The organism is Streptomyces sp. NPDC006691, from assembly GCF_042869955.1.
GTDB lineage: Bacteria > Actinomycetota > Actinomycetes > Streptomycetales > Streptomycetaceae > Streptomyces.
The window spans coordinates 112,387-227,729 of the sequence record NZ_JBIAGW010000001.1; the positions used below are offsets into that span (position 1 = coordinate 112,387).

The 115,343-nt window shown below is 68.8% G+C and carries 90 protein-coding genes, 2 tRNA genes and 6 pseudogenes (2 of these 98 only partly in view); 48 read left to right on the forward strand and 50 right to left on the reverse strand.

All coding sequences use genetic code 11. The features are described 5' to 3' along the window. The 13 genes and pseudogenes from ACFYNP_RS00530 to ACFYNP_RS00590 form a co-directional block, all read right to left on the reverse strand. On the reverse strand, positions 1-378 hold the 5' portion of the coding sequence (locus tag ACFYNP_RS00530) for a restriction endonuclease fold toxin-2 domain-containing protein (RefSeq protein ID WP_388781236.1). Its footprint begins 1,239 nt before the window's first position; 378 of the gene's 1,617 nt are visible here — the first part of the coding sequence; its start codon is at positions 376-378; the stop codon falls past the left edge of the window. 245 nt (positions 379-623) lie between these two features. Beyond that, positions 624-1,143: pseudogene (locus ACFYNP_RS00535) on the reverse strand (mobilization protein); the annotation flags it as partial. A 316-nt stretch (positions 1,144-1,459) separates the two neighbouring features. After that, positions 1,460-1,533, reverse strand: a tRNA-Thr gene (locus ACFYNP_RS00540). Positions 1,534-1,628: 95 nt separating this feature from the next. Continuing rightward, positions 1,629-3,188: an alpha/beta hydrolase gene (locus ACFYNP_RS00545; protein ID WP_388781239.1), complete on the reverse strand. Its 1,560-nt coding sequence runs from the start codon at positions 3,186-3,188 to the stop codon at positions 1,629-1,631. A 178-nt stretch (positions 3,189-3,366) separates the two neighbouring features. Beyond that, on the reverse strand, positions 3,367-4,572 hold the full coding sequence (locus ACFYNP_RS00550) for a DNA polymerase III subunit delta' (RefSeq protein WP_100573869.1): 1,206 nt from the start codon (positions 4,570-4,572) through the stop codon (positions 3,367-3,369). Between the two features lie 425 nt (positions 4,573-4,997). After that, a complete protein-coding gene (tmk, locus tag ACFYNP_RS00555) occupies positions 4,998-8,522 on the reverse strand; it encodes a dTMP kinase (RefSeq protein WP_388781241.1) in 3,525 nt (1,174 codons plus the stop codon). Between the two features lie 251 nt (positions 8,523-8,773). Continuing rightward, positions 8,774-11,608 (reverse strand): type I DNA topoisomerase, encoded by a 2,835-nt coding sequence (topA, locus tag ACFYNP_RS00560; RefSeq protein WP_388781244.1) that lies wholly within the window; start codon positions 11,606-11,608, stop codon positions 8,774-8,776. Between the two features lie 188 nt (positions 11,609-11,796). After that, positions 11,797-12,012 carry a hypothetical protein gene (locus ACFYNP_RS00565; RefSeq protein ID WP_388781246.1) on the reverse strand — a complete coding sequence of 72 codons (216 nt, stop codon included), beginning with the start codon at positions 12,010-12,012 and terminating at the stop codon, positions 11,797-11,799. Positions 12,013-12,512: 500 nt separating this feature from the next. Continuing rightward, complete coding sequence (locus ACFYNP_RS00570; RefSeq protein WP_388781249.1) at positions 12,513-14,012, reverse strand: methyltransferase; 1,500 nt, start codon at positions 14,010-14,012, stop codon at positions 12,513-12,515. Positions 14,013-14,108: 96 nt separating this feature from the next. After that, positions 14,109-14,780, reverse strand: coding sequence for a small secreted protein (locus tag ACFYNP_RS00575; protein WP_388781251.1), 672 nt, complete (start codon positions 14,778-14,780; stop codon positions 14,109-14,111). A 167-nt stretch (positions 14,781-14,947) separates the two neighbouring features. Then, a complete protein-coding gene (locus ACFYNP_RS00580) occupies positions 14,948-17,341 on the reverse strand; it encodes a sodium-translocating pyrophosphatase (RefSeq protein WP_388414724.1) in 2,394 nt (797 codons plus the stop codon). A gap of 282 nt (positions 17,342-17,623) precedes the next feature. After that, positions 17,624-18,067 carry an ATP-binding protein gene (locus tag ACFYNP_RS00585; protein ID WP_100573862.1) on the reverse strand — a complete coding sequence of 148 codons (444 nt, stop codon included), beginning with the start codon at positions 18,065-18,067 and terminating at the stop codon, positions 17,624-17,626. A gap of 104 nt (positions 18,068-18,171) precedes the next feature. Beyond that, a complete protein-coding gene (locus ACFYNP_RS00590; protein WP_053728100.1) occupies positions 18,172-18,525 on the reverse strand; it encodes an STAS domain-containing protein in 354 nt (117 codons plus the stop codon). Between the two features lie 79 nt (positions 18,526-18,604). Between ACFYNP_RS00590 and ACFYNP_RS00595 the strand changes: the two genes are divergently transcribed. Beyond that, on the forward strand, positions 18,605-21,094 hold the full coding sequence (locus ACFYNP_RS00595; RefSeq protein ID WP_388781254.1) for a DEAD/DEAH box helicase: 2,490 nt from the start codon (positions 18,605-18,607) through the stop codon (positions 21,092-21,094). On the opposite strand, the gene ACFYNP_RS00600 is transcribed toward ACFYNP_RS00595, so the two are convergent. The 7 genes from ACFYNP_RS00600 to ssd all read right to left on the reverse strand — a co-directional run bounded on the left by ACFYNP_RS00600 (position 21,024) and on the right by ssd (position 26,647). Further along, positions 21,024-21,812 carry an Rv3654c family TadE-like protein gene (locus ACFYNP_RS00600; protein ID WP_388781256.1) on the reverse strand — a complete coding sequence of 263 codons (789 nt, stop codon included), beginning with the start codon at positions 21,810-21,812 and terminating at the stop codon, positions 21,024-21,026. The two genes, ACFYNP_RS00595 and ACFYNP_RS00600, sit on opposite strands and share 71 nt — an antisense overlap. Beyond that, complete coding sequence (locus tag ACFYNP_RS00605; RefSeq protein WP_388782195.1) at positions 21,704-22,033, reverse strand: TadE family type IV pilus minor pilin; 330 nt, start codon at positions 22,031-22,033, stop codon at positions 21,704-21,706. Before ACFYNP_RS00605 ends, ACFYNP_RS00600 begins: the two co-directional genes overlap by 109 nt. A gap of 46 nt (positions 22,034-22,079) precedes the next feature. After that, positions 22,080-22,313: a DUF4244 domain-containing protein gene (locus tag ACFYNP_RS00610; RefSeq protein ID WP_388781259.1), complete on the reverse strand. Its 234-nt coding sequence runs from the start codon at positions 22,311-22,313 to the stop codon at positions 22,080-22,082. A gap of 161 nt (positions 22,314-22,474) precedes the next feature. After that, on the reverse strand, positions 22,475-23,227 hold the full coding sequence (locus ACFYNP_RS00615; protein WP_388781262.1) for a type II secretion system F family protein: 753 nt from the start codon (positions 23,225-23,227) through the stop codon (positions 22,475-22,477). Positions 23,228-23,379: 152 nt separating this feature from the next. Further along, positions 23,380-24,240 carry a type II secretion system F family protein gene (locus ACFYNP_RS00620; RefSeq protein ID WP_388782198.1) on the reverse strand — a complete coding sequence of 287 codons (861 nt, stop codon included), beginning with the start codon at positions 24,238-24,240 and terminating at the stop codon, positions 23,380-23,382. Between the two features lie 65 nt (positions 24,241-24,305). Beyond that, positions 24,306-25,463 (reverse strand): TadA family conjugal transfer-associated ATPase, encoded by a 1,158-nt coding sequence (locus ACFYNP_RS00625; protein WP_388782201.1) that lies wholly within the window; start codon positions 25,461-25,463, stop codon positions 24,306-24,308. A 68-nt stretch (positions 25,464-25,531) separates the two neighbouring features. Continuing rightward, positions 25,532-26,647, reverse strand: coding sequence for a septum site-determining protein Ssd (gene ssd / locus ACFYNP_RS00630; RefSeq protein ID WP_388414741.1), 1,116 nt, complete (start codon positions 26,645-26,647; stop codon positions 25,532-25,534). Positions 26,648-27,102: 455 nt separating this feature from the next. Between ssd and ACFYNP_RS00635 the strand changes: the two genes are divergently transcribed. Then, positions 27,103-27,936 carry an HAD family hydrolase gene (locus tag ACFYNP_RS00635; RefSeq protein ID WP_388781265.1) on the forward strand — a complete coding sequence of 278 codons (834 nt, stop codon included), beginning with the start codon at positions 27,103-27,105 and terminating at the stop codon, positions 27,934-27,936. 402 nt (positions 27,937-28,338) lie between these two features. Here the strand turns inward: ACFYNP_RS00635 and ACFYNP_RS00640 are convergent, their stop codons facing one another. Beyond that, on the reverse strand, positions 28,339-29,157 hold the full coding sequence (locus ACFYNP_RS00640) for an oxidoreductase (protein ID WP_388781267.1): 819 nt from the start codon (positions 29,155-29,157) through the stop codon (positions 28,339-28,341). Positions 29,158-29,259: 102 nt separating this feature from the next. Here ACFYNP_RS00640 and ACFYNP_RS00645 point away from each other — a divergent pair, with 102 nt between their 5' ends. Further along, positions 29,260-30,258 carry an ATP-binding protein gene (locus ACFYNP_RS00645; protein WP_100573852.1) on the forward strand — a complete coding sequence of 333 codons (999 nt, stop codon included), beginning with the start codon at positions 29,260-29,262 and terminating at the stop codon, positions 30,256-30,258. Here ACFYNP_RS00645 and ACFYNP_RS00650 read toward each other — a convergent pair. Continuing rightward, positions 30,236-31,531, reverse strand: a complete 1,296-nt coding sequence (locus ACFYNP_RS00650; protein ID WP_388414749.1) for a hypothetical protein — start codon at positions 31,529-31,531, stop codon at positions 30,236-30,238. The genes ACFYNP_RS00645 and ACFYNP_RS00650 overlap by 23 nt on opposite strands. A gap of 282 nt (positions 31,532-31,813) precedes the next feature. Between ACFYNP_RS00650 and ACFYNP_RS00655 the strand changes: the two genes are divergently transcribed. The 6 genes from ACFYNP_RS00655 (at position 31,814) to ACFYNP_RS00680 (ending at position 39,845) form a co-directional block, all read left to right on the forward strand. Then, positions 31,814-34,141, forward strand: a complete 2,328-nt coding sequence (locus ACFYNP_RS00655; RefSeq protein ID WP_388781270.1) for a SulP family inorganic anion transporter — start codon at positions 31,814-31,816, stop codon at positions 34,139-34,141. A gap of 137 nt (positions 34,142-34,278) precedes the next feature. Further along, positions 34,279-36,294: an acetate--CoA ligase gene (acs, locus tag ACFYNP_RS00660; RefSeq protein ID WP_388781273.1), complete on the forward strand. Its 2,016-nt coding sequence runs from the start codon at positions 34,279-34,281 to the stop codon at positions 36,292-36,294. Between the two features lie 345 nt (positions 36,295-36,639). Further along, positions 36,640-38,034 carry a Na+/H+ antiporter NhaA gene (nhaA, locus tag ACFYNP_RS00665; RefSeq protein WP_388414756.1) on the forward strand — a complete coding sequence of 465 codons (1,395 nt, stop codon included), beginning with the start codon at positions 36,640-36,642 and terminating at the stop codon, positions 38,032-38,034. A 76-nt stretch (positions 38,035-38,110) separates the two neighbouring features. Next, positions 38,111-38,587, forward strand: a complete 477-nt coding sequence (locus ACFYNP_RS00670; RefSeq protein WP_388781276.1) for a phage holin family protein — start codon at positions 38,111-38,113, stop codon at positions 38,585-38,587. Next, positions 38,584-39,531, forward strand: a complete 948-nt coding sequence (locus ACFYNP_RS00675; protein WP_388414759.1) for an alpha/beta fold hydrolase — start codon at positions 38,584-38,586, stop codon at positions 39,529-39,531. The genes ACFYNP_RS00670 and ACFYNP_RS00675 overlap by 4 nt, the downstream gene beginning before the upstream one ends. Positions 39,532-39,647: 116 nt before the next feature. Next, positions 39,648-39,845: a hypothetical protein gene (locus ACFYNP_RS00680; RefSeq protein WP_388781278.1), complete on the forward strand. Its 198-nt coding sequence runs from the start codon at positions 39,648-39,650 to the stop codon at positions 39,843-39,845. 12 nt (positions 39,846-39,857) lie between these two features. On the opposite strand, the gene ACFYNP_RS00685 is transcribed toward ACFYNP_RS00680, so the two are convergent. The 4 genes from ACFYNP_RS00685 to nth all read right to left on the reverse strand — a co-directional run bounded on the left by ACFYNP_RS00685 (position 39,858) and on the right by nth (position 44,758). Further along, positions 39,858-41,210 (reverse strand): 6-phospho-beta-glucosidase, encoded by a 1,353-nt coding sequence (locus ACFYNP_RS00685; protein ID WP_388414763.1) that lies wholly within the window; start codon positions 41,208-41,210, stop codon positions 39,858-39,860. Between the two features lie 39 nt (positions 41,211-41,249). Further along, complete coding sequence (locus ACFYNP_RS00690) at positions 41,250-42,449, reverse strand: MarP family serine protease (RefSeq protein ID WP_388781281.1); 1,200 nt, start codon at positions 42,447-42,449, stop codon at positions 41,250-41,252. 13 nt (positions 42,450-42,462) lie between these two features. After that, positions 42,463-43,140, reverse strand: coding sequence for an NUDIX hydrolase (locus tag ACFYNP_RS00695; RefSeq protein WP_388782204.1), 678 nt, complete (start codon positions 43,138-43,140; stop codon positions 42,463-42,465). A gap of 553 nt (positions 43,141-43,693) precedes the next feature. Next, on the reverse strand, positions 43,694-44,758 hold the full coding sequence (gene nth, locus ACFYNP_RS00700; RefSeq protein WP_388782207.1) for an endonuclease III: 1,065 nt from the start codon (positions 44,756-44,758) through the stop codon (positions 43,694-43,696). 393 nt (positions 44,759-45,151) lie between these two features. Between nth and ACFYNP_RS00705 the strand changes: the two genes are divergently transcribed. Next, entirely contained in the window at positions 45,152-45,826 is a 675-nt protein-coding gene (locus ACFYNP_RS00705; protein ID WP_017947815.1) for a Crp/Fnr family transcriptional regulator, read from the forward strand. A 319-nt stretch (positions 45,827-46,145) separates the two neighbouring features. Then, positions 46,146-46,924 (forward strand): annotated as a pseudogene (locus tag ACFYNP_RS00710) (nucleotidyltransferase). Positions 46,925-47,108: 184 nt separating this feature from the next. Here ACFYNP_RS00710 and ACFYNP_RS00715 read toward each other — a convergent pair. From ACFYNP_RS00715 to ACFYNP_RS00735, 5 genes are all read right to left on the reverse strand, one after another. After that, on the reverse strand, positions 47,109-47,939 hold the full coding sequence (locus ACFYNP_RS00715) for an MBL fold metallo-hydrolase (protein ID WP_388414769.1): 831 nt from the start codon (positions 47,937-47,939) through the stop codon (positions 47,109-47,111). Continuing rightward, the gene (locus tag ACFYNP_RS00720; RefSeq protein WP_388781285.1) at positions 47,936-48,298 is read right to left on the reverse strand and encodes a hypothetical protein; all 363 of its coding nucleotides are present in this window, start codon (positions 48,296-48,298) and stop codon (positions 47,936-47,938) included. Before ACFYNP_RS00720 ends, ACFYNP_RS00715 begins: the two co-directional genes overlap by 4 nt. Positions 48,299-48,348: 50 nt before the next feature. Next, positions 48,349-49,233, reverse strand: coding sequence for an NUDIX hydrolase (locus tag ACFYNP_RS00725; protein ID WP_388781288.1), 885 nt, complete (start codon positions 49,231-49,233; stop codon positions 48,349-48,351). A gap of 380 nt (positions 49,234-49,613) precedes the next feature. After that, entirely contained in the window at positions 49,614-50,081 is a 468-nt protein-coding gene (locus tag ACFYNP_RS00730) for a RidA family protein (protein ID WP_345259830.1), read from the reverse strand. Further along, entirely contained in the window at positions 50,078-50,239 is a 162-nt protein-coding gene (locus ACFYNP_RS00735) for a DUF4177 domain-containing protein (RefSeq protein ID WP_003975360.1), read from the reverse strand. Before ACFYNP_RS00735 ends, ACFYNP_RS00730 begins: the two co-directional genes overlap by 4 nt. Positions 50,240-50,407: 168 nt before the next feature. On the opposite strand from ACFYNP_RS00735, the gene ACFYNP_RS00740 reads away from it, so the two are divergent. Together ACFYNP_RS00740 and ACFYNP_RS00745 are read left to right on the forward strand one after the other, a co-directional pair. After that, positions 50,408-51,370 (forward strand): ArsA family ATPase, encoded by a 963-nt coding sequence (locus ACFYNP_RS00740; protein ID WP_388414778.1) that lies wholly within the window; start codon positions 50,408-50,410, stop codon positions 51,368-51,370. Beyond that, positions 51,367-52,776, forward strand: a complete 1,410-nt coding sequence (locus ACFYNP_RS00745; RefSeq protein ID WP_388781291.1) for an ArsA family ATPase — start codon at positions 51,367-51,369, stop codon at positions 52,774-52,776. The genes ACFYNP_RS00740 and ACFYNP_RS00745 overlap by 4 nt, the downstream gene beginning before the upstream one ends. 297 nt (positions 52,777-53,073) lie before the next feature. On the opposite strand, the gene ACFYNP_RS00750 is transcribed toward ACFYNP_RS00745, so the two are convergent. Beyond that, complete coding sequence (locus tag ACFYNP_RS00750; RefSeq protein WP_199846351.1) at positions 53,074-53,442, reverse strand: WhiB family transcriptional regulator; 369 nt, start codon at positions 53,440-53,442, stop codon at positions 53,074-53,076. A 416-nt stretch (positions 53,443-53,858) separates the two neighbouring features. Between ACFYNP_RS00750 and ACFYNP_RS00755 the strand changes: the two genes are divergently transcribed. Then, on the forward strand, positions 53,859-56,135 hold the full coding sequence (locus ACFYNP_RS00755; RefSeq protein ID WP_388414784.1) for a transglycosylase domain-containing protein: 2,277 nt from the start codon (positions 53,859-53,861) through the stop codon (positions 56,133-56,135). Positions 56,136-56,245: 110 nt separating this feature from the next. On the opposite strand, the gene ACFYNP_RS00760 is transcribed toward ACFYNP_RS00755, so the two are convergent. After that, positions 56,246-56,710 (reverse strand): GatB/YqeY domain-containing protein, encoded by a 465-nt coding sequence (locus ACFYNP_RS00760; RefSeq protein ID WP_100573834.1) that lies wholly within the window; start codon positions 56,708-56,710, stop codon positions 56,246-56,248. Between the two features lie 78 nt (positions 56,711-56,788). On the opposite strand from ACFYNP_RS00760, the gene ACFYNP_RS00765 reads away from it, so the two are divergent. The 6 genes from ACFYNP_RS00765 (at position 56,789) to ACFYNP_RS00790 (ending at position 62,587) form a co-directional block, all read left to right on the forward strand. Then, a complete protein-coding gene (locus ACFYNP_RS00765; protein WP_388781294.1) occupies positions 56,789-57,715 on the forward strand; it encodes a metallophosphoesterase in 927 nt (308 codons plus the stop codon). Positions 57,716-58,026: 311 nt separating this feature from the next. Continuing rightward, positions 58,027-58,833, forward strand: coding sequence for a Pr6Pr family membrane protein (locus ACFYNP_RS00770; protein ID WP_388781297.1), 807 nt, complete (start codon positions 58,027-58,029; stop codon positions 58,831-58,833). Positions 58,834-58,867: 34 nt separating this feature from the next. Beyond that, positions 58,868-58,941, forward strand: a tRNA-Pro gene (locus tag ACFYNP_RS00775). Between the two features lie 311 nt (positions 58,942-59,252). Beyond that, positions 59,253-60,842, forward strand: coding sequence for an endonuclease NucS domain-containing protein (locus ACFYNP_RS00780; protein ID WP_388781300.1), 1,590 nt, complete (start codon positions 59,253-59,255; stop codon positions 60,840-60,842). A gap of 91 nt (positions 60,843-60,933) precedes the next feature. Next, positions 60,934-61,236: a hypothetical protein gene (locus ACFYNP_RS00785; protein WP_388781302.1), complete on the forward strand. Its 303-nt coding sequence runs from the start codon at positions 60,934-60,936 to the stop codon at positions 61,234-61,236. A gap of 514 nt (positions 61,237-61,750) precedes the next feature. Then, complete coding sequence (locus ACFYNP_RS00790) at positions 61,751-62,587, forward strand: IS5 family transposase (RefSeq protein ID WP_388781305.1); 837 nt, start codon at positions 61,751-61,753, stop codon at positions 62,585-62,587. 73 nt (positions 62,588-62,660) lie between these two features. Here ACFYNP_RS00790 and ACFYNP_RS00795 read toward each other — a convergent pair whose 3' ends face one another. Further along, positions 62,661-62,882, reverse strand: a complete 222-nt coding sequence (locus ACFYNP_RS00795; protein WP_388781308.1) for a helix-turn-helix domain-containing protein — start codon at positions 62,880-62,882, stop codon at positions 62,661-62,663. Between the two features lie 518 nt (positions 62,883-63,400). Here ACFYNP_RS00795 and ACFYNP_RS00800 point away from each other — a divergent pair. The 6 genes and pseudogenes from ACFYNP_RS00800 (at position 63,401) to ACFYNP_RS00825 (ending at position 67,729) form a co-directional block, all read left to right on the forward strand. Next, a pseudogene (locus ACFYNP_RS00800) lies at positions 63,401-64,320 on the forward strand (hypothetical protein). Further along, positions 64,317-65,025 (forward strand): annotated as a pseudogene (locus ACFYNP_RS00805) (ATP-binding protein). The pseudogenes ACFYNP_RS00800 and ACFYNP_RS00805 overlap by 4 nt, the downstream one beginning before the upstream one ends. A 351-nt stretch (positions 65,026-65,376) precedes the next feature. Then, complete coding sequence (locus ACFYNP_RS00810; RefSeq protein WP_388781310.1) at positions 65,377-65,883, forward strand: hypothetical protein; 507 nt, start codon at positions 65,377-65,379, stop codon at positions 65,881-65,883. Positions 65,884-65,943: 60 nt separating this feature from the next. Then, entirely contained in the window at positions 65,944-66,747 is an 804-nt protein-coding gene (locus ACFYNP_RS00815; protein WP_388781313.1) for a hypothetical protein, read from the forward strand. A 91-nt stretch (positions 66,748-66,838) separates the two neighbouring features. Next, positions 66,839-67,288, forward strand: a complete 450-nt coding sequence (locus tag ACFYNP_RS00820) for a hypothetical protein (RefSeq protein WP_388781315.1) — start codon at positions 66,839-66,841, stop codon at positions 67,286-67,288. Positions 67,289-67,582: 294 nt separating this feature from the next. Continuing rightward, the gene (locus ACFYNP_RS00825) at positions 67,583-67,729 is read left to right on the forward strand and encodes a hypothetical protein (RefSeq protein ID WP_388781318.1); all 147 of its coding nucleotides are present in this window, start codon (positions 67,583-67,585) and stop codon (positions 67,727-67,729) included. 285 nt (positions 67,730-68,014) lie between these two features. On the opposite strand, the gene ACFYNP_RS00830 is transcribed toward ACFYNP_RS00825, so the two are convergent. Together ACFYNP_RS00830 and ACFYNP_RS00835 are read right to left on the reverse strand one after the other, a co-directional pair. Continuing rightward, on the reverse strand, positions 68,015-68,314 hold the full coding sequence (locus tag ACFYNP_RS00830; RefSeq protein WP_388781321.1) for a hypothetical protein: 300 nt from the start codon (positions 68,312-68,314) through the stop codon (positions 68,015-68,017). Between the two features lie 248 nt (positions 68,315-68,562). Beyond that, on the reverse strand, positions 68,563-69,249 hold the full coding sequence (locus ACFYNP_RS00835) for a DUF317 domain-containing protein (RefSeq protein WP_388781324.1): 687 nt from the start codon (positions 69,247-69,249) through the stop codon (positions 68,563-68,565). 838 nt (positions 69,250-70,087) lie between these two features. Here ACFYNP_RS00835 and ACFYNP_RS00840 point away from each other — a divergent pair. Then, the gene (locus ACFYNP_RS00840; protein WP_388781327.1) at positions 70,088-71,890 is read left to right on the forward strand and encodes an Hsp70 family protein; all 1,803 of its coding nucleotides are present in this window, start codon (positions 70,088-70,090) and stop codon (positions 71,888-71,890) included. 12 nt (positions 71,891-71,902) lie between these two features. Continuing rightward, positions 71,903-72,625, forward strand: a complete 723-nt coding sequence (locus ACFYNP_RS00845; RefSeq protein ID WP_388781330.1) for a hypothetical protein — start codon at positions 71,903-71,905, stop codon at positions 72,623-72,625. A 140-nt stretch (positions 72,626-72,765) separates the two neighbouring features. Here the strand turns inward: ACFYNP_RS00845 and ACFYNP_RS00850 are convergent, their stop codons facing one another. Genes ACFYNP_RS00850 through serS form a run of 3 tightly spaced genes read right to left on the reverse strand, consistent with a single transcriptional unit; the run spans position 72,766 to position 76,071 of the window. Then, the gene (locus ACFYNP_RS00850; RefSeq protein ID WP_388781333.1) at positions 72,766-73,761 is read right to left on the reverse strand and encodes a hypothetical protein; all 996 of its coding nucleotides are present in this window, start codon (positions 73,759-73,761) and stop codon (positions 72,766-72,768) included. Beyond that, the gene (locus tag ACFYNP_RS00855; protein ID WP_388781335.1) at positions 73,755-74,777 is read right to left on the reverse strand and encodes a glycosyltransferase; all 1,023 of its coding nucleotides are present in this window, start codon (positions 74,775-74,777) and stop codon (positions 73,755-73,757) included. Before ACFYNP_RS00855 ends, ACFYNP_RS00850 begins: the two co-directional genes overlap by 7 nt. Before the next feature lies 1 nt (position 74,778). Next, positions 74,779-76,071 carry a serine--tRNA ligase gene (gene serS / locus ACFYNP_RS00860; RefSeq protein ID WP_388781337.1) on the reverse strand — a complete coding sequence of 431 codons (1,293 nt, stop codon included), beginning with the start codon at positions 76,069-76,071 and terminating at the stop codon, positions 74,779-74,781. On the opposite strand from serS, the gene ACFYNP_RS00865 reads away from it, so the two are divergent. Continuing rightward, the gene (locus ACFYNP_RS00865) at positions 76,070-76,303 is read left to right on the forward strand and encodes a hypothetical protein (RefSeq protein WP_388782243.1); all 234 of its coding nucleotides are present in this window, start codon (positions 76,070-76,072) and stop codon (positions 76,301-76,303) included. The genes serS and ACFYNP_RS00865 overlap by 2 nt on opposite strands. Here ACFYNP_RS00865 and ACFYNP_RS00870 read toward each other — a convergent pair. The 5 genes and pseudogenes from ACFYNP_RS00870 to ACFYNP_RS00890 form a co-directional block, all read right to left on the reverse strand. Further along, complete coding sequence (locus ACFYNP_RS00870; RefSeq protein WP_388782210.1) at positions 76,207-76,521, reverse strand: histidine phosphatase family protein; 315 nt, start codon at positions 76,519-76,521, stop codon at positions 76,207-76,209. The two genes, ACFYNP_RS00865 and ACFYNP_RS00870, sit on opposite strands and share 97 nt — an antisense overlap. Beyond that, positions 76,518-76,691, reverse strand: a pseudogene (locus ACFYNP_RS00875) (histidine phosphatase family protein); the annotation flags it as partial. The pseudogene ACFYNP_RS00875 and the gene ACFYNP_RS00870, both read right to left, overlap by 4 nt. A gap of 65 nt (positions 76,692-76,756) precedes the next feature. Further along, positions 76,757-77,683, reverse strand: a complete 927-nt coding sequence (locus ACFYNP_RS00880; RefSeq protein WP_388781340.1) for an aminoglycoside phosphotransferase family protein — start codon at positions 77,681-77,683, stop codon at positions 76,757-76,759. After that, a complete protein-coding gene (locus ACFYNP_RS00885; RefSeq protein WP_388781343.1) occupies positions 77,683-78,933 on the reverse strand; it encodes a methionine adenosyltransferase in 1,251 nt (416 codons plus the stop codon). Before ACFYNP_RS00885 ends, ACFYNP_RS00880 begins: the two co-directional genes overlap by 1 nt. An 81-nt stretch (positions 78,934-79,014) precedes the next feature. Beyond that, the gene (locus ACFYNP_RS00890) at positions 79,015-79,908 is read right to left on the reverse strand and encodes an aminoglycoside phosphotransferase family protein (protein WP_388781345.1); all 894 of its coding nucleotides are present in this window, start codon (positions 79,906-79,908) and stop codon (positions 79,015-79,017) included. Positions 79,909-80,123: 215 nt separating this feature from the next. Here ACFYNP_RS00890 and ACFYNP_RS00895 point away from each other — a divergent pair, with 215 nt between their 5' ends. The 5 genes from ACFYNP_RS00895 (at position 80,124) to ACFYNP_RS00915 (ending at position 87,203) form a co-directional block, all read left to right on the forward strand. After that, on the forward strand, positions 80,124-81,344 hold the full coding sequence (locus ACFYNP_RS00895) for a helix-turn-helix domain-containing protein (RefSeq protein ID WP_388781348.1): 1,221 nt from the start codon (positions 80,124-80,126) through the stop codon (positions 81,342-81,344). Between the two features lie 10 nt (positions 81,345-81,354). Then, complete coding sequence (locus ACFYNP_RS00900; RefSeq protein ID WP_388781351.1) at positions 81,355-81,837, forward strand: NUDIX domain-containing protein; 483 nt, start codon at positions 81,355-81,357, stop codon at positions 81,835-81,837. Between the two features lie 251 nt (positions 81,838-82,088). Beyond that, entirely contained in the window at positions 82,089-83,519 is a 1,431-nt protein-coding gene (locus tag ACFYNP_RS00905; RefSeq protein ID WP_388781353.1) for an ATP-binding protein, read from the forward strand. Continuing rightward, complete coding sequence (locus ACFYNP_RS00910; protein ID WP_388781355.1) at positions 83,503-86,223, forward strand: Z1 domain-containing protein; 2,721 nt, start codon at positions 83,503-83,505, stop codon at positions 86,221-86,223. The genes ACFYNP_RS00905 and ACFYNP_RS00910 overlap by 17 nt, the downstream gene beginning before the upstream one ends. Then, positions 86,220-87,203 carry a PD-(D/E)XK motif protein gene (locus ACFYNP_RS00915; protein WP_388781358.1) on the forward strand — a complete coding sequence of 328 codons (984 nt, stop codon included), beginning with the start codon at positions 86,220-86,222 and terminating at the stop codon, positions 87,201-87,203. Before ACFYNP_RS00910 ends, ACFYNP_RS00915 begins: the two co-directional genes overlap by 4 nt. A gap of 1 nt (position 87,204) precedes the next feature. On the opposite strand, the pseudogene ACFYNP_RS00920 reads toward ACFYNP_RS00915, so the two are convergent. Then, positions 87,205-87,336, reverse strand: a pseudogene (locus tag ACFYNP_RS00920) (LacI family transcriptional regulator); the annotation flags it as partial. A 589-nt stretch (positions 87,337-87,925) separates the two neighbouring features. On the opposite strand from ACFYNP_RS00920, the gene ACFYNP_RS00925 reads away from it, so the two are divergent. The 5 genes from ACFYNP_RS00925 (at position 87,926) to ACFYNP_RS00945 (ending at position 95,987) form a co-directional block, all read left to right on the forward strand. Beyond that, positions 87,926-89,401 carry an ATP-binding protein gene (locus tag ACFYNP_RS00925; RefSeq protein WP_388781360.1) on the forward strand — a complete coding sequence of 492 codons (1,476 nt, stop codon included), beginning with the start codon at positions 87,926-87,928 and terminating at the stop codon, positions 89,399-89,401. 69 nt (positions 89,402-89,470) lie between these two features. Then, entirely contained in the window at positions 89,471-92,242 is a 2,772-nt protein-coding gene (locus ACFYNP_RS00930; RefSeq protein ID WP_388781363.1) for a Z1 domain-containing protein, read from the forward strand. Next, complete coding sequence (locus ACFYNP_RS00935; protein ID WP_388781366.1) at positions 92,239-93,249, forward strand: PD-(D/E)XK motif protein; 1,011 nt, start codon at positions 92,239-92,241, stop codon at positions 93,247-93,249. Before ACFYNP_RS00930 ends, ACFYNP_RS00935 begins: the two co-directional genes overlap by 4 nt. After that, positions 93,242-95,251, forward strand: a complete 2,010-nt coding sequence (locus ACFYNP_RS00940) for an AIPR family protein (protein ID WP_388781368.1) — start codon at positions 93,242-93,244, stop codon at positions 95,249-95,251. The genes ACFYNP_RS00935 and ACFYNP_RS00940 overlap by 8 nt, the downstream gene beginning before the upstream one ends. 286 nt (positions 95,252-95,537) lie before the next feature. Further along, positions 95,538-95,987 carry a very short patch repair endonuclease gene (locus ACFYNP_RS00945; protein ID WP_388781371.1) on the forward strand — a complete coding sequence of 150 codons (450 nt, stop codon included), beginning with the start codon at positions 95,538-95,540 and terminating at the stop codon, positions 95,985-95,987. Positions 95,988-95,999: 12 nt separating this feature from the next. On the opposite strand, the gene ACFYNP_RS00950 is transcribed toward ACFYNP_RS00945, so the two are convergent. Next, positions 96,000-97,937 carry a DNA cytosine methyltransferase gene (locus ACFYNP_RS00950; protein ID WP_388781373.1) on the reverse strand — a complete coding sequence of 646 codons (1,938 nt, stop codon included), beginning with the start codon at positions 97,935-97,937 and terminating at the stop codon, positions 96,000-96,002. 429 nt (positions 97,938-98,366) lie between these two features. Further along, positions 98,367-100,409: a hypothetical protein gene (locus tag ACFYNP_RS00955; RefSeq protein ID WP_388781376.1), complete on the reverse strand. Its 2,043-nt coding sequence runs from the start codon at positions 100,407-100,409 to the stop codon at positions 98,367-98,369. 191 nt (positions 100,410-100,600) lie between these two features. On the opposite strand from ACFYNP_RS00955, the gene ACFYNP_RS00960 reads away from it, so the two are divergent. The 3 genes from ACFYNP_RS00960 (at position 100,601) to ACFYNP_RS00970 (ending at position 103,324) form a co-directional block, all read left to right on the forward strand. Further along, positions 100,601-101,755, forward strand: a complete 1,155-nt coding sequence (locus tag ACFYNP_RS00960) for a DNA-binding protein (protein ID WP_388781378.1) — start codon at positions 100,601-100,603, stop codon at positions 101,753-101,755. Between the two features lie 331 nt (positions 101,756-102,086). Continuing rightward, positions 102,087-102,647 carry a hypothetical protein gene (locus ACFYNP_RS00965; RefSeq protein WP_388781381.1) on the forward strand — a complete coding sequence of 187 codons (561 nt, stop codon included), beginning with the start codon at positions 102,087-102,089 and terminating at the stop codon, positions 102,645-102,647. Next, on the forward strand, positions 102,644-103,324 hold the full coding sequence (locus ACFYNP_RS00970; protein ID WP_388781383.1) for a hypothetical protein: 681 nt from the start codon (positions 102,644-102,646) through the stop codon (positions 103,322-103,324). Before ACFYNP_RS00965 ends, ACFYNP_RS00970 begins: the two co-directional genes overlap by 4 nt. Before the next feature lie 109 nt (positions 103,325-103,433). Here the strand turns inward: ACFYNP_RS00970 and ACFYNP_RS00975 are convergent, their stop codons facing one another. Then, positions 103,434-104,897 (reverse strand): hypothetical protein, encoded by a 1,464-nt coding sequence (locus tag ACFYNP_RS00975; protein WP_388781386.1) that lies wholly within the window; start codon positions 104,895-104,897, stop codon positions 103,434-103,436. A 223-nt stretch (positions 104,898-105,120) separates the two neighbouring features. On the opposite strand from ACFYNP_RS00975, the gene ACFYNP_RS00980 reads away from it, so the two are divergent. The 3 genes from ACFYNP_RS00980 to ACFYNP_RS00990 all read left to right on the forward strand — a co-directional run bounded on the left by ACFYNP_RS00980 (position 105,121) and on the right by ACFYNP_RS00990 (position 107,900). Next, a complete protein-coding gene (locus tag ACFYNP_RS00980; RefSeq protein WP_388781389.1) occupies positions 105,121-106,239 on the forward strand; it encodes a hypothetical protein in 1,119 nt (372 codons plus the stop codon). Between the two features lie 49 nt (positions 106,240-106,288). Then, on the forward strand, positions 106,289-106,978 hold the full coding sequence (locus ACFYNP_RS00985; RefSeq protein WP_388781392.1) for a DUF488 family protein: 690 nt from the start codon (positions 106,289-106,291) through the stop codon (positions 106,976-106,978). A gap of 130 nt (positions 106,979-107,108) precedes the next feature. Then, positions 107,109-107,900, forward strand: a complete 792-nt coding sequence (locus tag ACFYNP_RS00990; RefSeq protein WP_388781395.1) for a hypothetical protein — start codon at positions 107,109-107,111, stop codon at positions 107,898-107,900. A gap of 187 nt (positions 107,901-108,087) precedes the next feature. Here the strand turns inward: ACFYNP_RS00990 and ACFYNP_RS00995 are convergent, their stop codons facing one another. Beyond that, positions 108,088-109,005: a LysR family transcriptional regulator gene (locus tag ACFYNP_RS00995; RefSeq protein ID WP_388781398.1), complete on the reverse strand. Its 918-nt coding sequence runs from the start codon at positions 109,003-109,005 to the stop codon at positions 108,088-108,090. A gap of 220 nt (positions 109,006-109,225) precedes the next feature. Here ACFYNP_RS00995 and ACFYNP_RS01000 point away from each other — a divergent pair, with 220 nt between their 5' ends. Together ACFYNP_RS01000 and ACFYNP_RS01005 are read left to right on the forward strand one after the other, a co-directional pair. After that, on the forward strand, positions 109,226-109,852 hold the full coding sequence (locus ACFYNP_RS01000; RefSeq protein WP_388781401.1) for a hypothetical protein: 627 nt from the start codon (positions 109,226-109,228) through the stop codon (positions 109,850-109,852). Positions 109,853-110,408: 556 nt separating this feature from the next. Then, positions 110,409-110,633, forward strand: coding sequence for a hypothetical protein (locus ACFYNP_RS01005; protein WP_388781404.1), 225 nt, complete (start codon positions 110,409-110,411; stop codon positions 110,631-110,633). Positions 110,634-110,786: 153 nt separating this feature from the next. Here ACFYNP_RS01005 and ACFYNP_RS01010 read toward each other — a convergent pair whose 3' ends face one another. Next, positions 110,787-111,014 carry a hypothetical protein gene (locus ACFYNP_RS01010; RefSeq protein ID WP_388781407.1) on the reverse strand — a complete coding sequence of 76 codons (228 nt, stop codon included), beginning with the start codon at positions 111,012-111,014 and terminating at the stop codon, positions 110,787-110,789. 744 nt (positions 111,015-111,758) lie between these two features. Here ACFYNP_RS01010 and ACFYNP_RS01015 point away from each other — a divergent pair. Further along, positions 111,759-115,343: the 5' portion of an AAA family ATPase gene (locus ACFYNP_RS01015; protein ID WP_388781410.1), read on the forward strand. It continues 570 nt past the right edge of the window; only the first 3,585 of its 4,155 coding nucleotides appear in the window; it begins with the start codon at positions 111,759-111,761; its stop codon lies off the right edge, out of view.

The window sequence follows — 115,343 nt, forward strand, 5'->3', positions numbered from 1 at the left end:
ACGCCCGAGGAAGCTCTCCTTGCAGTCCTCGTACGGGTCGCCCATGCTGTCGGTCATGTCAACCTGCTGACCCAGGATCTGCGAGGCAATGTGGCTCTCCCTGGCCATGAACTCGCGTGCCGTGTGCATCAGGCCGCGGCCGGTCTCGCTCATGACCAGAGCGCTGAAACCCATCTTGTCGAGGGTCGTGGAGGCTGCGGACTCGTAAACCTTCGCGAACTCGTGGCCGACGTCGTCGTCTCCCGCCATGCCCTTCTGTCGGTCCAGGTCGTGGAAGAGCGCGATGGTGGTGTCACGGGCGCCCGGCATCACCGCCTTCACCATCTCCATGGCCGCGCCGATCATGCCCTTGGTGATCATGCCGAGATCGGCAGGCATCCCCATCAGCTTCGCCTCCCCGTTGACGAGTCTCGTGCGCCACCACGTAGCAGAACCGTTCTACCTCAGATGGGGTTTGCTCATGCAAGCGGACCTCAGATGAGACGCACCCCACCTGACCCGCAACCTCCATAGCCCTCCGAAGCGATACCGCCGAGGACCGTTGCCCTGCAACGGAGCCGCAGAAGGACTGATCGGCGGCGCCTCCTGCGGTGCCCCGTTGGGATTCCAGGCCTTGGTCGAGCCTCGGCCGGAGGCTTCGGCGAGGCAGCTGGGCACGGGGTTACGGCCGGTGTGCTGGATGCGGGTGATCAGGACACGGGCGGGTTGGTGGGCGGTGGCCAACTCGCGTTGTGCGGCGGGCTCCTTGAGGAGCTGGTGGGGTTGGTGGCCGCGGGCTTCGGCGCCGGCGATGACGGTGGCGAACGCGAGCCAGGCCGGGTCGGCGAGGTTCCGTTCAGCGTGGTCGGGGACGGCCGCCCGGACGTCGTTCGCGAGAACACGGCGGGATCGATCCCTGGGCGGTCGGGCCGCGAGTTCGGCGAGCGTCGGGGCAAGGGCTCGGTCGGCGGCTGTCTGGAGGTGCTGGACTGCTAGGCGGGCGGCGTCGGCCTGGTGGGCGCGGTCCTTCGCTTCGTGCCAGCGCCGGGCGACGATGGCGGCCCAGACGAGGGCTGCGAGTAGGGCGGCGAGCGCGCTGCCGTCGGGGCCGGTGGCGGTGTGGACGATGTCGCGTGCCGCGCTGCGCAGGGCGTGGGCGGCCCTCAATATTCCATGTGCCCAGTTTCGCACTCGAACGCGGCTCCATGACCACGTAGCGACCGTATCGGACGACCGATCGCCGACATGACGACGGCGGTGCCATATCGGGAAGCGTCATTCCCCACGCGGGCAAGCACACCGCCGCGGCAAGCGCGGCCCTGCCCAGTCGGCGCCGGAAGCGAAGAGGAAGGCTCCGCTCACGCATCGCTCACGCAAGCCCCTTCACGGCATCCCAGCCGTGCGCCTCGCCATGCCCTGAACGGACCCGAAAAAAGCAAAAGCCCCAGGTCACGGCGAGTGAGTCCTGGGGCTTCCACAGAGCCGCCTTCGGGATTCGAACCCGAGACCTACGCATTACGAGTGCGTTGCTCTGGCCAACTGAGCTAAGGCGGCACCGCTCTGCGCACCATGGTGCGAGCAGCAGCGTCGCCAAGTCTACACAGTTTCTGGAGTGGTCCCGACCAGGGTCGGGGCGGGCCGCTGCGGGGCTATGAGCAGCGCTTTCCCTTCGGCGGCGGGGTGCCGTCGAGGAGGTAGGTGTTGATCGCGGTGTCGATGCAGTCGCTGCCGCGGCCGTAGGCGGTGTGGCCGTCGCCCTCGTAGGTGAGGAGGGTGCCGGAGGAGAGCTGGGAGGCGAGGGACTCGGCCCACTTGTAGGGGGTGGCGGGGTCGCGGGTGGTGCCGACCACCAGGATCGGGGCGGCACCCTTCGCCTCGATGCGATGGGGGGCGCCAGTGGCCTTGACCGGCCAGTACGTGCAGTTCAGGCCGGACCAGGCGAAGCCGTCGCCGAACACCGGGGAGGCCTGTTCGAAGGAGGGCAGGGCCGCGCTCACCTCGGCGGGGCCGGTGAAGGACGGGGGCAGGTCGAGGCAGTTCACGGCGACGTTGGCGAACATCAGGTTCGCGTACTTGCCGCTCGCGTCGCGCTCGTAGTACGAGTCGGCCAGGGCCAGCAGGCCCGCGCCGTCGCCGCTCATGGCGCGGGTCAGGGCGGTGCGCAGCTCGGGCCAGGCGGCCTGGTCGTACATCGCGGCGATCACACCCGTGGTGGCGAGGGACTCGCCGAGTGCGCGGCTCTGACCGGTGGGGATCGGCTTGGCGTCGGTGTCCTTGAAGAACTTCCGCAGCCGGTCGGAGGCGTCCGAGACGGACTGGGTGCCCAGCGGGCAGTCCTTCTGCTTGACGCAGTCCGCGGCGAACGACTTGAAGGCGGTCTCGAAGCCCGCCGTCTGGTCGCGGTTCATGTCCAGGGAGGAGAGCGAGGGGTCCATCGCGCCGTCGAGGACGAGCCGGCCGGTGCGGGACGGGAACAGTTCGGCGTATGTCGCGCCGAGGAACGTGCCGTACGAGGCGCCGACGTAGTGCAGCTTCTGATCGCCGAGCGCCCCTCTCAGGACGTCCATGTCACGGGCCGCCTCGACCGTGGAGACATGCGGCAGGATCTTGCCGGACTTGGCCTCGCATCCGTTCGCGAAGTCCTTGAACGCCTTGGCCAGGGCGTTCTGTTCGGCCGGGTCGTCGGGGGTCTGGTCGACCTCCGTGTACGCGTCCATCTGCTTGCCCGTCAGGCATTCGACGGGCTCGCTGCGGGCCACTCCGCGCGGGTCGACGGCCACCATGTCGTAGCGGGCCCGCACCGGGGCGGGGTAGCCGATACCGGCGTACGACTGGAGGTAGCCGACCGCCGAGCCGCCCGGCCCGCCCGGATTGACCAGGAGCGAGCCGATCCGTTTGCCGGGGCCGGTCGCCTTCACCCTGGCGACCGCCAGGTTGATCGAGGGGCCGGCGGGCTTCGCGTAGTCGAGCGGCGCCTTCATCGTGGCGCATTCGAACTTGCCGACACCGCAGGCCCGCCAGCTCAGCTTCTGTGTGTAGTACGGGGCGAGGGCCTGCTCCGTGGCGGCGTCGCTCGGACCCGCCTTGCCCGCGTTGTGCGGTGAGGCGTTCGCGGACGTGGACGAACTGCCCGACGAGCAGCCGGAGATGAGCAGCCCTGCCGTCACGGCGGCGATGGCTGAGGTACGGAGCAGGCGCCTAGGGTCCATCTGCGGAGCGTATCCGCCCGGTGACGTGATGTACGCGGCGCGCGGCGGTGCGGCTCGTACGGGTGATCCCGTCAACCTCGCCCGCCCGGGCGTCCTCCCACATCCGCATGACCCGATCCCCTTCCTTTTCTTACTAGGCCTTGTTCCGGCTCAGGGCTTTCTTAGGCCCTGGGCCGGCTCAGCCCGCTCGCAGGGCGAGCGTCATCGACTCCATCGCCAGGAGCGGGGCCACATTGCGGTCCAGCGCCTCGCGGCAGGCCAGGATCGACTCGATGCGGCGCAGGGTGCGCTCGGGGCCGGACGCGCGGGCGATCCGGTCCACCGCGTCCCGTACGTCCTCGTTGGCGATGGCCACCCGGGTGCCCATTTGCAGCGTGAGGACATCGCGGTAGAAGCCCGTCAGCTCGGTCAGCGCCAGGTCCAGGCTGTCGCGCTGGGTGCGGGTCTTGCGGCGCTTCTGCTTGTCCTCCAGCTCCTTCATCACCCCGGCGGTGCCGCGCGGCATCCGGCCTCCCGCGACGCCGCCCATCGCCGCCTTGAGGTCCTCGGTCTCCTTGACGTCGACCTCGTCGGCCTGCTGCTTGGCGTCCTCCGCCGCGGTGTCGACCAGCTCCTGCGCCGCCTTGAGGCAGCCGCCCACGTCGTCCACGCGCAGCGGCACCTTCAGGACCGCGGCCCTTCGGGCCCGGGCCGCGGCATCGGTGGCCAGGCGTCGGGCCCGGCCGATGTGGCCCTGGGTGGCGCGGGCCGCCGCGTACGCGGCTTCGGGCTCGATGCCGTCGCGCCGGATCAGCACATCGGCGACCGCCTCGACGGGCGGAGTGCGCAGAGTGAGGTGACGGCAGCGGGACTTGATCGTGGGGAGCACGTCCTCCAAGGAGGGCGCGCACAGCAGCCACACCGTGCGGGGAGCGGGCTCCTCCACCGCCTTGAGGACGGCGTTGGCCGCCTGCTCGGTGAACCGGTCGGCGTCCTCGATGATGATCACCTGCCAGCGGCCGCCGGACGGCGACATCTGGGCGCCGCGCACCAGCTCGCGGGTCTGCTTCACGCCGATGGTGAGGCCCTCGGTGGTGATGACCGTGACATCGGCGTGCGTACCGATCAGTGCCGTATGGCAGCCGTCGCAGAAGCCGCAGCCCGGTTCACCGCCCAACGCCCGGTCCGGGCTGACGCACTGAAGGGCAGCCGCGAACGCGCGGGCGGCGGTGGGACCGCCCGAACCGGGCGGGCCGGTGAACAGCCAGGCGTGCGTCATCTTCGACGCTTCGGGGCGCGGCTCGCCGGAACGCTCGGCGGTGACCTGCGCATCGGCATCCCGGGCGGCGGCACCCAGCTGCTCCTGCAATTGGTCCTGGCCCACCAGGTCGTCCCAAACGGCCATCTACTGCCCCTCCGTACCCTCCGGTCGCTGCTGCGCCCATTGTGCGCCACCCCACTGACAACGGACGCCAGGGGGCAAAACCCCGCAGGTCAGAGCGGGAGGTGACAGATGCGCTCCCGACCGAGCGCCAGTCCGTACCCTCGGTCCGCGCCGGTCAGCCGGCCGGGATCGGCGCCCGTCCTGCGACGCCTCGCTCCTGGCCTACGGAGCACTACTCCTAGCCTGCGGAGCACTGCTCCTGGCCCGTCCGGCGGCACCGCGGGGGCTGCCCCCGTGTACCTGTCCTGCGGCTGCCGCGGGGGCTGCCCCGCGACACTGCAACTCTAGAAAATCCCGGGTCCGCAAACGATCGTGCTGGCACGCAACTTGCTCTGCGTGCCAGCACGAATGCCGGGGCTACGGGCAGCCCCGGGGTCCCGCCCGGGTCAGCGCTTGCGGCGGCCGCCCCGCGGGTTGTCGTCCTCGTCGTCGCGCGGGCCGAGCAGTTCGTCGGCCAGCGTCGGCAGGTCGTCGAGCGGGGTCTCCTCCGCCCAGTCGGAGCGCCTGCGCTGGCGCTCCCGGCCCGTGTCGGGGTCGATCTGGGGCAGTTCGCGCGTGCGCTCGTTGCCTCCCTCGGCCGGGTTCCCGGCCGCGCGCTCGTCCCGGAACAGGCCCGGCGGCACACGGTCGGCGGGGGCGTCGCCGCGCACCGGCGGCAGCACCGCCGTGTCGTCGGCGGCCCGGGCGTCGCGACCCGCGTCCCGACCGGTGTCGCGACCCGCGCGCGGCACCGCCGGCAGAACGGTCGTCTCCTCGGCATCCGAGGCATGACCCGACCTGCCCGCACCCGTCGCGTCCGCCGGGCGATCCGTATGACCCGCACGACCCGCACGACCCGTGCGACCCGTGCGATCCGAACGGTCCGCGTCAGGCTTGGGCACCGGGACGGGCTGGGTGATCTCGTTGGGCTCGGCCACCGGGACCTGCTGGGTCACCTCGTTGGGGTTGATCACCGGGGTCTCGACGGTGACCTCCGACTCCGAGACCTCCGTCGAACCGGCAGCCCGGCCGAACCGATCCGAGCGACCCGAGCGATCAGACCGAACGGAGTCATTGCCGGTGCTGTTGCCGGTGCCGCTGCCGCTGCCGCTGCCGCTGCCGCTGCCGTTGCCGTTGCCGTTGCCGTTGCCGTTGCCAGCCGCAGCACCGGTGGAGGAGCCACCGGAGCGCTCCGGGCGACCGGAGCCGGCGCCTGCGCCTGCGCCTGCGGCAGCGCTCCCGGAGCCCACGGCCCCCGACGCGTTCGCGGCCGAGGCCGCGTCCGCCCTGCGCTGCTTCGCGGCAGCCTCCTCGGCTGCGGCGACGGCGGCGGCCTCCGCCAGGCGGCGGGCCTCCTCCGCGCGCAGCAGCGCCTCCTCGGCCTTGCGCTGCTTCTCCAGGCGACGGGCCTCCGCCTCGGCGCGCAGCCTGGCCTCTTCCTCCGCCTGCTTGCGCAGGCGTTCCTGTTCGGCCGCGCGCGCCTTCTCCTCGGCCTCGCGCCGGACCCGCTCCTCCTCGGCGAGCCGCCGGGCCTCCTCGGCCCGTTGCCGGGCCTCCTCCGCCTGGCGCTCCTCCTCGCGGCGGCGCGCCTCTTCCAGCTCGCGCCGCTTGCGCTCCTCCTCCTCGGCGCGGAGCTTGGCGAGCTGCTCCTGGCGCTCGCGCTCCAGGCGCTCTTCCTCTGCCTTGCGCGCGGCTTCTTCCTCGGCGCGCTTGCGGGCCTCCTCCTCGGCCTTACGACGCGCCTCCTCCTGGGCCCGTACCTCGGCCTCGGAGAGCGGCAGCATCCGGTCGAGCCGGTGGCGCACGACCGTGGTGACGGCCTCCGGTTCCTGGCCGGCGTCGACCACCAGGTAGCGGGAGGGGTCGGCGGCGGCCAGGGTGAGGAACCCGGACCTGACCCGGCCGTGGAACTCCGGCGGCTCCGACTCAAGACGGTCCGGCGCCTCAGTGAAGCGTTCGCGGGCCGTTTCGGGCGCAACGTCGAGCAGAACGGTCAGATTCGGTACGAGTCCGCCAGTTGCCCACCGGTTGATTCGAGCGATTTCGGTCGGAGACAGATCACGACCGGCCCCCTGGTAGGCCACGGACGAGTCGATGTAGCGGTCCGAGATGACGATCGCGCCGCGCTCCAGGGCGGGCTTGACCAGCGAGTCGACGTGCTCGGCCCGGTCGGCCGCGTACAGCAGCGCCTCGGCGCGGTTGGACAGGCCCGCCGACGACACGTCGAGCAGGATCGACCGCAGTCGCTTGCCCACCGGCGTGGCGCCGGGTTCGCGCGTGATCACGACCTCGTGGCCCTTGGCCCGGATCCACTCGGCGAGTGCCTCGGCCTGGGTGGACTTGCCGGCCCCGTCGCCACCCTCCAGGGCGATGAAGAAACCGGTCGCGGCCGGCGCCTGCACCGGGTCGGCGCCGCGCATCGCGTCGGCCAGATCGCGCCGCAGCGGCACGCCCTGGCGGTCGTCGGCCTTGGCGAGCACCACGGCGGCCAGGGGCAGCAGCAGCGCGCCGACCAGCATCAGCGTGAATCCGGCGCCGCCGTGCGCGAAGACGAACGAGCCGGACTCGACGCGGTGGCTGCCGATGGCCGCCGCGAGCAGCGGCGCCACGATGGCACCCAGCCCGATCGAGACCCGTACGACCGCCTGGAGGTGTTCGGCGGTGCGGGACCTGCGGTACTCCTCGGTCTCCTGGTCGATCAGTACGTGCCCGGTGTTGGCCGCGACACCGGCGGTGACGCCCGCGACCAGCGCGATGAACAGCACCGTCGCGAGGTCCGGTACGAGGCCCATGGCGAGCAGGGCGATGCCGGTGACGGCGATCGCCAGGGCGAGCAGCCGACGCCGGGAGAGCACCGGAAGGATCTTGGCGGCGGTACGGATGCCGAGCACCGTGCCACCCGTGAGGGCGAGGACCAGGAGTGCGAACGCGGCCGGGCCGCCGCCCAGGTCCATGGCGTGCAGCACGGCGACCGAGGTGGCCGCGGCGATGGCGGCGGCGACCGAGGCGCCGGCGAGCACGAGCAGCGGGACGGCTCCGGTGCGGCCCTTGTCGGGGCCGTTTCCGGTGCTGGGCCTGCGCAGCCCCTCCAGCGGGGAGCGGGGGCGCGGCGTCTGGGTGGCGGGCAGTTCGAGCAGCGCGACCACCGAGATGGACGCGGCGAAGAGGCCGGCCGCCAGGTACGAACCGAGCGCGGCTTGGTGGAGCGTGAACCAGTCGATGCCGGACCCGAGCAGATTGCTGACGAGGGCGGCGACGAGCAGGGCCGCAGCGCCCAGCGGGATCGCGACGAAGGCCGTCCGCAGCGAGAGCCTGCGCAGCGCGTCGAGGTGGTCGGGCAGCGGCCGGACGGCGGCGCCCTCCAGGGGCGGCGGGGGCAGCAGTGCGGGGGCGGCGCTCTCCTTGGCGACCGTCCAGAACCGCTCGGCCACGCCCGCCACGAACGCGGTGACAAGAACAAGGAGCAGCGCGTGACGCGGCGTCCAGTCGATCCACAGGGGCGCGACGATCAGCAGCGCGGCCCGTACGCCGTCGGCGCCGACCATCGTCCAGCGCCGGTCGAGCGGCCCGCCCGGCGCGGTGAGCGCGGAGACGGGGCCGAGCAGCACGGCGCCGAAGAGCACCGTCGCGAACACCCGGGCGCCGAGCACCGCGGCGACCGCGAAGGCGGCGCCCCGGTATCCGCCGCCGAAGGACTCCTGTTCCAGGGCGGCCTGCAACGCCAGGAGCAGCATGACGAGTACGGCGAGGGTGTCGCCGATCCCGCCGACGAGCTGGGCGCTCCACAATCGTCGCAGGGGGGGGATGCGCAGCAAGGCGCGTACGGCGCGCTCGCGTGAGTCTGCGGCTAGGCCGTCGGTGATGGGGCTCACGACCGTGGGTGTCGCCCCGGCTCCTTCAGAGCTTGGGGGTTGCTCGGCTCCTCGCGTCATCCGCCCAGCCTATCCGGAGCGTGCGGGTCCCGGCGGGGGTGCCCGAACATACGGGCGGACGAAGCGATTCGGGGTCCGGCGGGCTCAACCGCGGCCGGCCCCTCGACAGACGTCGAGCGGGGGCCGGGGACGTGTGCCCCGGCCCCCGCTCTCGGGCGGTCCCGCTCTTCGTCGGTCCCGCTCTTCGTCGGTCTCGCGCTCGGTCGGTCCCGCGCCCGGTCGGTCCCGCGCTCGGTCGGTCCCGCTCGGTCCTACTCCGAGGCCGCCGTCTTCTTGGCGGCCGTCTTCTTCGCCGGGGCCTTCTTGGCCGCCGTCGTCTTGGCCGCCGTGGTCTTGGCCGCCGCCGTCTTCTTGGCGGGCGCCTTCTTGGCGGTGGTCTTCTTGGCCGTCGCCTTCTTCGCGGGGGCCTTCTTCGCCGTCTTCTTGGCCGGGCCCTTGGCGCGCTTCTCGGCGAGCAGCTCGTAGCCGCGCTCCGGCGTGATCTCCTCGACGCTGTCGGCGGTCCTGAGCGTCGCGTTGGTCTCGCCGTCGGTGACGTACGGGCCGAAGCGGCCGTCCTTCACCACGACCGGCTTCTCGCTGACCGGGTCGACGCCGAGTTCCTTGAGCGGCGGCTTGGCCGCGGCGCGGCCCCGCTGCTTGGGCTGGGCGTAGATCGCGAGGGCCTCGTCGAGCGTGATGGAGAAGAGCTGGTCCTCGGTCTCCAGGGAGCGCGAGTCGGTGCCCTTCTTCAGGTACGGCCCGTAGCGCCCGTTCTGCGCGGTGATCTCCACGCCCTCGGCGTCGGTACCGACCACGCGCGGCAGCGACATCAGCTTGAGGGCGTCGTCGAGCGTGACGGTGTCCAGGGACATCGACTTGAAGAGCGAGGCGGTCCGCGGCTTGACCGCGTTCTTGCCGGTCTTCGGCGTGCCCTCGGGCAGGATCTCGGTGACGTAAGGGCCGTAACGCCCGTCCTTGGCGACGATCTGATGCCCGCTCACCGGGTCAGCGCCCAGCTCGAAGTCGCCGCTCGGCTTGGCGAGCAGTTCCTCCGCGTACTCGACCGTCAGCTCGTCGGGCGCCAGGTCCTCGGGGACGTCGGCGCGCTGGTGGCCCTCGGAATCCTTCTCGCCGCGCTCGACGTACGGGCCGTAGCGGCCGACGCGGAGCACAATGCCGTCACCGACGGGGAACGAGGAGATCTCGCGGGCGTCGATGGCACCGAGGTCGGTGACGAGCTCCTTGAGCCCGCCGAGGTGGTCGCCGTCGCCGTTGCCTGCCGAGGAGGCCGCACCGGCCGTCGCCGCGTCGCCCTCGCCGAAGTAGAAACGCTTCAGCCACGGCACCGCCTGGGCCTCGCCCCGCGCGATGCGGTCGAGGTCGTCCTCCATCTTGGCGGTGAAGTCGTAGTCGACGAGCCGGCCGAAGTGCTTCTCCAGGAGGTTGACCACGGCAAAGCTCAGGAACGACGGGACGAGCGCCGTGCCCTTCTTGAACACATAGCCGCGGTCCAGGATCGTGCCGATGATCGAGGCGTACGTCGAAGGACGCCCGATCTCGCGCTCTTCCAGCTCCTTGACCAGCGAGGCCTCGGTGTAGCGGGCCGGCGGCTTGGTCGCGTGGCCGTCCACCGAGATCTCCTCGGACGACAGGGCGTCGCCCTCGGCCACCTGCGGCAGCCGGCGCTCGCGGTCGTCGAGCTCCGCGTTGGGGTCGTCGGCGCCTTCGACGTACGCCTTCATGAAGCCGTGGAAGGTGATCGTCTTGCCGGACGCGGTGAACTCGGCCGTCCGGCCGTCGCTCGCCCGGCCCGCGATCTTCACGGTCACCGAGTTGCCGACCGCGTCCTTCATCTGGGAGGCGACGGTGCGCTTCCAGATCAGCTCGTAGAGCCGGAACTGGTCACCGGTCAGACCGGTCTCGGCCGGGGTGCGGAAACGATCACCCGAAGGACGGATCGCCTCGTGCGCCTCCTGCGCGTTCTTGACCTTTCCGGCGTAGGTGCGCGGCTTGTCCGGCAGGTAGTCGGCGCCGTACAGCTGCGTCACCTGGGCCCGGGCGGCGGTGATGGCCGTGTCGGACAGCGTCGTGGAGTCCGTACGCATATAGGTGATGAAGCCGTTCTCGTACAGCTTCTGGGCGACCTGCATGGTCGCCTTCGCACCGAAGCCCAGCTTGCGCGAGGCCTCCTGCTGGAGCGTCGTCGTACGGAACGGGGCGTACGGCGAGCGGCGGTAGGGCTTGGACTCCACCGAGCGCACGGCGAAGGAGGAATCGGCGAGGGCGGCGGCCAGGGCCCGCGCGTTCGCCTCGTCCAGGTGCAGGACGTCGCTCTTGAGTTGTCCGTCGGGGCCGAAGTCGCGGCCCTGCGCGATGCGCCGGCCGTCGACCGTGTTGAGCCGTGCCACCAGCGTGGACGGGTCGGAGGCGTCGCCCGCCCGGCCGGTGGAGAACGTCCCGGTCAGGTCCCAGTACTCAGCAGAACGAAAAGCGATGCGCTCGCGTTCCCGCTCCACGACGAGCCGGGTGGCCACCGACTGGACGCGCCCGGCGGACAGCCTCGGCATGACCTTCTTCCACAGGACCGGCGAGACCTCGTAGCCGTAGAGGCGGTCGAGGATGCGGCGGGTTTCCTGGGCGTCGACCATGCGCTGGTTGAGCTCGCGCGGGTTGGCGACGGCGTCCCTGATGGCGTCCTTGGTGATCTCGTGGAAGACCATCCGGTGGACGGGGACCTTGGGCTTCAGGACTTCCTGAAGGTGCCACGCGATGGCTTCGCCCTCGCGGTCCTCATCGGTGGCGAGGAACAGTTCGTCTGACTCGGCGAGGAGCTCTTTGAGCTTCCTGACCTGGGCCTTCTTGTCGGCGTTGACGACGTAGATCGGCTGGAAGTCGTGTTCGACGTCCACACCGAGCCGGCGCACCTCGCCGGTGTACTTCTCGGGCACCTCGGCGGCGCCGTTCGGCAGGTCGCGGATGTGCCCGACGCTCGCCTCGACGACATAACCGGGGCCGAGATAGCCCTTGATCGTCTTCGCCTTGGCAGGAGACTCGACGATGACGAGTCGGCGGCCGCCCTTTGCGGTCTCGCTGGTCGGGGACAACTTCGCTCTTCTCTCCGGTCGGCACTCGGGTGTCAGTACGTGACGCTGCGGAGTGTGACGGTACAACCCGCCCCCGTGTCAAACAGCAAAAGCCCGCAGCGGCCACTCGAACGGTAACCCGACTTACCGCGATCCTGCCGCCCGGACCGTCCCGAAGCCTTCCGAAAAGCGTTTCATCCCCTTTCGGGCTAGATGTGAGCGAAGCACCACACGCCGAGCAGCAGGAACGCGGCACCGGAGACGCTCGCGAGCACCGCGGCGGCTACGGGAGGAGCGCCGTACGCGACCGGTGTCCGGCGGCGCACACAGGACGCCGTCCACAGCAGCAAGGCGCCCCCGAACAGCACGAACACCGCCCCCGCGAACACCGCCGGCCCCGTCTCGGTCCCACCCATCGCATGCATGGGCGCGATCCTGGCCAGGGCGGCCCACTCCCGGGCAGAGCCGGGGCCGCATCCCGGAGAACGCCGGGTGAACGGTCACCCGATCATGCACATTTCAGCCAGATCCCCCTCGGCGCGGGGCGCGCCGAGCCCACCCGGAGGGTGCTTCCAGGCGTCGTGCGTCACATCGGCGCCACACACCGCATCCCATCGGGCGTGGCCCCGGCGATCGACCCCGCCCGTGCGCGTCCCTCGGTCCTCGGTCCGCCGTCCTCGGCCCGCTGTCCTCGGCCCGCCGTCCTCGGCCCGCTGTCCTCGGCCCGCTGTCCTCGGTACCCGCCGGGCCGCGTCCGCCACATGCGTCGGCGGCCCTACGTCACCCGCCGTACGAGCCTCGCCCGAGGGCCCCGCCGGGCCGCCCGTCCCGCACGGCCGCGGCGGTTCGGCTCATCGGCGCCGGGCGGTCCGAGCGCCACTCCGGGCGCGAACCTCCGCGCCCCGAGCGGCAGTTCGGCCGGCCCTCACTCCCCCACGGGCTCCAGGAAGCCCTGCTCCACCAGGAGGCGGATCGCTTCCGGCGTACGGTCCCGCAGCAGCACCGGGTCCTCGTCGATCAGCTGGGCGATGGCGTCCAGGATCCGTCCCGCGGGCAGCTGCCCGTCGCAGACACCGGCGAACCCGGCGCCCACCGTGTCCACCTTGGTGGCCCGGCGCATGCCGCGGTTCTGGCGCAGCACCACATGCTCCGGGTCCTCGGCGCCCGGCAGGCCCACCTGCTCCTGCACCACCTCGTCGGCCAGCCGGAACCGGTCGGCGAGCAGGGCCGCGTCGTCGTGGCGGCGCAGATAGTCCTGCCGCTCGAAGTGGCCGCGCACCGCGTCGCCCAGCGGCTGCTCGACCGGGTGCGGCCACTCCTCGGCGACGATGGACGGCCGGTCGCTGTCGGTGCGGCGCAGGGTGATCCAGCCGAAGCCGACCGCCTTCGTCTTCTGTGCCTCGAACTCGTCCAGCCACGCCTCGTAGCGCTCCGCGTAGAGCGCCGGGTCGCTGTGGTGGTCCCCGGCGTCGCGCAGCCACAACTCGGCGTACTGGGTGATGTCCTGGACCTCGCGCTGGACGATCCAGGCGTCGCAGCCGCGCGGGATCCAGGAGCGCAGCCGGTCCTGCCACTCCTCGCCCTCGACGTGCTGCCAGTTGGCCAGGAACTGGGCGTATCCGCCGGGGTTGAGCCGCTCCCCCGCCTGCTGAACGAGCGTGCGGCACAGATCGTCCCCGCCCATGCCGCCGTCCCGGTAGGTGAGCCGGGCTCCGGGCGAGATCACGAAGGGCGGGTTGGACACGATGAGGTCGAACGTCTCCTCGCCGACCGGCTCGTACAGCGTCCCCGTGCGCAACTCGGCCTCCGGCGCGCCCGACAGGGCGAGGGTGAGCCGGGTGAAGTCGAGGGCTCGCGGGTTCAGATCCGTGGCGGTGACGCGGGTGGCGTGCTGTGCGGCGTGCAGCGCCTGGATGCCGGAGCCGGTGCCGAGGTCGAGGGCGGAGCCCGCGGGACGGCGGACCGTGATGCCCGCGAGGGTGGTGGAGGCGCCCCCGACGCCGAGCACCATGGCCTCGTCGCGCCCGCTCGCCCCGCCGGCGCCGCCGACCGCGCAGCCGAGGTCGGACACGATGAACCAGTCCTGCCCGTCGGGGCCGCCGTAGGGGCGCACGTCCACCGTGGCGCGCACCTCGTCGCCCGCGCGCACCACCCAGCCGCCCTCGATGGCCTCCGCCAGCGGCAGGGCCGCGCGGGCGCTCTCGTACCCGGCGGGCTGCTGGAGCAGGAAGAGCCGCACGAGCGTGTCGAGCGGCTCCTGTCCTCGGGTGGCCCGCAGGGCGGGGACGGTCTCGCCGCGGGCCAGCGCGGCGTACGCGGGCGCGCCAAGCAAATCGAGCAGGCCGTCGGCGGTGAAGGCGGCGGCTAGCAGGGCGTCGCGCAGGCGGGCTGCGTGACCGGGCGCGGGAAGACGGGTCGTACTCACCCCGCCATTGTGGCCGCTGCCTCTGACAATCACCCCATCACGCCCGTGGCCCGGCTCCACGAGGGGGCCGGGCCACGGGCGAGGGGCGACTGCGGGCTACGACTTGGGGCTTTCCGACGCGGAGGGCGACGCGGAACCCGACGGTGAGGCTGAGCCCGAGGGCGAGGCCGACGGCGAGGCCGAGTTGTCGGCCTGAGCACCCGCGCCCGAGGCGGGGGCGGACGGCGTCTGCTTCTGGCAGCCGGGCTGCTTCTGCATGGCCTTGCCGACGTCGCCGGCCTCCAGCTTCTTCAGCGAGGCGTCACCCGTCGAGCTGATCTTGCCGAGCTCGGTCGCGATGTCCTCCAGGCCCTTGGCGAACGCCGCCTGGTCGCCCGCGTTGAGCGCGTCGACCTTCTTCTTCAGATTCGCGTACGCCACGGAGGAGGCGTTCAGCTCCTTGACGGCCTCCTGCTGGGTGGTGGCGCCGTCCTTGACCGGCGGGGCGCCGGCCTGGTCGACGGCCGAGCCCAGCGCCTTGTAGGCGTCCGAAATCTGCTGGAAGGCGTTCGAGTCGGTCTTCTGCACATCGGCCGGCTTGCTGTCGTCACGCGTCTGCGCCTGGATCGCGGCGTTGGCGTCGGTGATCTTCTTGAACTGGGGCTGGGCCGAGTTGCAGAAGGTCTTCGCCCAGTCGTCGACCTTCTTGCTGGAGTCGTCGCTACAGCCCGACAGCGTCAGGATCAGTACCGCACCGCCGGACAGTGCGGCTGCAAGCTTCTTGTTCACCGGTTTGGTCCCTTCCAAGGCTCTCGGCCCCGGAACATACACGCCAAGTGGGCGACAATCGCTTGCCGTCCGTGTGATGTGCCCCCTATTGCAGCCATTTGCACCAAGCAGAACGGGCGGACGGTGTGTCAAACCCCACCGCCCGCCCGCCCTTTGCCGCTCGTGGCCTAGGAGACCACCGCCGGGTCCGCGGGCTTCGCCACCCGCTCGTTGTTGCCGTCGTCGCCCACGGCCACGCTGCGCCGCTTCGACACGTATACCGCGCCGATGATGACGAGGATGGCGAGCGCCGCCACGATGCCCCGGACGGCCGGGTTCGCGTCGTCGCCGTAGCTGAACTTGACGATGGCCGGTGCGATCAGGAGCGCCACCAGGTTCATGACCTTGAGCAGCGGGTTGATCGCGGGGCCCGCGGTGTCCTTGAACGGGTCGCCGACGGTGTCGCCGATGACGGTGGCGGCGTGGGCCTCGCTGCCCTTGCCGCCGAAGTGGCCGTCCTCGACCAGCTTCTTGGCGTTGTCCCAGGCGCCGCCCGAGTTGGCTAGGAAGACCGCCATCAGGGTGCCGGTGCCGATCGCGCCCGCCAGATAGGAGCCGAGCGCGCCGACGCCGAGGGTGAAGCCGACGGCGATGGGCGCGAGCACCGCGAGCAGGCCGGGGGTGGCCAGTTCGCGCAGCGCGTCCTTCGTGCAGATGTCGACGACCCGTCCGTACTCCGGCTGTTCGGTGTAGTCCATGATCCCGGGGTGCTCGCGGAACTGCCGCCGCACCTCGAAGACCACGGCACCCGCCGACCGGGAGACGGCGTTGATCGCGAGCCCCGAGAAGAGGAAGACGACCGCCGCGCCCAGCATCAGCCCGACCAGGTTGTTGGGCTGTGAGATGTCCATGCTCAAGGTCAGCTCGTTCGCCTTGGCGTGGACGTCGTTGACGGCCGTGCCGATGGCGTCCTTGAACGAGCCGTAGAGCGCCGCGGCCGCGAGGACGGCCGTCGCGATAGCGATGCCCTTGGTGATGGCCTTGGTGGTGTTGCCCACGGCGTCCAGGTCGGTGAGCACCTGGGCGCCCGCCCCCTGGACGTCGCCGGACATCTCCGCGATGCCCTGGGCGTTGTCGGATACCGGACCGAAGGTGTCCATGGCGACGATCACACCGACCGTGGTGAGCAGGCCGGTGCCGGCCAGCGCCACCGCGAACAGCGCGAGCATGACCGAGGTGCCGCCGAGCAGGAAGGCCCCGTACACGCCGAGGCCGATCAACAGGGCGGTGTAGACGGCCGATTCGAGCCCGATGGAGATGCCCGCGAGCACCACGGTGGCGGGCCCGGTGAGCGAGGACTTGCCGATGTCCCTGACGGGACGCCGGGTGGTCTCGGTGAAGTACCCCGTCAACTGCTGGATCAGCGCCGCCAGGACGATGCCGATGGCTACCGCGACCAGGGCGAGGATCCGCGGGTCGCCGCCGTGCGTCTTGATGACCTCGTCCGTGACGCCGTTCAACTTGGCGTACGAGGACGGCAGATAGACGAAGACCGCGACGGCCACCAGGGCGAGCGAGATCACCGCGGAGATGAAGAAACCGCGGTTGATGGCCGACATCCCGCTGCGGTCGGCGCGCCGCGGGGCGACCGCGAAGATGCCGATCATCGCGGTGACCACGCCGATCGCCGGGACGATCAGCGGGAAGGCGAGGCCCGAGTCGCCGAACGCCGCCTTTCCGAGGATCAGCGCCGCGACCAGGGTCACGGCGTACGACTCGAAGAGGTCGGCCGCCATGCCGGCGCAGTCGCCGACGTTGTCGCCCACGTTGTCCGCGATGGTCGCGGCGTTGCGCGGGTCGTCCTCGGGGATGCCCTGCTCGACCTTGCCGACCAGGTCGGCGCCGACGTCGGCGGCCTTGGTGAAGATGCCGCCGCCGACCCGCATGAACATCGCGATCAGCGCGGCGCCCAGGCCGAAGCCCTCCAGGACCTTGGGCGCGTCGGCGGCGTACACGAGCACGACGACCGAGGCACCGAGCAGGCCGAGGCCCACCGTGAACATGCCGACGACGCCGCCCGTACGAAAGGCGATCTTCATGGCCTTGTGGGAGACCGCGGTGAGATCCCTTTCGGGTTCGCCCTCGGCGGGAGTCGCCTCTCGGGCGGCCGCCGCCACGCGCACATTCGCGCGCACGGCGAGACGCATCCCGATGTATCCCGTCGCCGCCGAGAACACGGCGCCGATCAGGAAGAACACGGAACGCCCTACGCGCTGCGACCAGTTGTCGGACGGCAGCAGGAACAGCAGGAAGAACACCACGACGGCGAAGATGCCGAGGGTGCGCAACTGCCGGGTCAGATAGGCATTCGCGCCTTCCTGGACGGCCGCCGCGATCTTCTTCATCGAATCGGTGCCCTCGCCGGCGGCGAGAACCTGGCGGACCAGCAGTTGGGCGACGATCAGGGCCGCCAGCGCGACAGCCGCGATGACGATCACGATCGTCCGGTTGCCGTCGGTCAGTACCGCGGCAGCCAGGGATGTGGGGTGGTCGAGTTCCGTTGGGTTGAAGAGCCCCGCCATTCGTCCTCCTTGACGCTCAGAGCTCAAGATGTGGACGGATTGTAGGTAGCGGGACACGATCAAAACAGGGCGCCGCAAATGGAATTGACCTTCATCCGCTCACCAGAGAGAGATCCGGTCACGAAAATGCCCCCGAAAGCGGTAATGGGGCAAAAGCATTGACGCTTGATCAGCGATCTAGGAACGGCCGGGAATGATCCGCGACCGGCGGCCCGAATCCGGCTCGGAAAATGAAAAAGGCCCTGCTCAGCAGGGCCCCTCTCAATATCGAAAAAAAGTGGATCAGGGAAGCACCGTGGCCGGTGTGGTCGGCCAGCTCATCCGGATGACGCCCCCGGACTCGCCGGAGGTGACCTCCACATCGTCCACAAGACCGCTGATGACGGCGAGGCCCATTTCGTCCTCCGCACCGTCGTCGCCGTCGTCGGCCCCCGAGGCGCGCACGCCCGGCACCGCCGACGCACCGCCGCCCGATCCCGGCACCTCGTCGCCGACCTCGATGGAGAAGAGCTTCTCCTCCTCGGTCAGGACGACGTGGACGGGGGCGTCGATGCCGTGCGAGCGGTGCAGCCCGACAGCACGGCTGCACGCCTCGCCGACGGCCAGCCTGACCTCGTCGAGCACTGCCTCATCGACCCCGGCCCGGCGCGCCACGGCGGCCGCCACCAGACGGGCCGTCCTGACGTGTTCGGGCTGGGCACTGAAACGGAGTTCAACGGTGGCCATGGGCGATCCCCCTCGAACGTACGGGCGTACATCTCAGGGGCCCCGGGCCACAGTGCCGCCCGGCGCCCCTGTCCTTCCTCCGGAGCCGTCGAAGGACGGCCCCGTCAGTCGGTCGCGTTGACGGCCTCGTCGACCGAGCCGTGGATCGGGAACACCTTGGTGAGCCCCGTGATCCGGAAGATCTTCAAAATGCGCTCCTGGTTGCAGACCAGGCGCAGCGAGCCCTCGTGCGCGCGCACGCGCTTGAGCCCACCGACGAGCACGCCCAGGCCGGTGGAGTCGAGGAAGTCCACGCCTTCCATGTCGACGACCAGGTGGTAACTGCCGTCGTTCACCAACTCGACCAACTGCTCGCGCAGCTTGGGCGCGGTATACACATCAATCTCGCCACCGACCTCGACGACCGTACGGTCGCCACCAGGCCCGGACACATTGCGAGTCGACAGGGACAGGTCCACGGATCCTCCAGCACCTTGCTATCGAGCGGCCGCCCCCTGAGACTCCCCGGCGGAGCCAGAGAACGGATCGCCAGCCGCGATGGCATTCAATCACTTACCAGCAGCCATGCACGACGCCTTGGGACCATTGTCCGCTACGCCAGTGACACACTCGGTGCCGATGGCCAGGAATCACCGCCCCAGAACACCCGCCGACAGCACGGGTGAACGACCCGACCCCGGCACGGTCCTCGACCGGCTCACCACAGGGGCGGGCCGGGCTGCGCGCATCACTCATACGGAGCACTTGCCCCCGCGCGCTGGCCGTCATGCAGTCTGGCCGCACCTCATCCGCCCGGAAGTGATCAACGCCATTCAGGCGGCCGGCGTCGAGCATCCCTGGGCCCATCAGGCCACCGCTGCCGAGCACGCCCTGAACGGCGAGTCGGTCGTGATCGCCACCGGGACCGCCTCCGGCAAGTCGCTGGCCTATCTGGCGCCCGTCCTCAGCACCCTCCTGGACGGCTCCGAGGCCCCGAACGGCCGGGGCGCCACCGCCCTCTACCTCGCCCCCACCAAGGCCCTGGCGGCCGACCAGCGCCGCTCGGTGAAGGCGCTGGCGGCCCCGCTGGGCAACGCGATCCGGCCCGCCGTGTACGACGGCGACACCCCGGTCGAGGAACGCGAATGGGTACGCCAGTACGCCAACTACGTCCTCACCAATCCGGACATGCTGCACCTGGGCATCCTGCCCTCCCACCCCAGGTGGTCCTCCTTCCTGCGCTCCCTGCGCTATGTCGTCATCGACGAGTGCCACACCTACCGCGGAGTCTTCGGCTCCCACGTCGCCCAGGTCATTCGCCGGCTGCGCCGCCTGTGCGCCCGCTACGGCGCCGACCCGGTCTTCCTGCTCGCCTCGGCCACCGCCGCCGAGCCCGCCCTCGCCGCGGGCCGCCTGACCGGCCTGCCCGTCGTCGAGGTCGCCGACGACGCCTCCCCGCGCGGCGAGCTGGTCTTCGCCCTGTGGGAGCCCCCGCTCACCGAGCTCCCCGGCGAGAAGGGCGCGCCGGTGCGCCGCACCGCCATCGCCGAGACCGCCGACCTCCTCACCGACCTGGCCGTGCAGGGTGTCCGCACGGTCGCCTTCGTCCGCTCCCGGCGCGGCGCCGAGCTGATCTCCGTCATCGCCCAGGAGCGCCTCTACGAGGTCGACCGGACGCTGGCCCGGCGTGTCGCCGCCTACCGAGGCGGCTACCTCCCCGAGGAGCGCCGCGCCCTGGAGCAGGCCCTGCACTCCGGCGAGCTCCTGGGCCTGGCCGCCACCACCGCCCTGGAACTCGGCATCGACGTGTCGGGCCTCGACGCCGTCCTCATCGCGGGCTACCCCGGCACCCGGGCCTCGCTGTGGCAGCAGGCCGGCCGGGCCGGACGTTCGGGCCAGGGCGCCCTGGCCGTCCTGATCGCCCGCGACGACCCGCTGGACACCTACCTCGTCCACCACCCCGAGGCCCTGTTCCAGCAGCCCGTCGAGTCCACGGTGCTCGACCCGGACAACCCGTACGTCCTCGCCCCGCACCTGTGCGCGGCGGCCGCCGAGATGCCGCTCACCGACGCCGACCTGGAGCTGTTCGGGCCCGCGAGCCCCGAGCTCATGCCGCAGCTGGAGCGGGCCGGGCTGCTGCGACGTCGCAGCAGCGGATGGTTCTGGACCCGCCGCGAGCGGGCCGCCGACCTCACCGACATCCGGGGCGGTGGCGGCCGCCCGGTCCAGGTCGTCGAGGCCTCGACGGGACGGCTGCTCGGCACGGTCGACGCGTCCGCCGCCCACACCGCCGTCCACGACGGCGCCGTCCACCTCCACCAGGGCCGTACGTACCTGGTGAAGCACCTGGACCTGGAGGACTCCGCCGCCCTCGTCGAGGAGGCGAGCCCGCCCTATTCGACCGTCGCCAGGGACACCACCTCCATCTCCGTCCTGACCACCGACACCGAGATCCCGTGGGGAGCCGGCCGCCTCTGCTACGGCTCCGTCGAGGTCACCAACCAGGTCGTCTCCTTCCTTCGTCGCCGACTGATCACCGGCGAGGTGCTGGGCGAGACCAAGCTCGACCTGCCGCCCCGCACCCTGCGCACCCGGGCCGTGTGGTGGACGGTCACCGAGGACCAGCTCGATGCCGCCCGGATCAACCCGGAGATCCTCGGCGGCGCCCTGCACGCCGCCGAGCACGCCTCCATCGGGATGCTGCCGCTCTTCGCCACCTGCGACCGCTGGGACATCGGCGGCGTCTCCGTCCCGCTGCACCCGGACACCCTGCTGCCGACGGTCTTCGTGTACGACGGCAACCCCGGCGGCGCCGGATTCGCCGAGCGCGCCTTCCACACCGCCGCGAGCTGGCTGACCGCGACCCGCGAGGCGATCGCGTCCTGCGAGTGCGAGACGGGCTGCCCCTCCTGCATCCAGTCGCCCAAGTGCGGCAACGGCAACGATCCCCTCCACAAGCGCGGTGCCGTCCGCCTCCTCACGGAACTGCTGCGGGGAGCCCCGGGGACGGCCCCGCAAGAGCCAGGGACGGCCCCGCCCGGGCCCTGACACTCGGCGCGTACGGGCCGAACCGGGCCCTCGCCCGTACGTCCGCGATCTCTCCCGTCACCGTGCAGCGGACCAGCTCCGCGCCTTGGGCCCGGGCCACCTCAAGCGCCTTGGCGCAGGCGTCCGGCGCGCCCCACAGAGCCCGGTCGGCCGCGGCGAGCGCGGCCAGATCGGCGGCCCCGCCGGCCCGGTGCCGGGCGGCGATGGCCTGACCGAGGCACAGGACGGCGGCGAACACCGCGCACAGGGTGGCGGCGGTCAGCGCCACCCATACGGTGGCGGAACCCCGGTCGCCACAGCTTCCGCCCGCGCGGCGAACGCCAAACCCTCCGCCCGCGGCACGGGGACCATCACGGCTCTCTTCCGCGGTGCGGCGGCCATCACAACTCCCCTCCGCGGTGTGGCGTCCGGCACAACTCCCGTCCGCGATGTGGCGTCCAGCACAACTCCCATCGCCAATAAGGCGGTTGATACGCCTCCCGAGCACCGCGAGCCCGTCACCAGGCCCCCCGGGCACCGCCGTACGACCGATCCGCCTCCCGATCCACGCCGGCCAGTCGGCACGGGCCCGTATCCGTCGCCGTCCCGAAGTGCTCCACGGCCGCCCGTTCACAGCGCCTCCCCGACCGTGTCCTCGGCCAGGGCGGCCGCCTCCGCACTCAGCGTCAGGGCCAGGTGGTGCGGTCCCGGCGTCGCGGACTCCACCCGGACCCGCCACAGCTCCCCGGTCCGCCGCACGGTGACGGTGGCGCCCTTCGGCGCCGCCGACCGGGCCGCCGCCACCGCGACCGCCTCCGGTTCGGAACGGGCCACCGCGCGGGCCCCGGCCCTGGCCGCGTCCACGCAGCGGATCTCCGCGGAAGCCGCCATGAGCGCCCAGAGCAGCGCCAGCGCGAACCCCACCAGGGCCGGGATCGCCACGGCCGTCTCGGCGGTCACGAACCCCCGGTCGTCCCGATCCCCCCGGCGCCGCTCCTCGCTCCGCTCAGAACTGCACATCGAGCGCCTTGGTGACCAGGCCGGTCAGCGCGGTCAAGACCCCGTCGCTGGTGACGACCTTGTACAGGATCGCCGCGAAAGCGCAGGCCGCCAGAGTCCCCACGGCGTACTCCGATGTGGACATCCCCGCGTCGCCCCGCACCCGGCGCCGCAGAGCGGAACCCCAGCGTCGCATCCGCCGCTCGATGACGGCGGCCTGCCGATTCATGACTGCGTTCATCTTCCTCAACTCACTTTCTGGATATGGCTGTTGATCAGCTGTGTCTACCTACCGGTTCACCTGCGCGCCGACCACCGGCGCCCATCCGGTGACCGCACTCATCACCGGCGCACGTTCGCGCGACCGCGTTCAACTGCCGGCGCTCATCCGCCGGACTGCGTTCACCGCCGGAGCAGTCCGCCCGCCAGGCCGATCACCACCGGAGCCACCCCCGCCGCCAGGAACGCGGGCAGGAAGCACAGACCCAGTGGGCCGGTGATCAGCACGCCCGCGCGCCTGGCCCGCGCCGCCGCCCGGCGGGTTCGTTCGGCCCGGCAGCGCTCGGCGACCCGTGCGACGGGCGCGGCCGCGGGGGCCCCGGAGGAGGCGGCCCGCTCAAGGCAGCGGGCCAGGTCGGACGCCCCCGGTATCGCCCCCAACCGCCCCCACGCGGCTGCCGGTTCACCACCCATGCGGAGCTCGGCCGAGACCTGCCCCAGGCGGGTGCCAACGGGCCCGGCCAGCGAGGCACCCACCGCTCCCGCCGCCTCACCCGGCCCGGCCCCGGCCGTCAGGCAGGCCGCCAACAGATCCGCCGCGAGCGGCAGTTGGCGGGCAGCGGCCTTTCGCGCCTCGGCACCGTCCCCCTGGGCTCGGCGCCGGCGCCCCCACGCCCGGGCCCCGTACGCCGCCACGAGGCCCGCCAAGACGCCCGCCAACCCGCCCACCAGGATGTAACCGGCCCCCAACGCCCCCAGCGGGAGCCCCCATTGCTTCGCTGGGGCGGACCATGCCGGGCTCCAGCGGCGGCGCGGGGGCAGGCGCAGCGCCTCAAGGGCCAGCAGCGCGGCCATCCGGCGCCGCATCCTGTGCTCCTCGCGGCGCCTGGCCACACCCATGGCCACCCACAGGGCGAGGACGGCCGCCCCCACCACCGCCCCCAGCCTGTGGACAACGTCCGCGCCAAGCACGGGCATCCCCCCGTGGACAACATCCGTCCCAAGCGCGGTCATCCCCCCTTGGGCAACGTCCATCCCGGACAAGACCCTTCGCCCAGGGACACCATCCGGATCCGGCCCGAACAGCGTCATCGCCCCTCCCCCGCCCGTACGATCCGCGCCGCCCACCACACCCCGGCCGCCTCCAGCACCGCGGCCACGACGAGGCAGCCGAAGCCGGCCGCGCTGTGCAGCAGCACTTTCAGCGGGCTCGCACCCATCGCCGTGCCGAGCACCAGGCCCAGGGCCGGCAGGCATGCGAGCAGCACCACCGTGGTGCGCGGGCCGGCCAACTCCGAGCGCAGGGACTCCTGTTGCTCCCGCTCGGCCCGCAGCACGCCTTCCAGGCGTTCAAGACCGGAGGCGAGCCCCGCCCCGCCGTCCACGGCGACCTGCCAGCACGCGGCGACCCCGGCCAGGCCCTCGGCGCCCGGCTCCGCGGCCGCCGCCCGCAGCGCCCCCGGCACATCGCCGCCGTACGTGGCCGCCGCCACCACCGGCGCCGTCGCCGCGCCCAGGGCCGTCGACCCCCGGGTTGCCGCGACCAGGGCCCGCCCGGGCTGACGGCCCGCCCGCAGCTCTCCGGCCACCGCGGCGCACCAGGCGATCACCTCATCGGCCCGCCGTGCCCCGGCCCGCTCACGCTCCCTGGCCCGTAGCCGCTTCCCGACCAGTGGCACCGCCACCGCCGCTGCCACCAATGGCAGCGCCGACCCGCCCAGGAGGGCGAGCGTCAGCCCCACCGGCAGGCACAGCCACTCCATCCGGCGGCGCACCAGGCCCGACTTCTTGTCCAGCCACCGCCCGAGCGGTGAGGCCTTGAACCGGACCCCCGCGCCCGGCACACCCGCACTTCCGCCATCCCCTCCGCCCCCGCCGCCGGTTCCGGTTCCGGTTCCGGCGCCCGCGAAGATCAGCCGGGCCCGGCGCATCCCCTGGTCCTGACCCATCCACAGCCATGCCGCCACCCCCGCGCACAGCGCCGCCCACGTGGGCGGTCCCAGCGAAAGACCCGTCACCACGCACCGCCGATCAGCGCCCGCAGCCGCTCCCAGCCCGAGTCCCGTACGAACCCCGCCGCGCCCCAGCGCAGCGCGGGCACCGTCCTCACCAGGCCCGCCCCGTCCCGCTCCAGGACGCGCACCTCGGCGATCCGGCGCTGCCCGGCCCGGTCGCGCACCAGATGGACCACCACCGACAGGGCGGCCGCCAACTGGCTGTGCAAGGCGGCCCGGTCGAGCCCGGCCGCCGTGCCCAGCGCTTCGAGCCGAGCGGGAACGTCGGCGGCCGAGTTGGCATGAACCGTGCCGGAGCCTCCTTCGTGTCCGGTATTCAGGGCACCCAGCAGGTCGGTCACCTCGGCGCCCCGCACCTCGCCGACGACCAGGCGGTCGGGCCGCATCCGTAGTGCCTGGCGCACCAGATCCCGCAGGGTCACCAGGCCCGCGCCCTCCTGATTGGCGGGCCTCGATTCGAGGCGCACCATATGCGGGTGGTCGGGCCTCAACTCGGCCGAGTCCTCGGCCAGTACGATCCGTTCGCCCTGGCCGACCAGGCCGAGCAGGGTCGAGAGCAGGGTGGTCTTGCCCGTGCCCGTTCCGCCGCTCACCAGGAACGACACGCGGGCCTCGATCAGGGCCCGCAGCAGCCGCTCGCCACCGGGCGGCACCGTGCCCGCCGCGGTCAGCTCGGCGAGCGAGAACGCCCGGGGCCGCACGACGCGCAGCGAGAGGCAGGCCGATCCGACGGCGATCGGGTCGAGCACGGCGTGCATCCGGGTGCCGTCGGGGAGACGGGCGTCCACCCAGGGGCGGGCGTCGTCGAGCCTGCGGCCCGCCACCGCGGCGAGACGCTGGGCCAGGCGCCGCACGGCCACCGCGTCCGCGAAGCGGATCCCGGTCAGTTCGAGTCCGGCGCCCCGGTCGACCCACACCCGGTCGGGCGCGGAGACCAGGACGTCCGTCACGTCCGGGTCGGCGAGCAGTGGTTCCAGCGGCCCGGTCCCCACCAGCTCGGACCGCAACTCCTGCGCCCCGCCCAGCACTTCGGCGTCGCCGAGCAGTCGCCCCTGGGCGCGCAGGGCCGCCGCGACCCTGGCCGGTGTGGGTTCGGCCCCGCTCTCGGCGAGCCGTTGCCGTACGGCGTCCAGGAGCGGTGGCCCGGCGTCCCGCAGGGCGGCTCCCGCGGACCGTGCTCCGGCACCGCCCGGCGTCGGCGTGCCCGTGGAGGGCCGGCCCGCGTTCACGACGCCGCTCCGCCGGTGAGACCTCCGGTCAGCGCCTGGTCCCAGAAGGCCGTGCAGAATCTGGCCAACGGCCCCCGTGCCGCGCCGCCCGGCGGAGACCCGCCCTCCTGAGCCTCCAACAGTCCGGATTCCACCGGGAGTTCGCCTGCCAGAGGCAGCCTCAGGGCATCGGCCACCCACTGCTCGTCTAGCCCGGAGGCGTACGGGCCGCGCACGACCGCGCGCAGATCCCGCAGCACCATGCCGACCGAGGCAGCGACGCGACCCGCCGCCGCGACCGCGCGCAGCTCGGCCGGGACGACGAGCAATCCCAGGTCCAACTGGGCGAGCGCCTCGACCACCGCGTCGTCGACCCGGCGCGGCAGGTCCACGACGACGACTCCGCCGCGCCGCCGGGCCGCCGCGAGCACGGCACGCATCGCCTCACCCGGGATCACCACGGAGTCCCCGCGGTCCCAGCTGAGCACTCTCAAGTGATGGAGGTGCGGCAGGGATTCCTCCAGGGCGCCGCCCGCGACCCGCCCGCGTGAAGCGGCGAAATCCGGCCAGCGGCGGCCCTCGGCCTGCTCCCCGCCGAGCAGCACATCGAGGCCGCCGCCGAGCGGGTCGCCGTCGATCAGCATCGTGCGCCGGCCCGAGCGGGCGGCCGTCACCGCGAGGGCGCAGGCCAGCGTGGAGGCACCGGCGCCGCCGCGCCCGCCGATCACCCCGACGGTCAGGGCGGGGCGGCCCACTCCCTCGGCCGCGTCCGCGATCCGGTCGACGAGCCACGGTTCGGCGTCGGGCAGCCGCAGCACGTGGTCCGCGCCTAGTTCGACCGCCGCCTGCCACACTCCGGGGCTGTCCTGGTCCCGGCCCACCAGGAGCACCCCGCGCCTACGGGCCGTGCCGAGCAGCCGGGGCGCCGCGTCATCGCCGACCAGGACCAGGGGCGCGCTCTCCCAGCCGCCCCTGCGGTCGGGCACCCCGTGGCAGACCTCGGGTTCGGTGCCGGCGGCCGCGCACAGCCGCAGCAGATCATCCAGCAGTTCCTCGTCCTCGGTCACGATCAGCGGTCCGCCGCTGCGCCCTTCCGCGCCCGACGGTCGTTCGGAAGCCATGACTCCGTCCATGATTTCCGGCCCCTCTCCGTGCGATTCCTGCGTCCGCGTTCTTCGCGAACTGGAATCACGGTGGAGGGAGACCCGAAATGATGTGGATCTTGATCCGAATCTGTGGACAACATCGACGTTGTGAATATCCCGTTCACCCATACCAGCGACTTCCGGAGCGCAGCGCAGCGGCTACGCTGAGTTACGAGTCTCGGCAGGGGAGGGCGGCGCACATGAGCGCGTGGAAACGGGAGGGAGGGGGACGACGATCGGATCCAAAGGCCGAAAACGCATCCGGACATGCGACGACCCCCGCCGGGGGGGAGAGCGGGGGTCGTCCCCACGGTCTGACTCGGGGGGGGGAGGAGCCGGACCGGGTTAGCACGGTCGCGAACGATCCGTGACTTCCATGGTGTACCCGAGAGCCTTCTCAGGCAAACCCACGCGCCTCAGCTTACGCCGAATGGTGGGCGCCTATGCTCGGGCTCGTGGAAAACCACTCGTTGCCGCGCACCGCCGCCTTCTTCGACTTGGACAAGACAGTCATTGCCAAGTCGTCGACGCTGACGTTCAGCAAGTCCTTCTATCAAGGAGGGCTGATCAACCGCCGTGACGTACTGCGCACCGCGTACGCGCAGTTCGTATTCCTCGCGGGCGGCGCCGACCACGACCAGATGGAGCGGATGCGCGAGTATCTGTCCGCTCTCTGCAAGGGCTGGAACGTCCAGCAGGTCAAGGAGATCGTCGCCGAGACCCTGCACGACCTGATCGACCCGATCATCTACGACGAGGCCGCCTCCCTCATCGAGGAGCACCACGCCGCGGGCCGGGACGTGGTGATCGTGTCGACCTCGGGCGCCGAGGTCGTCGAACCGATCGGTGAACTGCTGGGCGCCGACCGGGTGGTGGCCACCAGAATGGTGGTCGGCGAGGACGGCTGCTTCACGGGGGACGTCGAGTACTACGCCTATGGCCCGACGAAGGCCGAGGCCGTCAAGGAGCTGGCCGCATCCGAGGGGTACGACCTCGCGCGCTGCTACGCCTACAGCGATTCGGCGACCGATGTCCCCATGCTGGAGTCCGTCGGGCACCCCTTCGCCGTCAATCCGGACCGGGCGCTGCGCCGCGAAGCGACCTCCCGACAGTGGCCGGTTCTCGTCTTCAGCAAGCCGGTCAGCCTCAAGCAACGGCTGCCCGCCATCAAGATGCCGCCGCGCTCGGCGCTCCTCGTGGCCGCGGCCGGCGCGGCCGCGGCCACCGCCGGCGTGGTCTGGTACGCCAGCCGGCGACGTGGCGGCACCTCCGCGTGAGCCCGCGCACCCCTGCGGCACGCCGGGAAGCCCCTGCGAAACACCGGGACACATACGCCCGCTTCACCCGTGTTTGAACCTAAAAGTAAAGAACTGTGGTCAGGGGTTTCGCATCTCGCCGTACGGGAGTAGAAAGGACTCAACGGCCCGCGAGACCTGGGACATCCGAGAGGATCACCTTCTAGGCAATAAAGGCCCCACGGACCGAGCATGAACATCGAGCACCCACGCGACGTCGACCCGTCGATTACGGGCCAGCCGCACCAGGTGAACGGGCAGAGAATCCCGGCCTGATGGGCATTTTTCGAGGACGCTTGGTAACACGGTGGACATGCCAGCGGCGGTATCGGACATCGATACCGCCGCAACCCTTTTCCCGCCCCTGCGGGCGGAGTTCGCCGCCTAGGCCGCGCCGCGCTGGAGCGCCTCGCACACCGCGGTCGACTCGCGCACACCCAGCTCCACGGCCTTGCCGCAGTAGGTGATCCAGGCCGCCATGCCCTGCGGGGTGCCCGAGACGTATCCGTCGAGCGCCGCCGCGTAGGCCGCCCGGCCCAGTTCCGCATGGCCGACCTCGGACGGGCAGACCGCCTTGGGATCGAGGCCGCTGCCGATCAGCACGATGCGCTCGGCGGTCCGTGCGACAAGGCCGTTGTGCGAGGTGAAGGGCCGCAGCGCGAGCAGTTCGCCGTGCACGATGGCGGCGGTCACCAGCGCCGGGGCCGCACCGCCCGCGATGATCAGCCGGGAGAGCCCCTCCAGGCGGCCCGCCACCTCGTCCGCGTCCGGCAGCGGGAGTTCGATCAGGGGCTCGTCGACGGTTTCGCCGGCCTGCCTCGGCCGCCCCACCGCGACACCGGCGTCCGCGGCCGCGACCAGATGAAGCCGGGCCAGCACGCGCAGCGGCGACTGCCGCCAGATGGACAGGAGTTGCCCCGCCTCGGCGGTCAACCGCAGGGCAGCGCCGACCGTACGCGCCTCGGGTTCACTACCGAAGTCGGTGCGTCGCCGCACCTCCTCCAGGGCCCAGTCCGCGCCGGACAGGGCCGCGCTGCCGCGGGCCCCGCGCAGCGCCGCCTCCGAGGTGATCTCGTTGCTGCGGCGCCGCATCACGCGGTGCCCGTAGACCCGGTCCACGGCCTTGCGCACGGAGTCCACGGCGTCCGGGACGCCCGGCAGCCCGCCGAGGGCGACAAGAGGGTCAGCGGCGTTCGTACTCATAGGTAAGGAGGCTACGCGTCCGCAAGCCGCGCCCCACCTTCGAGTGGTCTTCTTCACTCGCCTTGCATACTTACCGCCACCGAGCGATTACCGTTGGTGAACATGAAGATCGCTTTCGTGGGGAAGGGCGGCAGCGGCAAGACGACGCTGTCCTCGCTCTTCATCCGCCACCTCACCGCCAACGAGGCCGCCGTCGTCGCGGTCGACGCCGACATCAACCAGCACCTCGGGGCCGCTCTCGGGCTCGACGACGAGGAGGCCGCCGCGCTGCCCGCGATGGGCGCGCACCTGCCGCTCATCAAGGAGTACCTGCGCGGCACCAACCCGCGGATCGCCTCCACCGAGACGATGATCAAGACGACCCCGCCCGGCCACGGCTCCCGGCTGCTGCGGGTGCGCGAGGCGAACCCGGTGTACGAGGCGTGCGCGCGCCGGGTCGCCCTCGACGACGGGGACATCCGCCTGATGGCCACCGGGCCCTTCACGGAGTCCGACCTGGGGGTGGCCTGCTACCACTCGAAGGTCGGCGCGGTCGAGCTGTGCCTGAACCACCTGGTGGACGGAGTGGACGAGTACGTGGTCGTCGACATGACGGCGGGCTCCGACTCGTTCGCCTCCGGCATGTTCACGCGCTTCGACATGACGTTCCTGGTGGCCGAGCCGACCCGCAAGGGCGTCTCGGTCTACCGCCAGTACAAGGAGTACGCCCGGGACTACGGGGTGGCGCTCAAGGTCGTCGGCAACAAGGTGCAGAGCCAGGACGACGTGGACTTCCTGCGCGCCGAGGTCGGCGACGACCTACTGGTCACGGTGGGCCACTCCGACTGGGTGCGCGCCATGGAGAAGGGCCGCCCGTCCCGCTTCGAGCTCCTGGAGGCCGACAACCGGCTGGCCCTGCAGACGTTGCAGAACGCGGCGGACGATTCGTACGCCCACCGCGATTGGGACCGCTACACGCGGCAGATGGTGCACTTCCATCTGAAGAACGCGGAGAGCTGGGGCAACGCGAAGACCGGGGCCGACCTGGCCGCGCAGGTCGACCCGGGCTTCGTACTGAGCGAGCGGCTGCTCGACGAGGTCAGTGAGCCGCAGCCTGCCTGACGGCGGGCTCCGCCGGCTTCAGCGGGGCCACCGGCTTGGCCGGGGCCGCGGGCTGGGCGCCCTCCAGGGCCGCCCAGCCGCCCTTCGGCGCCTCGCCCACCTTCAGCGAGTTGAACTTGGCGAGCACGGCCGGGTCCTGGGCGTCCAGCCAGTCGGCGAGCTGGCGGAACGAGACGCAGTGCACGTCACGCTTCACACAGACCGTCCTGATGGTCTCCTCGACGGCCTTCATATAGGCGCCGCCGTTCCAGGACTCGAAGTGGTTGCCGACGATCAACGGGGCGCGGTTGCCCGCGTAGGAGCGGTCGAAGGCCTGGAGGAGGCCGTCGCGCATCTGGTTGCCCCAGTACTCGTGCTGATCGGCGTCGCCGGTCATCGCGTTGGACTGGTTCATGTAGAAGTTGTAGTCCATGGACAGGGTCTCGAAGCCCCGGCCCGGGACCGGCACCAGCTGCATCGACAGGTCCCAGACGCCGTTGTCGTTCTTCTTCGGCCAGACCTGGTCGTTGACGGCGCTGGTGTCATAGCGGAAGCCCAACTGCCCGGCCGCCGCGACGAAGTTCTTGCGGCCCTCCAGGCACGGGGTGCGGCCGCCGATGAGTTCCTTGTCGTAGTCGAACGGAAGCGGCTCCTCCGCCTTCAGGCCGGAGTTCGTCTTCCAGTTCTTCACGAAGGACTTGGCCTGCGCGATCTCGCTCTTCCACTCGTCCACCGACCAGGTGCCGACACCGCCGTCGGGCCCGCAGTAGTGACCGTTGAAGTGGGTGCCGATCTCGTTGCCCTCCTGCCACGCGGCGCGCAGCTGGGTGACGGTGTCCTGGATACCCTTGAGGTCGTTGAAGCCGATGTCCGAGGTGCCGGCCGAGTGCTTGGGCGCGGTGTACAGCTTCGCCTTGGCGTCCGGGAGCATGTACACGCCGCTCAGGAAGTACGTCATGGTCGCGTTGGACTCCTTGGCGACCTGGCGGAAGTGCGAGAAGAGCTTCTGGCTGTCCTCGCCGGCGCCGTCCCAGGAGAACACCACGAACTGCGGCGGCTGCTGCCCCGGTTTCAGCTTCTGGGCCTTGAGCAGATGCGGCTGCAACCCGGTATAGGCGGTCGAACCGTCCCCGATGAGGTGCGGGGTCAGATTGGGGGCGGCGGCGCCCTGTCGGCCCGGAGCGCCCGGCTTGGCCGGGGTGGTTCCGGAGGAGCAGCCCGCGGCTCCGACGGCCAGCGCCGCGGCGATGACACCGGCGGCGATCCTCTTGGTGGCGTGCGTGGCGGCGATCATCCGCCCACCTCTTCCTTGCGGTTATGTGCGTTGAATGCCGTCACGGCGCCGCAAAAGTCGCACGGAGGGTGAACGCCGAAGGTACGACAAGCCGCACGAAAAGCGTTCTATTCACTCTCTGGAGTGAATCGTTGCCCCGTATGCCCTAAATGCGAAGTAAGGCGCTTTACTCTGCATTACGATTCGTTTACCGAGAGTTGAGAATCCCGCCGCTGCACTGCCGTGACCCACGGCCGCGACCCCACGTTCCGCGACCGCGCTGCCCCGGAGGAGACGGGAAACATGCCTGCTTGCGTACCCACTCGCGCCCAGCCCCCAGCTCGCCGGCCCCGCGTCCGGCGACCGCGCGAAGCGATGCCCGACGGAGGCGGTTCCGGGCACCGCTTCCGCATCAAGGGCGCCGATCTGTCGGCGTCCATCACCGTCTTCCTGCTCGCCGTCCCGATGTCGCTCGGCCTCGCCGTCGCCATCAACGCACCCCTGGAGGCCAGCCTCATCGCCGCCGGCATCGGCGGAATCGTCGCCGGTCTGCTCGGCGGCTCCCCCCTGCTGGTGAGCGGTCCCTCGGCCGGACTGACCGTGGTGTCCGCCGAGATGATCCAGACCTACGGCTGGCGCACCACCTGCGCCATCACGGTGTGCGCGGGCCTGCTCCAAGTCGCCCTGGGCTCCCTGAAAGCGGCGCGCTCCGCGCTCGCGGTCAGCCCCGCCATCGTGCACGGCACCCTCGCCGGCATCGGGGCCGCCATCGCGCTCGCCCAGCTGCACATCGTCCTCGGCGGCTCCCCGCAGAGCTCCGCCGTGGCCAACGCCCTCGCCCTGCCCGGCCAGTTGGCCCAGGTCCGCCCCGCCGCTCCGCTCATCGGCGCGCTGACCCTCGCCGTCCTCCTGCTCTGGCCGCGCCTTCCCGGGCGGATCGGGAGGGGGCTGCGCCGGGTCCCGGCCGCGCTCGCCTGCGTGGTGGTGGCCACCGGCGTCGCCGCCTTCGCCGCGCCCCGGATCGCCCGGGTCGAACTGCCCTCCTGGGGCTCGCACGTACTGCCCGGGCTGCCGCACGGCCCGGTGCTCGGGATCCTCACCGCGGTGCTCACCGTGACGCTGGTCGCGAGCCTGGAGTCACTGCTTTCCGCGGTCGCCGTGGACCGGCTGGCCGCCGAGCGGCCGGACAGCACCGTCCCGCGGGCGGACCTCGACCGCGAACTGCGCGGCCAGGGCATCGCCAACGCCGTTTCCGGGCTGCTCGGCGGCATGCCCGTCTCGGGCGGCGCGGTGCGCAGCAGCGCCAACGTCCGGGCAGGCGCGACCAGTCGGGCCTCGACCGTGCTGCACGGCGTGTGGGTGCTGCTCGCCGCCGGGCTGCTCGTGACCGTCCTGGAGTGGATCCCGCTGGCCGCGCTCGCCGCGCTCGTCATGATGGTCGGCATCCAGATGGTCAACTTCGCGCACATCCGCAACGTCCACAAACACCGCGAGTTCCTGGTCTATGTGGCGTCCATCGGCGGAGTGCTCGTGCTCGGGGTGCTGCAAGGAGTGCTCCTGGGCATCGCGGTGGCCGTGACCGTCGCGCTGCACCGGCTCTCGCGCACTCGGATCATCACCCAGGAGGAGGCCGACGGCACCTATCTGGTGCGTGCGCGGGGCCAGTTGACGTTTCTCGCCGTGCCCCGGCTGACCCGGGCGCTCGGCCATGTTCCCCAAGGAGCGGACACGATCGTGGAGTTGGACGGGTCATTCATGGATCACGCCGCGTTCGAGGCACTTCAGAGCTGGCAGGGCACGCACAGCGCGCGCGGCGGCAAGGTACGGATCACCGGTCGGGCCGGCGCCAGGGTCGCCGAGCCGGCCTCCGCCGCGCAGAGCTGCTGCCGCCCGTGGACGCCATGGCGCAACCACCACTGCCACGAGCAGCCGGCGCAGCGCACCCACGGCCACCAACTGGCCAGCGGGCTCAGCTCGTTCCAGCGCAACACCGCTCCCCTGGTACGTGACGAGCTGGCCCGGCTCGCCCGCGAGGGCCAGCGTCCGCAGCAGCTCTTCATCACCTGCGCGGACTCCCGCCTGGTCACCAGCATGATCACCTCCAGCGGTCCGGGCGACCTCTTCACCGTGCGCAACATCGGCAACCTGGTGCCGCCCCCGGGCGCCGAGGGCGCGCCGGGCGCGGACGACTCGGTGGCGGCGGCCATCGAATACGCCGTGGACATCCTCCAGGTCCAGTCGATCACCGTCTGCGGGCACTCCGGCTGCGGCGCGATGCAGGCACTGCTCAACGGCAGGCCCGACGCGCCGATGACGCCGCTGCGCCGCTGGCTGCGGCACGGCCGGCCGAGCCTGGAGCGGATGGCGAGCCGGCACCACGCCTGGGCCCGGATCGCCGGACGGCTCCCCGCCGACGCCGTGGAGCAGCTCTGCCTGACCAATGTGGTCCAGCAGTTGGAGCATCTGCGGCGGCACGAATCGGTCGCGCGCGCGCTCGCGGCCGGCACGCTCGCGCTGCACGGCATGTACTTCCACGTCGGCGAGGCGCAGGCCTATCTGCTGTCCGCGGACGACCACGAAGAGGTCTTCGAGGGCGTCGGCGTCAACCTCCTGGAGGACACGCACGCCTGAACCCGCCGCACCCGCCCGACCGCGTACGGCCTCTCCCGCCCCTGGGAGAGGCCGTACGCGCGTCACGGCGGTGACCAGGAACCTCTATAGGTCTAAACCAATTTCCTGGAGGCCCTTGTCACCCGGCCCCTGGCCTGATGAGCTATGGCCCGGGACACATACGCACAGAGGACGCCCTGGGAAAGGGAGATGTCGTGAGCAACGAAAGCCTGGCCAACCTGCTCAAGGAGGAGCGGCGGTTCGCGCCGCCTTCCGAGCTGGCCGCGAATGCCAACGTGACCGCGGAGGCGTACGAGCGGGCCGAGGCGGACAGGCTGGGCTTCTGGGCCGAGCAGGCCCGGCGCCTGACCTGGGCCACCGAGCCGACCGAGACCCTTGACTGGTCGAACCCGCCGTTCGCGAAGTGGTTCGCCGACGGCAAGCTGAACGTCGCGTACAACTGCGTCGACCGTCATGTCGAGGCCGGCAACGGCGACCGGGTCGCCATCCACTTCGAGGGCGAACCCGGCGACAGCCGCTCGCTGACCTATGCCGAGCTCAAGGACGAGGTGTCAAGGGCCGCCAACGCCCTGACCGAGCTGGGGGTTCGGGCCGGCGACCGGGTCGCGGTGTATCTGCCGATGATCCCCGAGGCGGCCGTCGCGATGCTCGCCTGCGCTCGCATCGGCGCCGCGCACTCCGTGGTGTTCGGCGGCTTCTCCGCCGACGCCGTCGCCTCCCGCATCCAGGACGCCGACGCCAAGCTCGTCATCACCGCCGACGGCGGCTACCGGCGCGGCAAGCCGTCCGCTCTGAAGCCCGCCATCGACGACGCCGTCGCCCGCTGCCCGCAGGTCGAGCACGTCCTGGTCGTACGCCGCACCGGGCAGGACGTGGTGTGGAACGACACCCGCGATGTGTGGTGGGACGACATCGTCGCCCGCCAGTCGGTGGAGCACACGCCCACCGCCTTCGACGCCGAGCACCCGCTGTTCATCCTGTACACGTCGGGCACGACGGGGAAGCCCAAGGGCATCCTGCACACCTCCGGCGGCTACCTCACCCAGGCCGCGTACACCCACCACGCGGTGTTCGACCTGAAGCCCGAGAGCGACGTCTACTGGTGTACCGCCGACATCGGCTGGGTCACCGGGCACTCCTACATCGTCTACGGGCCGCTCGCCAACGGCGCCACCCAGGTCATGTACGAGGGCACCCCGGACAGCCCGCACCAGGGGCGGTTCTGGGAGATCGTGCAGAAGTACGGCGTGACCATCCTCTACACCGCGCCCACCGCGATCCGCACGTTCATGAAGTGGGGCGACGACATCCCCGCCAAGTTCGACCTGAGCAGTCTGCGGGTCCTGGGGTCGGTCGGCGAGCCGATCAACCCCGAGGCGTGGATGTGGTACCGCAAGCACATCGGCGCCGACAAGTGCCCGATCGTGGACACCTGGTGGCAGACCGAGACCGGCGCGATGATGATCTCGCCGCTGCCCGGCGTCACCGAGACCAAGCCCGGCTCCGCCCAGCGCGCGCTGCCCGGCATCTCCGCGACCGTGGTCGACGACGAGGCCCACGAGGTGCCCGACGGCGGAGGCGGCTACCTCGTCCTGACCGAGCCGTGGCCCTCCATGCTGCGCACCATCTGGGGCGACGACCAGCGCTTCATCGACACGTACTGGTCGCGCTTCGAGGGCAAGTACTTCGCCGGCGACGGCGCCAAGAAGGACGACGACGGCGACATCTGGCTGCTCGGCCGGGTCGATGACGTCATGCTCGTCTCCGGCCACAACATCTCGACGACCGAGGTCGAGTCCGCGCTGGTCTCGCACCCCTCGGTCGCCGAGGCCGCCGTGGTCGGCGCCGCCGACGAGACCACCGGACAGGCCATCGTCGCCTTCGTGATCCTGCGCGGAACGGCCAACGCCGACGACGAGGGCCTGGTCGAGGAACTGCGCGCCCATGTCGGCTCCGCGCTCGGCCCGATCGCCAAGCCCAAGCGCGTCCTGCCGGTCGCCGAACTGCCCAAGACCCGCTCCGGCAAGATCATGCGCCGTCTGCTCCGCGACGTCGCCGAGAACCGCGAGCTGGGCGACGTCACGACCCTGACCGACTCCTCGGTCATGGACCTCATCCAGACCAAGCTGCCCAGCGCCTCCAGCGAGGACTGACCGACAGCGCCGTTGGAAGGGCCCGGCCGCACGCGCGGCCGGGCCCTTCCGCGTACCCGCCCCCGTCGGGCCCTTCCGCGTACCCGCCCCCGTCGGGCCCTTCCGCGTACCCGCCCCGGTCGGGCCCTTCCGCGCGCCCGCCCCGGTCGGGCCCTTCTCGCGCGCCGTACGGGCGCGGTGCCCCTAGGGTGATGATCACCGGATACACCCAGACGACGCACCGCTCGGTAAAGTTAGGTAAAGTAAGGAAAGCGTCAATGACGCGACAAGAAGGTCAGGTGCGCCGGGAAGTCTGGTCGGCAACGAGCTCAGTCATGCCCGCCGAACCGACCGGAGGTCGCCCTCGTGGCCACACCCACCCCCAGCAAGCCGAAGTTCCTGCGCCGCCTCTCCCTGCCCGAGCGCAACTTCGTCGCGGAGGCACTGCGCGCGGAGACCGTCGGCGGCGTCCTGCTGCTCGTGGCCGCGATCGCCGCGCTGATCTGGGCGAACACCCTGGGGTCCAGCTACGAGTCGGTCCGCGGTTTCCACCTGGGCATCAGCTCGCTCGGTCTCGACCTCTCCATACAGCACTGGGCGGCCGACGGGCTGCTCGCCATCTTCTTCTTCGTGGCCGGCATCGAACTCAAGCGTGAACTCGTCGCCGGAGAGCTGCGCGACCCCAAGGCCGCCGCACTGCCCGTGATCGCGGCCCTGTGCGGCATGGCCGTCCCGGCACTCGTCTACGCACTGGTCAACGTTTTCGGCAACGGATCCCTTGACGGCTGGGCCGTACCGACGGCTACGGACATCGCGTTCGCGCTCGCCGTACTCGCGGTCATCGGGACCTCGCTGCCCTCGGCGCTGCGCGCCTTCCTGCTGACGCTGGCCGTGGTCGACGACCTGTTCGCGATCCTGATCATCGCGGTCTTCTTCACCAGCGACATCAACTTCGCCGCCCTCGGCGGAGCCGTCGTCGGGCTCGCCGTCTTCTGGCTGCTGCTCAGGAAGGGCGTGCGGGGCTGGTACGTCTACATCCCCCTCGCGCTCGTCATCTGGGGCCTGATGTACAACAGCGGCGTCCACGCCACCATCGCCGGTGTCGCGATGGGTCTGATGCTGCGCTGCCACCGCAAGGAGGGCGAGGAGCACTCCCCCGGCGAGCACATCGAACACCTCGTGCGGCCGGTGTCGGCGGGGCTCGCGGTGCCCCTCTTCGCCCTGTTCTCGGCCGGCGTCGGCATCAGCGGCGGCACCCTGGCCGATGTGTTCACCCGGCCCGAGACGCTCGGCGTCGTCCTCGGCCTGATCGTCGGCAAGGCCGTCGGCATCTTCGGCGGCACCTGGCTCGCCGCCCGCTTCACCAAGGCCGAACTCAACGACGACCTGGCCTGGCCCGACGTCTTCGCCGTCGCCTCGCTCGCCGGCATCGGCTTCACGGTCTCGCTGCTCATCGGCGAACTCGCCTTCGCCGGCCAGGACCAGCTGACCGACGAGGTCAAGGCGGCCGTCCTCGTCGGTTCCCTGACCGCGGCGGTCCTCGCGTCCGTGCTGCTCAAGCTGCGGGTGCGCAAGTACAAGGCGCTCGTCGAGGACGAGGAGCGCGACGAGGACCAGGACGGCATCCCCGACATGTACGAACTGGGCAAGCCGGAGTACCACCTGCGGATGGCCACGATCTACGAGAACAAGGCCGCCGAACACCGCAGGCTGGCGCAACTGGCGGGGGCGGGGCGCGACGACGGCGACAGTCCGGCATGATCTGACGCACGGCCCTGTAGGACTGGTAGGACCTGTTGGACCCGTCGGTAACCGAGTAGAGATGAGGGAGTCAGCGATGAGCGACCCCAGCCACAACGCCGACAGCGCCGAGCGCAGCCTCGGCCAGCTGGTCGCCTCCGCGACCGCGGAGATGTCCGCCCTGGTGCACGACGAGATCGCGCTGGCCAAGGCGGAGCTGCGGCAGGACGTCAAGCGCGGGGCGGTCGGTGGCATCGCCATCAGTACGGCCGGTGTGCTCGCGCTGTTCTCGCTGCCGGTGCTGAGCTTCGCGGCGGCGTACGGCATCCACAACCTGGGGCTCGGGCTCGCCTGGTCGTTCCTGATCGTCGGCGGGGCGTTCCTGCTGCTCGCCGCGCTGCTCGGGGTGCTCGCGGTGACCAAGTTCAAGAAGGTCAAGCCGCCGGAGAAGTCGATCGCCTCGGCCAAGGCGACGGCCGCCACGCTCCAGGGCGTCAAGCCTCATCCGCGTCCGGCCACCGTCGAGATCGCGGTCACGGACAGCGGCGCCACTGTGGCACGCTCGTCTGCATGACCGCCCCCGATACCGGTACCGGAAGCCCCGGCGGCACCGGCAGCCCCGTCCGCATCGATGGTCCCTGGACCCATAGGGACGTGGCGGCCAATGGTGCGCGCTTCCACATCGCCGAACTCGGCGACGGGCCACTGGTGTTGCTGCTCCACGGCTTTCCGCAGTTCTGGTGGACGTGGCGCCATCAGCTGACCGCGCTGGCCGACGCGGGATACCGCGCCGTCGCGATGGACCTGCGCGGCGTGGGCGGCAGCGACCGCACCCCGCGCGGCTACGACCCGGCCAACCTCGCGCTCGACATCACCGGGGTCGTACGGTCCCTCGGCGAACCGGACGCCGCCCTGGTCGGGCACGACCTCGGCGGCTACCTGGCGTGGACGGCGGCCGTGATGCGCCCCAAGGTGGTGCGCCGACTCGTGGTGTCGTCGATGCCGCACCCGCGCCGCTGGCGCTCGGCGATGCTCGCCGACTACAAGCAGACCTCGGCCGGATCCTACGTCTGGGGCTTCCAGCGGCCGTGGCTGCCGGAGCGTCAGCTGGTCGCGGACGACGGGGCGTTGGTGGGCCGGCTCGTACGGGACTGGTCGGGTCCGCGTCAGCCCGAGGACGAGGCCGTGGAGACCTACCGGCGCGCCATGTGCATCCCGTCCACGGCACACTGCTCGATCGAGCCGTACCGCTGGATGGTGCGCTCGATGGCCCGGCCCGACGGCATCCAGTTCAACCGGAGGATGAAGCGACCGGTCCGGGTGCCGACGCTCCATCTGCACGGCTCGCTCGACCCGGTGATGCGCACGCGCAGCGCGGCGGGCTCGGGCGAATACGTCGAAGCCCCTTACCGCTGGCGGCTGTTCGACGGTCTGGGGCACTTCCCGCACGAGGAGGATCCGGCCGCGTTCTCCGCCGAACTCGTCAACTGGCTGCGGGATCCGGAACCGGACCGCTGAGTTCCGGCGCCCTCGGGGGAACAGCTGTCCTACGAACGGCCAAATGCCCGGCGCATAGGCCAATTGGCCCCCTCCGACGCGGTTACCGACCATGGGCCCCGGGCACACGTCGGGGTATGGGCTGGACGCACGACTACGGTGATGCAGCACGCAACCGCCGAACGGCCGCAGGGCCGGTCTCGTACGAGAGGGGCGGCCCGCAGGGGCAGGGGCTACAACACCCCGCCCCGGATTCCCGGGAGGTGGGCATTCCGCGCATCCTGCGACGCCGGGCCCGCTGGGTCTCGGCCCGGCTGCGCCACGTGCGGACCTAGTCGCCCGCGGACCTAATCGACCCTGAGGTAGCCGAGGCCGGGGTGGGCGCTTCGGTAGCCGTCCAGGAGCCTTCGGGCGACCTGGACGGAGTCGATCAGCGGGTGCAGGGCGAAGGCCTTCACCGCCGCTCGCGCCGATCCGGTCCCGGCCGCCTCCAGGACACACCGCTCGACCGCCTTCACCGCGCTGACCAGGCCCGCCTCATGGCCCGTCAGCTGCGAGACGGGCAGCGGGCGGGGGCCCGACGCGTCCACGTGGCAGGGGATCTCGATGACGGCGCGCTCGTCGAGCGCGCGCAGTGAGGTCCCGTTGCGCACGTTCAGGATGAGCGTCGCCGCCTCGTTCCTCGCGATCGCCCGCATCAGGGCGAGCGCCACGTTCTCGTACCCGCCCGACTCCATGTCGTCGTCATCGCGCGAGCCGGCGCCCGCCAGGTTCCGGTTCGCGGCCATGTACGTGGCGTCGCGCTCGGCCCGTGTGCGGTCCCAGGCCGCCCACACCGACGCGTCGGGAACGGTCTCCGCGGTGGCGTAGAAACGTGCTTGCTGGTCCTTGAGGAAGGCGCCACGGGTCTGCCCGGCCCGCTGGTAGGCGTTCACCGCCTCGCGGTTGAAGTAGTAGTAGTGCAGGTACTCGTTCGGCACGGAGCCCAGCGAGCGCAGCCATTCGGCGCCGAACAGCTTGCCCTCCTCGAAGGAGGTGAGCAGTTCGTCGCCCTGCTCGAACAGCCGCGGCAGAACGTTTTTCTCGCCCTCGTACAGACCGTGCAGCCAGCCCAGGTGGTTGAGCCCGACATAGTCCAGACGCGCCGCCTCGGGGTCGACGCCGAGCGTGCGGGCGACCCGGCGGGCCAGGCCCACCGGCGAGTCGCAGATGCCCACCACCCGGTCGCCGAGGTGCTCGGCCATCGCCTCGGTGACCAGGCCCGCCGGATTGGTGAAGTTGATGACCCAGGCCTCGGGGGCGAGCGCCTTGACCCGGCGCGCGATCTCGACGGCGACCGGAACGGTGCGCAGCCCGTAGGCGATGCCTCCGGCACCAACCGTCTCCTGCCCCAGGACGCCTTCGCCGAGCGCGATCCGCTCGTCGGCCGCGCGGCCCTCCAGACCGCCCACGCGGATCGCGGAGAACACGAAGTCCGTGCCGCGCAGCGCCTCGTCGAGGTCGGTGGTGGTACGCACCGAGGGCGCGTCCTCGATCCCGTACGCCCGGTCGGCGAGCACCCGGCCGATGGCGTGCAGCCGCGCCGCGTCCAGGTCGTACAGGACCACCTCGGTGACCCGCCCGGGCGCTCGGTCACGCAGCAGGGCCCCGTACACGAGCGGGACGCGGAAGCCGCCGCCGCCGAGGATCGTCAGTCGCATCGGAGCCTTCTCGTCAGAAAGTCATGGGCCGTCAGGGGGTCACAGGGCGCACTGCTGGCTGTCGACCTGCTGACTCGCCGTGCGGCCCTGCTGGATGTCGGGCTGGATCTCGTCGGCGGTCAGCGCGTAACCCGTGTCCGGGTCGTCCAGCGACTTGGCGAAGACCACCCCGTACACCTTGCCCTGCGGAGTCAGCAACGGGCCGCCCGAATTGCCGGGGCGGACCGTGGTGAACAGCGAGTAGACATCGCGGCGGACCGTTCCCCGGTGGTAGATGTCCGGGCCCTTGGCGCTGATCCGGCCGCGGATACGGGCGGAGCGGACGTCGTAGGGGTGGTCCTCGGGGAAGCCTGCGACGATCGCGCTGTCGCCCGTGCGGGCGTCGGTGGAGGTGAACTCCAGCGAGGGCGCCTTCAGGTCCGGCACGTCCAGGACCGCGATGTCGCGGCGCCAGTCGTAGAGCACGACCTTCGCGTCGTACGTACGCCCCTGACCGCCGATCTGGACGGTCGGCTCGTCCACCCCGCCCACCACGTGCGCGTTGGTCATGACGCGGCGGTCGCCGAAGACGAAGCCGGTGCCTTCGAGGCGCTTTCCGCAGCTCGGAGCCATGCCGACGACCTTGACGATGGACTTCTTGGCGGCGGCCACGACCGGGCTGCCGACGAGCTTGGGATCCGGCGCCTGGACATCGGGGATCGACTCGTTCGAGAACGGCGTGAAGACCTGCGGGAAGCCGTTCTGCGCGAGGACCGAGGAGAAGTCGCTGAACCAGCTGGAAGCCTGTTGGGGCATCACATTGGACACACCGAGCAGGACCTTGGAGTTGCGGACCTCCTTGCCCAGCGTCGGCAGGGCCGTCCCGGCGAGCGCGGAGCCGATCAGCCAGGCCACCAGCAGCATGGCCAGGACATTGACGAGGGCGCCGCCCGTCGCGTCCAGGGCTCTGGCGGGCGACCACGTGATGTACCGGCGCAGCTTGTTGCCCAGATGGGTGGTGAGGGCCTGGCCCACCGAGGCGCAGACGATCACGACGACGACCGCGACGACGGCCGCCGTCGTCGAGACCTGGGACTCGTTGGTCAGCTGGTCCCAGATCAGCGGGAGCAGGTACACGGCGACGAGGCCACCGCCGAGGAACCCGATCACCGACAGGATGCCGACGACGAAGCCCTGGCGGTAGCCGACGATCGCGAACCACACGGCGGCGACCAGCAACAGGATGTCCAGCACGTTCACGGGCCCCAGCCTGTCACGCGTGCCAGTCGAGCGGCACCCGCTTGGCCCGGTCCCACGGGCGTTCCCACCCCGCGTAGTGCACGATCCGGTCGATCACCCCCGCCGTGAACCCCCAGACCAGCGCCGATTCGACCAGGAATGCCGGGCCTGCGTGGCCCTTCGGGTGGACCGCGGTCGCGCGATTGGCCGGGTCCGTGAGATCCGCCACGGGGACCGTGAAGACACGGGCCGTCTCGCCGCTGTCGACCGCGCGCACCGGTGTCGGCTCGCGCCACCAGCCCAGCACGGGCGTCACCACGAAGCCGCTCACCGGGATGTAGAGCCGGGGCAGCACGCCGAAGAGCTGGACGCCCGCCGGGTCGAGCCCGGTCTCCTCCTCCGCCTCGCGCAGCGCGGCCCGCAGCGGGCCCGTGGTGGCCGGGTCGCCGTCCTCGGGGTCGAGGGAACCGCCCGGGAAGGACGGCTGGCCGCCGTGCGACCGGAGCTGGCTCGCCCGCTCCATGAGGAGCAGCTCGGGGCCGCGCGGGCCGTCGCCGAACAGGACCAGCACGGCGGACTGGCGCCCGTCGCCGCTCTCCGGCGGCAGGAACCGGCTCATCTGCTCGGGCGCGACGGACTCGGCCGCCCGGGCGACCGGCGCCAGCCACTCGGGCAGGCCTTCGCTGCTGACCGTGGGGCCGTGCCCGTCCACCCTGCGCGCCTCGGCACCGGACGCCCGGGCGTGCTCAGCCCGGCTTCGGGTGGCGAACCCGGGGGCGAGGCGTTTGGCGGTGGTGTCACGAGCCGGCTCGGGGGCGAGGGGTCCGGTCGTGGTGTCACGAGCCGGCCCGCAGGCGAGGGGGCCGGTGGCGTCACGGGCGGGCCCGCGTATGCCGCGCTGAGCGGCCGCTTCGGCGGCGGCCGGATCGCGCTGGGTATCGGCGCCGGCCGGATCGCGCTGAGTATCGGCGCCGGCCGGGCTCTCGGCGCGGCCTGCGGCCGAGGCGTGGCCGGAGCCGCCGACGCGGTCGCTCAGGCCGTCATCTCGGCCGCGCTCCGCGTCAAGGCGACCGGTCTGGAAGCGCCGCTCGGCGTCGAGGCGATCTTCCTGGCCCGCGGCGCGGTCGAGGCGGCCGATACCGCTCAGATCCCCGTCGTACGTCTCGCTCGTGTGCGTCATCCGCACCCCCTCGTTCATCGTCCACAACGCCTGTGCCGGCCGCATTCGTTCCGGAGCGGCCCCAGCGTCCGCCTTCCGGGTGACGTCAGCCGGCTCCCAGCGGCGGCGCGGGCAGCCCCGGATAGTCCGGCGGCGGGCTCAGCCGCTGGCCGGGCAGCCCGCCCTTCTCGTACTTCAGGAGCTTGCGCGCCTTCTCGGGGTCGGTCTCGCCCTCGCCGTAGGACGGGCAGAGCGGGGCGATCGGGCAGGCGCCGCAGGCGGGCTTGCGGGCGTGGCAGATGCGGCGGCCGTGGAAGACGACCCGGTGCGAGAGCATCGTCCACTCGCTCTTGGGGAAGATCGCGCAGATCTCCGCCTCGACCTTCACCGGATCGTCCTGCTCGGTCCATCCGAACCGGCGCACCAGCCGCCCGAAGTGGGTGTCCACCGTGATGCCCGGCACGCCGAAGGCGTTGCCCAACACGACGTTCGCGGTCTTGCGCCCGACCCCTGGCAGCTTGACCAGATCCGCCAGGCGGCCCGGCACCTCACCGCCGAACTCGTCCCTGAGGGCGGCGGCCAGCCCCATGATCGATTTGGTCTTGGCCCGGAAGAAGCCGGTGGGCCGGATGAGCTCCTCGACCTCTTCGGGGTTCGCCGCGGCGAGGTCCTCGGGCGTCGGATAGGCGGCGAACAGCCTCGGCGTCGTCTGATTGACCCGGAGATCGGTGGTCTGCGCGGAGAGGACCGTCGCGACGAGCAGCTCGAACGGGTTGCGGAAGTCCAGCTCGGGGTGGGCGTACGGGTACACCTCGGCGAGCTCCCGGTTGATCCGCCGGGCCCGACGCACCATGGCCGCATGCGACTCGGGCTTCCCTCCCGGGCCCTTCCCCTTGACCCCCCCGGACACGGCTCCGGCCCCGGCCGTGCCCCGGACCCCGCCCTCGGCTTTGGCCTTGACCGCACTTTTCGCCTCGGTGGCGGCCTTCCCCTTGGCGGCAGCCTTATTGGCTGTGCCCGGCTGACTGACGGCAGCCTTCTTGGCAGTGCCCGGCTGCGCGGCAGCGGCCTTCTTGGCGACGGCCTTGGCAGGAGTCGCCTTCTTCGCGACGGCCTTGGCCGGAGTCGTCGTCGCCTTCTTCTTCGTGGGCTGCTTGGCGGCGGGCTTCACTCGGGCGGCCACTCCGTTCGGGTCGGCCGGGTCGTCGACCGGCTGGGCAGCCGCCTTGGGCGCCCGCGCCGACGAGGCGGCTCCGGCGCCCCGCGGGGCCCGCTTCACGGGGTCTTTCGGCTTGGACGCGGGCTGTTCGCCCACAGCGGAATCATTCTCTGCGGACACTCTTCCAGCCCCCCTGGCCTGCGCTCTCACCGGCGAATTGGACACTCGGCCAGCCTAAAGCCCGGCACCGACATCCGCCCCGGCCACCGCGAATCACGGCCCCAATCGGCCCCCTGACTCACGGTCCGGCACTCCAGTACGTCATCCTGTGATTGATCGCACTGTTTATACCGTCCGGCAAAATGGGGAGCTGGATCCCCTGATACCGGTCACAAGGAGAGATTCGTGGACGACGTTCTGCGGCGCGCCCCGCTCTTCGCGGCGCTCGATGACGAGCAGGCCGCGGAGCTGCGCGCCTCGATGAGTGAAGTGACGCTCGCCCGCGGCGACGCGCTCTTCCACGAGGGCGACCCGGGTGACCGCCTGTACGTGGTCACCGAGGGCAAGGTGAAGCTGCACCGGACCTCACCCGACGGCCGCGAGAACATGCTGGCGGTTCTCGGCCCCGGTGAGCTGATCGGCGAGCTGTCGCTCTTCGACCCGGGCCCGCGCACCGCCACCGCTACGGCACTGACCGAGGTCAAGCTGCTCGGACTGGGCCACGGCGACCTTCAGCCGTGGCTGAACGCCCGCCCCGAGGTGGCCACCGCCCTGCTGCGCGCTGTCGCCCGCCGACTGCGCAAGACCAACGACCAGATGTCCGACCTGGTCTTCTCCGACGTACCGGGCCGTGTCGCCCGCGCGCTCCTCGACCTGTCGCGCCGCTTCGGCGTGCAGTCCGAGGAGGGCATCCACGTCGTGCACGACCTCACGCAGGAAGAGCTGGCCCAGCTGGTCGGCGCCTCCCGCGAGACGGTCAACAAGGCCCTGGCCGACTTCGCCCAGCGCGGCTGGCTGCGCCTGGAGGCCCGTGCGGTCATCCTGCTGGACGTGGAACGCCTGGCGAAGCGCTCGCGCTGATCCGCTCGTGCGCCAAAGGGGCCGGCCTCGGACGAGGCCGGCCCCTTTCGCACGCGCAGGGCAGGGGCGGGCGCGGAAGCGGAAGCAGGGCCGAGACCGAGACGGGAGGCAGAGCCACGTGGACGGCGTGGGCAACACGGGCGCCGTGGGCGGCACAGCCGACGCAGGTGGCACGGACGGCGTGGGCAACACGGGCGGCACGGGCAGGACGGACACCGCGGCCCACGTGGGCTGCACGGGCGGCGGAGGCAGGACGGACGCCGCGGCCCACGCGGGTGGCGCAGGCCGCACGGAAAGCACAGTCAGCACCGGCGGATACATCGAACGCGAGGGGTCTCTCGCCCTCGTGCAGACCGAGTTCCAGCCGCTCGTCGCCGCCCTGCGCGACCACCTCGCGGATCGCTTCGACGGGCGGCTGCACAGCGCCTACCTGTACGGATCCGTGCCGCGCGGCACCGCTCAGGCCGGCCGGTCCGATCTGGACGTGCTCCTCGCGCTGCACACGGAACCGACAGAGGCCGACCGGGCCGAGGCGCGGGCCGTCGAGGCCGAGCTGGATGCCGCGTTCGACGCGATTGACGGGGCCGGATCCTGCTGTTCGGCCGGGACGTGCTGCTGAGCGAGTTGGAGCGGCATGACCTCGGCTGGTTCGTGGCCTGCCTCTGCACCCCGCTGCTCGGAGCCGACCTCGCCGAGCAGCTGCCGCGCTACCGGCCCACGTCGCTGCTCGCCCGCGAGACCAACGGGGACCTCGGCGACGCGCTGGCCCGCTGGCGTCGTGGGGCCGCGGAGGCCATCGACGAGGCGCGGCTCAGGTCGCTGGTGCGGGGCGCCTCGCGCAAGCTCGTGCGGACCGCGTTCACCCTGGTCATGCCCTGGTACGGACGCTGGACCAGCGATCTGACCGAGCAGGCGGAGGCCTTCGCGCGCTACTACCCGGAGCGGGCGGAGGAGTTGAGGAAAATTGCCGTGCTGGCCGGGAACCCGGTCGGGGACCGGGACGTTCTCACGATGTACACCGAAGATCTCGGACCGTGGCTCGCCGCCGAATACCTCACGGTCCATGGCGCCAAGTCGCCGCGCCCGTACGAGAGTTGAGAGCCGACCCATTCAACTCTCCTCTACGGAGCGCCACTTCACCGGCACGGAGTTCCTGACGCCGCACTGCGGCCCGCCCTGGATCCGGGGCGGGCCGGGCCCCAGGGCGGCCGGGATCCCGGCCGGCCCGACGCCGGGGCACCCTCAAGCAGGCCCGCCTCGAACCGTTTCAGATGGGCCCGTCTCAAATAAGCCCGTGCTCGCGCAGGTACTCCAGCTGCGCGCGCACCGAGAGCTCGGCGGCCGGCCAGAGCGAGCGGTCGACGTCCGAGTAGACCCGGGCCACCACGTCCGCCGCCGTGCGATGGCCGTTCTCCACCGCGGTCTCCACCTGGGCGAGCCGGTGGGCGCGGTGGGCCAGATAGAACTCGACGGCACCCTGGGCGTCGTCGAGGACCGGGCCGTGGCCCGGAAGGACGGTGTGCACACCGTCGTCGACCGTCAATGAACGCAGCCTACGAAGGGAGTCGAGGTAATCGCCGAGGCGGCCGTCGGGATGGGCCACGACGGTCGTGCCACGGCCGAGGACGGTATCGCCCGTCAACACCGCCCGGTCGGCGGGCAGATGGAAGCAGAGCGAGTCCGCGGTGTGGCCGGGGGTAGGCACCACCCTCAGCTCCAGCCCACCGGTGGTGATGACATCGCCGGCCGCGAGGCCCTCGTCCCCCAGGCGCAGGGCCGGGTCCAGGGCGCGCACAGGGGTACGGGTCAGCTCCGCGAAGCGGGCCGCGCCCTCGGCGTGGTCGGGATGCCCATGGGTCAGGAGGGTCAGGGCGACCCGCTTGCCCGCCTTCTCGGCCATGGCGATGACATGGCCGAGGTGCCCGTCGTCGAGCGGGCCGGGGTCGATGACGACGGCCAGGTCGGAATCGGGCTCGGCCACGATCCAGGTGTTGGTGCCGTCCAGGGTCATCGCGGAGGCGTTGGGCGCCAGCACGTTGGTCGCGCGGTCGGTCGCGGGGCCCGAGAGGACCCCGCCGCGCGGCTGCCCGGGAAGAGCGGCGGCGTCACTCATACGGCACCTCCAGGAGTGGCGAGGGCATTGATCGCCCGGATCGAGTACGGGATGGCTCTCCCCCGGGCCGGGGCGAAGGCGGCCGTCACCCGATCCCGGGCCGAGGGCAGGGCGGTAGCCGAGGGCAGGGCGGTAATCGCACGGGCTGAGTACGGGACGGCGCTTCCCCGGGCAGTGACGAGGGCGGCGGTCACCGCATCCCGGGCCGAGGGCAGGGCAGCCATCCCCCGGGCCGGGGCGAAGGCGGCCGTCACCCGACCCCGGGCAGGGGCGACGGCCACCCGGTCCATGAGCAGGACGGGGGTGACCCGGTTCGCGGCGTGCGCAAGGGTGGCCCGGGCCACGGTGTGCCCAGGCATGGCGCGATTCATGACGGGCCCGGTGGTGGCCCGAGTGGTGACCGGGGGCATCAGGATCCGCCCCCGGCCGGGATGTGTTTGGTGAACTCGTCGTGGCCCGGCCAGCTGAGGACGAGTTCCCCGGCATCGGTCAGGCGAGCCCGGGCGAGGACCGGGGTCAGATCGCGTTCGGCCGCGGCCACCAAGGCCTCGGCGGCGGTGGCGTACGGAAGGAGGTCACGCAGGGTGGAGATGGTCGGCGGCATCATCAGGAGCTCGCCCTTGTCGTAGCCGGCGGCGGCTTCGGCGGGACGGATCCAGACGGTCCGGTCGGCCTCGGTCGAGGCGTTCCGGGTGACCTGGCCTTCGGGGAGGGCAGCGACGAAGAACCAGGTGTCGTACCGGCGGGGCTCGAACTCGGGGGTGATCCAGCGTGCCCAGGCGCCGAGCAGGTCCGAGCGGAGCAGCAGGCCGCGCCGGTCCAGGAACTCGGCGAAGCTGAGGTCGCGGGTCACCAGGGCCTGGCGGTCGGCCTCCCAGTCGTCGCCGGTGGTGTCGCCGACGACGGTGGTGGCGTCGGGGCCGGCGAGGAGGACGCCCGCTTCCTCGTAGGTCTCGCGCACCGCGGCGCAGACGATGGCCTGGGCGGAAGCAGGGTCGGTGCCGAGGCGGGCGGCCCAGGTCTCACGGGTCGGGCCCGCCCAGCCGAGCCCGGGGTCCTCGGCGTCGCGGGGGTCCACGCCGCCGCCCGGGTAGGCGTACGCGCCCCCGGCGAAGGCCATGGTGGTGCGTCGGCGCAGCATGTGCACGGAGGGGCGGGTGTCCGGGCCGGCCGCGTCGTCGCGCAGCAGCATCACGGTCGCGGCCCGCCGCGGCTCCACCGCGGTGAGCTCGCCTGCGGCGAGGGCGCGGATGCGGTCCGGCCATTCCGGCGGGTACCACTGACCATTGGGCATGGGCGGATGCTACGGGGTGGCGTGCGGATGTTCGAGGGGGTGCGTGTAGGTGGCATCCCTTTGACACGTCTGACGTGTCCGCCGCATCAGACACATCGGCCCCGTCGGGGCGCCCAGGGTGACTTCGGGCGGCCGGGGTGACCTCGGGCGGCCGGGGTGACCTCGGGCGCTCGTCGGGTCGCGCTCAAGCGTCGAGTACCCCAGGGGCGGCCCCAGCCCTGGTCCGAGCCTCGGACAGGGGCCGGGCCCCAAGTGTCGACGAAGGGCCGACCCCTGGGGGTCGGCCCTCGGCGGAAGGAGGAGGTCGGTCCTCGGGTCTCCGTGGACAGAGGCGTGGACCGATGCATGGAGGAGGTGTGGACCGAGGCGTGGACCGAGGATCAGTCCTGGACGAGTTCCACCTGGATCTCGACCTCGACCGGTGCGTCCAGGGGCAGCACCGCGACGCCGACGGCGCTGCGGGCGTGCACGCCCTTGTCGCCGAGGACAGCGCCGAGGAGTTCACTGGCGCCGTTGATGACGCCGGGCTGCCCGGTGAAGTCGGGGGCGGAGGCCACGAAGCCGACGACCTTCACGACGCGCGCGATGCGGTCCAGGTCGCCCACGACGGACTTGACCGCGGCGAGCGCGTTGAGGGCGCAGGTGGCGGCCAGTTCCTTGGCCTCGTCCGCGGTCACCTCGGCGCCGACCTTGCCGGTGACGGGCAGCTTGCCCTCCACCATGGGGAGCTGGCCGGCGGTGTACACGTACACCCCGGACCGCACGGCGGGCTGGTACGCGGCGAGCGGCGGGACGACCGACGGGAGGGTCAGGCCCAGTTCCGCCAGCTTGGCCTCGACGGCGCTCATGCCTGCTTCTCCCGCTTCAGGTAGGCCACCAGCTGCTCGGGGTTGTTCGGCCCGGGAACGACCTGGACAAGCTCCCAGCCGTCCTCGCCCCAGGTGTCCAGAATCTGCTTGGTCGCGTGCACGAGAAGGGGCACGGTCGCGTATTCCCACTTGGTCATGGGCCCGACTGTAGCCGCTGGCCGCCACCCCCTCGCGCGGGCTCCTTACGCGGGCCACATGCGCGGGTACCGGGCGGACCACATGCGCGGGTCCCAGGAGGGCCACATGCGTAGGTCTTACGCGGACCACATGCGTAGGTCGCCGGAGGACTGGTTAGGCTCGAAGGTGTGAGCAGGCTCCAGGTCGTCAGCGGCAAGGGCGGTACCGGCAAGACCACGGTCGCCGCAGCACTCGCGCTCGCCCTCGCGACGGAGGGCAGGCGCACGCTCCTCGTCGAGGTCGAGGGCAGACAGGGCATCGCGCAGCTCTTCGAGACGGAAGCCTTTCCGTACGAGGAGCGCAAGATCGCGGTGGCGCCCGGTGGCGGGGAGGTGTACGCACTGGCCATCGACGCGGAACGGGCGCTGCTCGACTACCTCCAGATGTTCTACAAACTGGGCGGGGCGGGCCGGGCTCTGAAGAAGCTCGGCGCGATCGACTTCGCGACCACCATCGCGCCGGGGGTACGGGACGTGCTCCTGACCGGCAAGGCGTGCGAGGCGGTGCGCCGCAAGAACAAGCAGGGCGCGTACGCGTACGACTACGTCGTGATGGACGCCCCGCCCACCGGGCGCATCACCCGCTTCCTGAACGTGAACGACGAGGTGGCGGGCCTGGCGAAGATCGGCCCGATACACAATCAGGCGCAGGCCGTCATGCGCGTCCTCAAGTCCCCGGAAACAGCGGTGCACTTGGTGACGCTCCTTGAGGAGATGCCCGTCCAGGAGACGGTTGACGGGATCGCCGAGCTGCGCGGGGCCGAGCTGCCGGTCGGCAAGGTCATCGTGAACATGGTCCGCCCGCACGTCCTGGACGAGGCGGCGGTGCGCGCGGTCACCGGCGACCGGCGCAAGGAGGTGGCCAAGACGCTGACGCGGGCCGGGGTGACCGGTTCGGCGAAGCTGGTGACGCCACTCCTGGAGCAGGCGGCCGAACACGCCGAGCGCGTCGAGCTGGAGCGTGAACAACGCGCGGTGCTGGGCACGTTGGGACTTACCACGTACGAACTGCCGTTGATCGGCGAGGGAATGGACCTGGCCGGGCTCTACCGCCTGGCTTCGGAACTGCGCAAGCTCGGGGTGGGTGAGTGACGTTGGACGCGGCCGGGACACTGGCGATCGATCCGCTGCTCGACGATGCGGGCACCCGCATCATCGTGTGCTGCGGCTCGGGCGGGGTCGGCAAGACAACTACCGCAGCCGCACTGGGAGTTCGGGCTGCCGAGCGCGGCCGGAAGGTCGTGGTGCTCACCATCGACCCGGCCCGCAGGCTCGCCCAGTCCATGGGCATCGACTCGCTCGACAACACCCCGCGCCGGGTCAAGGACGTCGAGGGCGAGGGCGAACTGCACGCCATGATGCTCGACATGAAGCGGACGTTCGACGAGATCGTCGAGGCGCACGCGGATCCCGAGCGGGCCAAGGCGATCCTGACGAACCCGTTCTACCAGTCCCTGTCGGCCGGCTTCGCGGGCACGCAGGAGTACATGGCGATGGAGAAGCTGGGGCAGCTGCGGGCCAGGGACGAGTGGGACCTGATCGTGGTGGACACCCCGCCGTCGCGCTCCGCACTCGACTTCCTGGACGCGCCGAAGCGGCTCGGTTCGTTCCTCGACGGCAAGTTCATCAAGCTGCTCATGGCGCCCGCGAAGATGGGCGGCCGGGCCGGGATGAAGTTCCTCAACGTCGGTATGTCGATGATGACCGGCACGCTCGGCAAGCTGCTCGGCGGACCGTTCCTGCACGACGTGCAGACCTTTGTGGCGGCCATGGACACGATGTTCGGCGGCTTCCGGACCAGGGCCGATGCCACCTATCGGCTGCTCCAGGCCCCCGGCACCGCCTTCCTCGTCGTCGCCGCACCCGAGCGGGACGCGCTGCGCGAGGCGGCGTACTTCGTGGAGCGGCTGGCCGCCGACGACATGCCTCTGGCCGGGCTCGTGCTGAACCGCGTGCACGGCAGCGCCGCCGCGCGCCTCTCGGCCGAGCGCGCCCTGGCCGCTGCGGAGAGCCTGGAGGAGGACGGGGCCGTGGAGTCCGCAGAGAACTCTGTAGAAATCAGTGCGGAAAAGCGTGCCGAAAATCTTGACGAACGCGGCATTGTGGATCAGGAGGGCGGGAAGGCTGGAGGTCGTGGCTCCAGTGTTTCCTCTCCCGAAGCCGCCCAGAGCGTCAAGTCCGTCAAGAGCGTCCAGCCCAACAAGACCGCCGAGCCCGTAGAAACGTCCGGACTCTCCGAGGCCGCCGAATCCGTGAACCATGCCCCGTCGGCGGACGATTCCGTCGAGCGGCTGACCGCAGGACTGCTGCGGCTGCATGCCGAGCGCATGCAGGTGCTCGCGCGGGAACAGCGGACGCGCGACCGCTTCGCCGCGCTCCACCCCGAGGTCAAGGTCGCCGAAGTGACCGCCCTGCCGGGCGATGTGCACGACCTCGCGGGGCTGCGGACCATCGGGGACCGGCTCGCGGCCGGTGGTTCTCCGGCCGGAGCTGCCTGAATCGCCGGGGCGTGAATCGCCAGGGCCTGAGTGCCGGGGCCTGAGCACAGCTGCCTGGATGCCGGCTGCTCGAATCCCCAGCTCCGTCAGCCCGCGGCAGCAGTTCGCAGCAGCAGGCAGCAGCAGTTCGCAGCGGCAGCCGACACGCGTCAGTCGGCGGTCCACAGCCAGCCACATGCACGTCCGGCGCGTCAGTCGGCAACGACACCCCAAACCACAGCCACACCCACAGCCACAGCCGTCGTCACGTACATCTCGCGCACGTACATCTCGCGCACGGCCGTCTCGCGCACGGTGTCAGCCCGCAGCCGCGAACGCCTCGTCTCCGAAGGAATGCCGGTAGTCGTACTCCGACTCCTCCTCCGCGCACACGGGCAGGATTCCCGTGCTGCGCTCGTACTCCGTGCGCGCGGTCTCCAAGAGGCGGTGCCACGAGGTGACGGTGGGGCGCCTGCGCAAAAGGGCGCGCCGCTCCCGTTCCGTCATTCCGCCCCACACGCCGAACTCGACGCGATTGTCGAGCGCGTCGGCCAGGCACTCGGTCCGCACCGGGCAACCGGTGCACACCGCCTTGGCCCTGTTCTGCGCTGCACCCTGTACAAACAGTTCGTCCGGATCGGTAGTGCGGCAGGCTGCCTGCGCACTCCAGTCGGTTACCCAGCCCATGCCGGCGCCGTCCTCTCCCGAATCGAGGCTCCCCCACGGCGGCAGAGGCATATTCACCGCTGCCAGTTGAGGACGTTACGGAAGGTGGGGACAGCGCAACACCCCCGTCGGGCCCAATCTTGAATGGCCCGAACGGACTATGCGTACGCGGCAGATCACCCAACGGAGTGAGCCGAGGACATGCGTGACTAATCCGAAATAATGGGACGTATCAGCTGAGGCGCAACGGACACGGGATGACGCATGAGGCGCAATCGGACATCAACTGGGCTGGTTCTCGCCGGATTCGGGGACGGCGGAACACTTCCTGGCGCGGCCGGGGTCTTGATGCGCGGCCGAACTGCTGTGACAGTTGAGAGCAGCTTAGGCCAGAGCCTTCACCTGTGTCCGGCGATTGAGAACGTAGGCTGCCCTCCATGGCAATGAAGCGATCGGGCGGAGGCCTGACCGGGACCCAGCAGGCGGCCAAGTTCCTCGGCGTGAGTGTGTTGGCGGGGGCGGTGCTCGCCGGGATCACCCTTCCGGCGGCCGGCGCCCTGGGGCTGGCGGCCAAGGGCACGGTCGAGGGGTTCGACGAGATCCCGGCCAACCTGAAGACCCCGCCGCTGAGCCAGCGCACCACGATCCTGGACAACAAGGGCGGCACGATCGCCCAGGTGTACTCGCGCGACCGCACCGTGGTGCCGCTCGCCGACATCTCCCCGTACATGCAGAAGGCGATCGTCGCGATCGAGGACTCGCGCTTCTACGAGCACGGCGCGATCGACGCCAAGGGTGTCCTGCGCGCGCTGAACAAGAACGCGACCAGCGGCGGCGTCGCCCAGGGCGCGTCCACGCTCACCCAGCAGTACGTGAAGAACGTCTTCGTGGAGGAGGCCGGTGACGACCCCGACAAGGTCGCCGAGGCCACCCAGCAGACGATCGGCCGCAAGGTCAAGGAGCTGAAGTACGCGATCCAGGTCGAGGAGGAGCTGGGCAAGAAGAAGATCCTGGAGAACTACCTCAACATCACGTTCTTCGGGCAGCAGGCGTACGGCATCGAGGCGGCGGCCAAGCGCTACTTCTCCAAGTCGGCCAAGGACCTCACCCTGGACGAGTCGGCGATGCTGGCCGGCATCGTGCAGTCGCCCAGCCGGTACGACCCGGTCAACGACGCGCAGGAGTCCAAGAAGCGCCGCAACACGGTGCTCCAGCGGATGGCCGACATGAAGGACATCTCGCAGGGCGAGGCCGACAAGGCCAAGGAAGAGCCGATCAAGCTGAACGTGAGCCGGCCCAAGAACGGCTGCATCACCGCCGTCGAGGGCGCTGGCTTCTTCTGCGACTACGTGCGCGAGGTCTTCCTGTCCGACCCGGTCTTCGGCAAGACGAAGGAAGCGCGGGCCAAGCTCTGGAACCAGGGCGGGCTCACCGTCCGGACCACGCTCGACCCGCAGGCGCAGAAGTCGACGCAGGAGTCGATCAAGGCGCACGTCTACCAGAAGGACTCGGTGGCGACGGCCGTCACGCTGGTCCAGCCCGGCAGCGGCAAGATCCTCGCCATGGGCCAGTCGAGGCCGTACGGCTTCGGGGACACCGAGACGCAGATCAACTTCTCGGTCAACCGCCAGATGGGCGGCTCCAATTTCGGCTTCCCGGTCGGCTCGACCTTCAAGCCGTTCCTGGCCGCGGCCGCGATCGAGGGCGGCAAGCCGCCGACCCAGCAGTATTCGGCGCCGTACGAGATGGACTACCCGAACGTCCAGACGTGCAACAGCGGCAAGCCGTGGGTCAACGACGGCAAGCCGCAGCCGTACCACCTGGAGAACGAGAACGAGTCCGAGGTCGGTCCGTTCTCGCTCAAGGACGCGATGGCCAAGTCGGTCAACACGTACTTCGTGCAGATGCTCGGTGACATCGGGATGTGCCCCGTCTCCCAGATGGCGGACAAGCTGAAGGTCATCCAGGGCAACGGCGAGAAGCTCCCCATGGTGCCGTCGGCGCTGACGCTGGGCTCCACCGGTATGTCGCCGCTGACGATGGCCTCCGCGTACGCGGCCTTCGCCAACCGGGGCACGTACTGCACGCCGATCGCCATCGAGTCCATCAAGAAGGTGGACGGCTCTCCGCTGCCGGTGCCGAAGTCCGCCTGCTCGCAGGCGATGTCGCAGAACACGGCGGACAGCATCAACACGCTGCTGCGCGGCGTGGTCGACTCCGGTACCGGTGCCGAGGCCGGTCTCAAGGACCGCGACAACGCGGGCAAGACGGGTACCACCGACGGCCGCAAGAACGCCTGGTTCGTCGGCTACACCTCGAACCTGTCGGCCGCGGTCTGGGTCGGCAGCCCGTCCCAGCGGGTCGAGATGAACAACATCACCATCGGCGGCCAGTTCCAGGAGCAGGTCTACGGTGGCCAGGTCCCCGGCCCCATCTGGCGGGACGCGGTGACCGGCGCGTTGCAGGGCCAGAGCTCGGCGCCCTTCGTCAACGTCAACATCCCCGACAACGGCGGCCAGAAGCCGGGCGGCGACCCGACGACGACGGCCGGGGCGCAGGGCAACAACGGCGACAAGAGCAAGAACAAGGGCAAGCACAAGCCGAAGCCGGGCGGCGACAACAAGCCCCCGGGCCGCGGCGGCCAGGACCCCTTCCCCGGCATCTCCTTCCCGCCGGGCGTGGTGGGCGGCGACTCGGGCGGCTGGCCGCAGTAGCGACCGCGCGGAGGCTCTCTGGAGACGGGAGACGCGCGGAGGCTCTGTACACGGGAAAGGGGCGCCCCGGGATTCACATCCCGGGGCGCCCCTTTCCCGTGTACTCCGGGTCAGCCCGCCAGGCGCTGCTTCACGGCGGCGGCGACGCGGCCACCGTCGGCGAGACCGGCCACCTTCGGGTTCACGATCTTCATGACGGCGCCCATCGCGCGCGGCCCCTCGGCGCCGGCGGCCTTCGCCTCGTCGACGGCGGCGGCGACGATGGCCGCGAGCTCGTCGTCGGAGAGCTGCTTGGGCAGGTACGCGTCGAGGATCTCGCCCTCGGCCAGCTCACGCGCGGCGGACTCGGCGCGGCCACCCTTGTCGAAGGCCTCGGCGGCCTCGCGGCGCTTCTTCGCCTCCTTGGCGATCACCTTGAGGACCTCGTCGTCGGAGAGCTCACGCGCGGCCGTGCCGGCGACCTCTTCCTTGGCGACGGCGGTGAGGGTCAGCCGGAGCGTGGACGAGCGGAGTTCGTCGCGCGCCTTCATGGCGGTGGTGAGGTCGTCCTTGAGTCGGGCCTTGAGCGTGGTCATGTCCCCAGTGTGTCAGGTGCGGTGGGCTGCCCGCCCGCCGATTAATGCCGCCACCGCCAGGTCTGCGACGATGGACGTATGCGCGCGCGATACGGAATTCCCTTGGGTGTCACGGCGGTCGGGGCCGCCGGTCTCGCCTATGCGGCCGGCTTCGAGGTGAGATCGTTCCGGCTGCGCCGGGTGACGGTGCCCGTGCTGCCGCCGGGGGCACGCCCGTTGCGCGTGCTCCAGGTCTCGGACATCCACATGGTGTCGGGCCAGCGCAAGAAGCGGGCGTGGCTGCAATCGCTCGCGGGCCTGCGCCCGGACTTCGTGGTGAACACGGGGGACAACCTGTCCGACCCGGAGGGCGTCCCCGAGGCGCTCGACGCGCTCGGCCCCCTGATGCAGTTCCCCGGCGTCTACGTCTTCGGCTCCAACGACTACTACGGCCCGAAGCTGCGCAACCCCGCCCGGTACCTGTTCGAGAAGGCGCAGGGCAAGCACGGCCTCAACGGCAACGCGCCGGCCGTCGGCGTCGTGCACAACCCGTGGGAGGAGCTGCGGGACGCGTTCGACTCGGCGGGCTGGGTGAACCTGAGCAATGCCCGGGGCCGCCTCAAGCTCGACGGGATGGAGCTGGCCTTCACCGGCCTGGACGACCCGCACATCAAGCGTGACCGGTACGAGCGGGTGGCCGGCGGCCCCGAGACGGGCGCGGACCTGTCGATCGCGGTGGTCCACGCGCCCTATCTGCGCTCCCTGGAGTCCTTCACGGCGGACGGCTATCCGCTGATCCTGGCCGGCCACACCCACGGCGGCCAGCTGTGCATCCCCTTCTACGGCGCGCTGGTCACCAACTGCGACCTGGACACGGACCGGGTGAAGGGCCTGTCCACCCACGAGGCGGAGGGCAACCGCGCCTACCTCCACGTCTCGGCGGGCTGCGGCACGAACCGCTACACCCCGGTCCGCTTCGCCTGCCCCCCGGAGGCGACGCTCCTGACGCTGGTGGGGCGTCGGTAGGACGCGGCGGCCGAGGTCGGGGGTGCCCGGCGGCGGTGAGGCGCGGGCCGGTTAGGCGCGGGCCCGGGTAGGCGCAGCCCGGGCAGCTGCGGGCCCGGCAGGCTGCCGCCCTTACCGGCGGGCCCGGGTCGGGCGCAGGTCGGACTCGGGTCGGGCGCGGTTAGGCGCGGTAAGGCGCGGGCCCGACAGGCTGCCCCCCCTTACGGGCGGGCCCCGGTTGGGCGCGGGCCGGGCGTGGGGCCGGGGCACCCCGACCGGCAGACTGACCCCCTGTATCGGTGGGCCCGGGGGCGACCCCCTACCGTGAACGCATGCGGTACGACCGGATTCCCCCTCATTCGCCCCGTACGTCCCCTGCGCCCGGCTCCCTGCGGGACGGTTCCCCGACGGCCGGAGCAGGCCCGACCGACGCGCCCGCCTCCGCCGTACTGCCCCGCACCCGGCGCCCCTACGCGGCGGCGTTCCGCGCGCTGATCTGCGCGGCGGCGGTGACGGGCATCGTGATCGACCTGCTGATGGGCAGCCCCCTGCGCGTCCTGAGCTACTTCACGATCCAGTCGAACGTGCTGGTGGCCCTCGCCTTCGGATGGTCGGCGGTACGCGCCTGGCGGGGCCGGTCCCCGCTCCCGGCCCGGGTCACCGGGGGCGTACTCCTCTACATCTCGATCACCGGCCTGGTCTACCACCTGGTCCTGGCGAACAGCTCCAGCGGCTTCTCGATGACGGGCGACCAGGCGGTGGCCGTGACCGGCTGGCGCACGGTCTCCAACCAGCTCCTGCACACGGTCACGCCGCTCGGCGCGCTCCTGGACTGGCTGCTCCTGACCCGCCCCGGCGGCCTGCGCCCGCGCCACGCCGCCCAGTGGCTCCTGTACCCGCTGGCCTACTTCGCGTTCGCCCTGATCCGCGGCGCCCTGCTCTCCCCCGGCACCACGGCCCGCTACCCGTACCCGTTCCTGGACGTCGCCCAGCACGGCTACCCGGCCGTCCTGACCAACGCCCTGGTGTTCGGCGCGGCCTTCTACGCCCTGGCCCTGGCGATCACCGGCCTGGACCACGTCCGCCCCTACCTGCGGGGCCCGAAAACCGGATTTCGTCTCCGGCCGCCAGTGGGCTAAAGTAAACGACGTCGCCGCGACAAGCGGAGACAATCGGGGTGTAGCGCAGCTTGGCAGCGCGCTTCGTTCGGGACGAAGAGGTCGTGGGTTCAAATCCCGCCACCCCGACAGAGAAACACCAGGTCAAGGGCCTGATCCTCACTGAGGATCAGGCCCTTCCTGCGTCTCCGGTGATCGTTTGGGAGAAACCTGGGAGAAGATCTTGGTCGAGGTCTCCCAGCAGGTGATCGTCGAGCAGTAGCAACATGCCTCGGCTGCGCCGACCCACACCTGCACGTTCGCGAACGACCAGTCGTCGACTCGACCGCGAACGTGCCTCGTCCGCGCCTGGTGGCTGCGCCGTGCCGGCGGATCGGCGGAATGGTGAGCTCCCGCCGCCTTGGGGTCCATGTCAGCCCGCACCGCTACTGTCTTCGTTCATGACCGCGTTACTCGAACGTGAGCTCCGGGACCTCTTGGCGGAGCAGCTAGACGTTCTCGAACCAGGACTGACCCTCGTCCGATGCGAGTTTGCGCTGAGCGACCCGCCACTCCGTACAAGGGGTTGGATCGACATCCTTGCTCGTGACCGACACGGCCTGTGGGTGATCATCGAGTTGAAGCGTGCTACGTCCACATCGCGTGAGGCGTTGCACGAGGTCGCGAAGTACGCAGAGCTGCTCCAGCGCGACAAGCAGGTCGCGCCTGACCGCATCCGTGCCCTCATCGTGTCGACCGACTGGCGCGAACTACTCGTTCCGGTGAGCAACATGGCCCGTGACTGGAGCCATGACCTTCGCGGTTACGAACTCCAGGTGTGTGACGATCGGACACTCAGCGCTGAGCGCGTCGCGATGCTTCCATCGTCGCCTGAGCAGTACGTCACACCGGTGCACGGCATCTACCTCTACGCGAGCCCCCAGGACCGAGACCGAGGATGGAAGCACATACGGCAGATCGCTTCCGAGATCGGCGCGCCCAACCTCCTTACTGCCGACTTCGAACGCGTCAGCGCCAAGGACGGTGTCAGAGCGCATTACGGCCTGTACCTGGGTGTCGGCACCGTGGAGTGGGGGAGCGCGTTGTCGAACTCCCCGGAAGTGGACGGGTACGGTGCGAAGCACCCGGCCGAGTACAAGGCATTGTGCGAAATCAACGCGCGCGTTCGCTGCGTCGAAGTCGGGTCGGCTTACCCGGGGGTGCTGGGCACTCTCCTAGGCGATCCCAATTGGGAGATCACCGGGTATCGGGGCACTGGAGCGTTTGCCCTGGGCAACGGGGCGTATGAGGAACGCGACTGGCTGCAGATGCTGGCTGGTCATGATCGCGGGGACGGACACGTCAAGTACATCGGCTCCGCCAATCCCCGGATCACCAGCCGGTGGCACTCATTTGTGGATCAGGCCATGACCAGTCTCGGTGGCAACCCCGAGTGGGAGATGCTCGTCCGGGCGTGGCTGGAGCGAGTTGCCGAGCAACCAGGCGACATCGACGTCGTCTTGTGGATCTACAACCCCTGCGACCTGATTCAGACCGTCATCTACGGATGGCCGGACGAGCTCGCCCAATGGGAACCACGCATCAAAGCCGTCGCCCGCTTCCCCGACGGCAGCCGCTCCGTCGCCGAGGGCAGGCTGTGTGCGAACAGCACCGGGGGTGCACCAGGCTTCCACCACTACGCCCACGAGGTGTACCGCGATTCGGTGAGCTGGATGACGACTCGATACGGCGGCACCACCTGGATGACTGATCTGGATCTGGTTCGCCGCCTTGGGCTGCGCTATATGATGTTTGAGATCTTCAGCGGCCATACTGGGCCGCCAGCCCCAGAAGACGAGCGCGGACTCTGGTTGGTCGAGGACGGGCAGGCGACCCGATACTCATCCCACGCCCCAGAGTTCGCAATGGCCTGGCAGCTCAACACCTACGGGGGAAAGCTCGTGACCCTTCGAGATTTCCTCACGACGTACCGTCATGAGGTCAACACGCTCCGCATCGAATATCTCGACGGTGCAGACGTGAGGCGCTGACTTCACGGATCACACCTCTCAGATACTCGGTTCACGTGTCTGGCCGACAGCTTCCGCGGTGTGGTCACGTCGAGACATTTGACGGGTTCCGATGGGCGAACAGGATGGTAGGAGCCTGCGCGCCCGACTGAGGGCCGACGGCATCCACTTCACGATCGCCGGAGCAGCGGATCCAGCACGGCGTCGCACCATGGATGATCTCGCCCTGCTCCTCGACAGCTCCGAGGGGAAGTCACTGGAGGTGGATTCGCCGGCCGGTCCGGAGCTGCAGGGGAAGGAGACCCGAGCCGCGCGCTTCCTGCGCCAGCTCGCGGTGACCGCTGACCTGGCGAACGTCTCCGCCATTCGCGAGCTGCTCACTCTCTGGAAGAAGCTCGGAGGGTGGATCGGATAGGGCGCCGGCGAGGTCACCACAAGCGCCTTCTCATGCTGGGCCGGGCGGGAGCGCATGGCCGGGGCATTTGACCGCTGACGCTCTACCTCGGCAGTGGGCGCGGCGGCACGGCGGAGGTCGTCTTCACCCACGTGGCGAACCGCGAGCCGTTCACAGATCGTGCGCTGCGCGCCGACGTTCAGGAGAGTCCGTTCAGCCCCTAACGTCACGCAGGGGCCTCGGTGTCCCCGGTACCGTGCGACACCGGGGACACCGAGGCTCTCCGTCTTCGTATGTTCTAAGAGGACGTTCGCGTCGTTAATGGGCGGGTATAGACCGGTTCGCTGCCTGCCAGCGTCGCCTCGGTACAGGGTATTTGTCGAAATCACCCAGCTTTCAAGGTGAGTTCGTGTGCCCATTTCATCGCAGATCCGCCCGACATCTCCTGTCCGGTTCGAAGATGTCCTGGTTGCCTTGTTTTGCCTCGCCCGATCGAGCGATACCGGCCGTGCGGACCATGTGGGTCAGTGTCTTCATGGCCGCGCGACTGCCCTATCCCAGTGATCTGTCCGACGCCCGCTGGGCGTTGATGGAGCCGATCTTGACCGCCTGGCGGGCCGAGCGGCAGAAGACATCCCTTAACCTCGGCGGCAAGGTGGCCGACCTGCGGGAAGTCATGAACGCGATCCTCTTCCTCAACCGGACCGGCGTCCCGTGGCGCTACCTGCCCAACGACTTCCCGCCGCACACTACGGTCTTCGGATACTTCAGCGCCTGGACCGCGGACGGCACCATCGAGAAGCTCGGCATCCATCTGCACAGGATCGTCCGCCAGCAGGAAGGACGCGCCGCCGAGCCCACCGCCTGCGTCATCGACGCCCAGAGCGTCAAAACCGCACCCAGCGTGCCCACCGACACCCAGGGCACCGACGCCGGTAAGAAGATCGTGGGCCGCAAACGCAGCATCGTGGTCGACACGCTCGGCCTCTTACTGCTGGTCATGGTCACTGCGGCCAGCGTCTCCGACAACGAGGCCGGCATCCAGCTCCTCAGCCGGATCGCCGCCGACCATCCCACGATCAGCAAGGCATGGGTCGACACCGGCTACAAAAAGAAGGCTATCGAGCATGGCGCCACCCTCGGTATCGATGTCGACGTCGTCCCGCGAAACACGCAGGTCAAAGGCTTTTCCGTGACACCGCGAAGGTGGGTAGTGGAGCGGAGCTTCGGATGGATCATGATGCACCGCCGACTCGCCCGCGACTACGAGACCAAGCCCGTCCACTCCGAGAGCATGATCCGTCTCGCGATGATCTCCAACCTCGCGAAACGAGCAACCGGAGAAACACCCATAACCTGGCACAAACCATGAACTATCGCTTCTTCAAGCGGAACGTCCTCTTAATGGGGGGGCGTGCTCGGTCAGCGGTGCTGAGCGGACCTCGTCACGTGGTGGTCGGCCCCTGCAGCAGCACGAGAGGCGAGACCAAGAGGGCTTCGGCGATCGCGACAAGGTCGTCGGCATCGCATCGGCGTTGGGCGCGTTCGATGCGGGACAGCATGGTGTTGGACATCGGATGGCCGAAAGCGGTCACGCGGCCAGCCAACTGGCGTTGTGACAGGCCGCGTTCGGTTCGGAGCATTTCGACGGTGCGGGCCACCTGCATTCCTGCGGGTCCGACTTCCAGTGGGCGTGGGGGCATGGCTCCAATTGAAAGGTGCATTCGCCGGTTTGGGAAACCGGCTATCGTGGTCTATGTTGCGCTCGCGTCGTTCGCCGAGATGTGGTTCCAGGGAGTCGGGAAGACGCACGGAAAAGTGCGCCGATCACGAGTCTGACGTGCGGTGTTGTGTTGTAGCTTCCCCGCTTGCGACTCGTCAACGGCTTGCCGATGTGATGCTTCTGGCTCAGCAGTCCAGGCAACTATTTGGTCAACCGCCGATCGAGCCTTACGGTTTTCCTCCCGCCCGTCACCGAGCCCATTTCTCGCAGCCTTTCTGCCGTGAGAGATTGCGCCGGATAGGGCTGGACTTGCGCGACTGGGGTGTGGCTATGTTGACGACACCCCGGAAACGCAATCGCTTCCCGGCGCGCGTCCGCGCCAACACCCCCTCGAATCCTGCCCCGACCGACGGTGAGCCGTGATGTCCGCGCACAGGCCACCGAGTGAGGACCGCCCCGCTCTTGGCACGAATCCGCACCATCAAGCCCGAAGCCTTCGTCTCCGAGTCCCTGGCCGTCGTCTCCCTGACCGCCGAGCGCACCTTCCTCGGTCTACTCACCCAGGCCGACGACCAGGGCCGCCACCGCGACCACGCCGCGATCATCGCCGGGCAGTTGTGGGTGCTGCGCCCGGAGCACACCCCGTCCGATGTCGAGACGGACCTCGCCCAGCTCGCCGACGCGGGACTGATCTGCCGCTACAAGGGGCCGGATCACAAGCGGTACCTGCACGTCGTGACCTGGCACCAGCATCAGAAGATCAACCGGGCGAGCAAGAGCCGCCTCCCGGGCTGCCCGGTTCACGACGCTTCGGTCGCGTCGACTCCTGCCGTGGGCGCCGGTGTCACGGAGTACTCGCTGCAGCCTCACGCAGTTCTCACTGAGGGCTCCGGCGAGGTCCGTGAGTCCGCGCTGAATCCGGTGCTTGAGAGCGAAGTCGCAGGTCAAGAGGGCTTCACGGAGTCCTCCGCAAGGGATCAGGGAGCGCTCGGTGAGGCAGCAGTGACGTCTCACGGTCCGGATCTAGGACCTAGGACCGTGGATCTAGGAGATATCCCTTCGGGGGGCGCAAGCGCCCACGCGCCCCACACCGTCTGGCCAAGCAGCTCCTCGGCGAGTACATCGCCGCGTGCAACCACCGCCCGCCAGATGCCTTCCTGAACCATCTCGGCAAACAGGTGCGCAAGCTGCTCGACGAGGGCATCGCCCCCGCACACCTCCGGGTCGCCCTCGAACGCCACCGGGTCAAGGGCCTGTCCCCGGGCGTCCTGCCCAGCCTCGTCCACGAGGTCATGAACGCCGCATCCTCCACCACACCCGCCGCCCACCGGGCGTGGACGAACCCCACCGACGTCGTCGCCGCCTACGGAGATGAGCTCTGACCGCCACCCTCACCCGCGCACCCCAACCCGTCGGCGCAATCACCGACCGGCTCAACACGATCCTCGCCAACCGCGGCATCGACCTCACCACGGCGGCCGCCCAGGAACCGGCGCCCGAGACCGTCACCGCCCTGGAACTCGCCGACGCCCGCATCCCCGCCCGCTACCGCCGCGCCCTGGCCGACCATCCCCAGATCACCTCCTGGGCCGACCACATCGCCCGCGCCGGACGCCCGGGCCCGACCGGGCCCGACCGGGCCCGGTATCGCCGAGGGCCCGTCGCCGCTGATCGCCGGCCCCACCGGCACCGGCAAAACCCACCAGGCGTACGGCGCCGTCCGGGCCCTCCTCACCCGAGGCGTCCGCCTACGCTGGGAGGCCACCACCTCCGCCGACCTCCACGCGCGCCTCCGCCCCCGCGCCGGCCACGAGGGCGAACGGGAACTGCAAACGCTGGCCCGCTGCCCACTGCTGCTCCTGGACGACCTCGGCGCGGCCAAGACCAGCGAGTGGACCGAGGAGCTCACCTACCGGCTCATCAACCACCGGTACGAGCACATGCTCCCCACCCTTACCACCACCAACCTCCCCACCGCCGAGCTGCGCATCGCGCTCGGCGACCGCGTCGCCTCCCGTCTCGCCGAGATGACCGAGCGGGTCATCCTCACCGGCTCCGACCGACGCCGCACCGCGCCCACTGTCTGAACGGCCCGCGGTCCCTCCCGTCCCGCCACCTCACCCGCCCTGGCTTCCGCCTGTCCTCGAACGCGCGGGTCCCTTGGAGAGCCTCTGCATGACTCCTGGCCCCATCAAGCTCATCAGCGCCAACGACATCGGCATGCCTGCCTTGCCGCTCTGGTTCCCTGCCCCTGCTGCCATCACGGCTCTGCTCGTCGTCGTACTGTCCGCCGCATGGTCCCTGCGGAAGTACCGACGGAAGCCGAGCGCTGGACAGCGCCGTAGCACCGCCGCGATCCCGGTCGCCGCTGTCGCCGCGATGGCTGCACCGCCTACAGCGCGGACACCAGCTGGCGCTTCGCCGCCGACTACCTCGACATGGGCAGCACCGCCGAGCGCGCCGCGATGTTCGCCACCGCGCTGATGGCGCGGGCGAACCTCAACGGCTCCAAGCAGGCGCCCGGGGTGCCCGGCACTCTCACCTGGGTGATCACCTGCGTGCAGATCGTGCCCGCCTACGCCGAGTCCGGGCTGGTCGGCGGAACTGTACGGGCCTTCGTCGGCCCGGTCCTGGCGGCAGTGCTCTGGCACCTGGCCATGGGCATCGAACTGCGCCACCGCAGCCCGGATGCCGACTCCCGCAGCCTGACCGCCCTCCTCACCCGACAGGCACGCGAACAGCTGCTGGCTCGTCTGGGGATTGCCGACCGGGACGCGGATGCCGCCCGGATCATCCGCGACCGCGCCCTCGACCGGGCCGTCACGCTGATCCTCCGGGCAGAGACCATGACCGCCGACAAGCGCACCAAGTGGCGAGGCCGGCGCCTCACCCGCCGCCTGCACCAAGCCCTGGAGCAGGCTGACGTCGACCGCGACGAACGCTAGGACGAGCTGCTGCTGCGCAAGCTCGCCACCCGCCGCCAGCACCGCCCCAGCCCGTGGCACGTGGCCACCGCTGCCGCCGAACGCATCCCCCACCACCTAGACCACACCGAAGACGGCGCCGTCCAGGCCCACCTCACCGTCTTCGGCGAAGTCCTCTACGCGCTACCCGCCCATGCTCCTGTCCGACTCCAGGCCGAACTCCACCGTGCGGCTAACGCCTTCGAACACGCCGCCCACACCCGCGCCCGCGCCGACCACCAGCACGCCCGCGCACTGCGGGGCGCGCTCAAGGCCATGCGCTATCAGCCCGCGGACCACACCGGGCTGGCCATGTTCTTGGACGCCGCCATCCTCGTCGTCCTCGCAGTCCAGCGCCACAGCGCGCTGCACCACCACGACCGGCAGGTGGCCACCGCCCGCCAGACTCTCACCCACCTGCAAGCCGCCTACGCCCAGATAGCCCCCACCAGCCTCGCCGCACTCGCCAGGCACCATCCCTCCGACAACACGGTGAACCAGTACGTCCGCGCCCTGCACGAGGTCCTCCCCCGCCAGGCCGAACGGATCCTCACCGAAAACGCCTGGCCCGCCCTGACCGCCACCCTCGCCGCCGCCGAAGCCGCCGGCCACAACCCGGCCACCGTCCTCCAACAGGCAGCCCAGCACCGCCCCTTGGACGACGCGAAGTCAGCATCCGAGGTCCTCGTCTGGCGCATCCAACGCCTCGGCGACCGGCATGCACCCGGCCCTGGCGCACGAACCGCGCAGGCCCGCCGCCTTCCCGCTCAGACCGCCCAGCAGACCGATCCCGGGCTCCCGGGCGCGTACACGCCGCCTACATCCCGCGCCGGACGGTCCCGCTGAGCCGGAGCCCCTGGCGCGGGTCACGAGGAACGACACCACGCGTAGCCACGGACCGGCACGAAGCCGACGGACTGTAGCTGCACATCCCCGGTTGAAACCGGGGATTCTCCGGCCCCTAGATCTTGCCCGACCGCCCCACCTCTCAACAAGGAGCACCCGCATTCCCCTCATCGAACCTCGCCGACACGTCGTCGCCCAGCTGTCCGGCGCGTACTTCAAGTACCACGCCAGCACCAAGACCTGGCGCCACGACGATGGAGGCCCCTTCACCAAGGCGGAACAGGCCGCCGCTCTCGCGCCCACCATCAACGAGGTCAAAGAGGCGAAGAAGCAGATTGACCGGTATCACGAGTACCTGCAGACCTGGCTCGAAGCTCCCGAGGTCCTGGACCGCTTCCTCGCTCCCTTCCTGGACCAGCTCGACGAGAAGTCCTTCGGAAACGCCATCTACATCATGAACGAGAACGAGCGGCTGAAACTCCAGCGGCTGGTCAACGCGGCGGCTGAACCTGTCCGTCCGTTCACCCCGTACGCCTTCTGACAAACGGCTGCACCAACCGCACCCCCAGATGAGAAAGGGGGGCCGGTGACCGGGAAAACACACGGTCACCGGCCCCCTTCGCGTTCCCCGGAGTCACCGTGCGCGCTGTGCTTTGTCCACGGCCTTCGCCAGGTGCGCGTCGACAACACCCGGCGGGCCGGAAACGACCACCAGCACGTTGGCGATGCGGATCGCCGTCTGCTGGACAACGCTGTGCTGCCCGCCACGGAATAGGTGAGCAGCTGGCTCCACTGCTCGTCACCGAGACGTGGCGCGGCCATCTCCTCCGTGCCCATGTCGACGGAGGTACTGCCGACAAAAACCCGGTACGTGGGGCAGGAGGTCATCGCGTCGAAGATCCGGCTCACGCCCCTGGAGAGCTTCGCGGCGGTGTCGCTGTACAGCTCCTCGCTCACCTGGGAGTCGCTGCCGACCGCATAGGTGAAGGATGCCTTCGCCTTATGCGGGAAGTCTAGGCTGTCGCCGACCGCGACCTCGCTGCCGATCGCCGCCCGGGTGCACCGAGACGGTCGTCGAGGATGTCGGTCGACGGAATCAGCTCGGTCGAGCAGCCTGTCAGGGCAAGGACAGCGAAGGCGCTGAGGCTGAGGACGACCGTGGTGTGAAGGCGCATGCGAACCCCTTGGTGGTCTGCGAAGCGGACAGGTTGACCAAGCCGGCCCTCCGGGCACCGGCAGTGCGAAGGGGTTCAGGGGGTTTCAGGGTTCAGTGGCCGAGGTGACGCAGGCCCTCTTCGAGGGTGGGGTGGAACCCATCAACGGGGCCGGAGTTGCGGTTGTACCAGGCCGCGTCCAGGCGTGGCGCCTTCGTCTTGTGGCCGGCCCGGCAGCGCAGCCAGACAGAGTCGTCCCGCATGCAGAAGATGATCCAGTCCCGGTACGCGCCGCAGCCGGGGCAGGTACGGACCTCTCCGTCAATGACGAGCGGCTGCTGCCAGCGCATCATCAGCCCGGCCACCTCCTGCCGGGACAACACCCGCAAGTCCGGCGGCAGGAAGTCGGGCACCACCGTTTCCTCCACAGCCGGAGCCGGTACGGCCTGCTCGGGGGAGCCAGGCCACGGCTGCGTGGCCTGTAACTGCAGGAGCAACTCGTGGCCCGCGCGCTGGGCTTCACGGAATGCGCGGTCCTCGCGAGCACGTCGAAAGAACAAGATCTCTTCCTCTCAGTCTTCTGGCGGGCACGGCGAATGTGCCTCCGCTCAGAGGGATGGCGACGAGTTGCCCGCCAGCGGATCCTCTGGAACAGGGATCGTCAGCTACGCCGGACGACGGTGAGCCGCCCCTCGGCGCCCTCGGGCACAGTGCGGCGGGGCACCGGAACCGGCGAGGCGAGCGAGGAGGCGAACGCGGCAACCAGGCCGTGAGGGACGCTGGCGCTGAAGCTGGCGCACCACAGATACGGGACACCAAGATCAGGTTTCGCCCACGTCTGCCAGCCCACCAGGTTCGGGCGCGGGTCGGCATCCTCGATGAACGGCGGCACCATCTCCAGGGAGACGCTGCAGGAGAATCCGGGATCCATTGCGGTGGTGCGGGGGCGGTCCACGTCGCGAAGCCAGCCGTGGGCAGAGAGCGCGCTGAGGACGGTCTCGGGTCCCTCGAAGTCGGCGTCGTGCGTCTTGTGGCTATCGATCTCCGTGAGGAGGTCAGAGAGCGCCTCGTACGGGACGCCGGAAGTGAAGTACGCGTTCCACACGGTCATCACAGAGGCGGTACACGAGCGGGCGCTCAGCTGCCAGGCCACCGGCAGTCCGCCCAGCTCGAACGGGTAGGCGGCGAGGACCCATTCGGCGCCGTACAACCCGTCCGGGCTGACGTACAGCAGGGTCTGACGGGAGGTGGGCCCCATGCGCCAGCCGAGGTCGGACAGGGTGTCGTCGATCCGCTCAGCGAGCGCGTCGTCATCGCCGGCCAAGTGGCGCGGGGTGACCCAGTACACCGGGTCAGGTGAGTCAAGGTGGAAGGGTTCGCTGGGGTGGTGCGGGTGCAGGGGCGCCTCCGTGTGCTCGGTGGTGGTCTCCAGCAGGCGTTGTACGTTGACATGGCTTGCCGCCCGTGCACCAGTCCTTCAGGGGGTCTTTCCTGTCTGCCCCCGGCGAACTTGGTGGCAGGGGATCCCTGACGCAGCCCCGCCTGCTAGGGGCCCAGTGAATCGGCACCCGCTTCCAGCTCCGACCAGGGGAGTGGAGGGGGAGACTGCTGCGTGCTGATCGGGTAGCCAAGTCCCGTACGGTCACGAAGCCCCTCAGCCTGCACACTCGCCGTGCTTTGCAAGGATGCTGCGAACTGTGTTGCGGGAGTGGCCCGAGAGTTGAGCGATTTCGACCTCACTCAACCCCGATCTCTTCGCCGCGATGACCAGGGCATCTCGAGTGGCACATGTACGCCGGTACTTCTCAAGTTTCTCCCGCGCGGCGTCTGCGCTGTCCGGCGGCGGCGCATACGAGACGCCCGCCCTCTCGATCTTGTATGCGCGGTGCGATCGGGAGTCGCCGCTGCTGCTCTCCATCCGCCGCACAGTAAGCGGTAACGACGCCCATGGGGCTGTGCAGCTTTGCGCACCACTGTTCAAAATTGCACAGCCCTGCTACTCCCTGCGAGTGGCCCCTTCGCCGCGTCGCCATCTCCCTGCCGACGAAAACACTGCTGGTCTGCGACATCTTGAGCGTCAACTCACCGCAGAAAGGGGCGATTGTGCAGAACTGCACAACCCGCACGTTCCGGCACTGTGTTCCGGACCTTGAAGTTCACCCTTTCGCCTTTACGAACGGAATCACGTGCCTACTCCTCGCCTCGTAGCGGCCATTGACATCGGCACCCACGGCATCGGCGCCGCTTGGAGCGTCATCTCGGAATCCAACGCCGAAGCTTCCAGCCGGAAGATCCATTTCTGTGACCAGTGGGAGTCGCAGCCCGCGCCCACCGCGAAGAACCTGTCAGCGCTCCTGCTGGACGCCCACGGAAAACTGATCGCCTGGGGGTACGACGCCCGACGGCTCTGGCTCACCCAAGGAGCCGCGCTCCGCAGCCAGGGGGCTCGCTACCACCACGGCTTCAAGATGGACCTCGGCGTGCGCCCGGCTCCGGAGACCACGAACGACAGCAGCGTCGACTCGGACCCTCCGTCGGCAGAACCCTCCGACGAGGAGCGGGACGTGCTGAAACGCGGCGCCCCCACCGACCGGTTGACACCTGACCTGCTGACGATGCTGCTGCGCGAGGTCGTCGCCGTAACGCTCCGCCAGATCGCTGCCAGCGGATACGACGAGGACGACATCCGCTGGTGTCTGACTTCGCCCGCCTGCTGGAGCGACTACCAGAAGTCCGTGCTGCGTAGGATCGCGACGGACGCCGGCCTGCCCAGCGAGGACGGGAGGGTGCTGCTGTCTCTCGAGCCGGAGGCAGCGGCCCACTACGCGCGCGTGTCCGGGGTGCGGATCGTGGGCGACCACGATGATCCCGGCAGCGATCTCCTGGCTCCCGGCGCCCGGTTCATGGTGGTGGACTGCGGGGGCGGCACCGTGGACATCACGGCTTACGAGAACGACGCCGAAGGAAAGATGATCGAGATCGGCCGATCCATCGGTGACCGATTCGGATCGGACTTCCTCAACCGCGCCTTCGAGAAGGACCACCTCAGGGAATGCCTCGGCGATCAGGACATCCTGGACGAGATCCAGGAGGACTGTCCCGACGCGCTGCTCAACCTCGTTGACCAATGGGAGCGCGGCAAGCTGCACGTAGCGCTCGACCAGGAAGAGAACCTCAACCTGCTGATCCCTACGGCCATCGACCGTCGGCTGGGCGCAGCCGTCCGCAAGCGCCTCGCCCGGCGTCAGAACAAGATCAGCGATGCCATCGTCCTCACCCCTTCCCAGATTCACGCGCTGTTCGACACCGTCATCCCCGGCACGCTCGACCTCATCGAGGCCCAGCTCAAGGAGATGGATGCGAGCCGCGGGGAGAACAGCAACCCCGATGTCATCCTCCTGGTCGGCGGCTTCAGCAACTCCCCATACCTCCAGCAGGCGGTCAAGGAGCGCTTCGGTGAACGCGCCCAGGTGATGGTGCCCCCCAACCCCGACATCGCCGTCCTCTTCGGCGCCACGCACTTCTGCTACGACCCCCAGACTCGGGCGCGGCGCAGCCGCTTCACCTACGGCACGGAGGTCAACGCGAGCTTCGAGGAGGGTGTCGATCCCGAGGCCAAGCGCTACGTGACGACCCGTGGCCTGGTCACTTGCGCTGATCGCTTCTCCGTCTTCACCCGAGCCGGCGCGTCCGTGCCCACGGACGCCGAGGTGATGCACGAGTACGTGCCCTTGGAGGAGGCCGACACCTCGGTCGACTTCACTATCTTCGCCACGAGCCACCCGGACCCTCGCTACGTCACCGATCCGGGGTGCGACGCGCTGGCTACGGTCACCGTGGACCTGAAGCCCGTGATGCGCTTCGACCTTGAGGAGCGCGCACTGCGCCTCTATATGCGGTTCGGTGAGACCGAGATCAAGGCACGTGCCGAACTAGTCCAGGGCGGTGGCGAGGTCGCTACCAATGTCCGCTTCCACTCCAACTACTGACGGGGAGCGGCGATGTCCTTCCTGAACCCTTTTCGTGAAGCATCCGCGGACAGCCCGGCAGCAGGTATCGAGTGGGTTGACGAGGCGGAGCCCCTGCAAGAGCTGCTTGACCACGCATTGGTGCGGATCGATCAACTGGAAAAGTCGGCCAAAGCCGGCGAACAGGAGCACGGACAGTTGCGGCGCAGGCTGGACCGCCTGGAGCGTCAGCTGGGCGTGTTGATGGCCGCGCGGACGGAGGAGCGCGATGATCTGCCCGGAGCGAAGCACGGCGAGCACCAAGCGCTCGCCCGACGGTACCGCACTCTGGTCGAACAGAATCTGCTGAATTTCGCCCGTCGCTATGCCGAGCGATGCGACCGCGTCATGGACCACCCCGAACATGAGCGCGGCTATCGCTTGATGGGACTGCTGAGCGAGCAGTTGTTCACTGACGACCTCCAATCCAGCCGGGAGATGGTGCGTCGCCTTCATCTCCCGGAGGGGGACGGCTACATCGAGAACGCCCTCACCACACTCCGGGGTCACTGCTCGGAGCTGGCGGTGGAGATCCATCGTGCTGGTCTCCACCACAGCTGGGACATGGAATGCACTCCGGGCGCTGCGCTCGACCCAGCCCGCCAGGAGCACTGGCCCTCTTGTGACGAGGGAACTCCCGTTCTGTTCGTCGTGGCGCCGGCATACATCGTCGACGGACGCGCGTACTGTCTTCAGTACGTGTACACCTCCCTCTGACGCCCGGGAGGCGGGTCGTTGGTCCACTGCTCGGACCCACTATCCGCCTCGTAGCACGTGGTGTCGGCACGCTCGAGGCGCCCAGTAAGCGACTCGAAGGCGACTTGGTGGCAGAGGACAGAGCTGATGCACGTTACGCCCTACAGACGCATCTCTTCCTCGACGGCACGAGCGATCTCTGGCCACGGTGGACGCAGGCCGCCGAAGAGCGACCAGTAGCCGTACGCGTCCCGGACCAGGGCCCCGACGCCAAGGCGTGCGGCGTCTCGGTCGATAGTGCCGATGACCCGCCGGGTGATTCCTCCCGCTCCCCGGGCGGCTGGGGTGATCCCGTGCCCGAGGAGGAGCGTGGCCGTGCGGATGGCATCCAGCGTGGTAGGTGGCGCAGCCCCAGCAAACCTGCCGTAGATCAGTTGTTGCCAGCGCTCCTGGGTACGAGCCCATGCCAGGCGTTCCAGTCCGCTGCCGAGGTCTACGGCCATGCGGTCTGGGTGTTCGGTGTTCCACAGAAGGACGATGTCGCCGAGGGTGTCGTCCAGATGGCGGCAGCGCAGCGTAATTCCCGCGACCTGTCGCCGCCGCCACGAGGACAGCTCGCCGATGATGCTCAGGTGCCGTGCGTGGAAGCCGAGTTGGGAGAGGACTGTCAGCCAGTCGTCGAGAACGGCGCCGTACTCGTCCAGACTGCCTATGCGTTGGATCCGGGAAACGTTGACGAAGGAGGTGAGGAAGCCGTCCTTCAAGTGGCCGGTGGCATCGCGCTGGCCCGTGAAGCGAACGACCGGCTGCGGAAGGAACCCGCTTCGGTACGTGCGGAGTTGGCCGTCCTTGAGAAGTGGGTCGAGTGCCTGGACCGCAGAGATGGTCAGTTCGGTCTCCCGACCCCAGCGGAGGGGAAGGCAGGTATCACGTGCGACCCCAGCGCGGGCGAAGCCGGTCTCCAGGGAGTCGAGCAGCTCCCTCCAGGAAGGTGGTCTACGCGGCGGCCTGTAGGGCGTACCACGGTTCGGATGACGGACCTCGATGTGATGGCCGTCACCCGTGAACTCCCAGTGAGGGCCTAAAGCGGCGCGCATAACGATCGGTATCTGCTTGGCCAAGACGTCACCGGCCGTGGATTTCGCATGGGTCAGCACGGCCGCGTTGCCATCGCCTGGAAGTGGCGTGCCGGGTCGAAGCGCCGCATCCCGATGTCCTGGACCCGACGGTGGTCGAGACTTTCCGACTGCGCGATCGCTTCGGCGAGCCTCCGCGCGGCCGTCTCATCGTCCTCCCTCGGGTCGACGACGGCGACCGCGCCCGTCTCGTCACACAGAGCGGCCTGGGCGCATGTCCCATCCCGCCAGGTCAGAGCGGCCATGGGAGTGCCAGCGCGGAGGGATTCACCGAAGACGGCGGCCCCGGCTTCCACGTAGGCACGGGCGTACGTGTAGACGAAGACGGACGCATCGGCGATCGCGGCAGTCTTGTCAGGGCCGCCGAGTTCCCCGATCCACTTCACGTGGTCGGCCGTGAGGAGGCGCTCGTGCCGACGTACGTACTCCTCGTCGAAGACGGGACCGACGATCTGGATGCGGCGACCGAGGATCTGTGCCGCCCGTACCGCGATATGCGGGGCCTTTTCCTCGTCGATCCGGCCGAGCCAGACGAGGTCGGTGCCGGCGGTGGCCGGAGGCTCCTCCTCACGGAGACCGAGGTGAACAGCGAGTTCGGGGATTGGCCGCTGCTCGACGTACCGCTCGGTCATCTCGGGCGAGTAGCAGTAGAGCCGCGACCTCTGGCCGTCGAAGGCGGTGGCGGTGTGCTCGAAGACCGGCGAGTGCTGGAACGTGGCGACGTCGCAGTCCAGCTCGCGCCATGTACGGGTCCAGACCGGAAGCGACGGGTATTCGTGGCCCACGACCAAAAGGTCGTAGCCGCTGTCGCGCAGCTCGCGCTCGGCGAGCGATCCGGCGGTGATGTCCTCCAGGCGGACCGGCCGACGGACCCAGTCGTTTTCCAGATCCGTGAGCCAGCCCGGCCCGAGGAGGTGTACGTCGGCGCCTGCGGCTCGGGCGCCTACGGCGACCGCCCACAGCCATCGTTCGATCCCGCCGTAGCCAGCGGGTGGAAAGGCGTAGCTACCAGGGAAGTCGCAGACGCCGACGAGCACGTTATGCCTCCGGTTTTCCGTCCGCCGAGATACGGCGGAAGCCGAGGTACGGGACGAGCGATTCGGGCAGGACGATGGAGCCGTCCTGTTGCTGGCACTGCTCAAGGAGAGCGGCCAAGGTGCGGCCGATGGGGAGGCCGGAGCCGTTGAGGGTGGCGACGAGCTTGGGCTTGCCGTCCTCGCCGCGGGTCCGGATGTTGGCCCGGCGGGCCTGGAAGGTGCCGAAGTTGGAGACCGAGGAGATTTCGCGGTAGGTGTTCTGGCTCGGGATCCAGACCTCGATGTCGTAGGTGAGCTGGGCTGAGAAGCCCGTGTCACCGGCGGCCAGCTTGACGACGCGGTAGGCGAGGCCGAGTTCCTTCAGGCACGCCTCGGCGTGGCCGACCATGGTCTCCAGCGTGGCGTCCGCGTCCACCGGGTCGACCATCTGGACGATCTCGACCTTGGCGAACTGGTGCTGGCGGATCAGGCCCCGGGTGTCGCGGCCGTACGAGCCTGCTTCGGACCGGAAGCACGGCGTGTGCGCGGTGAGCGCCAGCGGCAGCTCGGCCGGAGGGATGATCTCGTCGGCGTAGAGATTGGTCAGCGGTACCTCGGCCGTCGGGATCAGGAACAGCTCGCGGTCGGCGACGCCGGTCTTGAACAGGTCCTCCTCGAACTTCGGCAGCTGCCCCGTGCCAGTCATCGTCTTGCGGGTGACCAGGTACGGGACCGCGTGCTCGACGTACCCGTGCCGACGGGTGTGCAGGTCGAGGAAGAGCGTGGCCAGGGCACGTTCCAGTGCTGCTCCGGCGCCGCGCGATACCGCGAAGCGCGGGCCGGACAGCTTCGTCGCCCGAACGAAGTCGAGGATGCCGGTGGCCTCGCCGAGGTCGACGTGATCCTTCGGCTCGGACGGGAAGGCCGGCGGAGTGCCGACCCGCCGGACCTCGACTGCGAAGTCCTCGGAGTCGCCGTCCGGGGCCGCGTCGTCAGGCAGGTTCGGGATGCTGAGGAGAAGGTCGCGGAGCTGCTCCTCGACCTGCACCTGCCCGGCCTCGATATCCCGGATCTGGTCCTTCAGCTCGCGGGCGCGCTCCTTCAGTTTGGAGATGTCGCCGCCCTGCTTGGCCGTCTGCTGGACCTCACTCGCCACCCGCTTGGACTCTGCCCGCAGCTCGTCGGCCGAGCGGATGTTCTGGTTGCGCCGAGACTGGAGAGACTCCAGCTCGGACAGGTCCAGAGAGTAACCGCGACGAGCGAGCCGACGAACCGCTTCGGCACCCATTTCGATTAGGGCGCGGGCATCATGCATGAGGAAGATCCTTTTGATCCGGCTGGTGGGATACGGAATCGACGGTAGCAACCGCCGAGCCCTCACCGATCCGGAATATGTCCGCGCCACCGCGGTCGGCGCGACCTCCGGGAACGTCCCTGTCGAGATCACTCATCAGCTCCGTGATCCAGTCCAGCAGCTCGTCGTCGGCTCGACGCACGGCGCCTCCGGGAAGAAGAGTGGCATGGCCTCCTTCGGAGATCGGCTCTGATGCCAGAGGAGCACGGAGGCCAAAAGGCCGTGGCCTACGAGAACGCGGGGACCGGGGCGCTCCAGGACGGTGAGCAATCCGGTGAGCATCCTCCGGATGCCGTCGCGCTGGGACTCCGTGCCACCCGTCGGCCGCTCGTTCGGGCCCTGGCCATCGAGCCAAACCGCGTACTCCAGAAACGGGCGGCCCTCAAACTCTCCGTAGTCGAGTTCGTTCAGACGAGGTCGATGACCAGCTCCGCCGCCGGCACTCCCATCAGCAGCGAAGCTGTCTGCTGGGCACGTGGGAACTCGCTGGTCAGCCACGTCCGCACGTTGTGGAGAGGCAGGGTGGACCAGCCTAGGCTCAGCGATTGCCGACCCTCCTCGGTCAGGTGGATGGGCTGGGACGGGTCGCCGTTGACGAGATACCGCTGGCTGTAGTTCGTCTGTCCGTGACGGAGGACGTAGGTGGTTACGAGCCACTCCTCGGGGGCGACGCGGAGAGGCCGCCCAGCACTTCCGCCATCTGCGGCGCTCTTGGGTCTCCGGCCTCCAGGTAGTAAAGGAGTCCATCGAGGGCCAGTGCTCTGCACCACGGCGCGAGCACAGGGACGGGGATCCGAGAGATCCGGGCGGCAGCGGCCAGGCGTCCGTCGATCCCGTACCCAAGGTCGTAATAGACGGTCCAGAAGGCCCAGTCGAATGCCGCGTCGCCCAGCATGGGCAGCGGATCGAGCAGGCGAGGCTGCCCCAGCCAGTCGAATGGCACGTTCTCCCGATACAGGTCCGCGTGCAGGACAGTCGTCCTGTCGCCCTCTTCCTGCAGTCCGGCGAGCGCCGGGAGCGCGGCGTCGACGAGGAGACGCCGCGCACCGAGGTCGAGCGTCTCCATCCGTCGCCGGATCCGCGGCAGCATCTCCATACTGAGGTGGTCGGCGAGCAGCGGGAAGCTGTTCGGTCTTCTCCGGCGCCGGCCAAGAGCGTGCAGCACCTGAAGGGCGGCAGCCACCATCTGAGCCTCGCGCTCTGGCCGCTCAGCGCCACCAGGGCGCCCTCCCACCAGCTCCAGGGCGGCCACCGCCTGGTCGTCAGCGGCCTCGACGACGTCCGCCGTCGGTCCGCCTGCCCACAGCCGCAGCGCACTGACTTCGTGGCGATACCGGGCGGGGTCGGTCCATGCCTTGAGGAGCAGCGGGCGCCCATCAAGAGCGGTCGCTGTCGCGATCACCGAGGCGTGTCCGGCATCGTAGTAGTCGCCGAGGGACAACTTCCAGCGTTCGGCGGCCTGTTCCAGCAGGCCCGGTGCTGCGTCCAGCCACGCCTGGGCTCCCGGCCCGTAGTGCGCGAGTAGTCGCTGCCTGCACCCTGCGGGAACCTCTCCGAGCGTCCGCGTCACCATCAGCTCAGCACGATCCCGTCGGAAACCAGCTCGTCCGTCAGGGCCGGGAACTCGCCGAGAGCCTCGGCGACCAGGGCCTGCACCTTGTCCACCTCGGCGTCGGGGGACGACAGGCGGACGAGGATGCGCCAGGGCTGATCGAGCCGCTGCCCGGTCGTGCTCACCAGGTGAACCTCGGCGTGCCCCTCGGTCGCCTCGTGGAGCCTGTGGGCGAGTCGCTGCGCGGCCACGTTGTACAGCTTGCCGACGTGGTAGACGGGGTTCTTGCCGTTGGCGCCCTCCAGGTTCATGGGCCGCAGCGGTGTGATCAGCCCGTTGACCCGGTTGCCTCGCCCCACGACGCCTTCGTCACCCGACTCGATCGAGCTGCCGGTGTAGGTGAGGTACAGCTCGTCCTTCTCCGGCACGTCGCGGGCATTCAGCCGGAAACGGGCCTCCGCTCCAGGCAACCGTAGTCCGGCGAGACGGTGACACTCGGCGAGGACCGTCTCCGCATTGAGGACGTACTCCGCCCGACTGGCGACGTGACGCGACTTCTGGGGGACGCACAGCACGATGTCGGCCTGGACTCCGTCCCAGTAGCCCATGAGTTTGACGTCAGAGCCGCACCAGGCGTGGGCGAGCGAGAACTCGCTCTTCCCGGAGAAGTGGTCCACCAGTTCCCGTACGAACGACTCGAAGGGGTTCTCCGGCGCCCAGCCGGTGCCGAGGGACGTGTCGTTGGAGAGCCGTACCCGCCGCTCACGGAGATCCTCGACGGAACGCGGGTTGAACCAGCGGGTACGGTCGGGCACCCCGTCGCCGGTGAGGACGGCACCCGGACTCGAATTGCTGGTGATGTTGAAGACGACGTCGAGGTGGTCCGAGACCTCAGGCAGCCGCTCGGCGAAGAACGCCTTGACTTCGGCCTCCACGATGTCCTCGACCGGGATCCGCTCGCCACCGCACGAGGGTGCGGCCCGTCCGTTCACGAGGACCCGCACCGGCGACGTCATCCGGCCGGCGCCGTACCGCACCTCGCTGGCTCCACCGAGGAGGGCGAGCTTGTCGAAGTTATGGTGCAGTACGGCGCCGAAGTGCTGAACCGTGTAGCGGCTGTAGGCGCGGGACAACCGCTCGGCGAGGTGGTCGGCCAGGGTGTCCGGATGGCCGAGGCCCTTGCGTTCCACGATGGTCGTCGCGTCCGGCTGAGCCATGCCGGTGTCGATGACGATGTGGCTGTTGTCGATGATCGTGCTCGTACGAGGCATCACGAACTCCCGTTCAGGGGTGGGTAGAAGGGGATGAGCGCAGGCGTCAGCACGCTTGGACGAGCCGGTGGGGCGGAGGAGTCAGCGCGGAACGCCGGCAGCGCGCAGGAGTGCGACCGTCTGAGCGAGTGACCGGTACGCGGAGGCAGCTTGTTCCTCGGTAGCGAGTCGATGGATGTCGTGGGCGGTGACGAGGTCGATGTCCTGCGTCCGACGGCGATCGAGCCAGAGGAGCAGGCGCCAGGCCAGGACCGGGCCGCTGAACGGCAACCGGGTCAGGAGATCGACCGGGATGTGTCCGGGCGGCACGCCCCCGTACAGCAGGTCGCGTACTAGGTGGAAGACCAAGTCGGCGTAGTCGACGACGGCCGGTCCGCAGGCACTCGCCTCCCAGTCGACGACGTGCAGGCGATCGCCGTCGACGAGGAGGTGCTCGGGCTTGAGGTCACCGTGCAGGTGAACGACCGGATGGGAATCGATCGGTTGGAGGGCCTCCCCCAGCACCGACCACCAAGGCAGCGACCGGCATCGAGGAGAGAACTGATCAAGCAGGAACTGGTGCGAGGAAACGACACCGGCTCGTCGAGCTTCCCAGCCAGATCCGGGAGTGGCGCCGGCAACAGGCCGGTACAGCCTGCGACTCACAGCCACGACGTGACCGATGTACTCCTCAATCGCTGAGTGCGTGCTTACGGAGCACGGCGTCCCATCCACCACCCGGAATGCCGTCCAAGACCCTGCCTCATCGTTTCTCGTGGCCAGGACGGCTGGGACCGAGATACCCAACAGGGCAGCGCGCTCGACCGTCGCGACCTCGCGCTGGCGCCGGCCTTCGGGGTCGATGCCCACGTAGACCTTCAACAAAGCACTGCCGTCCGTGGCGAACCGCGTTCTGGAGTACGGCTTGAGAGCTGCCGGGCCGAACGGGCCGAGACCCTGCTCGGTCCACGGCTCTGCCGAATTCGTGCTGCGCACCCTCCACACCCCCAGTCCGTATCAGCGAGCCGCGCCCTGCTCCCATGTGAGAAGCAGGACCGATCACCAAAGCCTGACGAAGCGAAGGGAGTTGACCACATTGCCCGGCGGCCTTTTCGATCTACTGCGACAGTAGGTACGGCACCCCGCAGCGCCCCGGAAAATCCTTCCGGGGTCGATTCCGGCCACGAGGTGATGCTCAGGACATGCGAGGGATGACAGAGAACCTGACCATCGGCGAGCGCGTGGCCTGGTACCGGCGCCGACGCGGCCTTTCCCAAGAAGTCCTGGCCGGCCTTGTCGGACGGACCACGGACTGGCTGAGCAAAGCGGAGAACAATCGGATCGAGCTCGACCGGCTCTCAGTGATCACCTCACTCGCCGAGGCCCTCGACGCCTCCCTCGGGGACCTGCTTGCCGAGCCGACCCTCATGGAGTGGTCGAACGACAGCGGCCGCCGCACGGTCCCAGCCCTGCGTGAGGCCCTCATGGACTACAAGCAGCTCACGCCGCTACTGGGGCCTGCGACCGATGATGAACCACCCGCCCTGATGGACCTCCGGGCCAACGTGGAGGAGATCCTCGACGCCTATCAGGCGTCCCGCTACGACTTCGCCACGCGACGCCTTCCCCTCGTACTGCCCGATGCCCTCGCGGCAGCCCGCGCGTACTCGGGTCGCAAGGGGGAAGAAGCTCATGCCCTGCTCGCCCTGACCTATCAAGGCGCGGCCATGGTGCTCGGCAAGGTCGGCGAGTCTGAGTTGGCATGGATCGCAGCCGACCGCGGCCTGGCGGCCGCACAGCACAGCGGCCAGAGCGCGGTGACGGGCTCGCTCTTCCGGGCGGTCGCACACTGCCTACTGGCCACCGGGCGCTTCGTCCCGGCGGTCCAGCTGGTGAACGATGCGGCGGCCGTGATGCAGCCCGGCTTGGCCACCGCGAACGACGAGTACCTCTCGGTCTACGGCACCCTCTTCCTCGCCGGCGCCATGGCGGCCGCCCGAGCGGAGGACCGGGCGACGACACAGACCTTCCTTCGCGAAGCCGACGAAGCCGCGCAACGGTTGGGCGCCGACGCCAACCACCTGTGGACTGCCTTCGGCCCGACCAACGTGGCCATCCACTGCGTCGCCACCGCCGGAGAACTCGGAGACATCCAGATAGCCGCCGACCTCGGGCAACGCATCGACACCAGCGACCTGCCCGTGGAACGGCGCGTGAGGCACAACCTGGAAGTCGCCCGAGCACTGAGCGCCTGGAACCGGACCGACGAAGCCCTGGCCACCCTGCTGGACGCCGAGCAGGCCGCCCCCGAGCAGGTGCGCCACCACTACCTGAGCCGAGAACTGGTCATCGGCTGGATCCGGGGCGCCCGAGGCCGCCCGTCCCAGCCCGTGGCAGACCTGGCGCGCAGGCTCGGCGTCGTCGGCGGTTAAAGTCCGTCTCGTGAGCGAGAACGAGCACGAAGCGAAGATGGCCCACCCGCGCATGGCAGCCGGCGCGCTCTTCTTCGACGATGCTGATCGAGTCCTGCTCGTCGAACCCTCTTACAAGGACTACCGCGACATCCCCGGCGGATACGTCGAGCACGGGGAGTCTCCCCGGCAAGCCTGCGTGCGCGAAGTCCAAGAGGAGCTGGGCATCGAGCCCCACATCGGCCGCCTGCTCGTCGTGGACTGGGCGCCGAATCCAGGGGAGGGAGACAAGGTCCTCTACCTCTTCGACGGCGGCCGTCTCGGTGCGGAACAGCGCCAACAGATCGTCCTTCAGGCCGACGAGCTCCGCAGCTACGACTTCCACGACGCCGAACAACTACCAGAACTCACCATTCCACGCCTCGCACGCCGGATCACCGCCGGGATCCAGGCCCGCACAGCCGGCCTGACCGCGTACCTGGAACAAGGGGTGTCGCCAGAAACTGGGGCTTGAGCAGGAGCCGCTTGGCCTCAGTCCGCACGACGTTCGTGAGCAGCGAAGGCTCGCTGTAATGGCGATTCTTAAACCCACGATGCATGGCCCCATGCCCGTACTGCGCTCCGGGACGCCGCAGGAACTCATACGAGTGACAACCTGAAGGGGCCGATCGTTCTCCGTCTTCCCAGACAACCAACGGCAGTACTCGTCGTCAATAACCGTTGGAGATGGCAGGATTGGGGAAGTTTCGAGTGGGGGGGCCGTTCGTGGCAGTACGCAAGACCATCGAAGTGGTGCCGCGAGCCCGGCGCACGCTGACTTCGCTTCGCAACCTGGGTTACGACCTGCGTCACGCAGTGGCAGACATCGTCGACAACAGCGTTTCCGCAGACGCAACGACTGTGCACGTCACCGTGCACTTCGACGGCACGCGTTCCTGGATCCGTATCTCGGACAACGGGCAAGGTATGGACGCCGAAACGTTGAGCGAGGCGTTCCGCTATGGGAGCGACCGTGAGTACGACAGGACGGAGTTGGGGCGCTTCGGCTTCGGCCTCAAGTCGGCGTCCACTTCCCAGTGTCGAAAGCTGACTGTCCTGTCGCGTGCGGACACCCCCGGAGCCGCGCTGGAGGCCCGTCAGCTCGACCTCGACCACATCGACGAGGTGGACAACTGGGAGATCTTCGACCTGGCCCCTGACGAGTTGCCCGAGCCGACCCGGTCCGTGCTCGGTGAGGCTTCTGGCACGGTCGTCCTGTGGGAGGGCCTCGACCGCGTTCTCCGGTATCAGGATCCGTTCGGAGGGTGGGCGAAGAAGCAGCTGATCGCTCACGCCGAGGACATCGACGAGCACTTGGGCATGGTGTTCCATCGCTTCCTTGCTGGAGAGGTTGCCGACCGAAAGCCGCTTCAAATCACGGTGAACGGGACTCCCGTGGAAGCATGGGACCCGTTCTGCCGCGCAGAGCCGAGCACCTCGGCCCTGCAAGAGGAGGACATGGAGGTGCGCTCCCTAGACGGCAACGGGATTGTGCATCTGTGTCCCTTTGTACTCCCCAACCAGAACCACTTCTCCTCGCAGGCCGCATGGAAGCGGGCTTCGGGGCCCAAGGGCTGGAATCGACAGCAGGGCTTCTACATCTACCGAGCCGATCGACTGATCCAGTCTGGTGGCTGGTGTCGCCTCCGAACCGTAGATGAGCACGCCAAGCTTGTCCGTATATCGCTGGACTTCTTCCCGGAGCTTGACAGCGCCTTCGGCGTCAACGTCGCCAAGGCATCCGTCACGCTGCCCGAGGAGCTCCGCAAGGAGCTCGCTCCGCTGGTGAAGACCTGGGGCAGGGTGGCTGACACTGCCTACCGTCAGAAGCAACGACCTCCGAGCCCGCCGCGTAGACGCCTCAAGCCGTCAGGTGCCGCGTCGGCGTCGCCAGCGACCACCGCACGTCCATCCCCTGACCAGTCCGATCCCAGCTGCGAGCAGGACTCGAGTATCAGGCCCGCAACTCTCTCACCCGCGTTGGCGAATCACCGAGGCGTCGGCACATCCTCGCGAGTGCCGGACGCCGTGCCGCTGTCAGCCCGTGGGGCATTGGAAGCTGCCGCGAGTCAAGCCGGCGAGAGTGAGGCGCTCAACCGGATCGTGTCGGCCCTGCGCACTATGTCCCCGGAGGTGGCTCATGACCTCGGTTGGTGATCGTATAGAGGGGCACCTCTTTGTCCTCAAGGCCATCATGGACAGGGACAAGCTGACCCTCGAGGACAGCCTCTCCCGCTATCCCGGCCTCGTGCCGACGGAGGACCACGACGCCGTTCGCCGCCACTGGGAACAGCAGCAGCGGACTACGACCATCATCCGTACTGTGCGCCCAACCGAGCTCACCGCTACGGGAGGGCCGCGGCCCTGGGCCGAGAACTGGAACACCGCCGAGGGCTACTACTGGGCACGTCAGCGTCGCTTCCTGAGCCACGTACTGCGCCGCCAGGACTACGAGATCGACAGCGTTGACCTGGCGAGCGACCGAGTATTGGCCCACCTGGAGAACCCGCGACACCCGCAATCGTTCAGTGTGCGCGGCCTAGTCGTGGGGCACGTACAGAGCGGCAAGACGAGCAATTTCTCCGCCCTGATAGCCAAGGCGTCCGACGCCGGCTACAAGATCATCATCGTGCTTTCCGGGCTCCACAACACCCTGCGCCAGCAGACGCAGAGGCGCCTTCAGCGCGACCTCGGCCACGAAAACGTTCCGTTCCCCAAAGGTGTGGGGCAGGGTGACCCGGAGAAGTACTGGACCTGGTTGACCCGGGACGACCTCGATGGCGACTTCGACCCAGGGGTCAATGTCGGACCTCTGCAAGGGCAGAACCAGGTCATCCTGGTAGTGAAGAAGAATAAGACACGCCTGGACCGACTTCTTGACTGGCTCGAAAACAAGGTTCCTGAGCATGTGCCAGTCCTTGTTGTCGACGACGAGGCCGACCAAGCGTCAGTGAACACGGGTGGCAACCGTCCGGATGACGAGCCAGTGTCCGAGGTCCTCGACCTCCGGGCAGCGGACTTCGACGGCGAGATGCCGGCAGACGACGAGCTGGACCCCAGCGCGATCAACCTTCGCATCCGGAGGCTGCTGCGCTGTTTCGCGCGGGTGTCCTACGTTGCCTATACGGCGACCCCCTTTGCCAACATTCTCATCAACCCCAACGCGGAAGACCGCGAAGGTGGAGACGACCTGTTCCCACGGGACTTCATCCTCACCCTGCCCCATCCTCCTGGCCAGAAATACGTCGGCTCTGACCGCCTGTTCGGCCGCGAGCAGCTCCCCGGTGAAGTCGGGCAGGTCGACGGGCTTGATGTAATTCGGATCGTTCCGGAACTCGAGGTGGAGCAGGTCATCCCTCCGAAGGGGAAGCGAAAGCCTTACACTCCCGTGATCCCAAGCACTCTCAAAGCTGCTCTTATTGACTTCTTGTTGGCAGCTGCTGGTCGGATGGCGCGGAACGGTGCCGATCAGCCTTGCACCATGCTTGTGCATATTGACATGCGCAAGGAAGCCCAGGACAAGCTCGCTGCCGAGATCACCGCCGAGCTCGGTCACATGCGACAGCAGTGGCGCTATGACCGGGAAAACTTCCTGCCCGTTCTAAGTGATCGATGGGATACTGAGTTCCGTCCGCTCACCTCGTCGATGGACCTCGACAATGACGCGCCGTTCCAGAAGCTGGAGCAGCACTTGGACGCTCTGCTCACCCCAGGAGTGGAGGTCCGGATCCTGAACTCAAACCACGAAGACGAGCTCGATTTCGAGGTAGAACCGGACCTCAAGGCCGTCTTGGTCGGAGGTAACAAGCTCTCCCGAGGTGTCACCGTCGAGGGACTACTCGTCTCGTACTTCGTAAGACGCAGCCCCTACTACGACACGCTCCTGCAGATGGGGCGTTGGTTTGGATATCGAGGCGACTACGTCGACCTGACACGCTTGTACAGCACCCAGCTGCTTGTCACGTGGTTCCATGACCTGGCCACGATCGAGGAGGAGCTTCGACGGCAGATCGAGCACTACGCACGCCGGAAACTCACACCTTGGGATGCCGCGCCACGGATCCGTAGTCACGAGAAAATGCTGCCGACAGCCAAGAACAAGATGAAGGACACCTCGCTCCAGCAGGAGTCCTTCGATGGCAGGAAACTCCAGACGCTCCGCTTCCCGTTCGATGACCCCATGATCCTTGACCTGTGTAGTGAGAACCTCGGAACCACACGCGCTCTATTGGGCTCCTTGGGAGCACCACACCGCGCAGACCCTGGACGTCTAAACTGGGAAGGCGTCAGTGCCGAGGCTGTTGTTCGATTTATCGAACTGTTCCGGTTCAGCGACCAGAGCGCTTTCGACGTGCCGTCCGTCGCGAGTTATATTCAGGCCCAGACCCAGCACAACGAACTTGTTTCCTGGCGGGTAGTAGTCTCGTCTGCCCGCGTCCGGCAGGATGAGCACCGTGCGGTCGATTTGGGCATCTCGGGACATCCAGACGTGGCAATGATCCAACGCAGCAGGCTCGCGAAGGACCCCAGTTCCCTTGGTGTGGTCACCGAGCCAGAGGACGAGCTACAAGGACTCACCCCGGCCCAGATTGAAGAGGCTCGCAAGCTGCAGGAGTCAGGGGGTTTCTCCACGCTCGGTGATGCGTTCAGGTCCCAACGGTCGCCGCGAGAGGGATTGCTCGTCCTCTACCCCATCGATCCGAGCAGTGGAGTGGGCGCCAACGCGAAGAACCGACGAAAGCTGTTCGATGAGGGAATCAAGCGGCCCGAATGCGTTTTGGCATACGCGGTTTCTTTTCCCTACTCCACGAGCCCGAGGAGCCTTCCCTACGTGGTTGGACATAAGGCAGGGCGCTCGTGAACGCGGCTGAGCTGGAGAACCTGTGGAGTCAGATTCCGGATGCACCAGCTCCTGGCCTACTGTCTGCGGAGAAGCTGCCAGCCGATGATCTGTGGGCCGCGGTAGATGCCGACGGGCACTGTCATCTACTGCTACACGTGCCGCCAGGCACACAAGCGCCGAGCACCCTCACCAAGGGCCTCCAAGTCCGGGTGGGCGAGCATCAAGTGGCCGGTCAACCGGTCAGCGATTATCTGGATGTTGCCTGCTTGGACGCAGCAGCAGTGACAACTTTCGCTGCCGTGGCCGCTGACATCATTCACCTCGCTGGATCACTGCAGGGAGTGGAGAGGGCCGCCGCTGTGGGTGACGTCCTTGAGCGGTGGAAGTGGTTCTGGGAGGTGGACTCTAGCCGCCTCACCAACAACGACGCATTGGCTCTCTTTGCGGAGCTGTGGTTTCTGGTGCGGTGGGCCGGCGTGACGCCGGCCCATATAGACGCCTGGACAGCGTCCGAGGGATCCCGCCACGACTTCCAATGGCCGAACGCATCCGTCGAAGTCAAGGCCACCGCCCGTAGTGGCGATGCCGGCAGCGTCCACACGATCCGGAGCCTAGACCAACTCGCAGCTCCGGAGACGGGGGAACTCTATCTCTTCAGCCTCCGCGTGACGCGGGACCAACTGGCCAACAACACGCTGCCCAAGCTCGTCGACAGGGTGGCAACGGACCTAGCGGATCACCCAGCCGCCCGAGAGCGATTCCTACAAAAGGTTGGGAAGCGAGGCTACAGTCCAGTCCAACGTAAGACCCATGAGATTCCCTACCGAATTGTTGAGGAGTGCCTCTACCGGGTCACGGACGACTTCCCCCGCCTGACTCACGATTCCTTCCCCACTGGATTGCCAGGCGGAGTCGTGCGAGTCTCGTACGACCTCGACTTGGCTGCTTGTGGGGCGTGGCTGCTTTCCACCAATCCCAGAGACTGGTCACCCATCTAATGCCGTCGATGTGGCCCATGCGCTCATCCATGGTGACCTTCTCGGTGCGGAGGTCCTCCATCACAGTCCGATGGGCGTGGCGGAGGCCGTGGGGTGTGAGGCCCTTTGCAATCGGGATCCAACACAGCCCGGCCGCTGGCGCTGCGTCGTCGGGCGCAGAGACCGCCCTCCGCCCGGTGAAATCGCAGTCCTCCTAGCCGTAGCGGCTGACCTAGACGCCACCTGCCGGCAACCGACGGTCGAACGAACAGCTGCGGGCCCGGCCGCTCGACGCTCTCGCTCGGGTGTGCCCGACTCCTACAGCAACGGTGGTGTTCCAGGTCGCCGAACAGGTCGGGACCAACTCCAACGCGTCCGAAGTCCAACCGGAAGGCTGGCCCCACTCCCGAGCGGGCCCTACAACTCGCTCACAGCGACCGAGCAGGTGGCTCCAGTGCTCGTCGAATGCCTCGGGCATTTCGACCGCGCATGACGGTAGTGGCTGTGGGGCGATGGCGGTCACCATGTCTCTGTCACCGCGCAGGCTGGAGATCCACAGAACACCGGACGACTGATCCGGCGCCTCTACTAATATCGACCTCGGGCGGGCGTTTGCCGGCTGCATAAACTGGCGACGCGGAGGGGGCACCTCCTTGATTTCGCGGTCTTCCTTGGTTCATGTGGATCATGAGCATGCCGCACAGCGAGAGGGCCCATATCGGGGAAGCAGGCTGGAACCACCCATGACGTACGACATCGCGGCCCCCGAACCCGCGGGCATGGTGGCTTCGCTCAGCTCCTTGGGGTACTCGCTGCCCGCCGCCATCGCGGATCTCGTCGACAACAGCATCGCGGCTGAGGCCCGGAACGTCGACGTCGAGTTCACCTGGGCGGGACGGGACTCGTGGATCGCAGTCGTCGATGACGGCAGGGGCATGAGCGCCCGGGAACTCGTCACGGCGATGACCGTGGCGGCTCGCGGGCCCGCGGCCTCACGTTCCTCCACTGACCTGGGCCGTTTCGGCGTGGGTCTGAAGTCCGCCTCGTTCTCTCAGTCGCGGCAACTCTCCGTGGCCACAGGAACCGACGGTGTGTGGCACGTACGAACCTGGGACCTCGATGTCGTTGAGGAGTCCGGTGAGTGGCGGCTCCTCCACGGAGCAGACGTCGACACAACCACCGTGCTGGACAGGCTTCGGAGGGGCACTGACCACGGGACGATCGTGCTCTGGCGGCGGCTCAACGGCTACAGCGGCACTGCCGTTCGCGAGGACGACGAGCGCACCCAGAAGCAGTTCTACGCCGAGGCAGCCCGCACGGAGTCGCACCTCGGAATGGTCTTCGCCCGGTTCCTCAGTGGGAGCCGGCGCCGGAACCTGCGCGTGTCCGGAACCTCAGTGGAACCCTGGGATCCGTTCATGGGCAACCACCCCTCTGTCCAGCGGCTCCCCACCGAGGAACTGCCTCTCGGCGGCAGTTCCGTGAGGGTCGAGGCGTTCATCCTCCCCAGCGCCCACCGGCTCACTGCGGAGGAATACGGCCTGGCTGCAGGGCCACAAGGGTGGCTCGACCAGCAGGGCTTCTATGTCTACCGCCGCAACCGCCTGATCCTGGCCGGCGACTGGCTGGGGCAGAGAGGCATGCGTCGCGAGGAGAAGTACAACCTGGCGCGCATCGCCGTCGACATCCCGGCCGAAACGGACGTCGATTGGGGTGTCGACGTGCGGAAGTCCAGCGTCGTCCCGCCCGTGGGTCTGCGCCCGCATCTCCATCGCATCGCACGGCAGGCCCGGGCGAGGGCCGCAGACGTGCTGCGGCACCGTGGACAGGTCGCTGCACGTACCCACGGTGACCCCCTGTCGTACGCGTGGAACGTGCGCCGACCGGATGGCCGGGTCACATGCAGGATCAACCGCAGCCATCCGCTGGTCCAGGCTGCCCTGCGACCCGGCGGCAACAGCACTGCAGACGTACGCGCATTGATCCGGCTTCTGGAGGAGACGGTGCCCGTCGCCGCCCTCCGTGTGATGCATGAGACGGACACCAGCGACGACCCGGAACCGTTCGGTGGTCCAGGACCCGCTGACGAGGCGGCTACCGAGGTAGCAGAGCGCATCTACGAGTCGCTCGTCTCGGGCGGTCGATCGCCCGCCGGCGCGCGCGAGAGGTTGCGGACCATGCCTCCCTTCGACCAACTACAGGGCTTCTGGAGCGGATGAACCCTGAGTCGTTGTCAGTCGCCGCCCCTACTCTGCTCGACACCGTCTACGTCCCGCTGGAGGTCCCACGTGAGCGCCGTTCCCGACGATCCCATGGCCAAGGCCACGCGTCTGGTTCTCGGATTCCTGCCACAGGACCGTCAGCCGAAGCCGGACGAAGTACACAACGCGGTCAACGCCATCTTCGGGATGCTGGCCGCGCAGGGGGAGGCCCTTGACCGGGACCAACTGGCCAAGGAGATCGAGGCCATGACCGCTGTGTTCCAGGAGCGGTCGCTGGCACTCGTGGATCCCAAGGGGCACGAACCCTGGCTGCCCGAGGCGAAGAACGACCGTGCCTGGGACTTCTGGGAGCGCTACCGGCGGTATCTCGAAGACGTGGTGAACCTTCCGCCGTGGGTCGTGAGGCGGCTGGACCAGAGCTCGGACGAGGTATTGAGCCAGTTGGAGGATCCTCGACGTTCTGGCCCCTGGCGTCGCCAGGGGCTCGTGATCGGCCAGGTGCAGTCGGGCAAGACCGGCCAGTACATCGGGCTCGCCGCGAAGGCCGTGGACGCGGGATACCGGTTCATCGTGGTCCTTGCCGGCATCCACAACGACCTCCGGAGCCAGACACAGCTGCGGATAGACGAAGGGCTCCTGGGTTTCGACACCCAGCACCAGAACCGATCGAACGAGGACGGCCGTTCACGCGCGATCGGCGCGGGAGCCATGCCCCTCGCCAAGAAGCTCGACATCGCGTCGCCGACAAGCAGCGCGGAGAAGGGGGACTTCGGGCTTGCGACGGCCAAGGCCATCAACTTCCCCCTCGGCAGCTTCCCCGTCGTCCTCGTGGTCAAGAAGCACTACAAGATCCTCGAATACCTGCGTAACTGGGTGACAGACGTCCACGGCACCGAGGACGAGAACGGCGAGAAGGTCGTGAAGGACCTCCCTCTGTTCGTCATCGACGACGAGGCCGACAACGCCTCGATCAACACGGTCCGTGACCCCGAGGCAGACCCGACCAAGACCAACGCCGCGATCCGCAGGCTCATGAAGAGCTTCGACAAGGCCGCGTACGTCGGCTACACGGCCACCCCCTTCGCCAACATCTACATAGACCCCGACGTGGACCACGACGTCGCAGGGGAAGACCTCTTCCCGTACAGCTTCATCCGCAGTCTTCCCTCGCCGTCGAACTACCTCGGTCCGGAGCGGGTCTTCGGGCTCCAGGTCGACGACGAGGACGAGGAGGACGTGCAACCGCTGCCGCTCGTGCGCCATGTGGACGATGCCGACACCTGGCTTCCCACCAAGCACAAGTCCGGTGACATCCCTGGCGACAGGCTCCCGCAGTCCCTGCGCGACGCGATCTTCTCGTTCGTGCTCGCCTGTGCCGCCCGGCGAGCGAGAGGGCAGACCAAGGTTCACAACTCGATGCTGGTGCACGTCACCCGCTTCACCGCGGTGCAGAGCCTCGTTCGCGACCAGGTCGACGACCACCTGCGGCTCATCGTTGACATGATCCGAGACCGGTACGGAAAGGGACCCGAGCTCCGTGCCGAACTCCGGGCGCTCTGGGAGCGGGACTTCGTTCCCACCACGGACGAGTTCCCGGCTGACGAGGTGCAACGCCTGACCTGGGAGCAGGTCTCCGAACAACTCCTTCCTGCCCTCAGGAAGATCCAGGTCAAGACGGTGAACGGCACCTCCAAGGATGCGCTCGACTACTACGAGAACCGGAGAAACGGCCTGTCCGTGATCGCCATCGGGGGACAGAAGCTCTCCCGCGGCCTCACCCTGGACGGCCTGACCGTCAGCTACTACCTGCGCGTGTCGAAGACGTACGACACCCTCCTCCAGATGGGCCGGTGGTTCGGATACCGCCCAGGCTACGAAGACGTGTGCCGTCTGTACACCACGCCCGCGCTTGAGGACGCCTACGTGGAGGTCACCGCCGCGACCGACGAACTCCGCAGGGAGGTCGAGGAGATGGCGGCACTCAGCCTCACCCCGAAGGAGTTCGGGCTGAAGGTCCGTTCCTCCTCTCTGGGGCTCACCGTGACCGCGGCCAACAAGATGCGCCAGAGCGCGAAGATCCTTCTCAGCTACTCGGGGGAGGGACCGGAGACGGTGATCTTCAAGCTCGCCGACAGGACCATCGAGAACAACTTCAAAGCCCTCGAAACCCTGGTCCGTCGACTGGACGACGTCGCGGAACACGTACCTGGGGGTTCAGGGACCAACGTGCGGTGGGGCGGGGTTCCCTCTGAGGTCGTCTCGGAGTTCCTCACCACCTATGAGACCGACCGCATGGCTCAGCGCGTCCGTCCGAGGCTCATCGCCAAGTACGTGGAGCAGTGCGCCAGGGCAGGCGAGCTGGGTAACTGGACCGTGTGCCTGGTCAGTAGCACGACGTCGCAGTCGCCACGAGACATCGCGGGGCACACTGTCGGCCTCGTGACCCGCAAGGCGCTCAACGACGGCTTCAGGGCCGAGGGAAGGTACACGATTCGCCGGGTACTCAGCCCGCCCGACGAACTGATCGGCCTCGACAAGGCGCAGGAGGATGCGGCACGGAATGCCGCGAAGAAGGAGGCTGAGAAGAAGGAGAAGGCGTCGGCTCCGAAGACGCCGGCGGGCCCGCACATCCGGCGGCAGCGGAGGACCGACCAGGGCCTCCTGCTGATCTACCCCATCGAGCTGCCACAGGCCAGCGACGGTGAGGCGACGACACCCCTCGTGGGCTTCCAGGTGAGCTTCCCGCACTCCGACTACCAGTCCAAGACCGAGTACATCGCCAACACCGTCTGGCTCCAGGAGGACATCTACACCATCGCCGAGGAGGACGAGGCGTGACCGTCACCGAGGACGAGTGGCGTGAACTGGAGAGTCCCCAGGACGCCCCGGGGCGGTCCAGCCTCCGGCTGTACCCGGAGTCCCCGCTCGACATCTTCCTCTCCGTCTCCCACCCTGGCCGCCAGCGCATGTTGGTGTTCCGGGCGGACGCTCGCTCCGCAGACCCGATCGTGCGGTCGGTGGGCCGACTCCCCAAGGCAGCAGGTATCGAGATAAACCTGAGTGCCGTGTCCCGGGTTGAGTACGAGCTCCAGGTGATCCTTACGGCGGACGGGCTTCGCGAGGTGTTCAACCCGCTCGTCACCGACGTCGCCGAGATCGCCAAATCCGCTCCGGCCGCCGCTGAAGCCCTGGCAGCCGCCGTGGACAGGTTCGAGAGGTGGCAGGATCTCCTGCGCGCTGTCAGCAAGGACGGGCTGAGCGCCGAGGCACGTCGCGGACTCTACGGCGAACTCCTGGTACTGGGAGACGTCCTCCTGGCCTCCCTGGGCCAGGCTGAGGCGGTCGAGGCGTGGACCGGTCCCACGGGGACCAACCAGGACTTCCAGCTGTCCGGGCTGGCCATCGAGACCAAGGCCAGCGTCGCGAAGCGGCCCCGGAGTATACGGATCGCCAGCGAGAGACAGCTGGACGGAACCGGGACGCCCGCGCTGCTCCTCGCCCTCGCGAATCTCGACGAGCGGCGGGGTGGATCGGGAGAGAGTCTGAACAGGAGGGTGGAGGGGATACGACAGCAGCTCACGAGTCCCGCCGCCCGGGCCCGGTTCGACGGTCTACTCGTCCAGGTCGGTTACCTCCCCGGGCACCATGACCTCTACGAAGAACCCCGGTACACCCTCCGCGAGCTTCGGTTCTGGCACGTACGGGAAGGCTTTCCCAGGCTGGTCGAGTCGGACCTGCCCGAGGGCGTCGGTGACTGCACCTACCACGTGAGCACCTCGGGTCTGGACGCCTATCGCGCCACGGCCGACGAGGTGAAGGAACTGATCGGGGGGTCCCATGGCTGAGCTCGACCTGGCCGAATTCTCGCGGAGCCTCGTCGCCGACGTCCAGGCGACCGCTGACGCCGAGGGGACGACCACCCCGGAGGCGTTCACACGCCGGGTCTTCGAGGACCTGGAGCAGGCCGGCGTCGTGTCCAACACCTTCACCGCCTACCACAAGATGCACGGCCACGAGGTGCACGGTTACGGCATAGGAGAGTCGGGCGAGTCCCTGGATCTGTTCGTGACGGACTTCCAGCTGGAACCACTGGAGTCCAAGCTCACGAAGGCACAGACCGAGACGTCCTTCAGGCGGCTACTGGCGTTCGTACAGCGTTGCCGGGACGGGCTGCAGCAGCACATCGACGAGTCGTTCGACGTGTACGACATGTGCGCTGCGGTCGAGAAGGCCCTCACCGAGGTGCAGCGGATCAGGCTCTTCCTGCTCAGCAACAGGGTGGGCACCGCAACCGAGTTGCCGGCCTCGGAATTCGACGGCCTCCCGGTGACCCACGAGGTGTGGGACCTGGCACGGCAGCACCGCCATGCGACGTCGGGCGCTCTCGGCGAGCCCATCATGGTGCCCTTCAGCCCTCCGCTGCCCTGTGTCTCCGCCCCGAGCTCGGAAGAGGACCACTCCGTGGTCCTGGCCGTCATACCAGGGGAGATGCTCGCCGAGCTGTACGCCGAGTACGGCACCCGGCTCCTCGAGCTCAACGTTCGCTCCTTCCTCCAGACCCGCGGGGCGGTCAACCGGGGCATCCGGGAGACCCTGCTGAACGCACCTGGCAGGTTCCTGGCCTACAACAACGGCATCACCGCGACCGCGTCGCAGGTCGACTTCGTGAGGGGCCCGGACGGCGAGCCCACGCACATCTCCGGAGTGCACGGCCTCCAGATCGTGAACGGCGGCCAGACGACTGCCTCGCTCCACTACGCGCTGAGCCGCGACAAGGCCGACCTGTCCCACGTCCGGGTCCAGATGAAGCTGACGGAGGTGGCGCCCGAGCGGCTCGCGGAGATCGTTCCCAAGATCTCGGAGTACTCCAACACGCAGAACCGGGTGACCCAGGTCGACTTCAGCTCCAACCACGACTACCACGTTGACATGCAGCGGATCACCCGATCCCTGTGGGCCCCCGCGACGGACGGCAGTGGTCAGGAGACCCACTGGTTCTACGAGCGTGCACGCGGCCAGTACACGGACGAGTTGGCGAAGGCCCGCACCCCTGCCAGGCAGCGGCAGTTCAAGAAGCTGAACCCGACGAAGAAGAAGTTCACCAAGGCGGACCTCGCCAAGTTCGTCCACTCGTGGAACCAACTGCCGTACCACGTGAGCCGCGGGGCACAGAAGAACTTCGTCGAGTTCATGTTCAACGTCGACAAGGCACCGCCGCGCGTCGACATCCAGTACTGCCAGCGGGTGATCGCAATGGCCATCCTGTTCAAGGCAGTGGACCGGATCGCCGCCATCCACGGAGCGGGCAGCCACAAGAGCATGATCACCACGTACACCGTGGCTCGCCTGTCCTCGGCAACGGACCGGCGGATCGATCTCGACCGGATATGGCGAGAGCAGGACCTCTCACCGGTACTGGAGGCCGCGATCCACGACCTGTGCCCCCGTGTCATGCGCGCGGTGACCACTCCGCTTGAGGGCAACCACGTGGGCGAGTGGGCCAAGAAGGCAGCGTGCTGGGACGCCGTGTCCAGGGTGCCCTGGACGCCCCCCCGAGCCCTGACAGCGGAGCTGCTCGACCACTCACTGGACGAGGCGGCACTCGCCGGCGGTACCGGTGCCGAGGAGGGAGCAGGTGAAGAGGCAGCTCTGATCCCTGCCGACGAGTGGTACGCAATCGAGCGCTGGGCCAAGGAAACCCGCAACCTCGAGCCCTGGCAGCGGCAGCTGGCCCAGTTCGTCGGAAGGCGCCTCGAACTGGAGCAGGAGGTTCCAGAAACGCAGGCTGTTCAGGCCCTGCACGCCCGTAACGAGGCTCTACGGCTGGGGTTCACTCCCGACCCATAACCAGCGGCTCCGCGTCCTGGGCGCGAAGCCACTACCTACGTCAGAGCAGCCCCTTCTCAATAAGGTCACGGATCGCGTCCTCGGCCCGCCTGAGGACGATCCGCCCGTCCCCGTCGCTGAACGCGACAAGGTCGGTCCCCGGTGCAATGCCGGGCCTCGGCCAGCAGGCCGAGAGGCAGCTCGACACGGCCCTGGTCATCGACGTGAAGTTCGGCTGGTTCCCGGAGCATGAGGAGAGTGTGGCACTCTCCCTCTCGGAGGACGTCGACAGGCTGGGGCTGCGATCATGGCCGGAGCTGGCAGGACACCGGATCAGCAGTGGGTCGCCACTGCTGAGGGGGAGCACCTTCGAGGTCGACCTGTCCGGGACACCAAGCCCGAGATCGCCCTCAGGAAAGCTGTGCACCGGTTGGGCCTCAGGTTCCGTCTCCAGAGGATGGTGGCGCCGCGGTGCACGGCCGACTTCTTGCTCCCTCGGCATCACGTTGCTGTCTTCGTCGATGGTTGTTTCTGGCACGGCTGTCCTGACCACAGCCCCAAGGAGTTCCGAGGGCCCAACGCCGCGCTCTGGCAGGAGAAGCTCGAGACCAACAGGGAACGGGACCGACGCAACACAGCACAGGCCATGGCCGCCGGATGGACCGTGGTTCGGATCTGGGAGTGCGAGATTCGGCGCAACGTTGAGAGAGCCGCGCAACGGGTGGCAGAGACTACCGATTCGAACGGCGCGGGGTGAGCTGCCGATCGGCTATCCCTGCGTGACGGCCAGTGTCAGCAGGTCGTCGGACAGCTTCTCCCGGCTGACGCAGTGGGCGACGAGCGGGCACTCCGAACACACGGGCTGGTCCTCCCTGCACAGGTCCATCCCGATGAGCCGGATCGCCCCCATACGCAGAGGTGCGTCCTTGCCCGCGCCCACGAGCTTCACCAGGTTCACGCGGCCCTCGCTGAGGCGGTTCGCGTGATCAGTTTCGACACCGTTCACACGAGCCGCGACCCGCAGCGTGCCCGTGCCTACCAACATGAGGTCCTCTCCGATCAGCAGTCGGTAGAGAGACTCCTCGGCTGGCTTCATGGCCAGCTTGGCGGGTACGTCGAGCCGCTTTCCCCACTGCCAGTCGTAGGGCTTTTCCACCAGCGTCGCCAGACGGTCCACGCGGGACCGGGCGGGCATCGTGGGCGCCGCGTCGACCAGTTTCTTGAACAGTGCCGCGGTGAGTGTCTTCGACCTCCTGACAGAGGTCATCAACTCCGCCATCGCGGCTGGCTTGATCTTCGCTCCGGAGAGTATCGCCACCACAGCGGCATGCAGCGGCACCGACTCCTCACCGGGAAGCTGGTACCAGTCCCCACCCATACGCCTTTGCTCCGCCCACTCCACGAGGCCATTCCTGACCTCCCGCCAGTGGGGCTGGAGCCCGGCAGTCTCCACGGTGGCGTCACCAACCGGCTTCAGCGCCTCGGCAGCGGCCTCTCCCAGGAGCGGGGGTACGGCGTTCCCGATCTGCCGGAAGGCGTCACTCCTGGTGCCGGCGAACCGAAACCTGTCCGGAAAAGTCTGAACGCGCGCCGCTTCCCGCACAGTCAGAGTCCGCAGCTGCTCTGGGTGGATGTACCAGTAACCGTCCTTGGCAATGTGGGCAGTGATCGTACGACTGAGTTCACCCCAGGCCAGCTTCTTGTACTTGTCCGTGTACTTCTCCGCGCTGTACCGCTGGTATTTCTTCTCGTCTCCGGTCAGTTTGTTCTGAAGATCCGAGTACTTGGTATCGGATTCCATGACCTCGAAGATCCGGTGGTCGTCTCTCCGGACCCTCCGGGTCATGTGGTCCCAGACGAGCCCACGAGGCGCCTCTTCGCGCATCTTCGTGGCGAAGCCGGACAGGTTGCGAGGCTTTCGGTACTTCAGCTCCCGCTCTCCGACCCGTTCAGTGGGAACGACCTCCAGCTCGGGCAGGTCACCGATGGCGTCGCGCAGGGTAGTGCGCTCCGAGTCGGGCTTCCGCCAGGTGAAGTCGTCGACGTCCTTCCTGGCCAGGAGGATGAGACGCTTCCGGTGCTGCGGGACGCCGTAGCTCCACGCGTCAACAAGCCGCACCTGCGTCGCGTAGCCGAGCTCCTCCAGCTCCTCCTCGATCGTTCGGATGACGAAGAAGTCGTCGTGAAGCCCCATGTCGGGGACGTTCTCCATGAGGACCGCTCGCGGATTGATCCGCTTGACCATGTCCAGGTAGGCGCTCCACAGCTCCTTCCGGCGGTCTTCCGGGTCACGGCCATGGTTCTTGACAAGGTCACGGATCTTGTTGCGCCCGGCCCTGCTGAAGGGCTGGCAGGGAGGTCCACCCGCCACGAGGTCGATCTTGGCGGACTTGAGAATCTCCTCAAGTCTGTCGCGCTCGGCGGGATCACCGAGATCCATCTTCAGGCTGAGGCCCGGGAAGTTCGCCCTATGGGTTTCAAGCGCACGCTCGTCGAAGTCCACGGCTGCCGCAGTGGTCCATCCCGCCCGCTCAACGCCGGCGCTGAGACCACCGGCACCGGAGAAGAGATCTACGGCCAGCCTCTTGTCCTTACCGAAGCCTTCCAGCCAGTCCTGGAAACCCTCCGGGGTGCAGCTGTTCTCGTTCGGCTCCAGCTTGAGGTAGTCACTGCGTTCAAGAGGTACGCCGTAGTGCCCCTTCGTCACAGCACAACCCTTCGTACGCAAGACATGAACGAGCACCAGGAGATCACAGACGCGCTGGTGGAAGCAAGGATTCCGTCGAAGTGGACGTCAGGAAAACCTGCTGCTCACCCGCCGCGTACCCCCGGGTATCCCTGCCCTCGGGACCCCCGGTCCCCTGAGGCCGGACCTACCCTCTGGTCGGCGCCGAGACGACCCAATCGTAAACGATCGAGAGATCACAGCCCTCATCGATTCAACGACTGATCCCGCCACCCGGACACGCTCGTATGTTCGCCGGGCTCGGCCGACCGTCGCGGTGGCCCTCGTTGGGCTACGGACGCTCCTCCTACCTGCCGGTGGACAGGGTGGTGCCCCCAGCCGGGCTGGTTTCCAGGGCTGTCTTCGCTGGCGCGACAAACTGGCAGCGGCCTGGACGCGCTGCCCAGAAGGTCAGACCCCGGAGTTTTCGAGTCCCGTGATCCACGGCCAGCGAGGCGCATGCCTCCGCAGGGTTCGATGCGCAGGGGCGAACCCATGTACGAGTTCGTAGGGGCGAGCGCTGCCCAACCGGTGGCACTCCCCGGCAAGAACTTCAGCGAAGGCCAGCAGCTTGCGTCGGGCTGGGCCCTCAAGCAGTTGAGCTGCAGCCTTGACCCCATCACTGATCAACTTCGTGGTGCTGATCAGCTCGTCTTTGGCGGAAGCATCGCCCTGTCGAAGGGCAGTCGACAAGCGGTCTCGTTCTCCAACTACGTGGGCAGCAGCCGAGACGAGAACCGTCGAAGCGGCAGTCTCGGCGGGCTCTCCAGCATTGGTCATGGCATTGGCCAGCATGGGGAGCTCAGCGAACGGGAGGGGATCGACAATCTCCCAGAGAGATTCCGCGACTTGGAGCCCGGCGCGTGTTCCTGAACGGTCCACGCACAACGGCAGGCGGTCAGGGGAGCGCTGACGCACTTCCCAGCACTCGACTCCGGGGTCCGCCATGACAGCCCTGAGAATCGCCCGGCATGCCTCTCTCACAGTCTGAATGGAGAGGTCGGGAACGTCCAACCGCACAAGACTTCCTTGGCGTCGGATGTCCAGCACCGGGAACCTGGCTTCTCCAGCTGCTTGAAGGATAGCGAGGTCTCGGCTGACGTAGTTCGGGTCCTCCTCACCCCAGATGATCAGTGATGCGTTCTGCGTGTAGGACACGGCGACGCCGTGCTCGAACCCGTGACAGATGGCACGAGCGCGGATCGCCGCGTCCAGTACCTGCTCCAGATCAGCTGGCTGTCCGCCCAGAAGGAGCGTGCTGTTGGCTGGATCCCAGCGGAAGTCTTCGTGTGCATTCGCGTTGCGCCAGTCAGAGCGGATCGCCGAAGCCAGCAACTTGCACAGCGGCTGATCATCTTCAGCTGCTAGCAGATCCCGTACGGTCGCGAGCGAGGCCCCATGCGGGACCATCCTGCCCAGCAGTTCCAAAACCACGGTGGCCGTGCGCTTGACGTCACCTTCCAACACAGCCCGGTGCAGGTCCATGGCCGCGCGCGCTTTCTCTTCTTGGTGCTCCGCGCGGTTGTAGGCATCGCGGTAGGCGATCTGTCCGCGATGGGAGGAGAGCATCTCCGGCTCACGATCACCGTGTCGTGCAATCACAGAACACGTGAGTTCCGGTTCTGACTTCAGATGGGACGTCACCAGATCACGCGCCAGGAGAGCGGCACGGTGCGCTACCAAGGGACGGTCGGACATCGCGAGAACGGCAAGGTGATTAAGAAGTTTCACCGTCAGCGGCACCGAGTCGTCGATCAGATGCCTCATGCTTCGGCGGAGCCGACGGTCGAGTGCCTTCGGATCTTTCGCCCAAGCAGCCAGCAGACGGGCGCGTGCTGCCACGCCCGAGCCGGGACTCAGTTCCTCGTCCGACACCCCGAGCGTTCGCTGATAGCGGTCCTCGTCGGGAAGGCTAGCCTGATCAACCCTGGCGGCAGCCTCCAAAGACTGTCCAATTGCCTGGGCCGCGAGAGCGTGCCTCCGTACTGCGACCCAAGCGGATTCCACCCATCCTTGTTCCAGACAGACGAACAGCGCTTGGGCCTCGCCTCGATTCGCTCGCGCCAGGTCATCCGCCAGCCGTCGCTCGGCCGCGCTGGTCCAGGACGGACCGAACCGGGACACCTCATCTGCGACAGCGCCCAAGGCGACGACCGACCTGCCGAGGCGCCGCAACAACTCTGGAAGTTGCTTCCCGACGGCCCCACCGGAAGCAGTCCGCAGGCGCAGGATCTCCGCAACTATCTCGTCAGTGTCCCGCTGAAGCCTGGGCAAGTCGGCGTTCTTCAACACTGACTTCCACTGCCCGCGGGTCACCGGCACAAAGGCAACATCCTGCTGTCCCCCGGTCCGCTCAGGGGGCGCAGTGAGATTCAGCTTTCTGATCACTGCTTGCGCAGCGGCACAAGATTCTCGTTCCACCGCGCCCAGTTGGTCAGGGAGGGATACGTCCATCAGCACAGGATGGCACCGGCGACCTGCCTGAAGCCCGTCGTTTTCCCCAGCCAGCCGCGTCCTTGCGAGGCTCGCCCCGGAGCCCTCTAGGAGTCCTTTGGGTTCCGGAGAAACCGACTGCTCGACGGGTCGCCCTGCCCGTAGGCTCTGGATCTCTGACGTGACGCTGCCAGGCATCTGAGAGGGGAAAAGTGGATCATCTCTTCGCCGTTGCAGGCCGGTCGGCAACGCCGATCTCACCGACCGGTCTGGCTGCGGAAGGGCTCCTCGAACGGCAGCATTTGCAGGAGTGGGTGATCGACAACCCGCAGGTCCTGGGTGAGTCGGTACTGGTGATCACCGCTGAGTTCGACCAGTGGGCCGACACCGACGGGGTGCCTGCACGGGATCGACTGGACGTCCTCGGGCTGGATGCCACCGGGCGCCTGGTAGTGGTCGAGCTGAAACGGGGCACAGCAGATCGGGACGTTCATCTCCAGGCGATCACCTATGCTGCCCTGGTGTCCCGGTTCGACCTGGACACCTTGGCGCAGGCGCACCGCGACTTCCTGGCCGGCAGGGGTCAGGCCGTCGAACTCGACGCGTGCAGGCAGCGCCTGCTCGACCATGTGGATGGAGACTGGAGTCCGGAACTGCTCCAGCGCCCCCGACAGGTGATCATCGCTGCCGACTTTCCCAAGCAGGTGACCCACACCGTGGTGTGGCTGTCGGAGATGAACCTCGACATCGACCTCGTCCAGGTGGGCCTGTGGAAGGTGGAAGGCCACCTCGTCGTCGGTTTCACCAAGGTCTATCCGACCCCGGAGGTGGAGGAGTTCACCCTCGCTCCGGCCCGTGTCGAGGCCAAGGCCGCCGCCAAGAAACTGGAGGAGCGCTCCCGGGCCCGCAACGCCGCTCACGTCCTCGTCGCCGCTGGCCTTCTGCCGGACGGGACCAGACTGCGACTGACGCCACGGCATGGCGCGCCGCAATCCATCCGCGAGGCCATCCTTGAATGGGTGGGCGAGGACGACAGGCGCGCGACGGCCGCCTGGAACAACAACACCGCCAAGCCTCTGACCTGGGATGCCGATGGCAGGCCGTACACGCCGACCGGATTGGCCAACCACATCTTCAAGAGCGTGACCGGCCGGACACCTGACGGGATCCAGGGGACGACCTGGTGGGACGTCGACACTGACGACGTCCCGATCACGGTCGATCCCGGTGAATGGGCAACGTTGGCAGGAGCCAGCCTTGCTGAGCTGGCCAAGCAGCTCAGCGGCGCCCGTAAAGACTGGACGAGCCTCCACACCCTGCTCGGTGCCATCCCGTCCGGACGCGATGGACGACTTACGGCGACGTAGCTTCCGTCATCGGCAGCCACGCCGTTCCCATCGGTACCCATCTGGCCACCTGCGGTCAGTGCCCCAATGCGTGGCGGGTACTCACCGCGTCTGGTCGTGTCAGCACAGGCTTCCGGTGGACCGATCCGGCCCGCACGGATACACCCGCGGATATCCTGACGGGCGAGGGCGTCCGATTCGACGATGGAGCTGCCGATCCGAAAGCCCGCCTGTCACTGGAGACACTCCGGAGTCTGCTCGACAGCTGATCACGGTTCGTTCGGATACACCACAGGGAAGATCCATGGACCGGTTGGCTATCTCAGACGAAGACTCCTGAGACGAGGGGGACATGAACCAGTTCGAACTGCGCCGTGTGGAGCAGCAGCTCCGCGAAGCGCTGCAAGACACCGCTCTGAGTTGGGTGCTCGATGACGTCGATGCGGCAATCGCGGCGGGAGTACCTGAGGAGAAGATCCTCCGTCGGCGCCAGCAGCGCCGCGGTGATGACTCCCCCGACACGAGCCCGGCTGCGGCAGCGCTTCGATACGAGGTCGTGGACCGTAGCGTGCTTGGCCTCGTCGAGTTCGAGGCATCGCGCAAGCGGGGAACGCTGGTCATCGCGACGCGAGTCATGACGGATGAAGAGCGTGTCCAGCTCCTCCTCGATGCAGTAAGGCGAGTCCTCGTCGAGCTGCCTGAGATGGAACTGGAGGTGCTGAAGACGCTCCGAACCGAGCCCGAGGGCGACGCCGGCAGGCGGAGCATCGCCGAGGCGGTCGTGTTCGAACTGGACGAAGGCGCTCGATCACGCCGTACGCGAACGGAGTTCCGGGGCGATCGGATGCCAACTGAGCGACGTACACGCGTCAGTCAGTTGCTGGCCGATGTGACGAGGGAGGTCGTCAGTTGAGCACCGTCGATCACCTGGTCAACGAGATCAAGAACCTTCTGGCAGCGGGGGCCGTGTCGTACGACTCCGCTTCGAAGCCGTCCGATGTCTACGAGGGCTTCATCTTCTCCCTGATCGTCGCCACTGCGAGCCGGCATGGTGCCACCGTCACCTACGAGGACGTCTACGGGGCGAAGGCCAGCAGCCTTGTCTTCCGGACGGGGCCTGGTCATCTGTACAGCAACAGTCAGCCCTTCACCCACGCCGTGATCGAGTTCGACGGCGCTCCCGTCCTTGAGGTCCACCTCGGCGTCTACGTGACCGGCTCGTCGGGCGTCCTGCACGAGTGCGACGTGCTAGTGCTGCCGGCCGAGGAAGCCGCTCTAAGCCGGGCGCAGGGCATCGCTCCACGAGGCAGTCAGTGCGTCCTCATCGTCGAGTGCAAGTACTACGTCTCCAACCTCGGCATCGGTCTCGCGCGGAACTTCGAGGGGCTGCGCGCCGACATTCGCACCCAGAACGAACTCTTCGTCTCCAACACCAGGTCATCGAGCATCGTGCGGTACCTCGATGCCCGAAAGAGAGGCTTCGAGCCGGACGTGGTGCCCAACTCGCCGCAGGCGGGCTACCTCCAGGCGGAGATCAGGAAGACCTTCAAGAGCTACCTGAGCAAGCACGCACCCTCGACGGTGATCTGAGCCTGCTAGCCGATGCCGCAGCGCCAGGACTTCTCCTGACGGACCTGACCGCCCCTACGCCAAGCACGTGATCATAGAGAGAGCGGGGACACACTCGCACAAGGGCTGGTCAGCGGGCTCCCCATCCGAAGCCGTGCTCTTCGGGCCCATACGGACTCCATCCCTTCAAATACGGCTTCAGGTCATCTGGTGCCGGCTCCTTCAGCGTCTGCATGACAGGCAGTCGACTCAACGGATCGACTAACTCCGCATATTGGCGCGCCCAGGCCAGCCACTCTCGCGCCGAGGCGACTTCGGTGTCGTGGTCCTTTGCTTCGGCGAGTCGGCGTTCCAAGGCATCGCAGTACGCGCGCAACGCTGCGGCTGACTGCCAGCTCGTGGCCTGCTCTTTCAGCACCTCCGCGAACTGAGCCTGTTGGGCCTGTTCCTTCGCCTCCGCCATGGCTGCTTTCCATCGGACCTCACGTTCTTCCTTGGCCCGCTCCTCGTCCACCTTGCGCTGTGCATCCTCTACGGCCCGGGTCTCGATCTCGCGAAGCACCGCGCCCAGGATGTCCTCCAGCACCCAGCGCTTGCGATCAGCCCAGCGTCGTTGTCGGTCCGACCTGCTGTAGCCCAGCTCGATCACGAGTCTCCCGGAGCGCTCCGGATCGGAGGACTGCGGGAACTCCTGCTGAATGGTGGCGGTGTACGTGAAGCCGTCGACGAGCACGTCCAGTTCGCCATCGCGCCGCGAGTAGCCCGACGGGAAGTACCTTCCGTCATAGGAGTACGGGCGGCTGCGGTGGCGGTCAGCGACCGGATGATCCTTGACCTTGTGTCCCCGTCGTACGGCTTCGGCCGCCAGTCCCTGGAACAGCAACAGAGCTCGTCGACGAAGAGCGGATGGCATCACCAGCCGCCCCTCGTCGTCCCTCAACGCTGCGACGACCGGATGCGGGGAGCGAAGCTGTGTGGGGACCTGAACTGGCGACGCATTCTCCGGTGACTCCCTTCGCGAATTGGGATGCTGTCCTGCAACCAAAGAAATCTGCAGGTCACGGTTCCACATGCGCATCCTCTCGATGCGCTTGCCTGATGGGGTCAGGCCGTGCCGCTTCGCGTAGTCGACAACGCGCCGCCACTCCGTCGCCTCGTCCTCGTCGGGTTCGGAAATCGTGACGCGCTCCTCGACCACAAGGCGTTCGACAAGCTGCATCGCCTTCTCACGCCGTGCCCGAGCGATGGGCCTCTCGCTGTACGGCAAGGGACTGCGCCGATCACCTGCAGCTCGCGACCCGGCGCCCCGTGACCGGGCAGTCTCCGGTTTTCCAGGGCCGGATGCGCTTCCGCCGTCGCCATCGGCATGCTCAGGGTCATTCGGGTGGTGGCCGTGCTCCAGGTAGAAGCGCCCAGCCTCCGTGACCTGCACCTGAACGCCCCCGCTCCCCCGCTTGACGGTTGCCAAGCCTCGGTCGCGCAACGCATACAGCGAACGCCACTCACTGGCGCCCTGCGTATCGAGCTCCTCGTCACCTGCAAGTCGGTTGAGAAGTGCCTTCTGCCGCTCGTTCAAAGGGGACCAGCGATGCATGGATCCAGACCACAACTCGCTTCGGTGTTTCGCAATGGCTCGAAAGAGTGACAGCGCTACCCGGGGCGACCGAGTCGTACGACGCGCAGCACCTTGCCGGTCATGTGGCCGGAGAAGGCCGACGCGAAGAGCTGGGTACCCGGGGCCGAGGAGGGCGCGAGGGGGCTCTGTCAGTGCCTGCGAATAGCGTGAGTCCTGTCCGTCCTGAGAGCAGGGAGTAAGGATGTTCGATCGCGACGTGAGCTATCCGTGTGCTGTCGCCAGCTACTACGCCGAAGGTGTCGGCGCAGCAATCGACTGGTGCCGTGGGCATCTGGAGGACGGCGACACTCTCACCGTATGGACCAGCCTCAAGTCCAACCTGGAAAACAGCTCGGCGCTGGAACAGCTCGTGACTCGGCACTCCAATGTCGAGCACGTCACTGGCAGGGGCGGCGGATTCGTCCGCGGAAACGGTCCGGTGCTCATGGCCTGGCCGGACATGGCAGACATCGGGAAACTCGTACAGTACGGCGGCCACCGTGTCCGAGCGCTTTGCGTCATCACATGGAGCGAGGACGAGATCAGGCCGTGGGTGACAGCCATGGGGCCATCGGTCTTGGGCGACGGCTCAGCGTGGGAGGAGTTGACGCCCGAACTCGACACCGTCGTCGTCGAAGCTCTCAAGAGCCTGACGCTGACCGTAATCCACAACAACACGATCTCGGCCGGTTACGAGAAGGACATGGTCGTGAGCACTCTCCTTGCGTTGCACGACGCCGGCATCCCGATGAACGGTGAAGCCGTGCAGGGGTGGGCACTCGCACATGGATGGTCGGGCAAGAATCCCGGGCACCTCGCCAAGTATGTGGAGGATCAGCGCAGGGAAGCGTCCGCGATGCCGCCGCATGCTCGGCACGGACTACATCGACACGCTTCGACGCCGAGCTGCGGACAACGCGTAGAAGCGCCGACTGGCCACTACCCGAGCCGCAGGGCTCCTTGGGAGCCAACTGGGAGCCGATCCACTCCCCAAGCCCCTTGGAGTCCGCCCGAGACCACCCCAGCCCAACGCTCTGATCAGGTAAAACATCATCCGTGCAGGCAAGATCGGCAATCGAACCTCATTCGGGACGAAGAGGTCGTGGGTTCAAATCCCGCCACCCCGACAGTGAAGTACCAGGTCAGGGGCCTGATCCGCATGGCGGGTCAGGCCCCTGAGTGGTTCCTGGAGATCGCTTGGGAGAAATCTGGGGGAAGATCTTGGTCGGCTTTTCCCAGGACCAGTCTCCAGTGCCGCAGGATGAGTGACACTCAAGCGTCCTCGGACCTGCGCGTTCGCGAATCCAGGGCTCGTAGCTGACCAGGAACGCCGCGGCGGGCCGCCCCAACGGTCGTTAGGAACACCGCCCATGGCAGGTCATCGCTCAGCTCCTCCCCACGGCCCCGCCCATGCGCTTGCCGAACGAGTGCGGGCATTACGGGAGGACCGCGGGTGGACGCGTGAACGGCTGGCCAAAGAGGCAGGCATCGCCGCCGTGACGCTGCGCCGCCTGGAGAGCGAGGGAGCGATCCAGCCAGGTTTCTTCACCGTCGGCGCGGTGGCTGAGGCTCTTTCCGTCTCACTCGACGATCTTTTCCGGGTGACCCAGGTCCCGCCCGCTACCCCCGGTCTCTGGTCAGCCGGGTACGAAGGCCGAGACATCGACTCATTCGTCGCCTCTCTCGTCGACAGTCACATCGGTGTTGTAGCGGACGTAAGGCTCACCCCGATCAGTCGCAAGAAGGGCTTCAGCAAGACCCGCCTCGGGGAGGCTCTGGCCGAAGCCGGCATCGAGTACACGCACCTTCGTGGCCTGGGCAATCCGAAGGACAATCGAGAGCCCTTCTGGGACGGCCGCGTCGAAGTGGGGTGCGCGCGCTTCCGTGGCCTGCTGCGATCCGAAGAGGCCCAGGCCGACCTTGACCGCCTGGCAGAGCACGCCCGAGCGTCGCGGGTCGCGGTGCTGTGCTTCGAGAAGGACGAGAGTCGCTGTCACCGGCAAGTCGTCTTGGAGACGGTCCGCAGCCGGGTCCAGGTGCCGGTGAATTCCTTGGCCTGACTTCGTCCCCGGCTTACGTACGCGCCCTTGCCAGCGGTGCATGCCCCTCGTCCAATCAGATCGGGGAGACCGATGGAGGGGGCACGCCATGGCGTCGTCGGCGTTCAGGAAGCGACAGCGCGCACGGATCATGATCACGGTCAAGACGTATCCGGAGCTGTCCAGCAAATACCGTGAGACCAGCTGTGTGGCCGGCATACGCCTCGACCAAGGCGAGCCGCAGCACGTGCGGCTCTTCCCTGTGCCCTTCCGACTCCTCGGCGAAGAGGCGCAGTTCTCCAAATACTCGCTCATCGAAGTCGACGTCCAGCCACACCGTCTTGAGCGTGATTCCCGCCCAGAGAGTCTCCGGCCGTATCTCGACACGCTGGAGATTGTGGGCGAGGTGCCGCCCGACGGCGGCTGGCGGAAGCGGTATCGCCACGTTGAGCCGCTGGTCGCCCCGTCGCTCTGCGCCATCAAGCGGGACCAGGAGAACCGAGGAACGTCCCTCGGCGTCTTCCGCCCCGCCGAGATCACTCGCTTCCGGCTGGAGGCCGCCGAGCCCTGGTCCGTCTCCAAAGCCGCGTTGGCCGACCAACTCGACTTGTTCGAGCAGGATCTGAACCCGCTGGAGTGGGTGCCGCTCGACCTCCGCAACAGCTTTCGCTGCGCCGAAGACGGCTGCCCGACCCACGACATGGGGCTGAAAGACTGGGAGGCAGGCCAGTCGTACCGCAAGTTCCTGCGCAAGTACGGCGAGCGCGGGGTTCGTGATGCACTCCGCGAACGCTGGTACACGCGGATGTGTGCCCCGAACCGGGCCGTCCACTTCTTCGTCGGGAACATCGCCGCCCATCCCAAGACGTTCATGCTGCTGGCCGTCTTCTACCCGGAGCGAAAGGTCGTCGACTACGTGCAGGACAGCCTGTTCGGTGAGTGAGCGACGTTCTCCTGGTGCGGATTCGGGCGGACTTGCTGTGCTGCTGCGCGTCGCACGCTTCCGACGCTCCGGGCTGCTTCGGAAACGGGGTAACCGTCTTCATACGAGCCTCCGTGCCGAGGAACGACCGGTACTTCTCCACCGCGCTCGCCCGCTGATCCGATGAAGCCCGCTCAGGCCGGGGGCCTTATGCCGCGGACTGGTGCTTGCGTCGTTCCGCGGCCCGGCGCACGAGGATGGCGTGCAGCTCCCGGGCCGCCGCGGGGATCGGGTGTGTGCGGCGTTGCTGGATCATGACGCGGAGCTCGGTGGAGTCGTCGGCCAACGGACGGCACGCGATCGTGCCGCTGCGCTCCAAGGGGTCACCGAGCGCGCTGTAATCAGGCAGCACGGTGATGCCGAGGCCCTCAGCCACCATCAGCTTGCACATCTCGGCGCCGTCGGCCGAGTAGGCAAAGGAAGGGGTAAGGCCGCTCAGAAGCCGATGGATGTAGCGATGCATGACATAGCCGGATCGCATCACGATCAACGGCTCGCCCAGCAGATCCGTGGCGGTGACAGCCCCGAGCCCAGCCAACGGGCTGTCCGGACGGACACAGACGACGGGGCGCCCACGCAGTAGTTCCGTGGTGTGCAGGCCAGGCGGAAGATCGTCGTCTCGAAGGTAGCTGACCAACCCGAGATCGAACCCGCCCTCGGCCAGATGCCGTTGGATACCGTCCTGCCGGTCCGCGACCACCTCCACCTCCGTCGATGGATTAGCGGCTCGGAACTCACGGATGGCCGGCGTCAGCAGTGTGACCGTGGCCGCGTTGACCGTTCCCAGCCGCAGCTTACGGCTGATCTGGTGCTGCTCGTCGGCGGCCCGGCGTAGCCGGTCGACCGCGTCCAGCACCTCGGCGATGTGTGGCAGCAGCTCACGCCCTTGGTCGCTGATCTTTGCTCCGGAACGCTTGCGTTCCAAGAGCTCCACTCCCAGTTCCCGCTCCAGGTTGCGGAGCGTCTCGCTCAGCGCCGGCTGCGAGAGGTGCAATACCTCGGCGGTGCGGCGCAAGGATCCCAACCGTGTGACTGCCGCCAGGTACTCCAACTGTTCCACGCGCATGACGAGCCACCTCCGACGCCCATCATAAACGGATCAATTCCACTCGGGCATGGAGGGGTGAAAGGGGAACCTTATCGGGGTATCGGGAATTCCTAATCGACCCGATACCAACCTTTAAGTAAAGTTCGATCGCAGCAGAGGCGTGCGACGTCGGCAGCAGTTGGGCACCGAATTGGCATGCTGTCGAGTCGCGCCTGAAATGGTAACCAAGAGGAGTGCCGTGCTGCAGAAAAAGGCTTTCCATCGTCGCTTCGGGGCGGGAGTTGCCACTCTCGTCGCCGCAGCAATGATTGGCACCGCGATGTCCGGGACGGCGATCGCTGGCGACCGCGCACAGGAGAGGGAAAATCGGTCGGCGGGATTCACCTTTCAGACGCGGGAAGTGAAGGATGCGGGGCTCCGTCTCGCGACACACGAGTCAAACGTAGATACAGCCTCAGCCCCCACCGGCTCCGACCTTTCCGACATCAGTGACGAGAAGGGGATCGCCGCAGTCCAGCAAGCGTTCGACCTCATCGGCTCAATCCCCGAGTCGCTGATCCAGCGCGTTGAGGCCGGCGACCAGGGAGCGGCCCAGGAGGTGGCGGACTACTTGAACCACGCCTCAACTGCCAAGCCTGCCACGCGCGGATGGTTCCAGTGCGCGGCCGGGGTGGCAAAGTTCGCTGCCGAGAATGCAATCGGCGTCGCCAAGGTGTACAGGATCGTCAAGAACGGCAAGAAAGTAGCGAAAGCCGTCTGGGATTACCTCAAGCACAAGAAGTACCCTGGCAACATCGACGATGACATAGCTAACCTCATAGTTAACTCCACAGGGCTTCCTGCGCTGGCGGAAGCATGCCTTTAGACAGGTGAGAGGACGGGGTCGCCATGAAACGCGACGAAGACAAAAAGAGTGCCGACTCGAATGGCGACCCCGGGGCTATAGCGTCAGGCGTTATCTATACGGCCACATTCTTGCTCCCAACATACATACTTGCAACCTTGATCGGTGAACTCCTCGGCAATCGCGGCTTGCCCGCATCGCCCTGGCTGATCGCACCTGGCGTGGCGCTGGTTATTGCCGTAATGATGCGGTTCGAGCCGTACCTGCAGGGGCGTTCCTGGTGGTCTCGGGTTGACGACGCATGGGGTGGCCTCTTGATCGGCCTAAGCGTCGTTCTTCCTATCGTTGTCGCCGTGGTATGGCCAAGGTCTTTCTGGTCATGGCTACCGCCGGCGGTTCCAACGCTCCTGTCCTTTGCGCCAATCGCATGCGTTATGTGGTGCGTCAAGCGCTGGCACCGGCACCTTTGGAAAAATCAGCGTCCACAGCTGGGGCCGTATCGGCCTATCCCACGGATCAGCAGTCAGAGTTCAGAAGACTCCTAAGCTGAGGGGCGCCTCGTCCCACGGCTCAGGCGGTGATCCCTTGGCGGACGGCGTTGTACCAGCTCGCCACGGCGTTGAAACTGCTGTGGCCCACCCTCGTGGAGATCCTCTTCGTAGCAGCCGCCTGGGGCGTCCTGCGGAACGACGCTGCCGGCGTCCTGGCCAAGGCACTCGAAGCGTCTCGCGGACGGCCCGGCAACCAGTTCCCGGGCTATCCGTTCAGCCGCAGCAGGAGCCGCGGGAAGCAGAGGAAGTGACCGTCTGTCCTTTGCAACCCAGTGACGGCAGGGGGCTTGGTGGCGCGCACGATGGCGGAGTGCATGCCGTCGGCGACCGCGTGCGTCGGGGTGAGTTCGATGCCTTGCCGAGCTCTTCGTCGGCACGAGCTCGCGGGCTGAAATTCCCGCCGCTCAGGCGGCCTTCCGGCGTGGCGGTACCTTCCGCGTCTTCACCCCGCCGGCGATGAGCGCCAGCCCCACGGCGACGACGCCGAGGTACGCGACGGACGGAAGGTCGACGACCTTGTGCATCCAGCCCCACTCCGTGCCGAAGAGGGGCTTCGAGACGAGGCTGACGAGCCCTTGGGCTCCTACGACGTAGCCGATGCTTTCGACGGTGTATCCGATGGTTGTTCGCACGCGTCAACGGTCTCGTGGCAGCGCCGCAGGGGCGTCCTCTTCAGGGCCGAAAACGTAGTAGGCCGAAGGATGCAGTCCGGCACGGAGAGAGCACAGGCACAGCACGGCACAGCACAGCACCGCTCTTGCCGCCGAGCGGCGGTCGCCGGGGGCCCGGCAGCGGCTTCCGGGCAGCTCGCCGCGGATGCGCTCGGCCGTGCGCCCGCACCGCGGCGGACCGTATCGAGGTACTCAGCCGGTGCACCCGCGCCAACCCGGGCCGTATCCAGGCACTCCGCCGGTGCACCCGCGCCAACACGGGCCCCATCCAGGTACTCCGCCGGTGCACCCGCGCCAACACGGGCCCTATCCAGGTACTCAGCCGGTGCACCCGCACCTACCCGGGCCGTACCGACGCGCGTGCACGCCGACCGTCTGGTTCGGCACCGGTCCCTCCCCTGTTGGGACCGGTACTGAACCAGACGGCCGGCGTCGACCCCGCGGCCGTTCGGCGCTGAGCGCGGACGCCCGAACCCGGGGTGGCCACAGGAAGATGCGGCATCATGAGCTGTCCGTCCGAGCGCTGTTCTCGCTGCCCCGAAGGGCAACGCCCGGTTGGTGTGCGACTACGTGGAGATCCTGTCACCTATGGCTCTCGCCGATGAGTATCCGTCCTCCGGATCACGACATCACCGCAGGTCAGACGTATAGGGTGAGTTTTCCGGTCCGGACGCCCACGCACGGGGGAAGTGAGGAGAGGAGACCTTGAGTCCCGACTCAGGGGCACGCACGGCCTTCGCGGAACGCCTCGCGCTGCTGTACAAGGAGGCAGGCGACCCTCCGCTCAAACGCGTCGCCGAGTCCGTCGTCCGCCTTCAGCGGGTGGACGAGCGCGGGCGACCGGTGCGGGTGTCCGCCCAGCGGATCAGCGACTGGCGACGGGCCAGGAACGTGCCGGCCCAGTTCGCCGCTCTCGCCGTGGTGCTGCACATCCTGATACCCGAAGCCCGACGCTCCAGGCCCACGCCCGTGTCCGAGGGCCTGTACGACGTGGCCCAGTGGCAGCAGCTGTGGGAGCACGCGATCGCCGACCCCGTCGCCGACCGTCCCGCGCCACTCGCGGAGGAGAAGGAAGGGGCCCCGGCCGAAGCGACGAGCGTCCCGGGTGGCGTGTGTCCCTACCTGGGGCTGTCCTCGTACCGGCCACAGGACGCGCGGTGGTTCTTCGGCCGGGAGCGGAGCACGGAATCCCTCGTCGCGCAGCTCCGGGCCGTGCAGAGGACGGGCGGCCTCGTCATGCTCGTGGGCGCCTCGGGAGCGGGAAAGTCCTCCCTTCTGAACGCCGGTCTCGTGCCCACGCTGCGAGAGGGCGCGCTGGGGGGCGAGGACGGCGGCGAGAGGCGCGTCCTCCAACTCGTGCCGGGAGCCGATCCGCTCGGGGAGCTGATCCGCCGGATCCCTGAGCTCGGGCCCGTCGTTTCCGCCGCGAAGCACGCCAAGCGCGCGGAGCACGTGAAACGCGCGGAGCACGTGAAGCACGCGCAACACGCGAAGGACGCGAAGGACGCGAAGGACGCGGCGAGGGAATCGTCCGCGGCGGAGCCCGGGACCCCGGGGTTCGGTCGCGCCGTACGGGAAGCGGTCTCGGCGTGGGCGCACGGCGGGACGCCCTCCTCCGCCCCTCCGGTCGTCATCGTGGACCAGTTCGAGGAGACGTTCACCCTCAGCTCCGACGAGGCGGACAAGCGCACGTTCATCCAGATCCTGCACGCCGCGTGCACTCCCGCCCGGTCCGAGCCCGCCCCGTCCGAGCCCGCCCGGTCGGATGAGCCCGCTCCCGCCCCCGCCCCCGCCCCCGCCCCCGCGCTCGTGGTCCTGGGCGTACGGGCCGACTTCTTCGAGCAGTGTCTCGGGTATCCGGAACTGGCCGACGCGCTGCAACACCGCCACATGGTGCTCGGGCCGCTGACCACCGCGGAACTGCGCGAAGCGGTGACGGGCCCGGCCAAAGCCGTGGGTATGGAACTCGAACCCGGGCTCACGGAGCTGATCGTCCGGGAAGTGAGCGCCGACGGCCCCCGCGGCGCGAACAACGCGGGGGCGCTGCCGCTCCTCTCGCACGCCCTGCTCGCCACCTGGCAGCGGCGGAAGGCGGGACGGCTGACGCTGGCCGGCTACCGCGCGGCGGGCGGGATCCAGGGAGCGGTGGCGGCCACCGCCGAGCGGGCCTGGACGGGCCTCGACCCGGCGGCGCGCACCGCGGCGAGGCTGCTCCTCCTCCGGCTCGTCCGGCTCGGCGAGGACACCCAGGCCACTCGCCGGCGCGGGGCGCGCCGCCAGTTGGCGGAGGAGTCGACCAACTCCGACAAGACGGAGGAGTCGCTCGAAGCCCTGGTCCGCGCCCGATTGGTGACGCTCGACGCGGAGACCGTGGAGATCACCCACGAGGCGCTGCTCCACGCCTGGCCGCGCCTGCGCGACTGGATCGACGAGGACCGGACCGGCAACCTGCTGCGCCAGCGGCTGGAGGAGGACGGCAGGGCCTGGGAGGCGTCGAGCCGCGATACGTCACTGCTGTACCGGGGGTCCCGTCTGGAACAGGCCCGGACGTGGGCGAAGTCCGCGGGTGACCCCTTCCTGACCCGGGCCGCGGTGGAGTTCCTTGCTGCCTCGGTCAAACTGCGCAAGCGCACGGTCTGGCTCATGCGGGGTGCGGTGGCGGCTCTGGTCGTCCTCGCGATGCTGGCCGTCGGTTCGGCGATGGTCGCGCGGCAGCAACGGGACGACGCCGTGTTCGAGCAGGTGCTTGCCGAGGCCGACCGGGCGCAGCACTCGGATCCCTCGCTGTCCGCTCAACTCGCCCTGGTGGCACACCACTTGCGGCCCGACGACGAAGGCACGAACAATCGGCTGATCTCGACGGTGAACGCTCCGCTGGCAACGCCGCTCCTCGGTCACACCGGAGCCGTCTACCTCACCTCGTTCAGTCCGAACGGGCGGACCCTGGCCACCGCCAGCTACGACCGGACCGTCCGGCTGTGGGACGTGTCGGACCCGGCTCGCCCCCAACCGTTGGGCAAGCCGCTCACCTCGCACACGAGCTGGGTGAGCAGCGCGGTCTTCAGCCCGGACGGCAGCACGCTCGCCAGCGCTTCGGACGACGGCACGGTCCGGCTGTGGGACGTGCGGGATCCCGGCCTTCCGCGGCCGCTGGGTGCGCCGTTGCCCGGCCCTGGCGGCACGGTCTACCTGGTCGCCTTCAGCCCGGACGGCCACACGTTGGCATCCGCCAATGAGAACGGCAGCGTGCGCCTGTGGGACGTGACGGCCCCGAGCCGGCCGAAGGCGCTCGACGACCTGACCGGGCACACGGCCGCGGTACGGTCCGTGGCGTTCAGCCCCGACGGGCGGACGCTGGCAGCGGGTGGCGACGACGGCTCCATCCGGCTCTGGGACATGGCCGATCCCGGCCATCCGGCCTCTGTCGGGGCCGCGTTGACCGGACACACCGGCACCGTGCACTCGGTGGCCTTCAGCCCCGACGGCCGCACTCTGGCCAGCGGTGGCGCCGACGACACCATCCGGCTCTGGAACCTGCGCGACCCGCGTCACGCGAGCCCCCTCGGCTCACCGCTCACCGGCCACACCGGCCCCATCTGGTCGGTGGCCTTCAGCCCCGACGGAAGCAAGCTCGGCGCCGCCAGTGCGGACAGTACGGCGAGCCTGTGGAACGTCAGCGATCCGGCGTACCCGTCGCAGGTCGGTGAGCCTCTCGCGGGAAGCAGCGGCGAGATGTACGCCTTGGGCTTCAGCCCCGATGGGCGGACCCTCGCCACCGGGAGCGGAGACGGCAAGGTCCGGCTGTGGTCGATACCCGCGTCGGACATGATCGGCCGCATCGGATCGTTCCGCCCGGACGGGCAGGTGCTCGCGACGGCCGCCCGCGACAGCAGGGTTCGGCTGTGGAACGTCGGTACCGCGGACAAGCCCGTACCGCTGGGCGAACCGTTCACGTCCGGGGACGGTGATGTGCGTTCCCTGGTGTTCTCCCCCGACGGCCGTACGCTCGCGGTGCTGATGGGCAACCGCACCGTACAGCTCTGGAACGTCCTCGACCCCGGACGGCCGACCCCCTACGGGCCGCCCATCGCTCTGAAGACCCGGTTCTCCGGCCCCAGCGCGCTGGCGTTCAGCCCGGACGGGCACACCCTGGCCACCGCCTACGACGACCGCACCATACAGCTGTGGAGCATCGGGAATCCCTCTCGGCATCTCCCGCTCGGCACACCCCTCTCCGGCCACAGGGGTTACGTCAATTCCCTCGTATTCAGCCCGGACGGCCGAACGCTC

Excerpts from the sequence above, each read along its gene's own strand:
- ACFYNP_RS00750 (WP_199846351.1), bottom strand. The coding sequence starts at position 53,442 with ATGGGCTGGGTAACCGACTGGAGTGCGCAGGCAGCCTGCCGCACTACC.
- ACFYNP_RS00990 (WP_388781395.1), top strand. The coding sequence starts at position 107,109 with ATGATCACGGTCAAGACGTATCCGGAGCTGTCCAGCAAATACCGTGAG.
- ACFYNP_RS00865 (WP_388782243.1), top strand. The coding sequence starts at position 76,070 with ATGAGGAAGATCCTTTTGATCCGGCTGGTGGGATACGGAATCGACGGT.
- ACFYNP_RS00735 (WP_003975360.1), bottom strand. The coding sequence starts at position 50,239 with ATGACCAAGTGGGAATACGCGACCGTGCCCCTTCTCGTGCACGCGACC.
- ssd (WP_388414741.1), bottom strand. The coding sequence starts at position 26,647 with ATGGACGGAGTCATGGCTTCCGAACGACCGTCGGGCGCGGAAGGGCGC.
- ACFYNP_RS00925 (WP_388781360.1), top strand. The coding sequence starts at position 87,926 with ATGACGTACGACATCGCGGCCCCCGAACCCGCGGGCATGGTGGCTTCG.
- ACFYNP_RS00620 (WP_388782198.1), bottom strand. The coding sequence starts at position 24,240 with ATGGGTCAGGACCAGGGGATGCGCCGGGCCCGGCTGATCTTCGCGGGC.
- ACFYNP_RS00795 (WP_388781308.1), bottom strand. The coding sequence starts at position 62,882 with ATGCAGGTGGCCCGCACCGTCGAAATGCTCCGAACCGAACGCGGCCTG.
- ACFYNP_RS00765 (WP_388781294.1), top strand. The coding sequence starts at position 56,789 with ATGCGCGCGCGATACGGAATTCCCTTGGGTGTCACGGCGGTCGGGGCC.
- ACFYNP_RS00755 (WP_388414784.1), top strand. The coding sequence starts at position 53,859 with ATGGCAATGAAGCGATCGGGCGGAGGCCTGACCGGGACCCAGCAGGCG.
- ACFYNP_RS00685 (WP_388414763.1), bottom strand. The coding sequence starts at position 41,210 with ATGCGACTGACGATCCTCGGCGGCGGCGGCTTCCGCGTCCCGCTCGTG.
- ACFYNP_RS00580 (WP_388414724.1), bottom strand. The coding sequence starts at position 17,341 with ATGGCGGGGCTCTTCAACCCAACGGAACTCGACCACCCCACATCCCTG.
- ACFYNP_RS00585 (WP_100573862.1), bottom strand. The coding sequence starts at position 18,067 with ATGGCCACCGTTGAACTCCGTTTCAGTGCCCAGCCCGAACACGTCAGG.
- ACFYNP_RS00760 (WP_100573834.1), bottom strand. The coding sequence starts at position 56,710 with ATGACCACGCTCAAGGCCCGACTCAAGGACGACCTCACCACCGCCATG.
- ACFYNP_RS00790 (WP_388781305.1), top strand. The coding sequence starts at position 61,751 with ATGGCCGCGCGACTGCCCTATCCCAGTGATCTGTCCGACGCCCGCTGG.
- ACFYNP_RS00595 (WP_388781254.1), top strand. The coding sequence starts at position 18,605 with ATGGCATTCAATCACTTACCAGCAGCCATGCACGACGCCTTGGGACCA.
- ACFYNP_RS00980 (WP_388781389.1), top strand. The coding sequence starts at position 105,121 with ATGTTCGATCGCGACGTGAGCTATCCGTGTGCTGTCGCCAGCTACTAC.
- ACFYNP_RS00845 (WP_388781330.1), top strand. The coding sequence starts at position 71,903 with ATGTCCTTCCTGAACCCTTTTCGTGAAGCATCCGCGGACAGCCCGGCA.
- ACFYNP_RS00780 (WP_388781300.1), top strand. The coding sequence starts at position 59,253 with ATGACCGCGTTACTCGAACGTGAGCTCCGGGACCTCTTGGCGGAGCAG.
- ACFYNP_RS00640 (WP_388781267.1), bottom strand. The coding sequence starts at position 29,157 with ATGAGTACGAACGCCGCTGACCCTCTTGTCGCCCTCGGCGGGCTGCCG.
- ACFYNP_RS00635 (WP_388781265.1), top strand. The coding sequence starts at position 27,103 with ATGCTCGGGCTCGTGGAAAACCACTCGTTGCCGCGCACCGCCGCCTTC.
- acs (WP_388781273.1), top strand. The coding sequence starts at position 34,279 with ATGAGCTATGGCCCGGGACACATACGCACAGAGGACGCCCTGGGAAAG.
- ACFYNP_RS00550 (WP_100573869.1), bottom strand. The coding sequence starts at position 4,572 with ATGGCCGTTTGGGACGACCTGGTGGGCCAGGACCAATTGCAGGAGCAG.
- ACFYNP_RS00720 (WP_388781285.1), bottom strand. The coding sequence starts at position 48,298 with ATGCCTGGGCACACCGTGGCCCGGGCCACCCTTGCGCACGCCGCGAAC.
- ACFYNP_RS00725 (WP_388781288.1), bottom strand. The coding sequence starts at position 49,233 with ATGCCCAATGGTCAGTGGTACCCGCCGGAATGGCCGGACCGCATCCGC.
- ACFYNP_RS00880 (WP_388781340.1), bottom strand. The coding sequence starts at position 77,683 with ATGGTGACGCGGACGCTCGGAGAGGTTCCCGCAGGGTGCAGGCAGCGA.
- ACFYNP_RS00785 (WP_388781302.1), top strand. The coding sequence starts at position 60,934 with ATGGGCGAACAGGATGGTAGGAGCCTGCGCGCCCGACTGAGGGCCGAC.
- ACFYNP_RS00955 (WP_388781376.1), bottom strand. The coding sequence starts at position 100,409 with ATGGACGTATCCCTCCCTGACCAACTGGGCGCGGTGGAACGAGAATCT.
- ACFYNP_RS00730 (WP_345259830.1), bottom strand. The coding sequence starts at position 50,081 with ATGAGCGCCGTCGAGGCCAAGCTGGCGGAACTGGGCCTGACCCTCCCG.
- ACFYNP_RS00985 (WP_388781392.1), top strand. The coding sequence starts at position 106,289 with ATGGCAGGTCATCGCTCAGCTCCTCCCCACGGCCCCGCCCATGCGCTT.
- ACFYNP_RS00995 (WP_388781398.1), bottom strand. The coding sequence starts at position 109,005 with ATGCGCGTGGAACAGTTGGAGTACCTGGCGGCAGTCACACGGTTGGGA.
- ACFYNP_RS00940 (WP_388781368.1), top strand. The coding sequence starts at position 93,242 with ATGGCTGAGCTCGACCTGGCCGAATTCTCGCGGAGCCTCGTCGCCGAC.
- ACFYNP_RS00610 (WP_388781259.1), bottom strand. The coding sequence starts at position 22,313 with ATGAACGCAGTCATGAATCGGCAGGCCGCCGTCATCGAGCGGCGGATG.
- ACFYNP_RS00670 (WP_388781276.1), top strand. The coding sequence starts at position 38,111 with ATGAGCGACCCCAGCCACAACGCCGACAGCGCCGAGCGCAGCCTCGGC.
- ACFYNP_RS00565 (WP_388781246.1), bottom strand. The coding sequence starts at position 12,012 with ATGCATGCGATGGGTGGGACCGAGACGGGGCCGGCGGTGTTCGCGGGG.
- serS (WP_388781337.1), bottom strand. The coding sequence starts at position 76,071 with ATGCATGATGCCCGCGCCCTAATCGAAATGGGTGCCGAAGCGGTTCGT.
- ACFYNP_RS00945 (WP_388781371.1), top strand. The coding sequence starts at position 95,538 with ATGGCCGGAGCTGGCAGGACACCGGATCAGCAGTGGGTCGCCACTGCT.
- ACFYNP_RS00675 (WP_388414759.1), top strand. The coding sequence starts at position 38,584 with ATGACCGCCCCCGATACCGGTACCGGAAGCCCCGGCGGCACCGGCAGC.
- ACFYNP_RS00680 (WP_388781278.1), top strand. The coding sequence starts at position 39,648 with ATGGGCTGGACGCACGACTACGGTGATGCAGCACGCAACCGCCGAACG.
- ACFYNP_RS00825 (WP_388781318.1), top strand. The coding sequence starts at position 67,583 with ATGTCGACGGAGGTACTGCCGACAAAAACCCGGTACGTGGGGCAGGAG.
- ACFYNP_RS00975 (WP_388781386.1), bottom strand. The coding sequence starts at position 104,897 with ATGCATCGCTGGTCCCCTTTGAACGAGCGGCAGAAGGCACTTCTCAAC.
- ACFYNP_RS00655 (WP_388781270.1), top strand. The coding sequence starts at position 31,814 with ATGCCTGCTTGCGTACCCACTCGCGCCCAGCCCCCAGCTCGCCGGCCC.
- ACFYNP_RS00895 (WP_388781348.1), top strand. The coding sequence starts at position 80,124 with ATGACAGAGAACCTGACCATCGGCGAGCGCGTGGCCTGGTACCGGCGC.
- ACFYNP_RS00965 (WP_388781381.1), top strand. The coding sequence starts at position 102,087 with ATGAACCAGTTCGAACTGCGCCGTGTGGAGCAGCAGCTCCGCGAAGCG.
- ACFYNP_RS00770 (WP_388781297.1), top strand. The coding sequence starts at position 58,027 with ATGCGGTACGACCGGATTCCCCCTCATTCGCCCCGTACGTCCCCTGCG.
- ACFYNP_RS00645 (WP_100573852.1), top strand. The coding sequence starts at position 29,260 with ATGAAGATCGCTTTCGTGGGGAAGGGCGGCAGCGGCAAGACGACGCTG.
- ACFYNP_RS00910 (WP_388781355.1), top strand. The coding sequence starts at position 83,503 with ATGACCTCGGTTGGTGATCGTATAGAGGGGCACCTCTTTGTCCTCAAG.
- ACFYNP_RS00650 (WP_388414749.1), bottom strand. The coding sequence starts at position 31,531 with ATGATCGCCGCCACGCACGCCACCAAGAGGATCGCCGCCGGTGTCATC.
- ACFYNP_RS00715 (WP_388414769.1), bottom strand. The coding sequence starts at position 47,939 with ATGAGTGACGCCGCCGCTCTTCCCGGGCAGCCGCGCGGCGGGGTCCTC.
- tmk (WP_388781241.1), bottom strand. The coding sequence starts at position 8,522 with ATGACGCGAGGAGCCGAGCAACCCCCAAGCTCTGAAGGAGCCGGGGCG.
- ACFYNP_RS00810 (WP_388781310.1), top strand. The coding sequence starts at position 65,377 with ATGGGCAGCACCGCCGAGCGCGCCGCGATGTTCGCCACCGCGCTGATG.
- ACFYNP_RS00885 (WP_388781343.1), bottom strand. The coding sequence starts at position 78,933 with ATGCCTCGTACGAGCACGATCATCGACAACAGCCACATCGTCATCGAC.
- ACFYNP_RS00545 (WP_388781239.1), bottom strand. The coding sequence starts at position 3,188 with ATGGACCCTAGGCGCCTGCTCCGTACCTCAGCCATCGCCGCCGTGACG.